At 71.1% G+C, this 115,343-nt stretch carries 96 protein-coding genes and 3 pseudogenes (2 of these 99 only partly in view); 50 read left to right on the forward strand and 49 right to left on the reverse strand.

What is annotated here, in order from left to right:
* The 3 genes in view from AB5J55_RS26945 to AB5J55_RS26955 are tightly spaced (each overlapping or abutting the next) and all read left to right on the forward strand, a layout consistent with a single transcriptional unit that may run on beyond the window.
* A protein-coding gene (locus tag AB5J55_RS26945; protein WP_369273101.1) for an ArnT family glycosyltransferase crosses the window boundary here: on the forward strand, window positions 1–941 show its 3' portion. The gene continues 709 nt to the left of window position 1, outside the view; 941 of the gene's 1,650 nt are visible here — the last part of the coding sequence; the start codon falls outside the window, past its left edge; the stop codon is at window positions 939–941.
* Window positions 938–2,143 carry a glycosyltransferase gene (locus tag AB5J55_RS26950; RefSeq protein ID WP_369273102.1) on the forward strand — a complete coding sequence of 402 codons (1,206 nt, stop codon included), beginning with the start codon at window positions 938–940 and terminating at the stop codon, window positions 2,141–2,143. The genes AB5J55_RS26945 and AB5J55_RS26950 overlap by 4 nt, the downstream gene beginning before the upstream one ends.
* Window positions 2,140–4,557, forward strand: a complete 2,418-nt coding sequence (locus tag AB5J55_RS26955; RefSeq protein ID WP_369273103.1) for a galactose oxidase-like domain-containing protein — start codon at window positions 2,140–2,142, stop codon at window positions 4,555–4,557. The genes AB5J55_RS26950 and AB5J55_RS26955 overlap by 4 nt, the downstream gene beginning before the upstream one ends.
* Here AB5J55_RS26955 and AB5J55_RS26960 read toward each other — a convergent pair.
* From AB5J55_RS26960 to AB5J55_RS26975, 4 genes and pseudogenes are all read right to left on the reverse strand, one after another.
* Window positions 4,554–5,282, reverse strand: a complete 729-nt coding sequence (locus AB5J55_RS26960; protein ID WP_369273104.1) for a Mut7-C RNAse domain-containing protein — start codon at window positions 5,280–5,282, stop codon at window positions 4,554–4,556. The two genes, AB5J55_RS26955 and AB5J55_RS26960, sit on opposite strands and share 4 nt — an antisense overlap.
* Before the next feature lie 33 nt (window positions 5,283–5,315).
* A complete protein-coding gene (locus tag AB5J55_RS26965; protein ID WP_369273105.1) occupies window positions 5,316–5,945 on the reverse strand; it encodes a TetR/AcrR family transcriptional regulator in 630 nt (209 codons plus the stop codon).
* A gap of 5 nt (window positions 5,946–5,950) precedes the next feature.
* Window positions 5,951–7,461, reverse strand: a pseudogene (locus AB5J55_RS26970) (DHA2 family efflux MFS transporter permease subunit).
* Window positions 7,462–7,623: 162 nt separating this feature from the next.
* On the reverse strand, window positions 7,624–8,370 hold the full coding sequence (locus AB5J55_RS26975; protein ID WP_369273106.1) for a hemolysin III family protein: 747 nt from the start codon (window positions 8,368–8,370) through the stop codon (window positions 7,624–7,626).
* 342 nt (window positions 8,371–8,712) lie between these two features.
* Between AB5J55_RS26975 and AB5J55_RS26980 the strand changes: the two genes are divergently transcribed.
* Together AB5J55_RS26980 and AB5J55_RS26985 are read left to right on the forward strand one after the other, a co-directional pair.
* Window positions 8,713–10,536, forward strand: a complete 1,824-nt coding sequence (locus AB5J55_RS26980) for a phosphoenolpyruvate carboxykinase (GTP) (RefSeq protein ID WP_369273107.1) — start codon at window positions 8,713–8,715, stop codon at window positions 10,534–10,536.
* 307 nt (window positions 10,537–10,843) lie between these two features.
* On the forward strand, window positions 10,844–12,577 hold the full coding sequence (locus AB5J55_RS26985; RefSeq protein WP_369273108.1) for an Ig-like domain repeat protein: 1,734 nt from the start codon (window positions 10,844–10,846) through the stop codon (window positions 12,575–12,577).
* 18 nt (window positions 12,578–12,595) lie between these two features.
* On the opposite strand, the gene AB5J55_RS26990 is transcribed toward AB5J55_RS26985, so the two are convergent.
* The 6 genes from AB5J55_RS26990 to AB5J55_RS27015 all read right to left on the reverse strand — a co-directional run bounded on the left by AB5J55_RS26990 (window position 12,596) and on the right by AB5J55_RS27015 (window position 19,018).
* Window positions 12,596–13,204: a hypothetical protein gene (locus tag AB5J55_RS26990; protein ID WP_369273109.1), complete on the reverse strand. Its 609-nt coding sequence runs from the start codon at window positions 13,202–13,204 to the stop codon at window positions 12,596–12,598.
* Complete coding sequence (locus AB5J55_RS26995) at window positions 13,191–14,747, reverse strand: substrate-binding domain-containing protein (RefSeq protein WP_369273110.1); 1,557 nt, start codon at window positions 14,745–14,747, stop codon at window positions 13,191–13,193. The genes AB5J55_RS26990 and AB5J55_RS26995 overlap by 14 nt, the downstream gene beginning before the upstream one ends.
* Window positions 14,744–15,919: a toxic anion resistance protein gene (locus AB5J55_RS27000; protein WP_369273111.1), complete on the reverse strand. Its 1,176-nt coding sequence runs from the start codon at window positions 15,917–15,919 to the stop codon at window positions 14,744–14,746. The genes AB5J55_RS26995 and AB5J55_RS27000 overlap by 4 nt, the downstream gene beginning before the upstream one ends.
* Window positions 15,920–15,934: 15 nt before the next feature.
* Window positions 15,935–16,999 carry a substrate-binding domain-containing protein gene (locus AB5J55_RS27005; protein WP_369273112.1) on the reverse strand — a complete coding sequence of 355 codons (1,065 nt, stop codon included), beginning with the start codon at window positions 16,997–16,999 and terminating at the stop codon, window positions 15,935–15,937.
* 269 nt (window positions 17,000–17,268) lie between these two features.
* The gene (locus AB5J55_RS27010; RefSeq protein ID WP_369273113.1) at window positions 17,269–17,691 is read right to left on the reverse strand and encodes a hypothetical protein; all 423 of its coding nucleotides are present in this window, start codon (window positions 17,689–17,691) and stop codon (window positions 17,269–17,271) included.
* 115 nt (window positions 17,692–17,806) lie between these two features.
* Window positions 17,807–19,018: a pyridoxal phosphate-dependent aminotransferase gene (locus AB5J55_RS27015; RefSeq protein WP_369273114.1), complete on the reverse strand. Its 1,212-nt coding sequence runs from the start codon at window positions 19,016–19,018 to the stop codon at window positions 17,807–17,809.
* A 126-nt stretch (window positions 19,019–19,144) separates the two neighbouring features.
* Between AB5J55_RS27015 and AB5J55_RS27020 the strand changes: the two genes are divergently transcribed.
* A complete protein-coding gene (locus tag AB5J55_RS27020) occupies window positions 19,145–19,789 on the forward strand; it encodes a hypothetical protein (protein WP_369273115.1) in 645 nt (214 codons plus the stop codon).
* Window positions 19,790–20,020: 231 nt separating this feature from the next.
* The gene (locus tag AB5J55_RS27025) at window positions 20,021–20,950 is read left to right on the forward strand and encodes a serine protease (protein ID WP_369273116.1); all 930 of its coding nucleotides are present in this window, start codon (window positions 20,021–20,023) and stop codon (window positions 20,948–20,950) included.
* Window positions 20,951–20,993: 43 nt separating this feature from the next.
* Here the strand turns inward: AB5J55_RS27025 and AB5J55_RS27030 are convergent, their stop codons facing one another.
* Together AB5J55_RS27030 and AB5J55_RS27035 are read right to left on the reverse strand one after the other, a co-directional pair.
* Window positions 20,994–22,616 carry an amidohydrolase family protein gene (locus tag AB5J55_RS27030; RefSeq protein ID WP_369273117.1) on the reverse strand — a complete coding sequence of 541 codons (1,623 nt, stop codon included), beginning with the start codon at window positions 22,614–22,616 and terminating at the stop codon, window positions 20,994–20,996.
* 21 nt (window positions 22,617–22,637) lie between these two features.
* Window positions 22,638–23,909 carry an amino acid deaminase gene (locus tag AB5J55_RS27035; RefSeq protein WP_369273118.1) on the reverse strand — a complete coding sequence of 424 codons (1,272 nt, stop codon included), beginning with the start codon at window positions 23,907–23,909 and terminating at the stop codon, window positions 22,638–22,640.
* Window positions 23,910–24,108: 199 nt separating this feature from the next.
* Between AB5J55_RS27035 and AB5J55_RS27040 the strand changes: the two genes are divergently transcribed.
* From AB5J55_RS27040 to AB5J55_RS27060, 5 genes are all read left to right on the forward strand, one after another.
* The gene (locus tag AB5J55_RS27040; protein ID WP_369276313.1) at window positions 24,109–25,326 is read left to right on the forward strand and encodes a sugar kinase; all 1,218 of its coding nucleotides are present in this window, start codon (window positions 24,109–24,111) and stop codon (window positions 25,324–25,326) included.
* Window positions 25,323–26,099, forward strand: a complete 777-nt coding sequence (locus AB5J55_RS27045; RefSeq protein ID WP_369273119.1) for an IclR family transcriptional regulator — start codon at window positions 25,323–25,325, stop codon at window positions 26,097–26,099. Before AB5J55_RS27040 ends, AB5J55_RS27045 begins: the two co-directional genes overlap by 4 nt.
* A gap of 9 nt (window positions 26,100–26,108) precedes the next feature.
* A complete protein-coding gene (locus AB5J55_RS27050; RefSeq protein ID WP_369273120.1) occupies window positions 26,109–26,519 on the forward strand; it encodes a RidA family protein in 411 nt (136 codons plus the stop codon).
* Between the two features lie 123 nt (window positions 26,520–26,642).
* On the forward strand, window positions 26,643–28,121 hold the full coding sequence (locus AB5J55_RS27055; RefSeq protein ID WP_369276314.1) for a GntP family permease: 1,479 nt from the start codon (window positions 26,643–26,645) through the stop codon (window positions 28,119–28,121).
* Between the two features lie 137 nt (window positions 28,122–28,258).
* The gene (locus AB5J55_RS27060; RefSeq protein WP_369273121.1) at window positions 28,259–28,891 is read left to right on the forward strand and encodes a hypothetical protein; all 633 of its coding nucleotides are present in this window, start codon (window positions 28,259–28,261) and stop codon (window positions 28,889–28,891) included.
* On the opposite strand, the gene AB5J55_RS27065 is transcribed toward AB5J55_RS27060, so the two are convergent.
* Window positions 28,892–30,241: a M14 family metallopeptidase gene (locus tag AB5J55_RS27065; protein ID WP_369273122.1), complete on the reverse strand. Its 1,350-nt coding sequence runs from the start codon at window positions 30,239–30,241 to the stop codon at window positions 28,892–28,894.
* A 386-nt stretch (window positions 30,242–30,627) separates the two neighbouring features.
* On the opposite strand from AB5J55_RS27065, the pseudogene AB5J55_RS27070 reads away from it, so the two are divergent.
* From AB5J55_RS27070 to AB5J55_RS27090, 5 genes and pseudogenes are all read left to right on the forward strand, one after another.
* Window positions 30,628–31,524 (forward strand): annotated as a pseudogene (locus tag AB5J55_RS27070) (AAA family ATPase); the annotation flags it as partial.
* Window positions 31,525–31,981: 457 nt separating this feature from the next.
* Entirely contained in the window at window positions 31,982–33,490 is a 1,509-nt protein-coding gene (locus tag AB5J55_RS27075) for a LuxR C-terminal-related transcriptional regulator (protein WP_369273123.1), read from the forward strand.
* Window positions 33,491–33,557: 67 nt separating this feature from the next.
* The gene (locus tag AB5J55_RS27080) at window positions 33,558–34,472 is read left to right on the forward strand and encodes an anti-sigma factor RsbA family regulatory protein (RefSeq protein ID WP_369273124.1); all 915 of its coding nucleotides are present in this window, start codon (window positions 33,558–33,560) and stop codon (window positions 34,470–34,472) included.
* A gap of 175 nt (window positions 34,473–34,647) precedes the next feature.
* On the forward strand, window positions 34,648–35,061 hold the full coding sequence (locus AB5J55_RS27085) for an ATP-binding protein (RefSeq protein ID WP_369276315.1): 414 nt from the start codon (window positions 34,648–34,650) through the stop codon (window positions 35,059–35,061).
* 66 nt (window positions 35,062–35,127) lie between these two features.
* Window positions 35,128–36,447, forward strand: coding sequence for an Nramp family divalent metal transporter (locus AB5J55_RS27090; RefSeq protein ID WP_369273125.1), 1,320 nt, complete (start codon window positions 35,128–35,130; stop codon window positions 36,445–36,447).
* Here AB5J55_RS27090 and AB5J55_RS27095 read toward each other — a convergent pair.
* The gene (locus AB5J55_RS27095; RefSeq protein ID WP_369273126.1) at window positions 36,444–37,688 is read right to left on the reverse strand and encodes a hypothetical protein; all 1,245 of its coding nucleotides are present in this window, start codon (window positions 37,686–37,688) and stop codon (window positions 36,444–36,446) included. The two genes, AB5J55_RS27090 and AB5J55_RS27095, sit on opposite strands and share 4 nt — an antisense overlap.
* Before the next feature lie 48 nt (window positions 37,689–37,736).
* Window positions 37,737–38,255, reverse strand: coding sequence for a SigE family RNA polymerase sigma factor (locus AB5J55_RS27100; protein ID WP_369273127.1), 519 nt, complete (start codon window positions 38,253–38,255; stop codon window positions 37,737–37,739).
* Window positions 38,256–38,387: 132 nt separating this feature from the next.
* Between AB5J55_RS27100 and AB5J55_RS27105 the strand changes: the two genes are divergently transcribed.
* The gene (locus AB5J55_RS27105; RefSeq protein ID WP_369273128.1) at window positions 38,388–38,819 is read left to right on the forward strand and encodes a hypothetical protein; all 432 of its coding nucleotides are present in this window, start codon (window positions 38,388–38,390) and stop codon (window positions 38,817–38,819) included.
* Window positions 38,820–38,834: 15 nt separating this feature from the next.
* Here the strand turns inward: AB5J55_RS27105 and AB5J55_RS27110 are convergent, their stop codons facing one another.
* A complete protein-coding gene (locus AB5J55_RS27110; protein ID WP_369273129.1) occupies window positions 38,835–40,562 on the reverse strand; it encodes a chitinase in 1,728 nt (575 codons plus the stop codon).
* Window positions 40,563–40,838: 276 nt separating this feature from the next.
* Between AB5J55_RS27110 and AB5J55_RS27115 the strand changes: the two genes are divergently transcribed.
* The 14 genes from AB5J55_RS27115 (at window position 40,839) to AB5J55_RS27180 (ending at window position 52,049) form a co-directional block, all read left to right on the forward strand.
* Entirely contained in the window at window positions 40,839–41,648 is an 810-nt protein-coding gene (locus tag AB5J55_RS27115; RefSeq protein ID WP_369276316.1) for a hypothetical protein, read from the forward strand.
* A gap of 90 nt (window positions 41,649–41,738) precedes the next feature.
* Window positions 41,739–42,446, forward strand: coding sequence for a Flp pilus assembly protein CpaB (cpaB, locus tag AB5J55_RS27120; RefSeq protein WP_369273130.1), 708 nt, complete (start codon window positions 41,739–41,741; stop codon window positions 42,444–42,446).
* 9 nt (window positions 42,447–42,455) lie between these two features.
* Window positions 42,456–43,718 carry a CpaE family protein gene (locus AB5J55_RS27125; protein ID WP_369273131.1) on the forward strand — a complete coding sequence of 421 codons (1,263 nt, stop codon included), beginning with the start codon at window positions 42,456–42,458 and terminating at the stop codon, window positions 43,716–43,718.
* Window positions 43,719–43,783: 65 nt separating this feature from the next.
* Window positions 43,784–44,104, forward strand: a complete 321-nt coding sequence (locus tag AB5J55_RS27130; protein ID WP_369276317.1) for a pilus assembly protein — start codon at window positions 43,784–43,786, stop codon at window positions 44,102–44,104.
* 1 nt (window position 44,105) lies between these two features.
* On the forward strand, window positions 44,106–44,477 hold the full coding sequence (locus tag AB5J55_RS27135) for a TadE/TadG family type IV pilus assembly protein (protein WP_369273132.1): 372 nt from the start codon (window positions 44,106–44,108) through the stop codon (window positions 44,475–44,477).
* A 12-nt stretch (window positions 44,478–44,489) separates the two neighbouring features.
* Window positions 44,490–45,827, forward strand: coding sequence for a CpaF family protein (locus tag AB5J55_RS27140; RefSeq protein ID WP_369273133.1), 1,338 nt, complete (start codon window positions 44,490–44,492; stop codon window positions 45,825–45,827).
* 10 nt (window positions 45,828–45,837) lie between these two features.
* The gene (locus AB5J55_RS27145) at window positions 45,838–46,782 is read left to right on the forward strand and encodes a type II secretion system F family protein (RefSeq protein WP_328423997.1); all 945 of its coding nucleotides are present in this window, start codon (window positions 45,838–45,840) and stop codon (window positions 46,780–46,782) included.
* Window positions 46,783–46,815: 33 nt separating this feature from the next.
* A complete protein-coding gene (locus AB5J55_RS27150; protein WP_369273134.1) occupies window positions 46,816–47,718 on the forward strand; it encodes a DUF5936 domain-containing protein in 903 nt (300 codons plus the stop codon).
* 196 nt (window positions 47,719–47,914) lie between these two features.
* On the forward strand, window positions 47,915–49,135 hold the full coding sequence (locus tag AB5J55_RS27155) for a sensor histidine kinase (protein WP_369276318.1): 1,221 nt from the start codon (window positions 47,915–47,917) through the stop codon (window positions 49,133–49,135).
* Entirely contained in the window at window positions 49,132–49,857 is a 726-nt protein-coding gene (locus tag AB5J55_RS27160; RefSeq protein ID WP_369273135.1) for a response regulator, read from the forward strand. The genes AB5J55_RS27155 and AB5J55_RS27160 overlap by 4 nt, the downstream gene beginning before the upstream one ends.
* Window positions 49,858–49,990: 133 nt before the next feature.
* Window positions 49,991–50,185, forward strand: coding sequence for a Flp family type IVb pilin (locus tag AB5J55_RS27165; RefSeq protein ID WP_369273136.1), 195 nt, complete (start codon window positions 49,991–49,993; stop codon window positions 50,183–50,185).
* Complete coding sequence (locus tag AB5J55_RS27170; RefSeq protein ID WP_369273137.1) at window positions 50,182–50,817, forward strand: pilus assembly protein TadG-related protein; 636 nt, start codon at window positions 50,182–50,184, stop codon at window positions 50,815–50,817. Before AB5J55_RS27165 ends, AB5J55_RS27170 begins: the two co-directional genes overlap by 4 nt.
* Before the next feature lie 16 nt (window positions 50,818–50,833).
* A complete protein-coding gene (locus tag AB5J55_RS27175) occupies window positions 50,834–51,412 on the forward strand; it encodes a hypothetical protein (RefSeq protein WP_369273138.1) in 579 nt (192 codons plus the stop codon).
* A 7-nt stretch (window positions 51,413–51,419) separates the two neighbouring features.
* Window positions 51,420–52,049, forward strand: coding sequence for an OmpA family protein (locus tag AB5J55_RS27180; protein WP_369273139.1), 630 nt, complete (start codon window positions 51,420–51,422; stop codon window positions 52,047–52,049).
* 30 nt (window positions 52,050–52,079) lie between these two features.
* Here AB5J55_RS27180 and AB5J55_RS27185 read toward each other — a convergent pair whose 3' ends face one another.
* Window positions 52,080–52,442 carry a DUF192 domain-containing protein gene (locus AB5J55_RS27185; protein WP_369273140.1) on the reverse strand — a complete coding sequence of 121 codons (363 nt, stop codon included), beginning with the start codon at window positions 52,440–52,442 and terminating at the stop codon, window positions 52,080–52,082.
* A gap of 61 nt (window positions 52,443–52,503) precedes the next feature.
* On the opposite strand from AB5J55_RS27185, the gene AB5J55_RS27190 reads away from it, so the two are divergent.
* On the forward strand, window positions 52,504–53,382 hold the full coding sequence (locus AB5J55_RS27190; RefSeq protein ID WP_369273141.1) for an LLM class flavin-dependent oxidoreductase: 879 nt from the start codon (window positions 52,504–52,506) through the stop codon (window positions 53,380–53,382).
* A gap of 31 nt (window positions 53,383–53,413) precedes the next feature.
* Here AB5J55_RS27190 and AB5J55_RS27195 read toward each other — a convergent pair whose 3' ends face one another.
* A complete protein-coding gene (locus AB5J55_RS27195) occupies window positions 53,414–53,911 on the reverse strand; it encodes a DinB family protein (protein WP_369273142.1) in 498 nt (165 codons plus the stop codon).
* Window positions 53,912–53,962: 51 nt separating this feature from the next.
* Between AB5J55_RS27195 and AB5J55_RS27200 the strand changes: the two genes are divergently transcribed.
* Window positions 53,963–54,748 (forward strand): class I SAM-dependent methyltransferase, encoded by a 786-nt coding sequence (locus AB5J55_RS27200; protein WP_369273143.1) that lies wholly within the window; start codon window positions 53,963–53,965, stop codon window positions 54,746–54,748.
* A 17-nt stretch (window positions 54,749–54,765) separates the two neighbouring features.
* Here the strand turns inward: AB5J55_RS27200 and AB5J55_RS27205 are convergent, their stop codons facing one another.
* Entirely contained in the window at window positions 54,766–55,953 is a 1,188-nt protein-coding gene (locus tag AB5J55_RS27205) for a winged helix DNA-binding domain-containing protein (RefSeq protein ID WP_369273144.1), read from the reverse strand.
* A 930-nt stretch (window positions 55,954–56,883) separates the two neighbouring features.
* On the opposite strand from AB5J55_RS27205, the gene AB5J55_RS27210 reads away from it, so the two are divergent.
* The 4 genes from AB5J55_RS27210 (at window position 56,884) to AB5J55_RS27225 (ending at window position 61,964) form a co-directional block, all read left to right on the forward strand.
* Window positions 56,884–57,657: an isoprenyl transferase gene (locus AB5J55_RS27210; RefSeq protein WP_369273145.1), complete on the forward strand. Its 774-nt coding sequence runs from the start codon at window positions 56,884–56,886 to the stop codon at window positions 57,655–57,657.
* A 305-nt stretch (window positions 57,658–57,962) separates the two neighbouring features.
* On the forward strand, window positions 57,963–59,288 hold the full coding sequence (locus tag AB5J55_RS27215; protein WP_369273146.1) for a PhoH family protein: 1,326 nt from the start codon (window positions 57,963–57,965) through the stop codon (window positions 59,286–59,288).
* 418 nt (window positions 59,289–59,706) lie between these two features.
* Window positions 59,707–60,399, forward strand: a complete 693-nt coding sequence (locus AB5J55_RS27220) for a transglycosylase SLT domain-containing protein (protein WP_369273147.1) — start codon at window positions 59,707–59,709, stop codon at window positions 60,397–60,399.
* A gap of 146 nt (window positions 60,400–60,545) precedes the next feature.
* Window positions 60,546–61,964, forward strand: a complete 1,419-nt coding sequence (locus tag AB5J55_RS27225) for an AI-2E family transporter (RefSeq protein WP_369273148.1) — start codon at window positions 60,546–60,548, stop codon at window positions 61,962–61,964.
* A gap of 24 nt (window positions 61,965–61,988) precedes the next feature.
* Here AB5J55_RS27225 and AB5J55_RS27230 read toward each other — a convergent pair whose 3' ends face one another.
* Complete coding sequence (locus AB5J55_RS27230) at window positions 61,989–62,522, reverse strand: alkyl hydroperoxide reductase (protein WP_369273149.1); 534 nt, start codon at window positions 62,520–62,522, stop codon at window positions 61,989–61,991.
* Between the two features lie 5 nt (window positions 62,523–62,527).
* Entirely contained in the window at window positions 62,528–63,082 is a 555-nt protein-coding gene (locus AB5J55_RS27235) for a peroxiredoxin (RefSeq protein WP_369273150.1), read from the reverse strand.
* Window positions 63,083–63,252: 170 nt separating this feature from the next.
* Here AB5J55_RS27235 and AB5J55_RS27240 point away from each other — a divergent pair, with 170 nt between their 5' ends.
* Window positions 63,253–64,200, forward strand: coding sequence for a LysR substrate-binding domain-containing protein (locus AB5J55_RS27240; protein ID WP_369273151.1), 948 nt, complete (start codon window positions 63,253–63,255; stop codon window positions 64,198–64,200).
* A gap of 33 nt (window positions 64,201–64,233) precedes the next feature.
* Here AB5J55_RS27240 and AB5J55_RS27245 read toward each other — a convergent pair whose 3' ends face one another.
* The 5 genes from AB5J55_RS27245 to AB5J55_RS27265 all read right to left on the reverse strand — a co-directional run bounded on the left by AB5J55_RS27245 (window position 64,234) and on the right by AB5J55_RS27265 (window position 69,219).
* Window positions 64,234–66,570 (reverse strand): ABC transporter permease, encoded by a 2,337-nt coding sequence (locus tag AB5J55_RS27245; RefSeq protein ID WP_369273152.1) that lies wholly within the window; start codon window positions 66,568–66,570, stop codon window positions 64,234–64,236.
* A complete protein-coding gene (locus AB5J55_RS27250) occupies window positions 66,567–67,256 on the reverse strand; it encodes an ABC transporter ATP-binding protein (protein WP_369273153.1) in 690 nt (229 codons plus the stop codon). Before AB5J55_RS27250 ends, AB5J55_RS27245 begins: the two co-directional genes overlap by 4 nt.
* Complete coding sequence (locus AB5J55_RS27255; protein ID WP_362380760.1) at window positions 67,253–67,777, reverse strand: PadR family transcriptional regulator; 525 nt, start codon at window positions 67,775–67,777, stop codon at window positions 67,253–67,255. Before AB5J55_RS27255 ends, AB5J55_RS27250 begins: the two co-directional genes overlap by 4 nt.
* A gap of 252 nt (window positions 67,778–68,029) precedes the next feature.
* On the reverse strand, window positions 68,030–68,287 hold the full coding sequence (locus AB5J55_RS27260) for a hypothetical protein (RefSeq protein ID WP_369273154.1): 258 nt from the start codon (window positions 68,285–68,287) through the stop codon (window positions 68,030–68,032).
* Window positions 68,284–69,219, reverse strand: coding sequence for an SPFH domain-containing protein (locus tag AB5J55_RS27265; RefSeq protein ID WP_369273155.1), 936 nt, complete (start codon window positions 69,217–69,219; stop codon window positions 68,284–68,286). Before AB5J55_RS27265 ends, AB5J55_RS27260 begins: the two co-directional genes overlap by 4 nt.
* Before the next feature lie 276 nt (window positions 69,220–69,495).
* Here AB5J55_RS27265 and AB5J55_RS27270 point away from each other — a divergent pair, with 276 nt between their 5' ends.
* Window positions 69,496–71,886 (forward strand): transglycosylase domain-containing protein, encoded by a 2,391-nt coding sequence (locus tag AB5J55_RS27270; RefSeq protein ID WP_369273156.1) that lies wholly within the window; start codon window positions 69,496–69,498, stop codon window positions 71,884–71,886.
* Between the two features lie 112 nt (window positions 71,887–71,998).
* On the opposite strand, the gene AB5J55_RS27275 is transcribed toward AB5J55_RS27270, so the two are convergent.
* The 4 genes from AB5J55_RS27275 to AB5J55_RS27290 all read right to left on the reverse strand — a co-directional run bounded on the left by AB5J55_RS27275 (window position 71,999) and on the right by AB5J55_RS27290 (window position 78,552).
* Window positions 71,999–74,134, reverse strand: coding sequence for a SpoIIE family protein phosphatase (locus AB5J55_RS27275; protein WP_369273157.1), 2,136 nt, complete (start codon window positions 74,132–74,134; stop codon window positions 71,999–72,001).
* A 310-nt stretch (window positions 74,135–74,444) separates the two neighbouring features.
* A complete protein-coding gene (locus AB5J55_RS27280) occupies window positions 74,445–75,143 on the reverse strand; it encodes a DUF402 domain-containing protein (RefSeq protein ID WP_369273158.1) in 699 nt (232 codons plus the stop codon).
* A 72-nt stretch (window positions 75,144–75,215) separates the two neighbouring features.
* The gene (locus AB5J55_RS27285; RefSeq protein WP_369273159.1) at window positions 75,216–76,601 is read right to left on the reverse strand and encodes a class II fumarate hydratase; all 1,386 of its coding nucleotides are present in this window, start codon (window positions 76,599–76,601) and stop codon (window positions 75,216–75,218) included.
* A gap of 283 nt (window positions 76,602–76,884) precedes the next feature.
* Complete coding sequence (locus tag AB5J55_RS27290) at window positions 76,885–78,552, reverse strand: fumarate hydratase (protein WP_369273160.1); 1,668 nt, start codon at window positions 78,550–78,552, stop codon at window positions 76,885–76,887.
* Between the two features lie 170 nt (window positions 78,553–78,722).
* On the opposite strand from AB5J55_RS27290, the gene AB5J55_RS27295 reads away from it, so the two are divergent.
* Both AB5J55_RS27295 and AB5J55_RS27300 read left to right on the forward strand, forming a co-directional pair.
* Window positions 78,723–79,406 carry a DUF1707 domain-containing protein gene (locus AB5J55_RS27295; RefSeq protein WP_369273161.1) on the forward strand — a complete coding sequence of 228 codons (684 nt, stop codon included), beginning with the start codon at window positions 78,723–78,725 and terminating at the stop codon, window positions 79,404–79,406.
* 175 nt (window positions 79,407–79,581) lie between these two features.
* A complete protein-coding gene (locus tag AB5J55_RS27300) occupies window positions 79,582–79,959 on the forward strand; it encodes a WhiB family transcriptional regulator (protein ID WP_369273162.1) in 378 nt (125 codons plus the stop codon).
* A gap of 112 nt (window positions 79,960–80,071) precedes the next feature.
* Here the strand turns inward: AB5J55_RS27300 and glpX are convergent, their stop codons facing one another.
* Complete coding sequence (glpX, locus tag AB5J55_RS27305) at window positions 80,072–81,109, reverse strand: class II fructose-bisphosphatase (protein WP_328423943.1); 1,038 nt, start codon at window positions 81,107–81,109, stop codon at window positions 80,072–80,074.
* A gap of 127 nt (window positions 81,110–81,236) precedes the next feature.
* Between glpX and AB5J55_RS27310 the strand changes: the two genes are divergently transcribed.
* Window positions 81,237–81,758: a DUF4245 domain-containing protein gene (locus tag AB5J55_RS27310; protein WP_369273163.1), complete on the forward strand. Its 522-nt coding sequence runs from the start codon at window positions 81,237–81,239 to the stop codon at window positions 81,756–81,758.
* A gap of 127 nt (window positions 81,759–81,885) precedes the next feature.
* On the opposite strand, the gene AB5J55_RS27315 is transcribed toward AB5J55_RS27310, so the two are convergent.
* From AB5J55_RS27315 to xseA, 3 genes are all read right to left on the reverse strand, one after another.
* Entirely contained in the window at window positions 81,886–82,476 is a 591-nt protein-coding gene (locus AB5J55_RS27315) for a malonic semialdehyde reductase (RefSeq protein ID WP_369273164.1), read from the reverse strand.
* A 155-nt stretch (window positions 82,477–82,631) separates the two neighbouring features.
* The gene (locus tag AB5J55_RS27320) at window positions 82,632–82,880 is read right to left on the reverse strand and encodes an exodeoxyribonuclease VII small subunit (protein ID WP_369273165.1); all 249 of its coding nucleotides are present in this window, start codon (window positions 82,878–82,880) and stop codon (window positions 82,632–82,634) included.
* Window positions 82,881–82,889: 9 nt separating this feature from the next.
* On the reverse strand, window positions 82,890–84,122 hold the full coding sequence (xseA, locus tag AB5J55_RS27325; protein ID WP_369273166.1) for an exodeoxyribonuclease VII large subunit: 1,233 nt from the start codon (window positions 84,120–84,122) through the stop codon (window positions 82,890–82,892).
* Window positions 84,123–84,193: 71 nt separating this feature from the next.
* On the opposite strand from xseA, the gene AB5J55_RS27330 reads away from it, so the two are divergent.
* Window positions 84,194–84,817, forward strand: coding sequence for a hypothetical protein (locus tag AB5J55_RS27330; RefSeq protein ID WP_369273167.1), 624 nt, complete (start codon window positions 84,194–84,196; stop codon window positions 84,815–84,817).
* A gap of 54 nt (window positions 84,818–84,871) precedes the next feature.
* Here the strand turns inward: AB5J55_RS27330 and AB5J55_RS27335 are convergent.
* Window positions 84,872–85,799: pseudogene (locus AB5J55_RS27335) on the reverse strand (APC family permease); the annotation flags it as partial.
* A gap of 117 nt (window positions 85,800–85,916) precedes the next feature.
* Here AB5J55_RS27335 and AB5J55_RS27340 point away from each other — a divergent pair.
* Both AB5J55_RS27340 and ppgK read left to right on the forward strand, forming a co-directional pair.
* Window positions 85,917–86,942, forward strand: coding sequence for a 4-hydroxy-3-methylbut-2-enyl diphosphate reductase (locus tag AB5J55_RS27340; protein ID WP_369273168.1), 1,026 nt, complete (start codon window positions 85,917–85,919; stop codon window positions 86,940–86,942).
* 29 nt (window positions 86,943–86,971) lie between these two features.
* Complete coding sequence (gene ppgK / locus AB5J55_RS27345; protein ID WP_369273169.1) at window positions 86,972–87,721, forward strand: polyphosphate--glucose phosphotransferase; 750 nt, start codon at window positions 86,972–86,974, stop codon at window positions 87,719–87,721.
* A gap of 26 nt (window positions 87,722–87,747) precedes the next feature.
* On the opposite strand, the gene AB5J55_RS27350 is transcribed toward ppgK, so the two are convergent.
* Together AB5J55_RS27350 and AB5J55_RS27355 are read right to left on the reverse strand one after the other, a co-directional pair.
* Window positions 87,748–88,362, reverse strand: a complete 615-nt coding sequence (locus AB5J55_RS27350) for a DUF6542 domain-containing protein (protein ID WP_369273170.1) — start codon at window positions 88,360–88,362, stop codon at window positions 87,748–87,750.
* A complete protein-coding gene (locus AB5J55_RS27355) occupies window positions 88,359–88,811 on the reverse strand; it encodes a hypothetical protein (protein WP_369273171.1) in 453 nt (150 codons plus the stop codon). The genes AB5J55_RS27350 and AB5J55_RS27355 overlap by 4 nt, the downstream gene beginning before the upstream one ends.
* 478 nt (window positions 88,812–89,289) lie before the next feature.
* Here AB5J55_RS27355 and ychF point away from each other — a divergent pair, with 478 nt between their 5' ends.
* Complete coding sequence (gene ychF / locus AB5J55_RS27360) at window positions 89,290–90,378, forward strand: redox-regulated ATPase YchF (protein WP_362380749.1); 1,089 nt, start codon at window positions 89,290–89,292, stop codon at window positions 90,376–90,378.
* Between the two features lie 124 nt (window positions 90,379–90,502).
* Here ychF and AB5J55_RS27365 read toward each other — a convergent pair whose 3' ends face one another.
* The 11 genes from AB5J55_RS27365 to AB5J55_RS27415 all read right to left on the reverse strand — a co-directional run bounded on the left by AB5J55_RS27365 (window position 90,503) and on the right by AB5J55_RS27415 (window position 109,013).
* Window positions 90,503–90,859: a CU044_2847 family protein gene (locus AB5J55_RS27365; RefSeq protein ID WP_369273172.1), complete on the reverse strand. Its 357-nt coding sequence runs from the start codon at window positions 90,857–90,859 to the stop codon at window positions 90,503–90,505.
* Window positions 90,860–90,893: 34 nt separating this feature from the next.
* Entirely contained in the window at window positions 90,894–92,117 is a 1,224-nt protein-coding gene (locus AB5J55_RS27370) for an ABC transporter substrate-binding protein (RefSeq protein ID WP_369273173.1), read from the reverse strand.
* Window positions 92,114–92,929 carry a hypothetical protein gene (locus tag AB5J55_RS27375; protein ID WP_369273174.1) on the reverse strand — a complete coding sequence of 272 codons (816 nt, stop codon included), beginning with the start codon at window positions 92,927–92,929 and terminating at the stop codon, window positions 92,114–92,116. Before AB5J55_RS27375 ends, AB5J55_RS27370 begins: the two co-directional genes overlap by 4 nt.
* Window positions 92,930–93,009: 80 nt before the next feature.
* Window positions 93,010–94,461 carry a VWA domain-containing protein gene (locus AB5J55_RS27380; RefSeq protein ID WP_369273175.1) on the reverse strand — a complete coding sequence of 484 codons (1,452 nt, stop codon included), beginning with the start codon at window positions 94,459–94,461 and terminating at the stop codon, window positions 93,010–93,012.
* Between the two features lie 84 nt (window positions 94,462–94,545).
* On the reverse strand, window positions 94,546–96,663 hold the full coding sequence (locus AB5J55_RS27385; protein WP_369273176.1) for a tetratricopeptide repeat protein: 2,118 nt from the start codon (window positions 96,661–96,663) through the stop codon (window positions 94,546–94,548).
* A 10-nt stretch (window positions 96,664–96,673) separates the two neighbouring features.
* Window positions 96,674–98,380: a serine protease gene (locus AB5J55_RS27390; RefSeq protein ID WP_369273177.1), complete on the reverse strand. Its 1,707-nt coding sequence runs from the start codon at window positions 98,378–98,380 to the stop codon at window positions 96,674–96,676.
* Window positions 98,381–98,445: 65 nt separating this feature from the next.
* Complete coding sequence (locus AB5J55_RS27395; RefSeq protein ID WP_369273178.1) at window positions 98,446–100,560, reverse strand: hypothetical protein; 2,115 nt, start codon at window positions 100,558–100,560, stop codon at window positions 98,446–98,448.
* Between the two features lie 14 nt (window positions 100,561–100,574).
* The gene (locus AB5J55_RS27400; protein WP_369273179.1) at window positions 100,575–101,837 is read right to left on the reverse strand and encodes a VWA domain-containing protein; all 1,263 of its coding nucleotides are present in this window, start codon (window positions 101,835–101,837) and stop codon (window positions 100,575–100,577) included.
* Window positions 101,834–104,275, reverse strand: coding sequence for a DUF5682 family protein (locus tag AB5J55_RS27405; protein WP_369273180.1), 2,442 nt, complete (start codon window positions 104,273–104,275; stop codon window positions 101,834–101,836). The genes AB5J55_RS27400 and AB5J55_RS27405 overlap by 4 nt, the downstream gene beginning before the upstream one ends.
* Window positions 104,275–105,375, reverse strand: coding sequence for an AAA family ATPase (locus AB5J55_RS27410; protein WP_369273181.1), 1,101 nt, complete (start codon window positions 105,373–105,375; stop codon window positions 104,275–104,277). Before AB5J55_RS27410 ends, AB5J55_RS27405 begins: the two co-directional genes overlap by 1 nt.
* A complete protein-coding gene (locus tag AB5J55_RS27415) occupies window positions 105,372–109,013 on the reverse strand; it encodes a DUF4132 domain-containing protein (RefSeq protein WP_369273182.1) in 3,642 nt (1,213 codons plus the stop codon). The genes AB5J55_RS27410 and AB5J55_RS27415 overlap by 4 nt, the downstream gene beginning before the upstream one ends.
* A 150-nt stretch (window positions 109,014–109,163) precedes the next feature.
* Here AB5J55_RS27415 and AB5J55_RS27420 point away from each other — a divergent pair, with 150 nt between their 5' ends.
* Together AB5J55_RS27420 and AB5J55_RS27425 are read left to right on the forward strand one after the other, a co-directional pair.
* Window positions 109,164–111,452 carry a DUF4132 domain-containing protein gene (locus AB5J55_RS27420; RefSeq protein ID WP_369273183.1) on the forward strand — a complete coding sequence of 763 codons (2,289 nt, stop codon included), beginning with the start codon at window positions 109,164–109,166 and terminating at the stop codon, window positions 111,450–111,452.
* Window positions 111,453–111,615: 163 nt separating this feature from the next.
* Window positions 111,616–113,853 carry a DEAD/DEAH box helicase gene (locus AB5J55_RS27425; RefSeq protein ID WP_369273184.1) on the forward strand — a complete coding sequence of 746 codons (2,238 nt, stop codon included), beginning with the start codon at window positions 111,616–111,618 and terminating at the stop codon, window positions 113,851–113,853.
* A gap of 32 nt (window positions 113,854–113,885) precedes the next feature.
* Here AB5J55_RS27425 and AB5J55_RS27430 read toward each other — a convergent pair whose 3' ends face one another.
* Complete coding sequence (locus AB5J55_RS27430; protein WP_369273185.1) at window positions 113,886–114,791, reverse strand: LysR family transcriptional regulator; 906 nt, start codon at window positions 114,789–114,791, stop codon at window positions 113,886–113,888.
* 86 nt (window positions 114,792–114,877) lie between these two features.
* Between AB5J55_RS27430 and AB5J55_RS27435 the strand changes: the two genes are divergently transcribed.
* A protein-coding gene (locus AB5J55_RS27435; RefSeq protein WP_369273186.1) for an oxidoreductase crosses the window boundary here: on the forward strand, window positions 114,878–115,343 show its 5' portion. It continues 365 nt past the right edge of the window; 466 of the gene's 831 nt are visible here — the first part of the coding sequence; it begins with the start codon at window positions 114,878–114,880; its stop codon lies off the right edge, out of view.

The raw sequence follows: 115,343 nt of genomic DNA on the forward strand, positions 1-115,343 counted from the left end.
AGTTCGCCCTGACCGGCGCGATCACCGCATGCACACTGATCGGCCTGTCGTACCCGCTGTTCGCCCTGCTGAAGGGCGAGTTGCTGCCGGGCAGCGGGCATGTCTCGCTGTGGGACGGCATCAAGTACCAGATGACCAGGCCCGGTTCGGGCTTCATCCTCGACCAGGGCTCCGGTTCCTGGGGCGTCCTGCAGTCGTGGCTCTACTACGACCGCGTTCTCATCGTCGGCGGCCTCGCGGGCGGCCTGCTGCTCCTGGTCACCTGGCGCTGGTCGGTCACGGCACGCGCGCTGGCCGGTCCCTCCTTCGCGGTGGTGATCCTCGCCCTGGTGGCCATGCGCCCCACCGGCTACCTGCCCGCGATGTATGTCATCCAGGCGCTGCCGTTCCTCGCCCTCGTCCTCGCAGGCGGCACGGCCTCGGTCGCCCACGCAGTACTGCGGCGACGGCGTTCCGAGGCCGAGCACCGGTACGTCACCGGCGGGCGGTACGCCCTCGCGGCCGTCCTCGCGATCGCGGCCGGCGCCTATGTCGTACCCCGCTGGTACGACGGCGCCCACACCGCCGTCACCGCCGACGCCAACGCGCCCTACCAGGCCGCCTCGAAGTGGCTGGCCACTGAGGTGGAGGACCCGAAGGACACCCGGGTGCTCGTCGACGACGCGCTGTGGCTGGACCTGGTGCACGCCGGGTACGAGCCCGGGCTCGGCGCCATCTGGTTCTACAAGGCCGACCTCGACCCGGCCGTGACGAAGACGATGCCGCGCGGCTGGAAGGACCTCGACTACGTCGTCGCCTCGCCGACGGTGCGGCGGGACGCGGTCGACCTGCCCAACGTCAAGGCGGCCATGGAGCACTCGAAGCCGGTCGCCGTGTTCGGCACCGGTGCGGACCGGATCGAGATCCGGCAGATCCAGACAGCATCCGGAGGGGTTCGATGACGCACGAGTACACCGCCCCCGGAGAGCTGGGCGAACCGTCGGTCGATGCCGCCGAGGTGCCCGAGCCGGGCGCCGTCACCATCGTCGTACCGACCTACAACGAGTCGGCGAACGTACGGCAGTTGCTGCACCAGATCACCGAGTCGGTGCCGTCCCGGCTGCCCTGCGAGGTCGTCTTCGTGGACGACTCCAGCGACGACACCCCGCAGGTCATCAAGGAGGCGGCGCAGGACTGCCCGTTCCCCGTCACCGTCATCCACCGGGACGAACCCGTCGGCGGGCTCGGCGGAGCGGTCGTCGAGGGGATGAAGGCGGCAGGGTCGGACTGGATCGTCGTCATGGACGGCGACTGCCAGCACCCGCCGTCCCTGGTCCCGGACCTGGTCGCCACCGGCGAGCGCGCGAACGCCGGGCTCGTCGTCGCCTCCCGGTACATCAAGGGCGGCAGCCGGGCCGGGCTCGCCGGCAGCTACCGCGTGGCCGTGTCGCGCGGCGCGACCTGGCTGACCAAGTCCCTCTTCCCGCGCCGGCTGCACGGCATCAGCGACCCGATGAGCGGCTTCTTCGCGATCCGGCGCAGCGACATCACCGCGGAGGCGCTCAAGCCGCTCGGTTACAAGATCCTGCTGGAGCTGGCGGTCCGCAGCCGCCCGCGCACGGTCACCGAGGTGCCGTTCGTGTTCCAGGACCGGTTCGCGGGGGAGTCCAAGTCAACGGCGGCGGAGGGCCGGCGCTTCCTGCGCCACCTGGCCGGGCTGCGTACGGCCGACCCGCTGTCCCGGATGGTGGTGTTCGGGCTGATCGGGCTGACGGGCTTCGTGCCGAACCTGGCCGCGCTGTGGGCGCTGACCCAGGCGGGGCTGCACTATCTCCCGGCGGAGATAGTCGCCAACCAGTTCGGCGTGGCCTGGAACTTCCTGCTCATCGAGAAGCTGCTGTTCCGCGACCGCCGCATCCACCGCCACTGGGCCGACCGCACCGTACGGTTCGCGCTGCTCGCCAACGCCGACCTGGTGCTGCGCATCCCGCTGATCGCGCTGCTCGTCGCGCAGTTCGGGCTGGCCGTGCTGCCGGCCACCGCGCTGGCCCTGGTCATCACCTTCGTCCTGCGTTTCGTCGGTACCGAAGCGCTGGTCTATCTGCCGCACCGGAGCGGGAAGGGCACCGGGCGCGGGAGCCGCACAGCAAGGAGTTCCGCATGAGAACCAGCCGCAAGAGATCCGGGAGGAGAACGGCCCTGCTGGCCGTCATGGGCCTCACCGGAGGCCTCCTTCTCACCTCGCCGGAGTCCGCCTCCGCCGCCAACCTCATCAAGAACCCCGGCTTCGAGACCGCCGGCACCGACGACATGCCCTACTGCTGGAAGAAGTCCGGCTGGGGCGACAACGACTTCACCTTCGAGACGACCACGGACGCCCACAGCGGCTCCAAGGCGATGAAGGTGTCGCTGACCCGCCGTGTCGAGGGCGACCGCAAGGCGCTGATCACCGAGTCCGCCGAGTGCGCGCCCGTCGTCACGCCGGGCAAGCAGTACGACCTGGGGCTCTGGTACAAGTCGACCACCCCCGACACCTCGGTCACTCTCTTCCGGCACGACGCGACGGCGGGCTGGCAGTACTGGACCGACCTCAAGACGCTGGAGATGGCGGCCGGCTGGACCGAGGCGACGGTCCGTACGCCCGAGGTGCCCGCCGGTACCGACCGGATCGCCTGGGGTGTCTCCGTCTACGGCACCGGCTCCGTCACCACTGACGACTACACGATGGACCAGGTCGCCGAACCGGTCCCGGACCCGGTGTGCACGGGGACGGCTGAGGAATGCGCGAACGGCCGCTGGGACGTGCTGCCCACCAAGAACCCCGTCCGCTCCATGCACTCCGTCGTCCTGAACAACGGCAAGGTGCTGCTGATCGCGGGCTCCGGCAACGACCCGACGATGTTCCAGGCGGGCACGTTCACCAGCGCGGTCTACGACCCGCAGAACGGCACGTACAAGCAGATCCCGACGCCGAAGGACATGTTCTGCGCCGGTCACGTCCAGCTCGACGACGGGCGTGTGCTCGTGATGAGCGGCAACAAGGGCTATCCGTCGGCGGACGGCACGATCGGCTACCAGGGCTACAAGGACTCGTACATCTTCGACCCGGTCAGCGAGACGTACAGCAAGACCAACGACATGAACGACGGCCACTGGTACCCGTCGGCCACCATCCTCGGCAACGGTGACGTGATCTCCTTCGGCGGGCTGAAGGAGGACTCGACCGGTTCGGTGACGGCCGAGCTGTGGTCGGACGCCGAGCAGAAGTGGCTGGAGCTCTGGAAGGTCAACCAGACCTGGTCGTACTGGGGTCTGTACCCGTCGATGATCCTGATGCAGGACGGCCGCCTCTTCTACTCCGGCAGCCATGTCTTCGGCAACAACATCCCGGGCACCGGATCGGCGATCTACGACTACGCCGCCAACACGGTCACCCAGGTCCCCGGCCTGCAGCGCAAGGACGAGCGCGACCAGTCCGCGAGCGTGCTGCTGCCCCCGGCACAGGACCAGAAGGTCCTCACCATCGGCGGCGGCAACATCGACTCCAACCCGGACGCCAACCGCCTCACCGACGTCATCGACCTCAAGCAGCCCAACCCGTCCTACGTCGCCGGCCCGCCGCTCCCGCAGGGCACCGTCGACCTCGGAGCCGGCAAGGTCCCGCAGACCGGCAATCAGGGCAAGATGTACGTCTCGGCCGTACTGCTGCCCGACGGCAAGGTCCTGGAGACCGGCGGCGCGCTGCACAACCGGGCCGACCCGGTGTACGAGTCCTCGCTCTACGACCCGGCGACCAACACCTTCGACCCGGTGGCGGCGGACCCGGAGGAGCGCGGCTACCACTCCTCGGCTTTCCTGCTGCCCGACGGCCGCGTGATGGCCACCGGCGACAACCCGGGCAACGGCAGCTGGAACCACGACGTGTCGATCTACACCCCGCCCTACCTCCTCAAGGGCGAACGTCCGACGATCACTTCGCTCATCGACACCGAGTGGACGTACGGCGACACCCAGCGGATCACCGTCGACCGGCCCATCGCCAAGGCCGAGCTGATCCGCCCGGCAGCCGTGACGCACTCCTCGGACCCGAACCAGCGCTTCGTGGATCTCCCCCTGTCGGTCGACGGCAACAACGTCGACCTGAACGTGACGAGCAACCCCAACCTGGCCCCGCCCGGCTGGTACATGCTCTTCGCGGTCGACGCCAACGGGGTGCCGTCGGTGGCCAAGTGGGTGCACCTCCAGGGCCCGCAGGCGCTGAGCGCCAAGGACGCCTCGGCGCACGTCCACGACTTCGCCGACAACCTCAAGGGCAAGGTCACGGGCCCCGTCAAGAAGCGCACCTCGCAGAAGGTCAGCCCGACCGTCTCCGGCTGCGACCGGCACTACGGCTCCGCCAACGTCTGCGTGCCGACCGACTTCCCGCCGACCGTGAAGGCGACGACGAAAGCCCGCTGCGACTGGCTGAAGAAGAACGACTACGGCCGCCTCAAGGTCAACGGCAAGGACGACCCGCTGCGGCTGGACACGAACAGGGACGGAATCGCCTGCGGAAAGGGTGATGTGACCCGGCGTTAGCCGGCGTAGTCGGCGAGGGCGCGCTCCACGATGGCCACCAGCTGCTCGTGGTGCGCGCCCTTCCAGTACGCGCGCCCGCACTCGGTGCACTGCGCGAACACGTCGTACGACCGCTGCGTGCCGCCCTCCAGCTGGTCCGCGACCTCCTCCTTGGTGGCCTCCTTGAGCAGGCCGTTGCAGGCGGTGCAGCGGGTCCAGGGCCGCAGCTCGGGGCGGAACCGGTCCAGGATGTCGCGGAGTTGGTCCTCGGGGCGGGTGCTGTAGACGTACGCGCCGGCCCACAGTTCGCGGCGCCGCAGCAGGCCCCGGTCGCGGCTCAGCATGACCCGCTGCTGGGCGGCCGAGCGGGCGGCGAGCGCCGGGTCGCCGATGTCCGTCGACTCGTAGGCGGTGTCCACGCCGAGCAGACGCATCCGCCGGGCGAGGGTGCCGAGGTGGACGTCGAGCAGGAAGCGCAGGGGGGCGCCGGGCACCCGCTGAGGGCGCTCGACGGGCAGTACCGAGACGGACTCGGCCGCCGCCGGGATGTGCGACACCCGTACCGCTTGGCCGTCCACGACCAGCGAGCCGACCTCTGTCAGCGGGACGCCGAGGGACTCGACGACATGGCCGAGGGTCGAGACACCGTCGGTGGTGACCTGGGCGGTACCGGCCTCGCGCCGGCCGTTGGGCAGGAACAGGCGGAGTTCGGGGGCGAACTCCACGTGGATCTCGGGACCGTTCACCTGGTCAGCATGTCACGGCCCAGGGCCCGCGCTTCAGGTGTTTTTCGCGGGGAGGCCGTGCTCGATGACGTCCAGGGCGCGATCGAGAAGGCCGTGGAGGTCGTCCTCGAAGTCGTTCTCGGCCCAGTACAGGGTGATCTCCACGAGGCCGCCGATGAGGGACATCGTGAAGACCCGCACCTCGAAGCTGTCCCGCGCCCGGCCGGTGCGCTCGGCGATGGCCTCGCCGAGCATCCGGCCGGTGGCCGACATGCTCTCCAGCATCCGCGACCGCACCGCGGGGACCTGGACCAACAGGTGCGAGCGCAGCCGCACGGCCTCGGGATCCTCTTCCGTCGCGGCGCCGATGGCCAGCTTCATGACGTACCGCAGGGACTCCATCCACGGCTCGTCCGCCGGCCGCTTGCGCAGCTCCTGAAGCAGGATCGGGTCGTACTCGTCCGTGAGGACGATGTCCTCCTTCGTCGGGAAGTAGCGGAAGACCGTGGACGGCGACACCTCGGCACGCTCGGCGATCTGCTCGATCGTGGTGGCGTCGTAGCCCTGCTCCTTGATCAGCGCGTACGTCGCGTCGCGGATCGCCGTCCGGGTCTTGATCTTCTTCCTCTCGCGAAGTCCCAGCTGGGGACGGTCGGTCAGGGGAGAGGAGCGCGCGGGGGTCATGGGTCTCATTGTCGGGCATCGGCCCCCGCGGCGGCCATGTCCGGGCTCTCGGGCTCACCCGCATCGGGCGTGCCCGGCAGGAACGCCGCCGCCAGCAGCGCGGAGACGAGGGCCGCGATCCCGCACACCAGGAGCACGACGCCCATGCCGTGGACGTACGCGCTGTTCGCGGAGGCCGCCAGTTCCACCGAGTCCGCCCGCTCGGCGACGAGGTGCGCCGCGACCACGGACTCCCCGGCGGTGTCGGCGGCCCGCGCGGGCAGCCCGGTGACGTCGAGCCGGTCCCGGAAGGTGGCGGCGAGCAGGCTGCCGAGCAGCGCGATGCCGATCGCACCGCCCACCTGACGCAGGGTCATCAGCAGCCCGGATCCGCTGCCGGCGCGGTCGCGGGGCAGGGCGCTCAGGCCGCCGTTCATGGCGGGGATGAGCGAGAGACCGAAGCCGAGGCCGGTGACGGTGAGCCACAGTGCGACATCCGTAGCCGGAGTCCACCGTCGTACGGCTGCCGAGGAGCCCTGCGAAGGCCAGTACCACCAGGCCCGCGCTCACCGCGGCGCGCGCGCCGAAGCGGGCGACGACCTTCGGCGCGAGGCGGGAGGCGACCAGCAGTCCGCCCATCATCGGCAGCAGGCGCACGCCGGTGCCCAGGGCGTCGTGGCCGAGGACGGCCCGGAGGTAGGGCGGCAGGACGAACAGCAGGCCGGTGAGGATGAAGGTCACCAGGGTGGCGGCGACGGTGTTGAACAGGAAGCCGCGGTGGGCGAGCAGGGTCATGTCGAGCACGGGGTGCTCGACCCGGCGTTCGCGCAGCACCAGCGCGGCGATCAGGAGCACGGCCGCCCCGACCACGCCCAGCACCAGCGGGTCGCCCCAGCCCCGGGTGGGCGCCTCGATGATGCCGTAGACGAGGGCGCCGAGGCCGGACGCGGCGAGCGCTGTCGAGACGGTGTCGACCTTGGGGGAGGCGGGATCCTTCGTCTCGGGGAGCAGGAAGAGGCAGGCGGCTATGCCGATCGCGGCCATCGGGACGTTGATCAGGAAGACCGGAGCCCCACCAGAAGTGGTTCAGCAGCCAGCCGCCGATGATCGGGCCGAGCGGCAGGCCGAGCGCGGAGGCGGCGGAGGTGATGCCGACGGCCTTGGTGCGCTCCTCGGGGCCGAAGAGCGTGCGCAGCACGGACAGCGAGAGCGGGGTGACCAGGGCCGCGCCGACGCCCATCACCGCTTGTGCGGCGATCACCGCGGTCACGTCGGCGGCGAGGGCGCCGACCAGTGATCCGGCGAGGAAGATGCCGAGTTTGGTGATCAGCATGCGTCGCCGCCCGAACCGGTCGCCGAGCAGGCCCGCGGGCAGCATCAGCGCGGCGAACACCACGACGTACGCGTCCGCCATCCTCCCCCAGTGCTAAGCGCCTGGGGGGACCCCCAGCTGCCGGCCGGTGGTGGCGCCGAGATCGGCGGCCATCGTCGGCAGCGCCACATTGAGGATCGTCATGTCGAAGCCGAGCGAGAGCATGCTCGCGACGAGAGCGCCGAGCGCCCACCAGCGGCGAGCATCTGTAGTGACAGTAGCAATGAAATGAAAGCAGCACTCAAAAGAGTGAGACTGTCAATATTTTTGGGCGCGAAAAGGGCCACGACCGGGAAGCCGTGGCCCTCGAAGAGGCTGTGCGGTGGGCTATGCGTGCTGGTACGCGACCAGCGAGATCCCCACGTAGTGCACGACGAACGCCGCCAGCGTGAAGGAGTGGAAGACCTCGTGGAAGCCGAACCAGCGCGGTGACGGGTTCGGGCGCTTGATGCCGTAGATCACGCCGCCCGCGCTGTAGAGGAGGCCGCCGACGATCACCAGGACCAGTACCGCGATGCCGCCGGTGCGCATGAAGTCCGGCAGGAAGAAGACGGCCGCCCAGCCCATCGCGATGTAGCAGGGGGTGTAGAGCCAGCGCGGGGCGCCGACCCAGAACACCCGGAAGACGATGCCCGCCGCGGCCGCGCCCCAGATGCCCCAGAGCAGCCACTGCCCCTTGGCCCCCGGCAGCAGCAGCATCGTCAATGGCGTGTATGTGCCCGCGATGATCAGGAAGATGTTGGCGTGATCGAGGCGGCGCAGGATGCCGTCCATGCGCGGGCTCCAGTTGCCCCGGTGGTACAGCGCGCTCACGCCGAACAGCAGACAGGCCGTGAGGGCGTAGATCCCGCAGGCGAGACGGCCTCTGGGCGAGTCCGCGAGGGCGGTGAGCGCCAGGCCCGCGACGAGCGCGGCCGGGAACATTCCGAGGTGCAGCCAGCCGCGGAGCCTGGGCTTGATCTCGTCCGAGAGCTGCTGGGCGTGGTGCGCGATCTGGTGCTGCAAGGAGGGCGCGCCGGAGTCGCGGCCGGCGGCCGGCGTGTCCGAGGGTGTGTCGGGGACGGGCGCAGTCATGCCCTGCATCGTACCTACGGAACCGTAAGTTACGTATCAGGGTGGCGAGATGGGCGCCCGGAAGTGGCCATCGTCTCATGGGGTGCCTGCCTGGGGCGCACCCGGGGTGAAGTCGCGGTGACGCATCGAAAACATCTGGATGAGTGGCGATGCTCACGCCGCTCACCTGTGACGCCCTCTGGACATATGCGCGGACGCGTCGGATGATCAAATGAGTGCGGTCGGCACCGGATGAGCGCGGAAGATCCACAGCAGATCCAGCCCGCGCAGCATCCGGGTCGCGGCCCCCACGGGGCATACAAGGGCATAATCAGGACAAAAACCCCTCATTTAGGAGCAACCGTGGCGCGCGACATCGCGGCTCCCCCCGTCGTCCCCACCAACCACCGGGAGCTGGTCTCGTGGGTGAACGAGATCGCTGAACTGACGCAGCCGGACAGCGTGGTCTGGTGTGACGGATCCGAGGCCGAGTACGAGCGTCTGTCCGAGGAGCTCGTCGCGAAGGGCACCTTCAAGAAGCTCGACCCGATCAAGCGCCCCAACTCCTACTACGCGGCCTCCGACCCGACCGACGTCGCCCGCGTCGAGGACCGGACCTTCATCTGCTCCGAGAAGGAGGAGGACGCAGGCCCGACCAACCACTGGAAGGACCCCGCCGAGATGCGGGAGATCTTCGCCGGTGAGAAGGGCGTCTTCCGCGGCTCGATGCGCGGCCGGACGATGTACGTCGTCCCGTTCTGCATGGGCCCCCTCGGCTCCGACCTCTCCGCGATCGGCGTCGAGATCACCGACTCCGCCTACGTCGCGGTCTCCATGCGCACCATGACCCGCATGGGTCAGCCCGTCCTCGACGAGCTCGGTGAGGACGGCTTCTTCGTGAAGGCCGTGCACACGCTCGGAGCGCCGCTGGAGGCGGGCGAGCAGGACGTGCCCTGGCCGTGCAACAGCACCAAGTACATCTCCCACTTCCCCGAGAGCCGCGAGATCTGGTCCTACGGCTCCGGCTACGGCGGCAACGCCCTGCTCGGCAAGAAGTGCTACGCCCTGCGCATCGCCTCCGTGATGGCCCGCGACGAGGGCTGGCTGGCCGAGCACATGCTGGTCCTCAAGCTCACCCCGCCGCAGGGTGAGGCCAAGTACGTCGCCGCCGCCTTCCCGAGCGCCTGCGGCAAGACAAACCTCGCCATGCTGGAGCCCACCATCTCCGGCTGGACCGTCGAGACGATCGGCGACGACATCGCCTGGATGCGCTTCGGCGAGGACGGCCGGCTGTACGCCATCAACCCCGAGGCCGGCTTCTTCGGCGTGGCGCCCGGCACCGGTGAGCACACCAACGCCAACGCGATGAAGACGCTGTGGGGCAACTCGGTCTTCACCAACGTCGCCCTCACCGACGACAACGACATCTGGTGGGAGGGCATGACGGAGGAGACTCCGGCCCACCTGACGGACTGGAAGGGCAACGACTGGACGCCGTCCTCCGGGACGCCGGCCGCCCACCCCAACGCCCGCTTCACCGTCCCCGCCGCCCAGTGCCCGATCATCGCGCCCGAGTGGGAGGACCCCAAGGGCGTGCCGATCTCGGCGATCCTGTTCGGTGGCCGCCGTGCGACGGCCGTCCCCCTGGTCACGGAGTCCTTCGACTGGAACCACGGCGTCTTCCTCGGCGCCAACGTGGCCAGCGAGAAGACCGCCGCCGCCGAGGGCAAGGTCGGCGAGCTGCGCCGCGATCCGTTCGCGATGCTGCCGTTCTGCGGCTACAACATGGGCGACTACATGGGTCACTGGGTCGACGTCGCCAAGGGCAAGGACCAGGCGAAGCTCCCGAAGATCTACTACGTCAACTGGTTCCGCAAGAACGACGAGGGCAAGTTCGTCTGGCCCGGCTTCGGCGAGAACAGCCGCGTCCTGAAGTGGATCGTCGAGCGGCTCGACGGCAAGGCCGAGGGCGTCGAGACCCCCATCGGCATCCTGCCTGCCAAGGGCGCGCTGGACACGAACGGCCTGGAACTGGCCGACTCCGACCTGGACTTCCTCCTCACCGTCGACAAGGAGGTCTGGCGCGAGGAGGCCGCGCTCGTCCCCGACCACCTGAACACCTTCGGCGACCACACGCCGAAGGAGCTGTGGGACGAGTACCGCGCTCTGGTGCAGCGCCTGGGCTGAACCAGCCCCCAAAGACGCCGCGGCCGGCTCCGATTGTGCCCTGACCAGCAATATCGTCACGGCCGGCCGCGGTGACAGCACCACAGACCGGCGAGGTTCCGTACAACGGCGTGCGGGGCTGTGGGCCTGTCGTCGCACACTCCGGTCCGCCCCGACGGGAGGGACGCGACGACAGGCCCTCGCCTGTTCCCGGGACCGTTTTGCGGTCGTGCCGCCTTGAACGCACGATCTTCACGGCTGTTTCATATGCCTCACAGGAGCGTCACTGATCCCAGTGGGCGCTCAACTCAGCCTGTGGGGGGCACAGTTGAATACTGCACACCGTCCCAGACGCCTCGCGGCCACGCTGCTCGCCGCCGCACTCGCCGGCGCCGGCCTGACCGTCGCCGCGGCACCGGCCGCGCACGCGGCTCCGTCGGACGCCGTGGTCAAGCTGCCGTTCTCGTCGTACTCCGCGCTGGCCGTCGACAACGTCCACCAGCGTGTCTTCGTCGCGGACAGCAATGTCGGCTACTACCTCAACTCCGGCACCATCGCCGTCTACAACTTCGACGGCGAGCGGCTCACGACGATCATCACCAACCAGGCCCATGTCTCCGGCCTGGCGGTCAGCGCCGACGGCAGCAAGCTGTACGCCGGTCTGCGCGACCGGATCGAGGCCTACGACACCACCACCTACCAGCGCACCACCGTGGCCTCCGCCGGCACCGACTACTGCGGCCGTGAACTGGCCCAGTCCAGCGGCCAGATCTACTTCACGACCCCGAACTCGTCGAGCCTCTCCCAGTGCGCCACCGCCGAGACCCGCCTGGAGGGCGTGGTGAACGGCGTGCCCACGACCACCGGCTGGCTCGACTACGGCGACCTGCTGCTGGAGGCCGGTGCCGGCGACCGGATGCTCATGGGCCAGCCGCTCAACGCGAAGGCCGCCAACCCGTTCGTCACCGTGTACGACACCGGCAACGGCGCCCTGGTCCGAGGCGCCGCCCGGCGCTTCGCCGACGCCGACGGCAAGGGCGCCCTGGACCTCAAGGACCTGGCGTTCTCCGCCGACGGCAGCAAGGTCGCCGTGGCCGACGCCACCGCCGGCACCCGGCTGCTCAACGCCGACGACCTGTCGGACGCGGCCACCGGCTACCCGGCGCTCCCGTCCGGCGCCACCGCCAGCTCGGTCGCGTTCAGCGGCGACGGCAAGTACATCGCGCGCGGTGCCTCGGCCACCGGGTCGACCCCCGACCTGCTGGTGCAGCCCGCCGACCCGGCGGACTCGACGGCCCCGCTGGAGTTCGCCTTCGAGGGCAGCCTCGACGGGGACAAGGTCGTCCCACGCGGGATGGAGTGGTCGGCGGACGGCTCCCGGCTGTTCGCGGTCACCACGAACACGGTCGGCAACCAGTACTGGCTGCACATCATCCAGCCCCCGGCCGTCCAGTACGACGCCCGCTTCACCGGCGGCCTCAACCACAGCCCTGCCCAGGCAGTCGCCGGTGAGGCGCTCGCCGTGCGCGGCAAGCTGGAGCAGGACGGCCCGGCACCCGCCGAGCCCCTGAAGGTCAAGGCGACCCGGACCGACGCGAACGGCACGCACGAACTCGGCACCTTCACCGTCAAGGCGGACGGCAGCTTCACCGTCCTCGACGAACCCGACCTCGTCGGCGACGCCACCTACCGGGTCTCCTACCTCGGCGACCTGACCCACCGCCCCGCCGAGGACATCACCACCACCGTGCCCGTCGGCAAGGCGCCCACCTCGATCGCGCTCACCGCGCCCGAGGAGGCGTCGATGAGCTCGGGCATCGAGATCACCGGCGCCTTCACCGCACAGGGCAAGGCGCTGCCGGACCGGGCCGTCCTCAAGGTCGTGCGGACCGACCGGCTCGGCACCGGCACGCTGTCGTCGGTGACCGTCGCCGCCGACGGCACCTTCACGATCAACGACATCCCGCGCGCCCGGCGCAACGTGACCTACACGGTCAGCTGGCCGGGCGACGATCTGCACAGCGCGTCCACCGCCTCGGCGACGGTGTTCGTCACGCGGTAGCCGGCCGACTCACCCGGTTCACAGCGTCCCGCCCCGGTCCTCCAGATACCGGGTGTGGGTCTCCTGGCGGCGGGCCTCCACCTCGCGCAGACTCGCCGCCAGGCGCTCGGCGTCCTTCTTCAGCAGGCCGAGCTGGCGCTCCAGGTGCAGTTCGGGGGACTCGGTTCCGGGTGTCATCCGCGTCCACCAGCGTGTCCGTACGAAGCTGTCGACGGCCTCGGGAAGGTCGCGCCGCACGATCCGGGAGAGCATGTGCACGCCCTCCGGGTCGTGTGTGAGCAGCTCGGCGACCCAGCCGCGGTCGAGCAACGCGGACAGCAGCTCGGTGAGTTCACGCAGCCGGGCGGCTGCGGTGACCGACAGGTCGATGTCCGTCAGATAGCCGCGCAGCTTGTCGAAGTCGCCCCGCACCTCGTCGAGCTGGGCCGACGGGTCCGGGAAGTCGGGCAGTGCGGGCCGCTCCGGCGGGGCGATCAGCGCGCCCGCGCCGTAGAGACCGGCGACGACGACGGGCCAGTACGGGCCCGCGATCCCCGTGAAGGTCAGCACGAGGCCGACCAGCCCGCACGCGCTTGCGGCGATGTTCTTGCGGGACTCCAGGTACGCGAACGCCTTACTGGTAGCCACGGATCTCCTCGAAGGCGCCGTCCAGCGAGCCCTCCTGGGCGTCGAAGAGGCGGCCGCCGGTCAGCTCGGCGATGTGCTCCAGCTCGGAGCGGTCGGAGTCGCCGAAGAGGATGGGGAAGACGGGCGTCTCCCGCCGGTCCCGGTCGAGCCCGGCGTAGAAGGCGTCGAAGTCGGCCGCCTCGGCGCCGGTGGTGTTCTCGCCGTCCGTCATCAGCACGATCGACGTGAAGGTGTCCTGGGAACGGCCGGCGCCCAGACGCTCGTACGCCTTCTCCAGCGAGGTGTAGATCGCCGTGTCGCCCTCGGCGGTCAGCGCGTCGGTCTCCTCGCGGATCCCGGCGAGCCCGGCCTTCGGGTCGGCCGGATCCACGACATGCGTCGCCACGCTCTTCACGTCCGACCCGAAGGGCATCAGCGTGACCTCCTCGCGCTCGCGGAAGTCGCCGGTGAGGTCGCCGAGCGCCTGCTTCAGCTGCTCCAGGCGGTCGCCCTCCATCGAGCCCGAGGTGTCGAGGACGTAGACCGTCCTGGACGGGCGGCGCAGCTCGTTCTCGTACGAGTCGAGCAGGCCGTCGGCCACGGAACGGCTGCCCGGGAAAGGCAGTTCACGCCGCCTGCTGGTCTCCAGGCCGGGCCCGGGCCGGACGGAGGCGACGACCGGGCGGCGGTGGGTGCGCTCGGTGATCAGCCGCTGGATGCCGTCGGTGCGCAGGGCCTCGGTGACGCGGCGGACGTCCTCGCGGGTCGCGGCGTCGGTGGACGCGAGCGAGGAGAGAGGGTAGTCGGCCGTGACGACGCCGTCCTTGGGGCGGATCACGGTCAGGCCCGGGATGCCCTTGAGGACGGACTCGTAGTTGAGCAGCGCGTCGACGTTCCCGCGCCGCTCGTACGCCGCCGCCAGCCAGCCCGACGACCCCGACGTCAGCTTCTGCCCCTTGAAGAACTCCTTCAGGCGGGGCGTGGCCTTGGTGACGTCGGCGTCCGTGAGCGCGGACTGGGCGCCGGAGAGGGCCGAGGCGACCGAGACGAGCGTGGCGAAGCCGGAGTTGGAGCGGGCCGGGTCGGTCATGCCGTACGTCAGCCCGCCGTCCTGGACGGCCTGCTCGATCTGCGACCAGGTGACGTCATCCGGCTTCCAGCCGAGCCGGCCGAGGGCCGTGCTCTTGACCCCGAGGGCGACCGGGCTCGACATCACCGGCGTCTCCGACACGACCTTCCTCGCCGCGTCGGGGCGCAGCCGCAGATAGTCGTTGGAGGACAGCCACAGCGCGTCGTACTGCCCGTCCGTCTTGCCCTTCGCCAGCATCTCGACGGCGTCGAGGGTGCCCATGTAGGTGGGCCGGATCTTGACGCCGGTGTCGTCGGCGATCCGGTCGAGGACCGGGGTCATGTCACTGAGCTCGCTGGAGGCGAGGACGCGCAGGGTGCCGGGCTGCGGGGCGTTCGGGTCGTCGGTGCCCTTCTGCGAGGTGCACGCCGTCAGCAGCGCCACCGCCGCGAGGGCGACGGCGAGCAGGCGGCGGGGGCGTCGGGTGTGTCTCATCCGAGGCCACCCTCCAGCGCGCCCTGCGCACGGCTGCGCTCCAAGTAGGCGCTCGCGTGCTGCAGTTCGGCGGTCAGGTTCTCCACCGTCGTCGCCATCGCCTCGGTCGCCTGGACCTTGTAGGTGTCGATGGCGTCGAGCGTGCGGTAGATCTGCTGGAAGGCCGAGCGCAGGGTCTCGGCGCCGACGGCCGGGTCGGCGGCGATGCGCTGGATCTCGCCGCTCTGCGTGGCGAGCATCTCGGCGTTGCCCCGGATGAGGTCCTCGGTCGTTCCGCGCAGCGCGTTGACCTGCTCGATGACCTTCTTCTGGTTGTCGAGGGCGGAGGCCAGCATCACGGAGATGCGCAGCGCCGAGACGGTCGTGGTCGCGGCCCGCTCGACGCCCTTGATCAGCTCCTCGTTGTTGCGCCGTACGACGTCCATGGCGAGGTATCCCTGCGCACACACCGCGAGCTGGGTGAGCAGGTCCTGGTGCTTCTGCCGGACGGGGAAGAGGATGTCGGCCCGGAGGTTGTCCGCCTGCGCGGGGTCCTGTGTCTCCACACCGGTGATGTGCTGCCCGACGGCCGTGTCCAGGGCTTCGGTCAGGACGACGTACTCCTGGAGCTTGCCCATGGTCTCCCACAGCCGCACCCGCTCGGTCTGCAGGGCGGCGTTGTCACGGCGGAGCTCGTCCTGCCCGCCCCGCAGCGACCCCACGATCTTGTTGAGGGTCCCCTGGGCGGAGGCGTACTTGGCGACGTGGTCGCGCAGCTTGCTGCCGCCGGGAAGCCTGGAGAGGAACTTGCGCCCCTTGGAGGCGGGCAGGTCCCGCGGGTCCAGGTCCTCCACGACCCGCCGCAGCTCCACGAGCGAGCCCGCGACCTGCGACTGGGCGTCCCCGCCCTTGTCCGGCAGGCTGCGGATGGTCCGCTCCAGCATGCGGTTGGACTGCGCGGCGGCGGTCCGCATCTCGCCGGCGCCGAGACCGGTGATCTCACCGACCTTGCCGGCGAACTCGGGGGAGCGGGCGTCGAGCGCCGCGAGCCCCTCCACATACGCGGAGGCCTTCTGGGCCATGTCCGTACGGACGCCCTCGTCGACCGGGACGAGTCCGCCGGCCTTCTCGCGCGGCACGGTGGCCACGGGCTCGGGCGGAGTGAGGACGAACGTGTCGTCGCTGTTGTTCATGAGGTGCTGCCCCCCTTATCCGCGCGCCCGTCGCGCCAGCTCGTGCAGCACCTTGGCGGTGGGCACGGGCGCCTGGCGGACGCCGGTCAGTTCCTGCTTGAGATACGTCGTGCCCGAGGCGAACTCGGTGACCTCGCCCTGCGGGCGGAACCCGTGCCTGACCTCCAGCGCCCGCAACTTCGGGTCCGTGGCGAGGAGTTCGGCGACCGCCTTGCCGTTCTCGGTGAGCGGTACGACGGTGTGGTCGCTGTTGACCGTGGTGTCGGGGTAGAGGACGACCAGGTCGTCGGGCTGCTGTCCGTCCGTCAGCATCGAGGCCACCTGGGATTCGTAGACCACGACGAGCGGATTGCCGGCGCCGCTGACGAAGTCCCGGAAAGCGGCGTCGCTGCTGGACTGCTGGGCGCCCTGCACACTGACCAGCTTGTGCAGCAGCGGCGAGGCGCGGTCCACCTCCGTGCCGGAGGCGACGACCTTGCCGCCGTTTGCGACGTAGGAGGCCGCGGCGAGGTAGAGGGCGCCGGAGTTGGAGGTCTCGGGGTCGGTGCTGGACAGGTAGAGCGTGCCCGTCAACTCCCCGTACTTCCCGGCTCCCTTGAGCTGCTGCCAGGTGCGGTCGGCGCGGGCGGCGTCCAGATAGGCGGCCATGTCGAAGGTGCCGCGGTGTTCGGTGTCCAGGGTGGCGAGCTTGTTCGCCGCGAGCACCTCGGCGGCGCTCTTGTGCGCCACGACGACGAGGGGCGAGTAGAAGGGGCGGGGGAGGGTCCCCGTCACCTTGTACTTCGCGGCGAGTTCGGCGGCCGGCGCCTGGCTCGACGGCAGCGCGAGGTCGTACCCCGCGAGGTCGAGTCCCTCCATGGCCCAGGACCCGGAGGTCTCGGCCTTCACGGTGTAGCCCTTGGCGGCGAGGGCCCGCACCACGTCGGGATCGGCGAAGAACTCCGCCTTCTCCGATCCGATCACCGCGCGCACGGTCTTCGTTGCCGTGCTCGTGTCCCCATCACTGCGGCCCGCGACGACGGCAGCCACCACGCCACCGATCAGCAACACCGCGAGGACGATTCCTGCAATTCGTCTCACGCCGGGGAGAATGCTCGCGGAATCCAACGTTCCCCGCCGCTCGGGGTGAACGGGGGGTGTCATGTCGGTCCCGTTCCGACACGGGCAACGGCAACGCCCTGCTTTCAGGGGCGCGGGGAAATGCGCGACGAGCCACCACGAGCCGGTGGCCGCGACCCGACATCAAGCACTACGGCGAAGGCGAACCCCGCCGAAGCCAACGCAGTGCTGTGGCACCCGGTCCGCGCGTCGCTGCGGGTGCACGCGGGCCGGGGCCGTTCGAGGGGCTGTCAGCCGACGCCGGTCAGTTCCTGCGACTCGGGCTGCGCAGCGGCGTGGGCGTCCATCCGCTCGGCGGCGAGGATCGCTGCTGAGGTGTCCGCGCGGGATGCCGCGACGACCAGCGCCCGCCCCGCCAGGGCATGCGCCCGGTGATGCAGTGCCGCGATCCTCGCGTCACCGCCGGAGACAGCCGCGCGGGCCGGCGCACGTCCGCTCCGCAGCCGGGCCACCTGCTCGGCGAGCCGTTCCGCGGCCTCGTCGAGGTCAGGGGACGGGGCCTGCGCACGCAGCTCGTCGGTGACGGCGAGCAGCGCCGCGAGATGGCCCGCGAGCTGGGTGTCCAGCTCCTCCTCGCGCGACCGGTGGGGGAAGTCGGAGGTGCTGCCGGCCATCGTGCTGTGGACCGACTTGGTGCGGATCGGTTCGTACATGGGATGGCCTCCTGTGCTCTGACAGGAAGCCATCCTAGCTTAGATTTCGTCTAAAGTTGAGCGCGTCACAAAATCGGATCGCACGCACACGGAGTGTGAGCGCCGTCCGCGGCCGTCAGGGCTGGCCGTACCCGTCGAGGAAGCGCCCGATCCGCCCCATCGCGTCCCGCAGGTCCGCGACCGTCGGCAGGGTGACCACACGGAAGTGATCAGACTCGGGCCAGTTGAAGCCCGTGCCCTGGACGACCATGATCTTCTCGCGCCGCAGCAGGTCCAGGACCATCTGCCGGTCGTCCTTGATCTTGAAGACCTTGGGGTCGAGGCGCGGGAAGAGATACAGCGCCCCCTTCGGCCGTACGCATGTCACGCCGGGGATCTGCGTCAGCAACTCGTACGCGACGTCCATCTGCTCCTTCAGCCGCCCCCCGGGCAGCACCAGGTCATTGATGGTCTGCCGCCCGCTGAGCGCGGCCACCACCCCGTGCTGACCGGGCATGTTCGCGCACAGCCGCATGTTCGCGAGGATGGTGAGGCCCTCGATGTAGGAGTCGGCGTGGGCGCGCGGGCCCGAGATCGACATCCAGCCCACCCGGTATCCGGCGACGCGGTACGCCTTCGACATGCCGTTGAAGGTGAGCGTGAGCAGGTCGGGGGCGACGGCGGCGGTCGGGGTGTGCGTGGCGTCGTCGTACAGGATCTTGTCGTAGATCTCGTCCGAGCAGACGAGCAGGTTGTGCCGCCGCGCGATGTCCGTCAGCCCCCGCAGCATGGCCTCGTCGTACACGGCCCCCGTCGGATTGTTGGGGTTGATGATGACGATGGCCTTGGTGCGGTCGGTGACCCTGCGCTCGACGTCCGCGAGGTCCGGCATCCAGTCGGACTGCTCGTCGCACCGGTAGTGCACGGCGGTACCGCCGGACAGCGATACGGCGGCGGTCCACAGGGGATAGTCGGGAGCCGGGACGAGCACCTCGTCCCCGTCGTCGAGGAGCCCCTGCATCGCCATGACGATCAGCTCGGAGACGCCGTTGCCGATGAAGACGTGCTCGACGTCGGTCTCGATGCCGAGGGTCTGGTTGTGCATGACGACGGCCCGGCGTGCCGCGAGCAGCCCCTTCGCGTCGCCGTATCCATGGGCCGACGACACGTTGCGGAGGATGTCCTCCAGGATCTCGGGCGGACACTCGAAGCCGAACGCCGCCGGGTTCCCGGTGTTCAGCTTGAGGATCCGATGCCCCGCCGACTCGAGCCGCATCGCCTCCTCGAGCACCGGGCCCCGGATCTCGTAACAGACGTTGGCGAGCTTGGTCGACTGGATCACCTGCATGGCAAGGAGCTTACGGCCCGGTAACGGCCCCCGGGTCGTGTTTTCCGACACGTGAGACGCGGGGGTTTGGGCTGTTATCGGCGGTAGCTGTCCCAGGGGCCCCTCACGTCCCTAGAATTCGCGGTCATGTCCAGGCCGCCGGAGAACGAGAACGGGACGCCGTCGACGCCGCCGAACGTGTACCACCCGCGGCCGACGACGCCTCCCCCCGCGTATGACGAGTTCGCGGACCCCGCGGCCGCGCACGGCTGGCAGAACGCGTACGACGCGACGGCCGAGCTGCCCTCGGTGACCGAGGAGCCCGTCACGGGCGGGGGAGAGCCACGCGGCCCCCGGGCTCCGGGCGCCGGCCGCGGCTCGCGGCGCAAGGCGCGCGTCCGGGGCTCGCGGCGGATCCTGGTCGCGGCCGGCGCGGTCTCGGTGGTGTCGGCGGCGGCGCTGATGGCCGGCCTCTCCCTGTCCGGCTCGTCGTCGGGCGACTCGCAGGGCAAGCAGGACCGTACGAGCCCGACCTCGGGGGAGCCGGCGGAGCCGGCCGACTCCGTCGCACCCGGCGCACCGAAGACCGCCGAGCCCTCGCGCACGGACACCCCCGACCTCGTGGCGAGCCCGTCCGCGTCCGACGGTGCCGACGACGCCGAGGAGACGCCCACGGCGGCGCCCTCCGCCACGACCGGCGCCACCCCGACCGCCACGGCGGGCAGCACCGCTCCGGGCAACTCGGGCGAGAACCGGGGCCGCGGACAGGGCAACACCAAGGACCCGAAGTAGGCGACGGGCGACCGGACGCCGTCGCATGTGGCGATCTCATCACCCTCCCGTGAACGTCCTGCGCCGCCCTCTCCGCCCGCCCATTCACCGTGATAGGGAATCCCCTACGGCTTGAACTCACGGGTAACCAACTCCTTGTCCGCACCCCCCTCGTGCGTGACAATGCGCATGACAAACACGTGGGTGACCGGAGATTTTCCGGTCACCTTCTCCGTATGAGGGGACCCCCACATGAGAAAACCTCTCGGCGCCGCCCTCCTCGCCCTGGCGATAGCCGGGGCCGGCGCCGTACCCGCGGCTGCGGCTCCCGTGAACTCGGCCGAGTCCTTCGGTAAGAGCGCGGACACCGACTCGGTCACCTCCCTGGTCCGGGACACCGTCACGTCCACCACGGAGAGCCTCAACCAGGTCCTGAACCCAAAGGTCCAGGCCGTCAACTTCGCGGGCACCGTCTCGCTCAGCAACTGCTCCGGCTCCGTCGTGCGCTTCTCCGACTCGGAGGACAACGACCCGGCGCTGGTGATGTCCAACGGCCACTGTCTGGAGACCGGCATGCCGGGACCCGGCGAGGTCGTCGTCGACCGGGCCTCCAGCCGGACGTTCGGTCTGCTCAACGCCTCCGGGAACCGGGTCGCCAACCTGCGCGCCAGCAAGATTGCGTACGGGGCGATGACCGACACGGACGTGGCGATCTATCAGCTCACCACCACCTACGGGCAGATCAAGAGCTCGTACGGCATCGACGCGCTCACCATGGCCGACACCCACCCCGTCGCCGGTACCGCCATCACCGTGGCCTCCGGTTACTGGAAGCGGCTTTACAACTGCAACATCGACGGGTTCGCGTACCGCCTCAAGGAAGGCGACTGGACCTTCAAGGACTCGGTTCGCTACACCTCCGCCTGCAACACCATCGGCGGCACGTCCGGCTCTCCCGTCATCGACCAGGCCACCAACAAGGTCGTCGCCGTCAACAACACCGGCAACGAGGACGGCCAGCGCTGCACGGTCAACAACCCGTGCGAGGTCGACGAGAGCGGCAACGTCACGGTCCGCCAGGGCATCAACTACGCCCAGCAGACCTACCAGATCCCCGCCTGCTTCGGCGTCGACAACAAGCTCGACCTGAACGCGAGCGGGTGCGTGCTGCCCAAGCCGTAGCCACGGCCCGCGCGGCGGGCGGTCCCCAGGCCACTGAGACGGTTCACGGTGTCCTGCGGACCGCCCGCCCCGCCAGGACGTCCGTCCTGCGCCCGTCCTCGATCACGAAGCGGCCGTCGACGAGGACGTACGGAATGCCCGTCGGGAGCTTTCTCGGCTCCTCGAACGTCGAACCCGCCGCCACCGTCCGCGGGTCGAACAGCACCAGGTCCGCCCGATGGCCCTCGCGGACCAGCCCCCGGTCCGGCAGCCGCAGCCGCGCCGCCGGGCGCGCGGTCAGATGGGCCACGCACTCCTCCAGGGACAGCACCCCCAACTCCCGTACGTAGCGGCCGAGATAGTGCGGGAACGTGCCGTACGCCCGCGGATGCGGCTTCGTGCCCTGCAGGATGCCGTCCGAGCCGCCGGTGTGGACCCGGTGGCGCATGATCGCCCGGACGTTCTCCTCATGGCCGACGTGCTGGAGGATCGTCGAGCCCAGCCGGTCCTGAAGGAGCAGTCCGCGCGCGGTCACCCAAGGGGCCTCGCCCCTTGCGTCGGCGGACTGCTGGATCGTACGGCCGACGAAGTCCCCGAGCGCCGGGTCGGTCACGCCCGAGATCTCGATCGTGTCCCACTCGATGGGCACGCCGTGGCAGCCGTCCGCGCCGATGACCTCCATGTGATGGCGGATGCGCCCGGCCGTCTCCTCGTCCGACAGGCGGGCCAGGATCGCCTCGGGGCCGCCCTCGCTCGCCCAGCTCGGCAGCATCGCGACGAGGGTCGTGCAGCCGGGGGTGTAGGGGTAGGTGTCGAGGGTGATGTCGGCACCGGTCGACAGCGCTTCGTCCAGGAGCTTCAGCAACTCCGGGGCCCGGCCCTTGTTCACGCCGAAGTTCATCGTGGCGTGGGCGAGATGGAGCGCGCAGCCCGCCTCCCGCGTCAGCGCCACCATCTCCTCGTACGCCTCCAGGGCCCCGGCCCCGTAGGAGCGGTGGTGCGGGCAGTAGTAGCCGCCGTACGACGCCACCACCCGGCACAGCTCCGTCAGTTCCGCGTCCTTGGCGTACATGCCGGGCGTGTACGTCAGCCCGGACGACATGCCGACCGCGCCCTGCTCCATGCCCTGCGCGACCAGCTGCCGCATCCGGTCCAGCTCGTCCTGCGTCGCCTCGCGGTCCTCCCAGCCGACGGCGAGCGCGCGGACCGTCCCCTGCGGGATCAGGTACGCCGCGTTCACGGCGATGCCTTGGCCTTCGAAACCGGCGTCGAGGCGGTCCAGGTACTCGCCGACCGTGCGCCAGTCGAAGTCGATGTCGTCGCCGGAGCCGTTCCAGCCGGTGATCGCGCGGCGTACCTCGGCGAGGGTGCGGTCGTCGACGGGGGCGTACGACAGCCCGTCCTGGCCGATGACCTCCAGGGTGACCCCCTGCGCCGCCTTCGCGCTGTGGTCGGGGTCCCGCAGCAGCGCCAGGTCGCTGTGGGCGTGCATGTCGATGAAGCCGGGGGAGAGGACCAGGCCCTCCGCGTCCAGCTCCCGGCGGGCCCTGGGCCGTTGGCAGCCGGCCGCTGCCGCCTCCTGGACGATCGACACGATCCTGCCGCCGTCCACGACCACATCGGCCCGGTAGGACGGGCCGCCGCTGCCGTCGACGACGTCCGCGTCCCGGATCACCAGCTCTTCCATGGCTGACGCCTCCCCTGTCTCCTAGAAGAACGTGCGGATGTAGTCGACGACCGTCCCGTCCGCCTCGGCGACCGGGATCAGCTGCCACTTGTCGAACGACGTGCACGGGTGGGACAGCCCCATGCCGAGCCAGTCCCCGACCTCCAGATCCGCCTCCTCGGTCGTCCGCAGCCACGCGTGCTGGTCGGACAGGGCGGTCACACAGATGCCGGTGGCCGGGCGCTCCGGTCCGTCGCGGCGGACCACCTGGGCGAAGGGCAGGTCGAGGTCGTACGCCGCGTCGCGCTTGCCCGCGTTGACGAAGGCCTGGTCGGGGGTGGGGCGGGAGACGACCTGGGCCCACAGGCGGAAGGCGGGTTCGAGGGCGCCCTCCTGCGGGACCCGGTTGAACGGGGTGAGCTTGCGGTAGTGGCCGTCGTCGTGCGAGACGTACGCGCCCGAGCGCAGCAACTTCAGTACGGGCAGCGACAGTTCGGGGATGTCGGCGAAGACGTCCGCCACCGCGTCGAACCAGGCGCTGCCGCCCGCGCTGACGACGATCTCGTCGAGGCCGGCGAACCGGCCGGCCTTGTCGAACTCGGCCGCGAGGGAGACGAGCCGCCGCAGCCACGCGTGCACCCGCTCGGGGCTCGCGTCCGGCACCTCGCCCTCGTACCCGGCGACGCCGACCAGCCGCAGCGTCGACACGGCGGCCACCGCGTCCGCGACGGCCGCGCACTCCGCCTCCGTACGGACACCGGTACGGGCGCCGTCACCGGCCGCCAGCTCCACGACGACGTCCAGCGGACGGGTGGCCCCGGCGCCGCTCAGCGCCGCGTCCATCTGCTCCACGCCGCGCACGGAGTCGACGTAACAGACGAGACGGAAGTCCGGGTCGGCGGTCAGCTCACCGGCGATCCAGCGCAGGGCGGCGGCGTCCACCAGCTCGTTCGCGAGGAAGATCCGCTCGGTGCCGTACGCCCGCGCCACCCGCACCTGGTGCGGTACGGCGAGGGTGATGCCCCACGCCCCGTGCTCGATCTGCCGCTGGAACAGCTGCGGGGCCATGGAGGTCTTGCCGTGCGGGGCGAAGGCGAGGCCGTGCCGGGTGGCGTACGTCTCCATGAGGTCGAGGTTGTGCTCCAGGCGCTCGGCGGAGAGAGCCAGCACGGGGGTGGCGAAACCGTCGGTGAAGAGGTTGCGGCGCTGGGCGGCCAGTTCGGCGACGGTGAGGCCGTCGGCGTCCGGCGGGAGGCCCTTGAAGCGGTGGTCGACGCGTTCCTCGGCCAGGCGGGCGAGTGCCTCGTTGCTCATGGAACCTCCCTGATCTGGGGAGTTGCATTCTCTGCAACATCCATTGCGTATATCGCTTACCGCTGTCTAACATCTCGGCGAACCGCGGGTCAACGAAGTCCGCGTCCCACGCAACCGCCGAGGAGCTACGACGATCGTGACTGTCACCGGACCCTGCAATGCCCTCGACGTCGTGGACGTTGTCGCGCTCGGCGAGTCCATGGTCACGTTCCTGCCGACGCGGCCGGGGCGCCTCGCCGACGTGCCGTCGTTCGAGCGGGCGATCGGGGGCGCGGAGTCGAACGTCGCATGCGGGCTCGCCGCCGCGGGGCATGCCGTGCGGTGGGTCAGCCGGGTCGGCGCCGACGGGTTCGGCGACCATCTCGTCGAGGCGATCCGGGAGTACGGCGTCGACGTCTCGGCCGTGCGCCGGGACCCGGTGCGTCCGACGGGCGTGTACTTCCGCACGGCGGGCGACCGGGCCACGGACGCGCACGAGGTGGCGTACTACCGGGCGGGCTCCGCGGCATCCGCGATGTCCACGGCGAACGTGGACCTCGCGGCGGTGCGGGCGGGACGGGTGCTGCACCTGTCGGGAATCACGGCGGCACTGTCAGACGCCTGCCTGGAGCTGATGGGTGACCTCGTCGCCCGCCGGCCGGACGACGGCCCGCTCGTCTCCTTCGACGTCAACCACCGCCCGGGCCTCTGGCGCAACGCGGACGGCCCCGGCGTACTCCTGGACCTGGCCCGCGCCTGCGACCTGGTGTTCGTGGGCACCGACGAGGCAGAGGCGGCCTGGGGCATCACCGGCGGCCCGGAGGCGATCCGCGCACTGCTGCCGGAGCCGAGCGTGCTGGTCGTGAAGGACGGGGCACGGGGGGCCACGGCGTTCGAGCGCACGGCGGTGACCGCCGGGCAGTCCGGCCGCCGGCCCGAGGCGGCCTCCGTCCGGCAGCCGGCCCGTCAGCCCGACTCGCCGGCCGGCGGCCAGTCCGGCCACGATCCCGCGGATGCGGCCACACGCGACGCCCAGCCCTTCGACAGCGCCACGGCCGCCCCCGGCCCGGAGCAGGACGGCGTCTCGTCTGCGCCGGCCGGCGCGACCCTCAACCGACCGGCCACCTCGGAGTCGACGACCACCTTCGTGCCCGCTCTCCACGTCGACGTCGTCGCGGCGGTCGGTGCCGGTGATGCCTTTGCCGCCGGGTTCCTCTCCGGGACGCTGCGAGGGCTCGGCGTTCGGGAGCGGTTGCGGCACGGGCATCTGATGGCCGCCGCCGCGCTCACCGTCTCCGGGGACCTCGCCGCGCCGCCCGCACGGGGCCACGCCGACCGGCTGGTCGCCCTGGACGACCTCGGGTGGGAGAAACTTCGACTCGGCCCCGGCTGGACGCAAGCCACCGAGCGGGCCGTCGAGGAGGTACGTACGTCATGAGCCAGACCGTCGACCGTGCGCTCAGCATTCTGCCGCTGCTCGCCGAGGGGCCCGCCGACCTCGGTCAGGTCGCCGACCGGCTGGGGGTGCACAAGTCCACCGCGCTGCGGCTGCTGCGCACCCTGCACGAGCACGGCCTCGTCTACCGCCAGTCCGACCAGCGCTACCGCCTCGGCGCCCGCCTCATCGCCCTCGCGCAGGAGGCGATGGAGAACCTCGACATCCGCGAGATCGCCCACCCCCACCTCGCCCGCCTCAACGAGCAGTGCGGGCACACCGTCCACCTCGCCGTGTACGAGGAGGACGAGGTGCTGTACATCGACAAGGTCGAGAGCCGGTACCCGGTGCGGATGTACTCGCGGATCGGCAAGCCCGTGGCCATCACCGTCGCCGCCGTGGCGAAGCTGCTGCTCGCCGACCGGCCCGAGCACGAGCGCCGCGCTCTCGCGGAGAAGCTCGACTACCCCATGTACACGGCCCGTTCCACCCCCAACGCGCCCGCGTTCCTGCGGGAGTTGGAGAAGGTGCGCGAACAGGGCTGGGCCACCGACCTCGGTGGCCACGAGGAGTCCATCAACTGCGTCGCCGCACCGATCCGGGGCGCCGACGGCCGCGTCGTCGCCGCGATGTCGGTCTCCGCGCCGAATGTCGTCGTCACCGCCGACGAACTCCTCACCCTCCTCCCGCTGGTGCGCCGCACGGCGGACGGCATCAGCGGTGAGTACTCCGGCAGAAACCCCGTGAACCCGGCATCCCCCCGACAAGGACCGTAAGGACTCCGCATGACCGAGAAGATCGCACTCACCCCGAAGACCCACACCACCCCGCCCGCGAAGTTCTCGCACGGCGTGAAGAAGGGGAACATCCTTCAGGTCGCCGGCCAGGTCGGATTCCTTCCCGCGGTCGAGGGCCAGGCCCCCACGCCCGCCGGCCCCACCCTGCGCGAGCAGACCCTCCAGACCCTCGCCAACGTCAAGGCGATCCTGGAGGAGGGCGGCGCCTCCTGGGACGACGTGATGATGATCCGCGTCTATCTGACGGACGTGGGCCACTTCGCCGAGATGAACGAGATCTACAACACCTACTTCGAGGAGCAGGGCCTGACCCAGCCGCCCGCCGCCCGCACGACGGTGTACGTCGGCCTGCCGGCGGGGCTTCTCATCGAGATCGACGCGCTGGCCGTACTCGGCTGACGCCTCCGCAACCCCCGCACGCCGCACACGGCATGGTGTCCGTCACCCCCTGGGACGCCATGCCGCGATCCCCCCTGCCCGAAAGCAGAATGTTCTTACCCAGAGGACCCCCAATTGTCCCCGATATCCTTCCCTCTCGCCGCATCGGCCCCCGCCGAGACCCCACCCCACACCGGCGGCCTGCTCCTTCTCATCGACGGTACGGCCGGACTGCTCACGGTCGCCGCCATCGGCATCGCGCTCCTGCTCTTCCTGATCATCAAGGTGCGCCTGCAGCCCTTCGTGGCGCTCCTCGCCGTCTCCATAGCCGTCGGCCTGATGGCGGGTCTGTCGGTCACCGAACTCTTCGGCACCGTCCAGCGGTCGGACGCCGTGTCCACCATCGAGTCCGGCATGGGCGGCATCCTCGGCCATGTCGCGATCATCATCGGCCTGGGCACCATGCTCGGCGCGATCCTCGAAGTCAGCGGCGGCGCTGAAGTGTTGGCGTCCCGTCTGCTCAACCTCTTCGGCGAGAAACGAGCCCCCCTCGCCATGGGCCTGACCGGCCTGATCTTCGGCATCCCGGTCTTCTTCGACGTCGGCATCTTCGTGCTCGCACCGATCGTGTACGCCGCCGCCAAGCGCTCGGGGAAGTCGATCCTCCTCTACTGCCTGCCGCTGCTGGCGGGCCTGTCGATGACCCACGCGTTCCTGCCCCCGCACCCCGGCCCGGTCGCGGCGGCCGGTCTGCTCCACGTCCAGTTGGGCTGGGTCATCCTCATGGGCATCGTCTGCGGCATCCCGGCGGTGCTGGCCGCGTGGGTGTTCTCGGCGTGGATCGGCAAGCGCATCTTCGTCGCCGTACCGCAGGACATGGTCGAGGCGGCGGCCGAGGCGAAGCAGGCGGTCATCGACGAGCAGCGTGCGTCCGGGGTCGAGCCCCGGGAGACGCCCGTCCCGCTCGGCACGGTCCTCGGCATCATCGGTACGCCGCTGGTGCTGATCCTGGCGGCCACGTTTTCCTCGATCGCCCTGGACCCCTCCACCACCCGCTCGGTGATCGAGTTCTTCGGCAACCCGTTCGTGGCCCTGACGATCGCCCTGCTCCTGGCCTACTACCTGCTGGGCATCCGCCGCGGCTGGTCGCGCAAGTCCCTGGAGACGGTGTCGACTTCCTCGCTCAAGCCGGTCGGCAACATCCTCCTGGTCGTCGGCGCGGGCGGTGTCTTCGGCGCCATCCTCAAGGCCAGCGGCGTGGCCCAGGCCCTCTCAGACACCTTCAACGACGTCGGCCTGCCCGTGCTCGTCCTGGCCTACCTGATCTCGCTGGTCCTGCGGGTGGCCCAGGGCTCGGCAACCGTCGCGATCGTCACGACGGCCGGCATCGTCGCCCCCCTGCTCACCGAGGGCGACCACTCCCAGCCCTTCGTCGCCCTCGTCATCATGGCCATCTCGGCCGGCTCGATCTTCGCCTCCCACGTCAACGACGGAGGCTTCTGGATCGTCGCCAAGTACTTCGGCATCAGCGAGCGGGACACGTTGAAGACGTGGACGGTGCTGGAGAGCGTGCTGTCGGTCGCCGGGTTCGTGGTGGCGGCGGTGCTGAGTCTGTTCGTTTAGCGGGGCGTTCGCCCGGCGGTGCGGAAAAGTCGGCGGCCCCTGCTGCGCCGGTGGGGGCCGCTCGCATGTGAATCTTCCGGTAACGATGCGGGGGCTGGTTGCGCGGGACACAGGGTTGTCGACCATACTGCTCCGCTGTGGAGCAGCGCATAGGTTCAGGCAGCCAGCCCCTGGAAGGCGCCGGGTTCGACCCGGCCTTCATCCCCGGGCTCACGTCACCCGCGTCCGCCAAGCCGGAAGGCGTGAAGGAGAAGGACGCCGCCGAGGAGGCCGCTTCCGGCGTGACGGACGCCGAGGAGACGGACGCCGAGGTGAGGGACTCCGAGGAGACGGATCCCGAAGCCACCGACGAGGACGAGGCGGACGTCGTCGACGAGGACGGGGACGCGGACCAGGCCGACGAGGACGCCCCTGTCGACGGACCCGTCTTCGAGGCCGCCGACCGCCGGGCTCGTATCGTCGTCGACCACAAGGGCGTACGGCTCGCCCTGGACGACCAGAAGTGCGAGTTCCGCTGGGACGAGATCGGCGCGATCGAGACGGAGTCCCCGCGCTTCGGGAAGCGTTACACCGTCACGGTGCACACTCCTGACCGCCGCTGGTACCCGATCGAGATCGAGGCGACGGCCAGGAGCCGCTTCAAGGAGTGGGACGAGCAACTCGACGCGGTCCTCGACGCCTACTTCGAAGACGGGGACGCCAAGGAGGCGGACGCCGTCGAGGATGCTGACGTCAAGGATGCGGACGTCGAGGCAGCCGACGCCAAGTAGCTAGCTGCAGTACTGGGCTTCCTTCCCGATCGACCGGTACATGCAGTCGGAGTTCTCCAGCAGCTGCAGCACCGCATCCCTGTTCCGGGACGTCTCCCGCTCGATCACCTCGTCGGGCGGGTAGAAGCCGCCGCCACCGGAGCGCGGGTACATCTCGAAGGTGTACGCGAAGATCTTCTGGTTGCCCCACAGCCAGTCGTCGATCGACCCGTCGGTGATGTACAGGTCACTGGCCTGCTCGGCCGTATAGCCGTTGCTGGCCGCCATCTTCTGGCCGACGGCCGCGAACGCGTTCCGGTCGTCGGCCGTCATTCCGGTCGTGGTGTCGGAGTACGTGTACCCGAACGGCCACAGCACCAGCTCGCTGTAGGTGTGGAAGTCGACCCCGGCCTTGATCTGCTGCACGCCGCCGACGACCCGGCTGCGCACGAAGTTGGCGACGACCTTGACCTCCGGCGCCGACTCGGCGGACGCGCCCCGGTAGGTGTCCGAGGACGCCGACCCCGAGGAGCCGCCGCAGCAGCCCCACCGATAGGCCCAGTTCCGGTTGAGGTCGGTCCCGACCGCCGACGAACCCGAGTTGGGCTGCCGGTTCTTGCGCCACGACCGGTACGAGCCGGTGGCGATGTCGTACTCGCCGCCGTCCGGGTTGAGGTCGGGCACGATCCAGATCTCGCGGTTGTTCACCATGCTGGTGACCCGGGAGTCGCTGCCGTAGTCGGAGGTCAGCTCGCGCAGCAGATAGAGCGCCATCTCGACGGTGAGGTGCTCACGGGCGTGCTGATGGTGCGTGAAGAGCACCTCGGGCTCGGCCTCGTCGTTCGCCACGTTGTCGCTGATCTTGATGGCGACGATGTTCCGGCCCTGGTACGACGTGCCGATGACACGCTGGCTCGCGATGGATGAGTTGGCCGAGACGATCGAGTTGATCTCGCTCGTCATCTCCGCGTAGTTGTGATAGCGCGAGTCGCCGGACGGGAAGTCGTACAGGCGGACGTCGTCCTCGCCGGCGGACCGGTCGGGGACCGCGCCGAGCGGGGTGACCTCGTAGCCGAGGGCCTTCAGCTTCCTGATCTGGTCCGCCCGGCCGGAGACGACGACGCCGTGGGAGTCGGCCTCGTCCACGGTCACGCCGGCCTGCTGAAGCGCCGTGCGGTCCTTGGCGGTCGAGTGGATGTGGACCTCGTACTGCCGGACGTCGTCGGCCGTAGGGGCCGGCTTGGCAGCGCTGTCGGCGTTGGCGGACACGTTCGCGGAAAGGGGCGCGGCGAGCGCGAGGGCGAGCAGTGCGGCGAGAGCGGCGGTACGTCTGCCGCTGCGGCCGCCTGAGCCGCGGATGCGAAGTCGCATGAATTCTCCTTGTGGGAGTGGGGGGTGGGGTTCAGTGCGACGTACGGACGTGTTGCGGGTGGGGCGTCGTTCATCGTCCGGCGGTGGCATGCACAGGTCAAGGGCGACACTCTGGTTTGTCGTCGTGAACCACCCGAAAATCAGCCGCGCAGTGTACGCGGGGCGGTTCCGTGGAGAGCGGTCCCACGCGAAGTCCACCCGGGGGTGTGATCCGGGTGTGCGTGCCGGCGCGGGGCCGGGGGAGGGTGAGGTTCCGCGCAAGGGGGGACCGGTGGGGGCGGCGGCATGGCGGGGACCGGCGCACCCTCCGGCTCCCCGACTCCCTTGCCGTCGGCTCCCGGACTCCCCGGCTCCGTTCGGCACCACCCCCACAGGAACGGCTGATCATGGGCGGATCAGCGCCACGACGGGATCACCATCTGCCGGTCGAGACGACCAGCTTCGTCGACCGGCGCGGCGAACTCGCGGCCGGTCGCGAGCTGCTGGCCAGGACCCGGCTGGTCACGCTGACCGGGCCCGGCGGCGTCGGCAAGACCCGCCTCGCCGCACGGATCGCGGCCGGGGTACGCCGCACCTTCCCGGACGGCGTGCGTTTCGTGCACCTCTCCGGCTTGGACGACCCGGCGCTCGTCCCGCTCGCCGCCGCCGACGCGCTCGGCCTGCACGACCACTCCGCGCAGCCGCCGCTGCGAGCGCTGGTGGAACAGCTGAGGGACCGTCGGCTGCTCCTGCTGGTCGACAACTGCGAGCACCTGCTCCCGGCCTGCGCCGAACTCGCCGCGGCACTGCTGCACGGCACGACCGGCGTACGGATCCTCGCCACCAGCCGTCACCGCCTGGGCCTCACCGAGGAACATCTCCTGGAGGTACGCCCCCTGCCGGTCCCCGATCCGGACGGCGACCTGTCCTCGTCCGAGGGCTGCCCGGCCCTGGCCCTCTTCGCCGACCGGGCTGCCGCGGTGGCCCCCGGCTTCCGCCTGACCGCCGCCAACCGCGCGGCCGTCGCCCGCCTGTGCCGCCGCCTCGACGGCCTCCCCCTCGCCATCGAACTCGCCGCCGTCCGCATGCGCGTCCTCGACATCGATCGCCTCCTGGACCGCCTCGACGACCGCTACCGCCTCCTCACCGGCGGCAGCCCCGCGGCCCTGCCCCGCCACCAGACCCTGCGGGCAGCGGTCGACTGGAGCCACGAACTGTGCACCGGGCAGGAGCAGTTGGTGTGGGCGCGACTGTCGGTCCTGGCGGGGAGTTTCGACCTGGAGACGGCGGAGGTGGTGTGCGCGGAGGGGAAAGCGGAGGAGCCGAGCGGGGGCAGCGGCGGCCCGACCCCGAGCCACGAGCCCGCACCCCGCCCGGAGTCGGCGCAGGGGGTTGCCTCGGGCGAGGAGGCAGGGGTGGTGCGTGGCGACGCGGTGGGCCCGGCGGCGGGCGGCGTTGGGAGTGCCGTTGGGGAGGGGCCGGCCGCGCTGGATGCCGAGGGGGTGGGCACGGCGGCGTGGGGCGACGGGGGAGGAGCGGTGGCCCCGGGCGTCGGCGCCGTGGACCGGGACGGGGGTGGTGCACGGTGGAGTGGGCCTGCGGGCGGCGTGGGGCGCGCTTCCTGGGCGGGCGGGGTGAGAGGCGACGTGAGCCTCCTGGGCGAGCCCGTCGGGCGGCGGGTGGGCGCGGCCGGGGGGGGGGGCGGAGCCCTCGGCGGGGTACGGGGGCGGAGCCCACGGCGGGGGTGAGGCGGCGGAGCCCTTGGAGGACGGGAGGGGTGGGGGCGGCGGGGGCGAGAAACCGCGGCGTGCCACCACCCCCCGCCTGTACCCTTACGACGTCCTCGACGCCATCACCGGCCTCGTCGACAAGTCCGTACTGTCCCGCGAGTCCGGCCCGACCGGCACCCGCTACCGCCTCCTCGACACCCTCCGCCACTACGGCCTGGACCGCCTGCGCCGACTCCCCGGCGAGGAGCCCGCGGCCCGCCGCCGCCAGCGGGACTGGATGCTGCGGCGCGCCACCGCCTACGAACGGGCCTGGTTCGGCCCGGGCCAGCGCGAGATCGTCGCCCGCCTCCGCGCCGACCAGGACAACCTCCGCGCCGCCCTCGACTTCAGCCTCACCACCCCCGGCGAACGCCTCACGGGCCTGCGCCTCGCCGGCACCCTGTGGTTCTACTGGCACGCCTGCGGCGCCCCGCGCGAAGGCCGCCACTGGCTCGACCGCGCCCTCGCCGCCAACCCGGAACCGACCCGGGAACGCGCACGCGGACTGTGGATCGCCGGCCTCCTCGCCGCCGCCACCCACAACCTCACCGCAGGCCTCGCCCTCGCCCGGGACGCCCACACCCTGGCCCGAGACCTCGACGACGAGGCGGAGGCGGCGCACGCCGAGTACGTCATCGGGGTCATCACCCTGTTCATGGACGACCTGCCGACCGCGCTGAAGCACTTCGAGGCGAGCGTCGTCCGCGGCCCCGTCCCCGGCCAGCACCGCAGCCTGTACGGCCTCGACCAGGTCGAACTCGCCTGCGTGCTGGGCTTCCTGGGAGAGGCGGACCGCGCCGTCGAGGTCTGCGAGCGGGCCCGGCAGATGTGCGAACTGCACGGCGAGGAGTGGGTGCACTCGTACGTCCTGCGGATGCTCGCCCTGGCCCACACCGTGCGGGGCGACTGGCACCGGGCCGAGCACCACGCCCGCCACGCCCTGCGCCTCAAACTCGCCGTCCACGACGTCATCGGCATCGCCCTCACCCTCGACCTGCTGGCCCGTGTCGCCGCCGAGACGGGCGCCCATGAGCGGGCCGCCGTCCTGCTGGGCGCCGCCGACCACACCTGGGCCGGCATCGACCGCGACCGCTGGGGCTCGGCGGCCCTGAAGTCCACCCGCCGCGACAGCGAGACCCGGGCCCGCGAAACCCTGGGCCAACCCGGCTTCCGACGGGCGTACGAACGCGGCCTCGGCCTCGACCTCGCGGAGACCGTCGACTACGCCGTGCACGACCGCAGACAGCCGCACCGGCCCACCCACCCGCGCAAACCGAACGCCGGCCGCCCCGGATCCCCCCACGCCACGACCGGCATCCGCCTCACCCGCCGCGAGACCGAGGTCGCCGAACTCGTCGCCCAGGGACTCGCCAACCAGCAGATCGCCGACCGTCTGGTCATCGCCCGCCGTACCGCCGAGGGCCATGTGGAACGCATCCTCGGCAAGCTCGGCTTCAGCAACCGCAGCCAGATCGCGGCCTGGGTGGCGGCCCAACGCTGAGACGCCCGGCCATCGGGCCCTCGGCACCTTCGCCCCGACAACCACCCCCGAGGAGAGCGCACCCCTCATGACCTCCCAACCGGCCCTACCCCACGGCAACTTCGACCACCGCATGGCCGTCTTCGCGGCCGACGACGAGTTCCTCGCCGCGGCCCTGCCCTTCCTCACCGAAGCCCTCGCCGCCCCCGGCGAACCTCCGCCCGTCGCCATCGCCGCCCCCGGCAACCTGGACCTCCTGCGCGACGCCCTCGGCAGCGACGCCAAGAGCGTCGGCCTCGTCCCGCACACCGAGTGGTACACCGGCTCCGCCGCCAACGCGCTCGCCCAGGGCGCCGGTTACCTCGCGGTGAACGCCGGCCCCGGCGGCCGTATCCATCTGCTCATGGAGCCCGTCTGGGGCGGCCGCGCGGGCCGTTCCCCGCGGGAGACCGCCGAGTGGATCCGCTACGAGGCCCTCGCCAACCTGCTCTTCGCCCCGCTCGCGACGACGGCCCTGTGCGCCTACGACGCCCGCGTCGCGGGCCCCGCCATCGTCGCCGCCGCCCGCCGCGCCCACCCCGACACCGACGTGTACGAGGACCCGGTCCGGCTCGCCGCCGAACTCGACGCCGTACCGCTGCCACCGCTTCCCGCCGACGCCGAGCGGCCTCCCGGCCCGGTGCCCACGGCCGGCGCGGTCCGCGGCTGGGCGTCGGCACACGGGCTGACCGCCGCGGACGCGGAGCTGTTCGCGCTGGCCGTCACCGAGGCGGCCGCCGCGCTCGGCCCGCTCGACGGCGCCCTGCTGTGGGGCGAGGCCCCGGCATGCGTGTGCGAACTGCGCATGGCCCGCCGCCTGGACGACCCGCTGGCCGGCTTCGTACCGCCGCCGAGCACGGAACTGGAACCCGGGCAGGGACTGTGGTTCGCCCGGCAGGTGTGCGCGTACGTGGATGTGCGCGACGAGGGGGAGGGGACGAGCGTGCGGCTGCAGTACGGGTAGCGGAGCCTGCGTGGCCCCCGGGCGGCGAACGGGTGCAGGTATGGAATCGGGTATTCCTCCCCGTGCGCGCCACCCGCTCGCGAGCCACTGTGGACCCATGCTGCACCTCCACGGGGCGCGCTTCCCTGATCCCGGTCACCCGTACGGCTCGTTCGGTTCCTATCCCCAACCGCCCCTGGGGGCAGGACACCTGAGCGTCGAGTACGACCCCCGCCCCTGCGCTGTCCGTGCGGCCCGTGCGGAGGTCCGCCGGCAGCTGGAGGGGTGGGGGCTCGCGGACCGCGACGAGCTGGTGGACGTGGCCGAACTGCTGGTGAGCGAGCTGGCCACGAACGCCGTACGGCACTCGGCGAGCCGCTTCCGGCTCTCCCTGTTCGCCGCGCACGGGATCCTGCGCTGCGAGGTCAGCGACGGCGGCTGCCGCGTTCCGGTCGTGCTGGACGCGGGGGCCTCGGAGAGCGGCCGGGGCATGTTCCTGGTGGACGCGCTCTCCCGGCGCTGGGGCTGTCATCGGGACGGGCCGGGCAAGACGGTGTGGTTCGAGCTCGGCACATGCGGGTCGGACGACTGCGGCTTCAAACCCTGGTGAGCACATTGGGTGGAGATCGCGCACGCCCTCTTGTCCCCCCGGCGCCTTTGAGATTTCTTGACCCTCATGGCGGACACCACGGGAAACACAGCGGCATCACAGGTCGGCGAGGCGGAATCCCGGCCACGTAAGTCCAGTTGGCGGTACATCGGCCCCGGCATCGTCGTCGCGGCGACCGGCGTCGGGGCCGGCGACCTGGTCGCCACCCTCATCGCGGGCAGCAACTTCGGCTACACCCTGCTCTGGGCCGCGATCATCGGCTGCCTGGTCAAGATCTCCCTCGCCGAGGCGGCGGGCCGCTGGCACCTGTCCACCGGCCGCACCCTCTTCGACGGCTGGGCGAGCCTGGGCCGCTGGACCACCTGGTTCTTCGCGGTCTACGCCGTGATCTGGGGCTTCGTCTACGGCGCGGCGGCGATGTCGTCGAGTGCGCTGCCGCTGCAGGCGCTGTTCCCGAACGTGATGGACCTCGAATGGTGGGGCGTGGCCTGCGGGCTGGTCGGCCTGGTCTTCGTCTGGTTCAACAAGTACGCCGTCTTCGAGAAGGTCATGACGGTCCTGGTCGGCGTCATGTTCGTGGTGACGGTGTACCTGGCGATCCGCGTGACGCCCAACCTCGGCGACGCCTTCGCGGGCCTGTTGCCCGTCCTGCCCGACGAGAAGGACTCGATCCTCAACACCCTCGGCCTCATCGGCGGCGTCGGCGGCACCATCACCCTCGCCGCGTACGGCTACTGGGTCAACGCCAAGGGCTGGACGAACACCGGCTGGATGAAGGTCATGCGGCTGGACAACCGCGTCGCCTACGCCACCACCGGCATCTTCGTCATCGCGATGCTGTTCGTCGGCGCCGAGCTGCTGCACTCCGCGAACGTCGCCATCGCCAGCGGCGACAAGGGCCTGATCCAGCTCGGCGACATCCTGGAGGACGAATACGGTTCGGCGACGGCCAAGTTCTTCCTGATCGGCTTCTTCGCCACCTCCTTCACGTCCCTCATCGGCGTCTGGCACGGCGTGAGCCTGATGTTCGCGGACTTCGTGGCCCGCTACCGCACCCGCGAGGCGCTGAAGGGCGAGGAGGTCGCCTCGGGCGAGCGGGAGCGCTCCTGGCCCTTCCGCGCCTACCTGCTCTGGCTGACCTTCCCGCCCATCGTCCTGCTGTTCCAGGGCGAGCCCTTCCGCCTGATCATCATCTACGGCGTGCTGGGCGCGGCCTTCCTGCCCTTCCTCGCCGGCACGCTGATCTGGCTCCTCAACTCCTCCCGCACACCTGCCCAGTGGCGCAACGGGCCGATCAGCAACGTCATGCTGGCCGTCGCGGGCCTGCTGTTCCTGGTGCTGTGCGTGAAGCAGATCTGGGACCAGCCGTGGGCGGACTTCTTCTAGCGGAACGCGTCCCACGCCGGGCTGAGGGCGATCTCCCGTAGTTGCCTCTCGGTCAGGGCGGGGTTCTCGCGGCTGGGGGCGTCGTGCTGGGTCCCGGCGTTGAAGGCGCTGACGGCGACGCGGAAGCCGTCCGTGCGCAGCGTGTCGACGGTCCACATCACGGCGCCTTCGACGCCCTTGTCGCCGCCGCTCGGCCGGAAGGAGACCAAGGTGCCGTCGGGCAGCTCCTCGGCGTCGTCGCCGAAGAGTTCCCCGGCCACGTCTCCCATGCCGTGCTGGACGTCGATCTGGACGTAGCTCCTGCCCTTGCCGTCGTCGACCACGACGTACGAGTAGTCGCTGCCCTTCTCGACGACCTTGGCGTCCTTGGGCAGCAGCGGCACGAGCGTGCCCAGGACCGCCTCGACCGTCGGCTCGGCGGGGGCGCTCGGCGTGGCCGTCGGCTTCCTGGAATCCTCGGGAATCGAGTCGACGTATCCGCGCCAGACCTCGGCCGTCACCAGGGCCTTCAACCGGTCCGTGGACAGGGGCGGTTCGCTCCTGCTGATCGGCGCGTCCTTCTCGGCGGCCGCATTCCACTCGCTGACCGAGATGTGCTGTCCGGTCGGGGTGAGCAGGTCGGCCGACCACAGCTTGGTGTCGACGCGCCGGTCGGGATATTCGTAGCCCTGGAACAGCTTGAGCAGGGAGCCGTCGGGCAGCCGGGTGGAGACGCAACTGTCGTGCGGGACCAGCGCCTTGTCCGGGCAGTCGGTGGTCTGCCGGGCCTGGCCGCTGCCGGGCTCGATCCGGTTGAGGCTGACACCGATGGCCGCGGGGCCCTTGCCGTCGTCGTGGACGAGACGGATGTACGGCGGCAGCAACCCGTCCGCGGCGCCCCGCGCCTCCTGCGCGCTGACCTTGCCCTCGGGGAGCAGCTCTTCGAGGGTCGCGATGAGGTCGCGGGCCGTCACGGGAGCGGGGGCCGGTGTGCCGGACGGCTGCTCGGCCACGCCGGCGCTCGACGGCTGGGGGGCGGGAGCGCCGCCCCACGGCACCAGCAGCGCCCCGCCCACCCCCACGAGGGCGATCCCGGCCACGCCGCCCGCCACCGCGGCCCGCCGCCTCAGCCGCAGCCGGCGGCCCCGCGTCAGACCGGCGGCGACGAGCGCGGTCCGGTCGGCGTCGAAGCGGCCACCCGCGTCGTGCAGGGCGTGACCGAGCCGCCCCTCGAACTGCTCCTCGTCGTGTTCCACAGGCATGGCGAAACCACCGTTCTCAGGGTTGGGGTCGGGAAAGGGGGCCGTGGGTCAGGGAGCCGCGTACTCGCCGAGGTCCTCGCCCAACAGCTCCCGCAGCCGGCCGAGCGCCCTGGTGCACCGCGTCCGCACCGCCGCGGAACTGGCGTTCAGCGCGTCGGCGGTCTCCTGCACGGACCGGTCCTCCCAGTACCGCAGGACGACCACGGCCCGGTCCTTGGCGGGCAGCCGGGCGAGCGCCTGCAGCAGGGTCAGCCGCAGCGACAGGTCACCGTGGCCGCCGCCTTCGTCCGCCGGCCGGTCGGGGAACGTGTCCGTGGCGCGCTCGGTGCTGCTGCGCCGGCGCTGGTGGGCGAGGAAGGTGCGGGTGAGGACCGTCTGCGCGTACCCGGCCGGGTTGTCGACCCGGGAGACCCGCCCCCAGCGGACGTAGATCCGGCCGAGGGTCTCCTGGACGAGGTCCTCGGCGAGATGGGTGTCCCCGGCGGTCAGCAGACAGGCGGATCGGTACAGATGCCCGGCCCTGGCCACCGCGAACTCCGCGTAGTCGTCGGCGCGGGCCTGTCTCATGCCGTCCCCCTGCTGCTGTGCCGGCCGTCGGTGAGGCCCTCACTTCACTGATGCGGTGGGGCAGGGAGAATGTTTCACCGCAACGCCGAGAAGTTCACAGCCAGGGCAAGGACAGGACCGAGGACGCCACGGATGACAGAGCAGCCACCCCCACCGCCCGTGCCGGGCTTCGGTCCGCCCCCACCGCAGTACGCGCCGCAGTACCCGCCGGCGCAGCCCCCGTACGCCCCGGTCCCGGGCCAGCCGGTGCCGCCTCAGCCGGTGCCGCCCCAGCCGGCCCAGGCCGGCCCGGAGTTCCTGGCCGTGGACAAGCGCAACGCGGTCGTCGTCGACGCCTCCGGGGTCGTCTTCGAGATGTCCGGCCTCACGATCGAGTTCCGCTGGCCCGAGATCCGCGGCGTCCACTACAAGGCGAGCCCCGACGGCAAGGCCCTGATGGTCGCCGTGGTCCACATGGACGGCCGGTTCTACGAGTGCGTGGTGGAGGCCAAGCCCAGGACGCGGCTGCAGGAGTGGTTCCCGCAGCTGGCCTGGGTACTTGGCCATTACCGACTGATGGGGTGACGGCGTCCGGCGCTGCTACGGCAGCCCGTGGACGTGCGGCCCGACCGCGTTGGACCAGGCGTTGCCCGCCGTGGCGTCCCAGTTCGTCGACCAGGTCATCGCGCCGCGCAGGTCGGGATAGGTCCTGGACGGCTTGAAGGAGCCGCAGGCCGTGCCCTTGGTCAGGCAGTCCAGGGCGTTGTTCACTACGGACGGCGCCACGTACCCGCTGCCCGCGCCCCGCGTCGACGCCGGCAGGCCCAGACCCACCTGGGACGGGGCGAGGCCGCCCTCCAACTGGATGCAGGCCAGGGCGGTCAGGAAGTCCACCGAGCCCTGGCTGTAGACCTTGCCGTCGCAGCCCAGCATCGAACCGCTGTTGTAGTACTGCATGTTGACGACCGTGAGGATGTCCTTGATGTTCAGGGCCGTCTGGAAGTACGAGTTCGACGTCGACTGCATGTCGATGGTCTGCGGGGCCATCGTGATGATCAGCGATGAGCCCGCCTTGGACGACAGCGACCGCAGGGCCTGGGTCATGTAGGTGGCGTTGAGGCCGTTCTCCAGGTCGATGTCGACGCCGTCGAAGCCGTACGTCTGCATCAGGGAGTACACGGAGTTCGCGAAGTTCGTCGCCGACGCGGAGTCGTTCACCGCGACCGTGCCGCGCTCGCCGCCCACCGAGACGATGACCTTCTTCCCGGCCGCCTGCTTCGCCCGGATGTCCGCCTTGAACTGGTCGACGGTGTAACCGCCCAGTCCGGCCGAGTCCAGGTTGAACGTCACCGCGCCCGGCGTCGAGGTCGCGTCCGCGAAGGCGACGGCGATGATGTCGTACTGGGACTGCACGTCGGCGAGCTTCTGGACGGTGGCGCCGTTGTTGAAGTTCTGCCAGTAGCCGGTCACCGCGTGCTTGGGCAGGGCGGGGCCCGGTCCGGTCGGGTTGTTCGTCGTGCCCGTCACCGCCGCCGACTTCGGCGACTCACCGGCCGCGTTGGTCGCCGTGACCTGGAAGGAGTACGACGTCGAGGCCGCGAGCCCGGTCACGGTCGCGGAGGTGCCGGTGACCGCGGTGACCTTGGTGCCGCTGCGGTAGACGTTGTAGCCGGTCGCGCCCGAGACGGTGTTCCAGGCGAGCGAGACGGACGAGGAGGTCGTGCCCGACACCGTCAGCCCGCTCGGCGCGCCGGGGATCGTGGGGGAGGGGTCGGTGCCCCCGCCGCCGTCGGGGCCGTACACCGACACGTCGTCCGCGTAGTACGCGGCCTGCCCGTACCAGCCGTGCGTGTACAGGGTCACGGAGGTCGTCGAGGCGCCGGTGCCGAAGGTGGTCGACAGTTGCTTCCACGAGGCCGAGTCCGGCGTCCAGGTCGAGACGTCCGTCGTGCCCGTGCCGGTGACGCCGAGGTAGGTGTAGCCCCCCTGGACCCAGGCGCTCAGCGTGTAGGTCGAGTTGGGCTTCACGGCCACCGTCTGGCTGCACCGGGCGTTGTCCTGCCCGGCCGGTGTCGCCTTCAGCGCGGTCGAACCGCCGTGCACCGGTGAGGAGACGGTCGTCCCGCTGTTCGCGGAACACGTCCAGTTGCTCAGGCCGGACTCGAAGCCGGCGTTCTTGGCGTTGTTGACGTCCGCGGCGGACGCGTGGCCCGCGCCGAAGAGGGTGAGGGAGAGGGCGGAGGCGACGGCTGCCGCCCACAGGCGGGCCGGTCCGCCGGTGCGGGATGCCGCTCGTCCGCGACGCCCGTGTGCTCTGTGTATGAACATGTCAACCAAGTTGGTCCAGACCAATCCAGCTGTCAAGGGATTCCGGTCATGGAGGATTGGTGTGCGCAACCTGCCCCGTTTTGGCGTGAGTTGTGCGAGGTGAGTTCCCTCCCGGCTACAGAAACGCTGTTCTCCGGTCCTCAAGCCGTGGATACAGTGCTGAGATAGTCACGCAATGAAGTCATCTCGGTGCACCGGAGTAACACCCGTGCACCGGACCGGGCGGGAAGCGGGGAGCTGCGTGTGCCAACTGCCATTGCCGTGACCAGCGCCGACATGGCGCTACCGGCGCAGGACGAGCGAACCGTGCCCGCCGTCGTGCTCCAGGACCTCGACCGGGAGCCCCTGGAGCGGTCGTTGGCGGGCATGCAGACGCTGATCGAGCAGCACGGACATGTCGTGGTCGTCTGCTCGCAGGCCGTTCCCCGTGGTGTCCAGCAGCGACTGCACACCGTACGGTCCCTGCTGGAGAGCGACCGTATCGCCGTTTTCCGCCCCGAACTGCCCCCGCTCGGACTGGCCGTCCTGGCCCGCCAGTTGCGGCAGCTGGCCTCCTGCGATCTCAGCCCAGGCGTCCTCGCCTCGGCCGGCCGGCTGCTCACCCACTACATCCACGCCGGAGCGCTCCTCGGCTCCGTCGCCAAGCTGGACCGCGTCCCCGTGGACCTCAAGTCGCACGCCAAGTCCTGGATGCCCGGCAGCCAGTTCGGCGTCCTCGCCCACCCGGCCCCGCAACTCGTCCGCATCGCCCCCGGAGTCACCCTCCCCGGCCCGGAGTTCGGCACCTCGATGCTGGTCGCCCAGGGCCAGCTCCAGTCCGACTGGGTCACCGCCACCCTGGCCAAGTCGTGGAACGCGCAGGGCCTGCGCGAGGTGGTCCTGCCCGCCGAGTCGGCGACCTGGTGGGGGACGCCCCGGCTGATCGAGTTCTGCGCCTACCTGCCCGACCTCTCGGTGCTTTACCAACTCGTCACCTCGGTACGGCAGAACTCCTGTCACTGGTGCGGCATCGACGTCATCGGCGATCGCTGCGTCTTCTGCTCCGCCACCCCGCCCACCCACGAGCAGCCGGCCCGTGCGGGCTGACCGGGACCCGGCCGTTCACGGCAGCCCCGACCCCGACCGACCCCACTCCGACCGCACCCGACCGATTCCCCCAATGAGGTTGCACGGTTCATGAACTCCCGTCAGCGCCGCGGCGTGATACTCCTGCTCCTGTCGGTCGTCTGCGCCCTCGGCGCCTTCGCCGGTGTCCTGTCCGTCATCAACGACGTGAAGTCCAAGGTCGGGCCAGAGGTCACCGCGTACCGGCTCAAGCGGAACGTGGATCCCTACACCCCGCTCAGCGCGGCCCAGTTCGAGAAGATCGAGATGCCCGAGCGGTGGCTGTCCGAGAACGCGGTCACCAACCTCCGTGAGATCCAGGGCAAGATCGCCGTCACGCGACTGCTCGAGGGTTCCCTGCTGCAGAGCGACATGATCGTCGACCAGCCCGCCCTCCAGCAGGGCGAGCAGGAACTCGCCATCATGATCGACGCGGCGACCGGCGTGGCCGGCAAGATCACCCCGGGTTCCACGGTCAACGTCTACGCGACCTTCGAGGGGCAGCGCGACGGCGACCCCGACCAGTCCAAGCTCATCGTCGAGAACGCCCGCGTCATCGACGTGGGCAAGCTGACCTCCCTGCGACCCGACGCGGACGACCGGGACCGGCAGCCCACCGAGGCCGTCCCGATCACCTTCGCCCTGGCCACCGTCGACGCCCAGCGCATCACGTACGCCGAGTCCTTCGCCGACGAGGTCCGGCTCGCCCTGGTGGCACCCGGCGCCGACTCCGACATCTCCGCGACGGACCGCACCTACGAACTCGCCAAGGACAAGTGAGAGGCCCCCATGCCCACGAGGATCCTCCCGGCCGTCGGCGACGCGGACGCGGTCCGGTCCCTCACGACGCTGCTCAGCCAGCTTCCCGACGCCGAGCCGGTGGCCCCGGTCACCGACTCCACCCAACTCGTCGACACCCTGGCGCGCCTGGCCGCCGAGTCCATCGACGAACTGCCCGAGGTCGTCGTCGTCCACGAGCGCATCGGCCCCGTCCCGGCCCTGGAGCTCATCCGCGAGGTCGCCCTGCGCTTCCCGGCGGTGGGCGTCATCCTCGTGACGTCCGACGCCAGCCCCGGCCTCTTCCAGGCCGCCATGGACTACGGCGCCCGAGGCCTGGTCGCCCTGCCGCTGCACTACGAGGAACTGGCCAGCCGCGTCAACGCGGTCGCCCAGTGGTCCGTGGGCGTACGGCGTCATCTGGGCGCCGGCGGCGATGTGTTCAGCGGCGTCGGCGGCACCGTCGTGACGGTGAGCGGCGCGAAGGGCGGCGTGGGCGCCACCCTCACGGCCATCCAACTCGCCCTCGCGGCGCAGGCGTCGGGCCGCAGCACAGCCCTGCTCGACATGGACCTCCAGACCGGCGACATCGCCTCCTACCTGGACATCCAGTTCCGCCGCTCGGTCGTCGACCTCGCCGCCATCAGCGACATCACGCCGCGCGTGCTGGCGGACGCGGTGTTCCGGCACGACACGGGGGTGGCGCTGCTCCTCGCCCCCGGCGACGGCGAGCGCGGCGAGGAGGTCACCGACCGCGCCGCCCGCCACGTCGTCACCGCCCTGCGCTCCCGCTACGAGGTCGTCGTCGTCGACTGCGGCGCCCAACTGAGCGGCGCGAGCGCGGCCGCCGTGGAGATGGCCGACACGGCCCTCCTCGTCACCACCCCGGACGTGGTCGCGGTGCGCGGCGCCAAGCGCACGGTCCGGATGTGGGACCGCCTGCAGATCCGCAAGGCGGAGGAGACCATGATCGTCGTCAACCGCCACTCGCGCGGTACGGAGATCCAGCCCGCCCTGATCCAGCGGATCACCGGCACGTCGGTCGCGGCCACCGCGATCCCCGCCAACTTCAAGGAACTCCAGGGCGCGGTCGACGCCGGCCGGGTGCACGAGCTGGACAACAGGGGGACGGTCAAGCAGGCCCTGTGGGCGCTCGCGGGGGAACTGGGCCTGGTCAAGGGCACCGAGGGAGCCGTGCAGCGCCGCAACGGGCGGGCGCGGGGCGGGGACCGGGCCGCGCTGACCTTCCGGCGCCGGAAGGAGATCGGGAGGTGAGGCGGCGGGGGGACAAGGGCCGGCTCAGGAACGACCGGGGCCAGGTGACCATCGAGTTCCTCGGCATGACGCCGCTGATCATCCTGACGCTGGTGCTGCTGTGGCAGTGCGTGCTGCTGGGGTACACGTTCACGCTCGCGGGGAATGCTGCGGACGAGGCGGTGCGGGCGGCGACGGCGTCGGAGGGGCAGTCGGCCTGTGCGGAAGCAGGGCTGCAACACCTTCCGGATTCCTGGCAGGGGGGCGCCACCGTGGAGTGCAGCGCGAGCGGCGGCTATGTCACAGCCGACGTCACCCTCCAGGTGCCCGTCCTCTTCCCCGGCTCCATCGGCTTCCCGTTCCCGGTGGAGGGCCATGCGGGGGCCGTGCAGGAGGAGAAGGACTGAGATGTCGTACCGGCTTTTCCCCCGCCGCGCGGGCCGCGACCGCGGTCAGGTCGCCATCGAGTACCTCGGGTTCATCCCGATCCTGATCCTCGTCGCCATGGCCGGCATCCAAATCGGGCTCATCGCCTACACCGCCCAGCAGGCCGGTACGGCGGCCAGGGCGGGGGCGCGGGCCGCCTCGCTCGAACCCGGTGCCGCTCAGGAAGGGTGCCAGAACGCGGTCAGCGGCTGGCTCGCCGACGGGACCGCCTGCTCGGAGGCGGCCGGCGGCGACGAGGTCACCGTCACGGCCACCGTCGAGATCCCGTCGATCGTCCCCGGCTGGAACTTCGACCCCGCCCAGAAGACCGCGACCATGCCGCTCGACCACTGAACGAGGATCCACATGAGCCTGAGGTCACGCATCAACGCCCCGGAGGAGAACGCCGGCCGGGGCGAGGACGGCCACCTGGTCGCCTCGTACCGGGCCAAGCTCCTGGAGGAGATCGACCTCGCGGAGATGAGCTCGCTGGCCGCGGCCGAGCGCAGGGCCCGCCTGGAGCGGGTCCTCGGGCACATCATCAGCCGTGAGGGCCCGGTGCTGTCGACGGTCGAGCGCTCGCAGCTGATCCGCAGGGTCGTCGACGAGGCACTCGGCCTGGGCATCCTGGAGCCGCTGCTCGAAGACGCGTCGATCACCGAGATCATGGTGAACGGCCCGGACGCGATCTTCGTCGAACGAGGTGGCCGCGTCGAGCAGTTGCCGCTCCGCTTCCCCTCCCACGACCAGCTGATGCAGACCATCGAGCGGATCGTCTCGACGGTGAACCGGCGCGTCGACGAGTCGAACCCGATGGTGGACGCGCGCCTGCCGTCCGGCGAGCGCGTGAACGTCATCATCCCGCCCCTGTCGCTCACCGGGGCGACCCTGACGATCCGCCGCTTCCCGCGCTCCTTCACCCTGCACGAGATGATCGGCCTGGGCTCGCTCGACGAGCCGATGGTGTATCTGCTGGCCGGACTGGTGCAGGCAAAGTTCAACATCATCGTCTCGGGAGCGACGGGCACCGGCAAGACGACGCTGCTCAACGCGCTGTCGGGCCTGATCCCCGAGGCCGAACGCATCATCACCATCGAGGACTCGGCCGAACTCCAGCTGCAACAGGCCCACGTCATCCGGCTGGAGTCCCGCCCGCCGAACGTCGAGGGCAAGGGTCAGGTCAGCATCCGGGACCTGGTCCGCAACTCCCTGCGGATGCGCCCCGACCGCATCGTCGTCGGTGAGGTCCGCGGCGGTGAGTCCCTCGACATGCTCCAGGCGATGTCCACCGGCCACGACGGCTCCCTCGCCACCGTGCACGCCAACAGCGCGGAGGACGCCCTGATGCGGCTGAAGACCCTCGCGTCCATGTCCGACGCGTCGGTCCCCTTCGAGGCGCTGCACGACCAGATCAACAGCGCCGTGGACGCGATCATCCAGCTGACGCGGTTCCCCGACGGCGCCCGCAGGATCACCGAGATCGCGATCCTGGACAGTCACGGGGCGGAGCCGTACCGGCTGGCGACGGTGGCCCGCTTCCACGCCCAGCCCATGACGCCGGACGGCCGCGTCCACGGCGCCTTCGCGTACTTCCCCCTCCCGCGCCGCACCGCCGACCGCCTCTACATGGCGAGCCAGCCGATACCCCAGGCATTCGGCGTCGCCCAGTCCCCACTCGAGCTCGCCACCCGAGAAGCCAGGTAGGACCCCACTGATGGACCTCCAGACCCGCATCACGCTCACGACCGGCGTCGCCCTGCTGACCTGCGCCCTGGCCGTGGCGGGCGTACACGTCCACGCCGCCGGCCGGGCCCAGCGCCAGGCCCTGGTCGAGCGTCTGACCTCCGCCGGCCAGATCACCGGAGCCGGCCGCCGGCGCCGCTTCGCCGACCTGGACCGCCGCCTGCGCCGTACGAAACTGGGCAAGCGGCTGGAGTTGCGGCTGGTGGCGACGGGCCTGGACGTCACGCCGGGCGAGTTCTTCGTCTACATGCTGGCGACGGTGGCGGGCCTGTGGCTGGTCGGCCAGGCGGCCCTGGCCCCCTTCTTCGGCCCGATCGCCGGCCTGCTGGGCGTCTGGGCGGCGATGCAGTTCCTGAACTGGCAACGCCAGAAGCGCATCGAGCGGTTCATCAACCAACTCCCCGAACTGGCCCGCATCCTGGCGAACGCCGCCCACGCGGGCCTCGCCCTGCGCACCGCCATCGGCCTGGCGGCGGAGGAGCTGGAGGCCCCGGCGGGCGAGGAACTGGCCAAGGTCTCCAACCAGTTGGCGCTGGGCGCCTCGATGGACGACGCCCTCGGCGAGCTCGCGGAACGCCTGCCGTCGCGCGAACTGGTCGTCCTGGTGACCACGCTGGTGCTGTCCAACCGGGCCGGCGGCCAGGTGGTGAGCGCCCTGCGGAACCTGACGGAGACCCTGGAGGAGCGCAAGGAGACACGACGCGAGGTCCGTACACAGCTGTCCCAGGTCAGCATGACGTCGTACGCCGTCCCGGCGCTGGGAGTGGGGTCGCTGTTCCTGATGAACGGGGTGAAGGACGGCGCCCTGGACCGCATGACGGCCTCCCCGGTCGGCCAGGTGGCGGTGCTGATCGCGTTCGGACTGTACGCCGTGGGCTTCGTCCTGATCCGCCGCCTCTCGCGGATCGACGTCTGAGGCGCCGAGGCGCAGGAAGGGAGGACGACGACCATGGGACTCGGACAACTGGGCCTTGTGCTGGCGCTGGTGATGGCCCTCAGCGTGTGGGGGATCTTCGCCGGGATCCGCATGTACCGCGCGGATGCCAAACTGCCCAGCGACCTAGCGCTGGCTCTGGAGATCGGCGCGACCCGCACCGGCGCCGTGGACTCGCTCATCGACCGCATGGGCATGCGCTACGCCCCCGCAGTTCTGCGCCTGATGGGCCCGAAGCTGGTCGCCAGGTACCGCCGCAAGATCGACCTCGCGGGCAACCCCGGCGGCCTCACCATCGACCGCTACGCGGCCAGGCGCGCGGTGTACGGCTTCCTGGGCGCGCTGGGCTTCCTGGTGTTCCTGCTCCGGGGCCAGGTGCTGGTGGCCTTGCTGCTGCTGGCCTTCGGCGCCTTCTGGACGGAGGTCGGCATCTGGTCGGCGATCCGGATCAGGAAGGACGAGATCGAACGCACCCTGCCCGACTTCCTGGACGTCCTGGCGGTGGTGGTCAGCGCGGGCCTGGGCTTCCGCCAGGCACTCGACCGGGTCGCGTCCAGGTACGAGGGCCCCTGGGCGGACGAACTGCGCATCACCCTGCGCCAGATGGACCTCGGCATGAGCCGCCGCCAGGCCTTCGCGGAACTCCGCCGCCGCAACGACTCCGAACAGGTGGCGATGTTCGTGACGGCGCTCCAGCAGGGCGAGGAACTGGGCGCGCCGATCGTCGACACGCTGGTCGCCCTCGCCAAGGACATGCGCCGCACCGACGCCCAGAACGCCCGCCGGAAGGCGGCCAGGGCGGTGCCGCGCGCCACGCTGATGATCACGACGTTCATGGTGCCGGCCACGATGATCCTGCTGGGAGCGGGACTGCTGCTGGGCTCCGGGACGGACTTCGGGTCGTTGACGGGGGAGTAGGGGGGAGGACCGCATGGCAGGCATGCCGGTGAGGATGCGCGCGGGTACGGGCGCCGGCACGGGCACAAGGGGGACCTCGGCGTCGGGTGCGATGGCAGGCATCGCGCTCCTGCTGGGGCGCCTTCGGCTGTCCCGGGCAGCCGGGGGAACCGAACAAACCGACGCGATACCGCTCCAGATAAACGCCCTCCAGGCGATGTGCCGGCAGGTCTTCGGCTTCCGCCTCGCCATGATCGCCCTGGCCGCGCCCGCGGCCCTGCTCAACGCGACGCCCGGCCTGGGAACCCGCCTGATGGGCGCGGCGGTCGTGGTCACGTTCATGGGCTCCTACGCCCTGTTCCGCGACTGGGAACGCTTCGGCCCGCTCCTCCTGCGCCACCCCACCCTCCTGGCGCTGGACACCCTCCTCACCGCCCTCCTCCTCATCTCAGCGGGCCCCGACACCACGCTGGCCTACGTCAGCGTCTGCACGCCCCTGCTCGCCGGCATCGTCTACGGCTACCGGGGCGCGGCGGTGTTCGCGAGTGTGCAGTCCCTGATCCTGCTGCTGGCCTACGCCATCAACAAGGAGGCGCAGGCGGGCAGTGGCCTGGCGGAGAAACTGCTGCTCCCGGGCCTGTGCGTCATCACGGGCGCGCTCGGCTCGTCCCTGCGCAACCTGATGCTCCGCTTCGGTACGGCCACGCAGGCACTGACGACGATCCAGGCACGGCTGGCGGTGACCGAGGCGGTGAGCGCGGAACGGGCCCGCCTGGCCCGCGAGATGCACGACTCGGTGGCGAAGACGCTGCACGGCGTGGCGCTGGCGGCGGACGGCCTGGCGCTCTCCGCGGCGTCGGCGTCGATGGACCCGGCCCGCGTCAGCCAGCAGGCCGAACTGGTGGCCCGTGCGGCCCGCCGAGCCGCCGCCGAGTCCCGGGAACTCCTGGCGGACCTGCGCCGCGAGTCAGACCCGGACCACGCGACGGACATCACGCCGGAACTGGCCGCCCGTACCGAGGCCTTCACCAAGCGCACGGGCATGGCAGCCACGTACGGCACTCTGGGCGAGGCCGCCCACGCCCTCCCGCTCCCACCGGCGGTCGCCCGCCAACTCCTCACCATCACCGAGGAGGCCATGGAGAACGCCCACCGCCACGCGGCCGCGACCCGGGTCGACGTACGAGCGGGTGTGCGGGCGGGTGCGCGGGGCGAGGTGCTGTGCCTGACGGTCCAGGACGACGGCCGGGGCATGCCCCCCGACACGACCCTCGAACACCTGCGCCGGTCTGGCCACTTCGGCGTGATCGGCATGGCCGAACGAGCCGCCTCGATAGGCGCAGGCATCCACATCGGCAAGGGCACCCACGCTCGCGGCACGGAGGTCCGTCTCGAACTCCCGCTGGCGGCCCTGACGACGACGAAGGCGACCCCATGAACACCCCCCTCCGGCTAGTGGTGGCAGACGACAACCCGGTGGTCCGAGCCGGCCTGACGGCCCTCCTCTCCACCCACGTGGACATAACGGTGGTGGCCGAAGCGGCGAACGGCCAGGAGGCCCAGGAAGCGGCCCGCCGCCACCGCCCCGACGTGATCCTCCTGGACGTCCGCATGCCGGGCACGGACGGCCTCACGGCCCTCCCGCACCTGGTCGGCATCGCCCCGGTGATGATGCTCACCTACAGCGGGGAGTCGGAGACGGTCCGCGAAGCCTTGCGTCTCGGCGCCGCCGGCTATCTGGTGCACGGTGAGTTCACGACGGACGAACTGGTGGCGGCGGTGCGGGACATCGAGCGAGGCAGAGGGTCGACTGAGCCCCGACTCACCCCCACGGCAGCAGCATCACTCGCTCAAGCAAACATCGAACTCCCAACTGCGACAGGGAATTCTGCAGAACTGCTTTCGCAAGTGCAACCAACTGTGGGACAGTCGTCGTCGTATCGGTCACGGTTCCGGCTGAGCAGGAGGGAGGCGGAGATCATGGACCTCATCGCATCCGGCATGAACAACCAGCAGATCGCCGCCGCCTGCTTCATCAGCGAGAAGACGGTCAAGAACCACATCAACCGCATCTTCGCCAAACTCCACAGCACCAGCCGCGGGGAGGCCGCGGCCAAGTGGCTGGGGACGGCGCCGGGTTCCCACCCAGGACGGGGATGAGCGGCGATGGTGCGACGGCGGTTTTCGGCCGAGGCCTGGAATTGGGTCCTGGGACCCTCTGGTGTTTGGGGTGTTCGCGCTTACTTTTCTCCTGAGACTTCTCACAGGACTTGCGTGCCCAGAGGGGAACACCATGAGCAACTGGATCAACACCACCGTCGAGTACTTGCGCTCCCGTGCCGCGCGCGACGACAAGGGGCAGACGGCGGTGGAGTATCTGGGGATCATCGCGGTGGTGGTGGCGATTGTGTTGGCCATTACGGGGACCGATATCGGGCAGACGATCTACGACGCGATTGTGGAGCAGATCGACGAACTCACCGGATGATCAGGCGCCGTACTTTCGGCGACGCTGGGCAGGCCTTCCCCATCTACATCACGGTGGTGGGGGGCCTGCTCTTTCTCGCGTTCGCCTACCTTGCGGTCGGCCAGGCCGCGGCGAATCGGAACGGTGCCCAAACTGCCGCCGATGCGGCGGCGCTGGCGGCAGCGCAGGAGTCCCGGGACCAACTCGCGGGGGACTGGTTGGAGGTCGTGGGCGACCCGACAAAGTGGCAGGACATCCTTGACGGCAACACTGAACTGGTCGACGGATGCTGGCGGGCCTACGAACTGGCGGCCCAGAACGACGCCGACGTCCAAGGCTGTGGGCCGGCAGAACCCTTGGGCTACACGGTGGATGTCGAAACCAACAAGTCCGTGGGCGACTCCATCGTCCCCGGCACGGGGAACTTCAAGTCGACGGCATCAGCCACCGCCGTGATCGAGCCTCGCTGCACGTTCGATCTCCCCGGAGAGGGCGGCGACGACGGTGACGGGAACGACACACTGCCTCTGCCGCAACTCAAGTGCGACGACGACACGGACTGGGACCTGGACCCGGAGGACCCGACCACTCTTCCGGCCCCCGAGAACCTCTTCGACGTCCATCTGGCCGACTCACAAGCGAACGACGAGTGACGAAGGAAGCAGAGGCATGAGCATTCGGTTCACGACGAAGGCCCGCAGGGGGATGGTCGCGTTGACCGCCGTGGCCGGACTGGCCCTCGGAGTGGCCGGCTGCGGAGGAGGAGGCGACGACGACAAGAAGCCGGAGAGCTCCGCGTCAGCCTCCAAGGGCGGCGGGTCCAAACCGAGTGCTCAAGAGGGAACCGATGACCTCCTCGCCGAGCTCAAGGGCGAGGACGGTCTGATCCTCAGGATCACCTCTGCTCAGCGCGACTCCGGTGGGTTTGTCACCGTGAGCGGCGAAATGAAGAACGACGGTGACGAGGCGGCCCGCGTATCGGCGCGTACTTCGGGTGACGAGACCGAGATCGTCAGGCACGGAACATCGCTGGGCGGAGCGACCCTCGTCGATTCGGCGAGCAAGAAGCGGTACTACGTGCTGCGCGACACGGACGGTCGTCCCCTGACGACGACCAGCATGCCGCGTATCAAGCCCGGCGACTCCATTCCTGTGTTCATGCAGTTCCCCGCCCCGCCGACAAGCACTAACGAGGTCAGCTTCCAGCTGCCGACGTTCGCCTCCGCCACCCTCCAGATCTCCGGGTGAGGCCAAAATGACCCGCACCCCCCGCCTCCCCCTCACCCTCACCGCAGCCACCCTCATGGTCGCCACCAACCTCCTGGGCGCCACAACAGCCGACGCCGCCGACGACCCCAGCGTCCCCCCGGGCACCGAAGCCACCGCCACCGCCCCCGTGGAGGTGGACGCCAACGACCCCGACCTCAAGCTCCCCGAAGGGGCGACGCTCGCCGAGGCCAAGGTTCTGGACATCAAGCAGGTGGTCGAGGACCAGGCCGGCGAGGAACGCCGGGAGGACACGAATTCGGACGTGAAGTTCGCGCTGCAGGCCGAGGTCCTCTTCCCCAAGGACAGCGCGAAGCTGACCGGCGAGGCGAAGGCCCGTATCTCGGAAATCGCCGAGGAGATCAAGACCCAGAACGCCACGCGCATCCGCGTCTTCGGCTTCACCGACAACCTGGGCTCCTCCGCCCACGGCGACGTCCTGTCCAGGAAGCGCGCGAACGCCGTACAGGGCGTCCTGGAGTCGGAGCTGACCGACTCCTCGGTCACCTACGAGGTACGCGGCTACGGCGAGCAGTACCCGATCTCCTCGAACGCGACGGAGTCGGGCCGCAAGAAGAACCGACGAGTGGAGGTCTCCTTCCCGCGCACGGACAACTGACCCGGCGCTGGGGAGTCACCCCACCCACGCCTACACCTCGACAGTCACCCGCACCCCGGCCCGCACCCCCCACCCGGCCATTGCCCCGGCCTCCGCCTCCAGCACATGGCGTGAACGAAGTCGGGGCAGGCCCAGCCGCCCCGGTGGCATGGTGCGTACGGCGATGACGTTCAGCCGTCGGTCGAGGTAGGCCACGTCGATGGGCATCCGCATGCGGAAGGTGTGCACGCTGCCGGCCGGCGTGAGCAGCATCGCTCCGGCGACGGAGTCCCGCCCCAGCAGCCCCTTCGTACGGGCCCGGTAGGACGCGGCGATCTCCAGGGGCACCGAGACGTCCCCCCGCTCCCCGTGAACGACCAGCGTCCCCCGACCGTCCCGCCACCGCCGCCCCATCCTCAGCCACCTCCTGGATTTCCTGTTGTCCGGCGAGTGCTACCCGGGTAGGAAAGGCCCCATGACCGGACTCGGCGCAATCTTCCGCCCCCAACTCGCCCCCGAGCGACTCCGTTCCGTCGCCCGTATCGCGGACGAGGCAGGCCTCGAGGAGCTCTGGCTCTGGGAGGACTGCTTCCGGGAGGGAGGGATCTCCACCGCAGCGGCGGCCCTCGCCTGGACCGAGCGTGTCAAGGTCGGCGTCGGGCTGCTGCCCGTGCCGTTGCGGAACGTCGCCATCACCGCCATGGAAGCCGCGACGCTGCACCGGATGTTCCCCGGACGGCCGATCCTCGCCCTCGGGCACGGTGTGCAGGACTGGATGGGTCAGGTCGGGGCTCGGGTCGAGTCGCCGGTGACGCTGCTGCGCGAGCATCTCGTCGCCCTGCGCGCCCTGCTCGGCGGGGAGACGGTCACCACCGAGGGGCGGTACGTCAAGCTCGACGACGTCGCCCTCGACTGGCCGCCCGCCGGGCCGGTGCCCGTCATCGCCGGCGTCACCGGCCCCCGCTCGCTGCGGCTCGCCGGTGAGGCGGCCGACGGGACCCTGCTCACCGCCTCGACCTCGCCCGATGGGGTGAGGAAGGCGAGGCAACTCATCGAGGAGGGGAGGGACGCGGCGGGACGTGCCGGAGGCGAACCGCACGAAGTCGTCGTCTACCTCCTGACCGCCACCGGCCCCGACGGGCCCGCCCGGCTCAAGGCAGAGCTCGAAGCCGAGGGGCCCGGTGACGTCAGCGGTCTCGGCGTCGCCGGAGACGCCGGCGCCGTCGCGAAGGCCGTTCAGCGGCTCGCGGAGGCCGGTGCGGACACCGTGGTCCTGCAGCCGACGGGTGACGAGCCCGACCCGGAGGGCTTCGTGCGGTTCGCGGCGGAGGAAGTGCGGCCGTTGGTGCCGTGAGGGACGAGGTGAGGGACGGCGCGACGGGGGATCATCCCGGCTGGTGAGCCCCCGTCGTGCCGTCGATCAGCTCCCGCACGATGTCCATGTGGCCCGCGTGCCGTGCCGTCTCCTCGATCATGTGGACCAGCACCCACCGCAGCGACACCGCCTCGCCCCGCCACGCCGGCTGCCCCAGGTCCGTCAGCGGCCGCTCGGCGATCACGCGGTCGGCGGCGGCGCGGGCACGGCCGTAGAACTCGACGATCTGCTGTGTCGTCTCGCCCTGGTCGGCCGCCATGTCCTCGGCGCTGTAGGGGTCGAACCACAGGGGTTCCACTTCGCCGCCGAAGGTCGAGACGAACCAGCCGTACTCCACCGAGCCGAGGTGTTTGACCAGGCCCAGCAGGCTCGTGCCGGTCGGGGTCATCGGGCGGCGCAACTGCTCGTCGTCCAGGCCCTCCAGCTTCCACAGCACCGCGTCCCGGTGCTGGTCGAGGCTCGCCCGGAGTGTTTCCTTCTCGCCTGCCGTGTACGTCGAGTTCGTCATGGCGCCGAAAACTAGCAGCGGACACTGACAGCGCCCTGCGATCATCACGGCATGGGAAAGGACAGCAGGTCGTTCGAGGAGCTCGTCGCCGAAGGCGCGGCCGTGCCCACCGAGGGCTGGGACTTCTCCTGGTTCGAGGGGCGGGCCACCGAGGCGCGGCCCAGCTGGGGGTATGCCGTCTCCCTGGCCGACCGCCTGGCCGGCGCGACCGCCGCGCTCGACCTCCAGACCGGGGGAGGGGAGGTGCTGGACTTCGCCCTCGGCCGGGCACCGAAGGCCCCGCCGCTCACCGTCGCCACCGAGGGCTGGCCGCCGAACGTCGCCAAGGCCACCGCCCTGCTCGCCGCCCGCGGCGTCGCGGTCGTCGCCTCGCCCGAGGACGCCCCGCTCCCGTTCGCCGACGGGGCCTTCGACCTGGTCACGAGCCGGCACCCGGTGCGGGCCCACTGGCCGGAGATCTCCCGCGTGCTCAGGCCCGGCGGCACGTACTTCGCCCAGCACGTCGGACCCCGCAGCGTCTTCGAGCTCGTCGAGTACTTCCTGGGGCCCCAGCCGGACGAGGTCCGCAACGGCCGCCACCCCGACGGGGAACGCGCCGACGCCGAGGCAGCCGGCCTGGAGATCGTCGACCTGCGGGCCGAGGAACTGCGCATGGAGTTCCACGACATCGCAGCCGTCGTGCACTTTCTGCGCAAGGTCGTCTGGATGGTCCCCGGCTTCACCGTCGAGGCGTACCGGCCGCAACTGCGTGCCCTGCACGAACAGATCGCGTCCGAGGGTCCCTTCGTCGCGCACAGCACCCGCCACCTCTTCGAGGCCCGCAAGCCCAGCGCCTGACCCGCCCGGCGGGACACTCACGCATGCGGTCCGACGGTCACCTTCCCGACCACCAACTCCGCCTTCGCCTCCAGCACTTCCCCCACCCGCTCCACCTGCTCGCCCAGCTCCCGTTCCTGCCGCGCCGTCAGGCGCCGCCCGACCAGCTCCACCGTCACCGTCGTACGACGGCCCTGGCGCCGCTGATGCCAGACCCCCGCCACCACCCCGTCCACCAGCAGCACCGGAAAGTTCCCCGCCTGCCCACCCGCCAGCGCCCGCTGGTACGCCTCCCCGGGGAAGAGCGTCTGCCGCGGCTGCGCGGCGATGGCGTACGCGTCGAAGTAAGGCAGCAACCGCACGCCCCGTACCTTCCCCGCCGGGAACTCCGTGTCGCCCGCCGCCACCCAGGCCGCGGCCCCCTCGAACGACACCTCCTCGACCTCCCCGGCCCCCGCCAGCTCCCCGAACAGCGCCACCGCCCAACCGGCGGGCGCCGCCAGCCACTTGGCGAAGTGCTGGGGAGCCGCCGGGCCGTACGCGCGCAGATACCGCCGTACGAGCTCCCGCAGCGCCCCCTCGCCCGCAGGCCCCGACCCTGGCCCCGGTACGGAATCGACCCCCCGCGGTCGGGTGTACGTCACTTTCCGCCCCCGGTTCGGGCCGAAGCACAGGGCGCCCGACTGGCCGGCCCGGTGCATCACCTGCCGCCAGCGCGGCCACAGATCCTGGAAGGCGGGCATCACCCGGTCGCCCGCCCACGGGCCGGTGCGCGCCACGACCTCCTCGCCCAGTTCCTCCACGGTCAGGCAGACCCCGTCGAGGGCGTCCCCGATCGCCGCCACGATCTGCTCCGCCTGCTCCTCGGTGACGGCGACGTCCGGCGGAAACGGGCTCGGGCCCTTCGGAATCGCCGTCAGCGCGCCGCACCACAGCGGCAACTCGGCGGCGGGAAGCAGATGCACGGTCCCGCGCGGGCCGAACGTCTTCACCAGTGAGCGGTCCTCCCAGAGCGCGGCCCGTACGTCCGCCCGAGTCACCCCGGCGGCCCGTACCCCGACCGACACCTCGGCCGCGGACAGCACCTGCGCATGCGCGCCCAGCATCGCCCCCACCACATCGGCGACCGGCGTGCCGTGCGCGGCGGGACGGGACAGGAACTGCCGCTCCGTACGCCGTGCGCTCGCCTCGTCCCACGTGATCGCCCTGCTCGCGTTCGCAGTCATAGCGCGACGTTAGGCCGGATGTAGGCCGGGGACTGTCCGCTGGAACACCCGATGTCATCCGAGGGCCCTTGAGGCCCGTGTGGTGCAAACCACGCATCCGTGCGCGAAGGGGCGCCGCCCCCTGCGCATCCAAGGAACCCACACCTTTTCCACATTGTTATGGCGGCCGACTCGATTTCCTCACACCTCTCACGTAAGTTCAGACCAAGGTAATTCGCGTAAGCAAAGCTGCGCGGCGGCACCGCGCAGCGGAGGGGGCTGCGCGGTGCCGTGCCCTCGCAAGCGCCCCTGCTGGACGCGTGTCGCGTCGAAGCCGGGCTCCTTTTCTGCAGCCATGGGCGCCGTCAAGCCGACGTTCGCGGCCGGGTCACCCGGGCGGGGGAAGCGGGGACAAGTCGCGCGCCGAGGCTCAAGATGTGGCAAACCCTATGGATCCGGCCACATCCCACCCGTTTCCCCTGGGAATCCACTCCCACCAGGCCATGAACCGGCCACGAAGAGGCCCTCTCGCGGCCACCGGGCCGTCGCCGAGCGATTTCGGAGAGTAGTTGTGGCACGCCGATGCACGCAGCATCACTTACGAAGGGTTATGGTGGAAACCCCCCCTCGGGCCGGTCCGTCTCCCCCCCACGGACCGGCCCGTTTTTTGTTCGCGCAGGGGGTCCCTCCACACGCCGGCGACTGCATCCACCCACAGCGGCGCGGGGAACTGCGCGACCAGCCCCCACCGTCCCGCAGCCGCCCACGCGCACAGGACACCCCCCCACCCAAGGCACCCCCCGCGCACCCGCACCCGTAAGCACGGCCCAAGCCCCCGCAGGGGTACGCTTCGCCGGTAGGGGACCGCCATACGGACAGGAACCGCCCTCGCCTGCGCCGCGCGCAGCGCCCGCGCGCCTGTCCGATCCGTACGGAGGGGCTGACAATCACGTGAACCTGCGCGACAAGCTGCGCGGCCTGCTGGTCAGGCTGTACGCACGCCGGGTGGAGGGCCACCTGGACCACGCTCAGGTGCCCAAGCACATCGGCGTGATCATGGACGGCAATCGTCGCTGGGCGAAGGCGGCGGGCTCCTCCACCGTGCACGGGCACCGGGCCGGTGCCGAGAAGATCGAGGAGTTCCTCGGCTGGTGCAGTGAGACGGACGTCGAGGTCGTCACCCTCTGGCTGCTGTCGACGGACAACTTCGACCGGCCCCAGGACGAGCTCGGCCCGCTCCTCGGGATCATCGAGGACGTCGTCCGCACCCTCGCCGCCGACGGGCGCTGGCGCGTGCACCACGTGGGCACGCCCGACCTGCTGCCGTCCGGGATGCAGACCAGCCTCAAGGAGGCCGAGGAGGCCACCGCGGACATCGACGGGATACTGGTCAACGTCGCCATCGGCTACGGCGGTCGCCAGGAGATCGCCGACGCCGTGCGCTCGATGATCGTCGACGCCCACGACAAGGGCACCTCGATGGAGAGCCTCGCCGAGTCCGTCAGCGTCGATCTGATCGGCAGCCACCTCTACACCGGCGACCAGCCGGACCCCGACCTCGTGATCCGCACCAGCGGCGAGCAGCGGTTGTCCGGTTTCATGCTGTGGCAGACGGCCCATTCCGAGTACTACTTCTGTGAAGTCTTCTGGCCGGCCTTCCGCAAGGTGGACTTCCTGCGCGCTCTGCGCGACTACGCGGCCCGGCACCGGCGCTACGGCGGCTGAGCGAACTCATCCCCCGCGGGACAGAAGTAACAAGGAGTTCACCAGCGCGCCGTCATACGCGTCGGCATGGCATCGCACGTTCGAGGGCATAAGGCAAGCAGGTCGACACCCGAACCACGGGTGTCGTATCTCAGCGGACGGCACGGGGCCGTCCGCCCGGGAGGCCCTTTGCACCAGCCCCACCGTGCGGTCACGGCACGGAAGAAGACGCGGGGGGCCGGTTTTCGGCCCGTGCAGAGCGGCCGACGACCGGTCCAGCTCCACTCCGTCGCTCCCCGACCTCATCCGAGGGGGTACGTCCTTCCGTGGTGACCAGCACAAAGCGCCACAAGCCCGACCGGCGCACCTACGTTCTCGACACCAGCGTCCTGCTGGCCGACCCGAACGCCCTGAACCGCTTCGACGAGCACGAGGTCGTGCTCCCCATCGTCGTGGTGACGGAACTGGAGGCCAAGAGGCACCATCCCGAACTCGGCTACTTCGCCCGGCAGGCCCTGCGCCTGCTCGACGAGTTCCGGGTGAAGCATGGCCGTCTCGACGCCCCCATCCCGATCGGGGACCTCGGCGGGACCGTCCGTGTCGAGCTCAATCACTCGGACCCCAGCGTTCTGCCGACCGGCTACCGCCTGGGGGACAACGACTCCCGCATCCTCGCGGTCGCCCGCAATCTGCAGGCCGAGGGGTTCGACGTCACCGTCGTGTCGAAGGACCTGCCGCTCAGGATCAAGGCCTCGTCCGTCGGTCTCCTCGCCGAGGAGTACCGCGCCGAACTCGCCATCACGGACTCCTCCGGCTGGACCGGAATGTCCGAACTGACCCTGCCGGGCGAACAGGTGGACATCCTCTTCGAGGAGGGGCACGTCTTCGTCCCCGAGGCCGCCGACATGCCCGTGCACACCGGTCTGACGATCCACTCCGAGCGCGGCAACGCGCTGGGCCGGATCACGCCCGAGGGCAACGTCAGGCTGGTGCGCGGCGACCGGGAGGCCTTCGGTATCAAGGGCCGCAGCGCCGAGCAGCGGATCGCGCTGGACCTGCTGCTCGACCCGGACGTCGGGATCGTGTCCATGGGCGGCCGGGCCGGCACCGGAAAGTCGGCGCTGGCGCTGTGCGCGGGTCTGGAGGCGGTGCTGGAGCGCCGTCAGCACCAGAAGGTGATGGTCTTCCGGCCGCTGTACGCGGTGGGCGGGCAGGAGCTCGGCTATCTGCCCGGCAGCGAGGCCGAGAAGATGAGCCCCTGGGCACAGGCGGTCTTCGACACGCTGTCGGCGGTCACCAGCCGCGAGGTCATCGAAGAGGTCACGGCGCGGGGCATGCTGGAGGTGCTGCCCCTCACGCACATCCGCGGGCGTTCGCTGCATGACGCCTTCGTGATCGTGGACGAGGCGCAGTCGCTGGAAAGGAACGTCCTGCTGACGGTTCTGTCCCGAATTGGGGCTAATTCGAGGGTGGTTCTGACCCACGACGTGGCCCAGCGGGACAATCTCAGGGTCGGGCGCTACGACGGTGTGGTCGCCGTCGTGGAGAAGCTGAAGGGGCATCCGCTCTTCGCCCACGTCACGCTGACGCGGTCCGAGAGGTCCCAGATCGCCGCCCTTGTGACCGAAATGCTGGAGGACGGGCAGATCTGACCCAAGTGCTCAACTTGCGGTAGCTACTCGTTGGTTGGCGCCGTTCGGAAAGGCAGTGAGCCTATCCGGGCGGCGCCTCGGCGTGTGCGGCTTTCCGTAAAACCCCTGGGACAAACGAGGTGTGAGCTTTCACACGCAACACAGAATTGCCTTGCGGCGTCGGGGTACGGCAGAGTCTCACTCCTGTCAGGCCCCGCATACGACACACCTGTACCCCCAGCGGTACGGCACCACAGCAACACCACAGCCAACTCCATAGCGTCGTCGTATGCCGCCCGAGTCTTCACGCGGCGCTCCTCGCAAGGGAGTTGCCCACCGGGTCCGAGCCTCCCGTGACCCCGCAGTTGGGAGGCCAGAGCCAGGGGCACGATTGCGTCCGCCAGGGTCACCGAAGCGGGCGATGCTGGAAGGAAACCGTGTGAGTCCGATTTCGGTCAGGGGATTCGCAGTGGCGTCGGCCACCGCGGTCACCGCTGTCGGAAGCGTCGTCGGCGTTGCCTCGGGCAGCACCGCGCAGAACAACGACGCCGAAGCGACGGCTGCCGATTCGACGCTCCTCGCGGACATACCCGCGGGCCAGCAGGCCCAGGTGCAGATCGAGTCCATGTCGGCGCAGGCCGACGTCCAGGCCATCGCCGCGGACGCGAGCGCCAAGAAGGGTGCTGAGGAAGCCGCCCGCAAGGCTGCCGCCCAGACCGCGATCGAGAAGAAGGAAGCCGCCGAGAAGGCAGAGAAGGCGGCGCAGGAAGCCAAGGAGCGCGAAGAGGCCGAGGCGAAGGCCTCCCGATCCTCCTCCGACTTCCCCGTCCAGGGCTCGTACAGCATCGCGCAGATCCAGTCGATGGCGCGACAGATGGTGCCGAGCGGCCAGTTCCAGTGCTTCAGCAACATCGTGGACCACGAGTCCGACTGGAACTACAAGGCCGTCAACCCCTCCTCGGGTGCCTACGGCCTCTTCCAGGCCCTGCCCGGTTCGAAGATGTCGTCCGTCGGCTCGGACTGGCAGACGAACCCGGCCACCCAGATCAAGTGGGGCCTCAACTACATGAACGACCGCTACGGCAGCCCCTGTGACGCCTGGTCCTTCTGGCAGGCCAACAACTGGTACTGAGCCGGCACCGCCGCCGCTCAACCTTCGCGCAGCCCCTCACCGTCTCTTGGTGAGGGGCTTTCGCGCTCCCCCGTGACTAGCCATGTACGGTCGGACGCAACGACTCCAGGGGGAGTGGTGAGGAGAGACGGGGGAAGAGGACGGTCATGTCGCGAGTGCCAGGGTGGCTCGGTCGGCTCGGCACCGGGCTGACCGAAATGAGTGAGCGGTTGAACGAGCGCCGTGCCGCGGTGGAACGGGAGGACACCGAGCCCAGGCCCGAGCGGCGGTCCGCCACGGCCGTGGCGTCCGATCCGGCCGTCGAGGACGCGCCGCCGCGCTCCGACCACGTCCCGCGGCCCCCCGACTACGCGCCCGCCGCACCGCCGCCCCGGCCCGACCCGGCGCAGGTCGTGCCGTGGGGCGTACGGGTCGCCGCGGAGGCCGGCTGGCGGCTGCTGGTGCTCGCCGGCACGGTCTGGGTGCTGATGCGGGTCATCAGCGCCGTACAACTCGTCGTGCTGGCCTTCGTCATCGCCCTGCTCCTCACCGCGCTGATGCAGCCCTCGGTGGTGTGGCTGACCCGGCGTGGCGTGCCGCGCGGGCTCGCCACCGCCCTGACCGCGGTCCTCGGGTTCGTCGTCATCGGGCTGATGGGCTGGTTCGTGACCTGGCAGGTCATGGAGAACATCGACAACCTCTCCGACCAGATCCAGGACGGCATCGACGAGCTGCGCAACTGGCTGCTCAACAGCCCCTTCCACGTCACCGACAAGCAGATCAACGAGATCGCCGAGAACCTCCGGGACGCGGTCGGCGCCAACACCGAAGAGATCACCTCGGCCGGGCTCGAAGGCGTCACGGTCGTCGTCGAGGCCCTCACCGGCATTCTGCTGGCCGCCTTCTCGACGCTCTTCCTGCTCTACGACGGCAAGCGCATCTGGCAGTGGACGCTGAAGCTGGTGCCCGCCGCGGCCCGTCCGGCTGTCGCCGGCGCCGGCCCGCGCGCGTGGGCGACGCTCACCGCGTATGTGCGCGGCACCGTCCTCGTCGCCTTGATCGACGCCGTCTTCATCGGCATCGGCATCTACTTCCTCGACGTCCCGATGGCCGTGCCGCTGGCCGTCTTCATCTTCCTGTTCTCCTTCATCCCGCTCGTCGGCGCGGTGGCCTCCGGCGCCCTGGCCGTGGTCGTGGCGCTGGTGACGCAGGGCGTCTTCACGGCGGTGATGACCCTCGCCGTCGTCCTGGCCGTCCAGCAGATCGAGGGCCACATCCTGCAGCCGTTCATCCTCGGACGCGCCGTCCGCGTCCACCCGCTGGCGGTCGTGCTGTCGGTGGCGGCAGGCGGCATGGTCGCGGGGATCGGCGGCGCGGTGGTGGCCGTACCGCTGGTGGCCGTGTCGAACACGATCGTGGGGTATCTGCGGCGGTATTCGCAGGAGGCGATGCTGACGAGCACCGGTCGCCAGGAACCAGCCCCTCCGGCGCCTGCGGACGAGGCCGTTCAGGCCGAAGGCGGGTCTGAGGGCGCAGCCCCCGGGGACAGCGACGAAAACGCCGAGGGCCCCGCCCACCAGCGGTGAGCGAGGCCCTCAACACAGCTCGGCCTACTCGGAGAGGACGGCCTCGGCTTCCAGCGTGACGCCGATCGCCTGGATGACGGAAGCGATCTTGAACGCTTCCTGAACCGTCTCGCGGTCCACGCCCGCCTTGCGCAGCACCTGCTCGTGCGAGTCGAGGCACATGCCGCAGCCGTTGATGGCGGACACCGCGAACGACCACAGCTCGAAGTCGACCTTGTCGACGCCGGGGTTGCCGATGACGTTCATCCGCAGGCCCGCGCGCAGGTTGCCGTACTCGTGGTCGGACAGCAGATGCCGGGTGCGGTAGAAGACGTTGTTCATCGCCATCACCGCGGCGGCGGACTTGGCCGCGTTGTAGGCCTCCGGCGAGAGGTTCGCCTTGGCCTCCGGCTCCAGCTCGCGCAGCACGATCGGAGAGCGCGAGGCGATCGCGGTGGCGAGCACCGTGCCCCACAGCTGCTGCGCCGGGAGGTCCGAATTGCCGATGACCGAGCCCAGGTTGAGCTTCAGGTCCTTGGCGTAGTCCGGTATGCGGGACTTGAGGGAGTCGAGGGCCATGTGGGTCACTCTCCCGCGAGCAGCTTGACCGGGTCCAGGGTGTCCTCGCCCTTGCTCCAGTTGCACGGGCACAGCTCGTCGGTCTGGAGGGCGTCCAGGACCCGCAGGACCTCCTTGGGGTTACGGCCGACGGAGCCGGCGGTCACCATGGAGAACTGGATCTCGTTGTTCTGGTCGACGATGAAGACGGCGCGCTTGGCGAAGCCGTCCTCGCCCTCGATGCCGAGGTCGCGCATCAGCTCGTGCTTGGAGTCGGCCATCATCGGGAACGGCAGGTCGCGCAGGTCGTCGTGGTCCTTGCGCCAGGCGTGGTGGACGAACTCCGAGTCACCGGAGAAGCCCAGGACCTGGGCGTCGCGGTCGGCGAACTCCTCGTTCAGCTTGCCGAAAGCCGCGATCTCGGTCGGGCAGACGAAGGTGAAGTCCTTCGGCCACGCGAAGACGATCTTCCACTTGCCCTCGTAGGTCTTGTGGTTGATCGTCTCGAACTCAGCGCCCTTCTCCAGCGAGACGCAGGCGGTCAGTTCGAACTCGGGGAACTTGTCACCGACAGTGAGCACACGCTCTCCTTGCAGCGAGGAGACACCCGTTCGGTACAGGGGTCTCCCATGGGGTTGGACCTTACCGATCCTGGCACAACGTGCATTGATACGGGAAATAGCTACACTCGGTCGGGTTGATCGGAGGTGCCTATTGATGGCCGTGGGTAAGGCATGACGGGGGGCAGGACATGACCGTGGGCAAGAGGCGGCAGCCCAGCCTCGCCCAGCTGCGGGCGTTCGCCGCCGTTGCCGAGCACCTCCACTTCCGGGACGCCGCGGCCGCGATCGGTATGAGCCAGCCCGCGCTCTCGGGTGCCGTGTCCGCGCTGGAGGAGACCCTCGGGGTCACGCTCCTGGAGCGTACGACCCGCAAGGTGCTGCTCTCGCCGGCCGGCGAGCGGCTCGCCGTACGGGCGAAGGCGGTGCTGGTGGAGGTCGGGGCGCTGATGGAGGAGGCGGAGGCGGTCCGGGCGCCGTTCACCGGTGCACTCCGTCTCGGCGTGATCCCCACCGTGGCGCCGTACCTGCTGCCGACGGTGCTGCGGCTCGTCCACGACCGGTATCCGCACCTCGACCTCCAGGTGCACGAGGAGCAGACCGCGAGCCTGGTCGACGGCCTCACCACGGGCCGCCTGGACCTGCTCCTGCTCGCCGTACCGCTCGGGGTGCCCGGTGTCGCCGAACTCCCGCTCTTCGACGAGGACTTCGTGCTGGTCACCCCGCTCGACCACTGGCTCGGCGGCCGGGAGGGGATTCCGCGGGAGGTGCTGCGCGAGCTGAACCTGCTGCTGCTCGACGAGGGCCACTGCCTGCGCGACCAGGCTCTCGACATCTGCCGGGAGGCGGGCCGCGAGGACGCGCCGGTGACCACGACCGCTGCCGGGCTGTCCACGCTCGTGCAACTCGTCGCGGGCGGAATGGGGGTGACCCTGCTGCCGCGCACCGCCCTCAAGCTGGAGACGACCCGCAGCAGCCAACTCCTCACCGGCTCCTTCGCCGACCCGGCCCCCACCCGCCGCGTCGCCCTCGCCATGCGAACGGGGGCGGCACGCGCGGCGGAGTACGAGGAACTGGCGTCGGCTCTGCGCGATGCGTTGCGGCCGTTGCCGGTACGGGTGTTGGGGGCCGGGATCTGAGCCCCGGCCCCCTTGATCACCCAACCCCGTTGATCACTCCGTGCGCAGGCCGTCCGGGCGCATCAGGCGCAGTAGCGGAGGCAGGCTGAGGAGGGTCACCGCGAGGACGACCCCGGCTCCGATGCCCGTCATCGCCAGTACGCTCGCCCAGTCCACGGTCACCGAGGCGCCGGCCATCTTCAGCAGGACGGCGCCCAGTGTGAGCCCGACGGTCGACGCCAGCACCAGGCCCAGCGCGATGGGGATCGCCGTCTGCCAGAGCACCGACAGGCTGAGCGTGCGGCGCCGGGTGCCGAAGGCGACCAGGGACGACAGCAGCTTCTTGCGCTCGCGCAGCTGCTCCAGCTGGGAGACCAGCAGGCTCGCGCCGATCAGCAGCAGGACGCAGGTGGCGCCGACGAACAGGCCGTTGCGGATGGAGCGGAACTCCAGGGACTCCCGGTTGGCGGCCAGCGTGAACACGTCCGCCAGCGGGTCCATCCGCGCGGCGGTGTTGCGCGCGAAGTCCGCGGCGTCCGGCACCGACGAGTCCAGGGAGAGGAACACCCGCTGGACGAGGCCGGCCTCGGCCCCCTCGGGCAGCGCGCCCGGGGTCAACAGCAGGCCGCCGCGCTCGTAGCCGGTCGGGTCCTCGCGCGTCGCCGCCGTCTTGATGCCGCCCGGCACCTTCCACGCCACCGTGTGGCTCGTCATCCCGCTGTAGCCGGGGTCGAAGTACAGGGTGCCGCCCGCCTTGGTGAGCTCCTTCGACCCGTCGTCGTACTCGCCGCCTACGATCCGGAAGGTGTCCCCGTCCCGGCAGGACTTCAGACGCGCCACCTCGCGCAGCTCGGCGCAGCTGCCGACGGCCACCTCCAGCGAGTTGTCGGGTTCCTTCGCCTTCTCGCCGAGTGCGCCCAGCGAGAGGGCCGACGCCCGGCGCACCCCCTCGGTCTCTCCCAACTGCCGGGCGACGTCGTTCAGCGGGACGTCGCCGTGCACGGAGATCGTCATCTGGGCGCGGTTCAGGTCGTTGCCGGTCTGCTTGGTGTAGTCGCCCTCGACCCCGGCGAACAGCATCTGCAACGCGATCGCCCCGGCCACCGCGACCGCGATGCCGTTGACCATGCGGGCAGCCGAACCACTGCTCAACTGCAGCCTGCGGATCGCCAGTTGCCAGGAGACCGACCCGGAGTTCAGCCGGGCCACCACGGCCTCGACCAGCCAGGGCAGCAGTGTGGTGACGCCGACCAGCAGCAGCACGGTGCCGCCGATGACCATCCACTCGTTGAAGTTCCCGTTGTCGTTGCCCTGCCCCACCATCGGGTACAGCAGCGCGAGACCGCCCACCGGCAGCAGCAGCCGCCACCACAGCCGACGGCGCGGGGGCTTCGTCGTACGGACCACACCGAGCGGCTCGATGACGACCCCGCGCAGCGCGAACAGCGTCACCAGGACCGCCGCGGCCGGTACGGCGACGGCGACCAGCAGCGCGAGCGCGATCGACGGGTTGAGGTCGCTCGGGAACACGCTGATGTCCCGCACCTGCAGCAGAGTCGCCAGGTGACGCCCCGCCAGGAAGAAGCCGGTGCCGAGAACGAGCCCGAGCAGCGCCCCGGCGAGCGCCTCGCCGCCCGCGACCCGGCGCGCCATCCGTCCGTCCGCGCCGACCAGCCTGAGCGCCGCGAGCCGACGGTCGCGGCGCTCGCCGCCGAAGCGCACGGCCGCCGCGATGAACACGCCGACCGGCAGCAGCAGTACCACGAAGATGATCATGATCAGCAGGATCAGGATCGGATCCAGCGGGTCGTCCGCCATCCCGGCGGAGGGGCCGAAGTAGTCGATCCGCTCGACGGTGCCTCCGGCGATCTGGTCCTCGAGCCCCGACCCGCCCGCGTAGTAGGCGAGTTCGGTGGGCCCGATCAGCCCGGGCTGCTCGATGGTGCCGGTGACCCGGTAGGGGATGCGTTCGCGCAGCAGCTTGCCGGAGTCGGACTTCAGCAGCTTCTGCAGCGCGGGCGAGGCGATCATCTCGCCCTTCGCGGGGAACTCGTCCACGCCCGGCGGCAGCGGCGCCAGCGGCCCCTCGGGCTCCAGGAGCCGGCCCCGTACGTCGTCACCGCGGTACTCGGTGTCGACACTGGCGACGATCAGCGTGTCGTCCGCCTTGGGCATCACCGTGCCGCTGTACGTGAAGTCGTCCCGGGCGCTACCGCGTCGGTCACGCTCGGACAGCGCGCTCGGGATCGCGGTCGTCAGCAGCAGCAGCGCCACCCCGAGCCCCACCCCGACGGCCGTCAGCAGGGCCCGGACCCACCCCTCGCGTCCGCCGGCGAAGGCGAACCGCACGCCCATGCCCAGATCCTTGGCCCACTGGGACGCGGCACTCATACGACGCGCTCCATGTCCCGGGACTTGCCGTCCCGTACGACGATCTCGCGGTCGGAGTAGGCGGCGACGCGCGCCTCGTGCGTGACGAGGACGACGGCGGCGTTGGTCGAGCGGGCGGCGTCCGTCAGCAGCTCCATCACGCGCTCGCCGTTGAGGGAGTCGAGCGCGCCGGTCGGCTCGTCGGCGAACAGCACGCGGGGGTTGGTGACCAGGGCCCGGGCGACGGCGACGCGCTGCCCCTGACCGCCGGAGACCTCACCGGGCCGCTTCTTGCGCAGGTCGTCGACCTCCAGCCGCTCCATCCAGGTGAGGGCCGCCTTCTCGGCCTCCTTGCGGGAGGTTCCGTTCAGCCGCAGCGGAAGGGCGACGTTCTCGACGCAGGTCAGCTCCGGCACCAACTGCCCGAACTGGAAGACGAACCCGAACTCCGAGCGTCGCAGGGCACTGCGCTGGGCGTCGCCCATGGTGGCCAGTTCGCGGCCGTTGTAGGTGATGGACCCCGAGTCCGGCGGCACGATCCCGGCGAGACAGTGCAGCAACGTCGACTTGCCGGAGCCGGACGGCCCCATGACGGCGACGACCTCGCCGGGGTGGATGGAGAACTCGGCCCCGTCGAGCGCGAGGGTCGGGCCGTAGGCCTTGCGCAGCTCCTGGGCCGCGAGCAGGGAACCGGGAGGAGGAGTCACTTGGTCACCACCTCGGCCAGCTTGTCGAGACGCGCGGCGGTGAGTTCCAGCCAGCGCAGGTCGGCCTCGAGGTGGAACAGGGCGTGGTCGCAGATCAGCTGATCGGCGAGGTCCCCCTTGCGCTTCCGGTCGGTGAGGATGCGCATCATCCGCAGGTGCTCGGAGCGCTGGGTGTCGAGGATGTCGGCCGCGTTGCGCCGGGTGAGCAGAGCGAGGACGACCTTCGTGTAGAGGGTCGACTGGAGGTACGGCTCCGGCTTCTCGGGCGTCGCGAGCCACTGCTGGACGTCGGTGATCCCGGCGTCGGTGATGGCGTAGCGCTTGCGCTCGGGCCCGCCGCCGGGCTCGATCCCGTCGACCTCGACGAGCCCGTTCTTCAGCAGCCGGGACATCGTCGAGTAGACCTGGCCGTAGTGCAGCGGCCGGTCGTGACCGAACTTCTCGTCGAAGGCCCGCTTCAGGTCGTAGCCGTGACGCGGGCCGGACTCCAGGAGCCCCAGGAGGGTGTGACCGATGGACATGACCAGGACACTACACGGGGTGTATACGCGTCGTGTATACGCGGAGTGTGTAGATCATGGCGGGCGGTGTGAAGGCGCAGGTGGGGTGCGATTGTCACGGTTCTGCCACATGGCGATGGTGAGGGTGGGCGACCCAGTGGATCCGCGCCCTTCCGGCGTGCACGGACGAGGCCGGCCGAGCCGCATCCGGCCGGCACGGACGAGGTCGCCTCAGCCGCATCCAGCCCGTCCGGCGCTTGAGGGCGAGGCCGTTCAGGCCGGCGGGGGTCCGGGGGCGGAGCCCCCAGGTGGCCGGCCCCGACGGGGAAGAGGCCCCGTGTCCCGCGGAAGCCGACCGGCGTCGGCCAAAGCCTTCCGCAGCAGAAACTCGATCTGCGCGTTGGCCGAGCGCAGCTCGTCCCCCGCCCACCGCGCCAGCGCCTCGTACACGGACGGGTCCAACCGCAGCAGCACCTGCTTGCGCTGCTGCGGCCGGCGCTGAGGGGTTGAACCCTCGGAGGGAACCGTCACTGGTAGAGCGTCCCGGTGTTGAGGACCGGCTGCGGGGACCTGTCACCGCACAGCACCACCATCAGGTTGGACACCATCGCCGCCTTCCGCTCGTCGTCCAGCTCCACGATGTCCCGCTCGGAGATCCGCGCGAGCGCCGCCTCGACCATGCCGACCGCCCCGTCGACGATCTGCCGCCGGGCCGCGACGACCGCCCCGGCCTGCTGCCGCTGGAGCATCGCGGAGGCGATCTCGGGAGCGTACGCGAGGTGCGTGAAGCGCGACTCGATGATCTGCACTCCGGCCGCCTCCACGCGCGCGTGCAGTTCGACGGCGAGCTTCTCGGTGATCTCCTCGGCGTTGCCGCGCAGCGAGAGGCCGCCCTCGTCATGGGCGTCGTACGGGTACTCGATGGCGATGTGCCGCACCGCCGCTTCGGTCTGGGTGGAGACGAACTCCAGGAAGTCGTCGACCTCGAAGGTGGCCTGTGCGGTGTCCGCGACCTTCCACACCACGACCGCGGCGAGCTCGATCGGGTTGCCGTAGGCGTCGTTGACCTTGAGGACGGCCGTCTCGTGGTTGCGCACCCGGGTCGAGATCTTCGTACGGGAGGTGAAGGGGTTCACCCAGCGCAGCCCGTCCTCCCGGATCGTCCCGCGGTACCGCCCGAAGAGCTGGACGACCCGCGCCTCGCCCGGCGCGACCATGTTGAGCCCGCACATCGCGAGGACCGCGGCGATCGCGACCAGGATTCCGGCGATGATCAGCACCGCCTTGCCGCCGGCCCCGGCGACCGCCGTGGTGCTGACGATCAGGCCCGCGCCGGCCAGCAGCCCGACGAGGCCCAGCAGCAGGGCGAGCCCGCCGCCGATGCTGTGCGCCGTGAACTCGCGTACGCGTGGGGCGGGCATCTCCGGTACGTCGGCGGTGACGGATGTGGTGTCGGTAGGCATGGGTGATTCCCCCGTTTCGTTCGCATTCATCCACGAAGCCGTGGCGGCTTCGTCTAGCTTCGAACTATCTAAGTGATATCACTTTACCCCGCGCGGGCAACCCTATGCATCCCTGAGCCGTCGGTTCCGGTGGGACAGGTGCTGATTGTCACGTCCGCAAAAGACCGGATCGACAGCTCTTTGTCACAACTTCCGGTGTTAGCTTTCTGAGCTGACTGAGCGGCGAACCTGTGTGGCAGGAGTGCACACAAGAGCGAAGCGGAGCGGAACACACCCATGGGACGAGCGGAAGACAGACGAGCGCGTCAGCAAAGCGGGCGCCGCGGCGCGCCCCGGCGCCCGTCCGGGACGCCGTCGGCCCCTGCGGGTGGCGAGTCGGCCACCGTGGTGGGCCCGCCGGCCGCTCAGGGTGGCCGGGCCGCGGCCCGCCGGGCGGCCAAGAGCGCCGGCAAGGGGGGTGGCAAGGGCCGAATACGCCGGCTCTTCACCTGGAAGAAGATCCTCGGCACCTTCCTCGGCGTGTGCCTGCTCGGCATCGGCGCCTTCATCGCGCTCTATCTGGCCGTCGACATCCCGAAGGACAACGCGGCCGCCCAGGCCGCCCAGCGCCAGAGCAACGTCTACAAGTACAGCGACGGCAGCACCCTGGCCCGCGACGGCGAGGTCAACCGCGAGATCGTGGACCTGGCCAAGGTGCCGAAGAAGGTCCAGCGCGCCTTCGTCGCGGCGGAGAACAAGTCCTTCTACAAGGACAACGGCATCGACCTCAAGGGCACGGCCCGCGGTCTGCTGAACACCGCGATGGGCAAGGGCGCGCAGGGTGGTTCGACGATCACCCAGCAGTACGTGAAGAACTACTACCTCAGCCAGGAACAGACGGTCAGCCGCAAGCTCAAGGAGATGGTCATCTCCCTGAAGGTCGACCGCCAGCTGACCAAGGACGAGATCCTCGCCGGCTACATCAACACCAGCTACTACGGCCGCGGCGCCTACGGCATCCAGGCCGCCGCCCAGGCCTATTACCGCGTCGACGCCGACAAGCTCAAGGTCGAACAGGGCGCGTACCTGGCCGCGTTGCTCCAGGCGCCGAGTCAGTACGACTGGTCGGCCGCGTCCGAGACCGGCAGGAAGCTGGTCACGGCCCGCTGGAACTACGTCCTGGACAACATGGTCGAGGAGGGCTGGCTGGACCAGTCCGAGCGGCAGGGCATGACGAAACTCCCGGTGCCGAAGGAGCCGAAGCCCGCCGCGGGCCTGGAGGGACAGAAGGGTTACCTGGTCGAGCTCGCCAACCAGCAGCTGACCAACCAGCTGATGAAGCAGGAGGGCATCACCCGCTCCCAGGCCGAGGCTGAGGTCGTGAACCAGGGCTGGACCATCACCCTGAACATCGACAGGAAGAAGCAGGCCGAGCTGGAGAAGGCCGCCAAGGCGCAGCTGACGAGCAAGCTGGACCCGAAGAAGCGCAAGGTCGACGGGAACGTCCAGGCCGGCGCGGTCTCCGTCGACCCCAAGACGGGGAAGGTCGTCGCCCTGTACGGCGGCGTCGACTACTTCAAGCACTACACCAGCAACGCGACCCGCACCGACTACCAGCCCGCCTCGACGTTCAAGCCGGTGATCCTCGCGGCCGCCCTGGAGGAGGGCGCCGAGACCCAGGACGGCAACCCGATCACCGCGAACACGATCTACGACGGCACCAGCAAGCGGCCGGTCGTGGAGGGCGGCAGCAAGGCCGGCTTCGCGCCCGAGAACGAGGACGACCGGGACTACGGCGACATCACCGTCCAGACGGCGATGAACAAGTCCGTCAACTCCGTCTTCGCGCAGATGGGCGTCGACGTCGGCATGAAGAACGTCATGGACGTGGCCGGCAAGCTCGGCATGGACACCACCAACGAGCAGGCCGTGCCCGCCCAGACCCTGGGCACCATGGGCGCGAGCCCGCTGCAGATGGCCGGGGTCTACGCCACCCTCGACAACCACGGCAAGAAGGTCACGCCGAGCATCCTCAAGTCGGCCGAGCACAACAGCCGCGCGGTCGAGCTCCCGGACCCGATCGGCGAGCAGGTCATCAGCCCGCAGGCCGCCGACACGGTGACGTCGGTGCTGACGGGCGTGGTCGACGACGGTACGGCCCGCAGGTCCGTGGCGGACAACCCCAAGCGCGACGGCCAGAAGGTCGCCGGCAAGACGGGTACGTCCGACGACAACAAGTCGGCCTGGTTCACGGGTTACACGCCCGACCTGGTCACCTCGGTGGGCCTGTTCGGCGAGGATGCCAAGACCCACGCCCAGACGAAGATGTACGGCGCGGGCGGCGAGGACCGCGTCAACGGCGGTGGGTTCCCCGCGCAGGTCTGGGCGGCGTACATGTTCGGCGTGACGGACCCGGACGCCAGGTTCGACCTCGACACCGACCAGGGCGCGGCCGTCCAGCCGACCTGGACCCCGACTCCGACCGAGGAGCCGACGACCGAGGAGCCGACGGACGAGCCGACGACTCAGGAGCCGACGGACGAGCCGACGACTCAGGAGCCGACGGACGAGCCGACGACTGAGGAGCCGACGGAGACGCCTACGACGGACGAGCCCACGGACGAGCCGACCGACGAGCCGACGGACGACATCACGCTGGACCCGGTCAGACCCAACAACGACGACTAGGAAAGCGCCCCGGAAGGGGCGCGGGGCTGTGTGTGACATGCGGCTCCGCCGCGCGGGCGCGATCAGCCACGATGCACCCGCACTCGGCGGTCCGCAGTTCCCCCTACGGCGGTCAGCCGCGATTCAACTCGAACCACACAACCTTGCCGGTGCTCAACCGCGTGGCCCCCCACCGCCGGGCCAGCCGGTTGACCAGGTACAGGCCCCGGCCGCCTTCGTCCGTGGCCCGGGCCTGCCGCAGCCGCGGCAGTTGCGGCACGTCGTCCCCGACCTCGCAGCGCAGCACATCGGTCCGCAGCAGGCGCAACGTCACCGGCCGCGAGGCATAGCGCACCGCGTTGGTCACGACCTCGCTCACCAACAGCTCGACCGAGTCGGTGAGTTCCTCCATGCCCCAGCGGGCGAGGGCGCGGCGGGCCAGACGCCGGGCGCGTCCCGGGGCGGCGTCCTCCGGCTCCAGGAACCAGTACGCCACGTCGCTGGGAGCGATCCCGTCGAAGCGGGCGGCGAGCAGCGCGATGTCGTCGTCGCGGTCGCCGGGACCGAGCATGTCGAGGACCTCGTCGCACAGGGCCTCGAGGGGCGGCGGATGGTCGGGCCCGGTGAGCTGCGCGGTCGCGGCGAGCTTCTCGCGCAGCTGCTCTATGCCCGTCCAGACGTCACGCAGGCGGGACTCGACCAGACCGTCGGTGTAGAGAAGCAGGGTCGCTCCGGCCGGTGCGTCCAGTTCCACGGCCTCGAAGTCGACACCGCCGACGCCGATCGGGGCGCCCGCCGGCACCCGCAGTACCTCCGCGCGGCCGCCCAGGTGCAGCAGAACGGGCGGCGGATGGCCCGCGTTGGCGATGGTGATGCGGTGCGATACCGGGTCGTAGACGGCATACAGGCAGGTCGCCATGCGGTCGGTGCCCAGCCGCTGGGCCTGTTCGTCGAGGTGGTGCAGGACCTCCTGCGGGGGCAGGTCGAGACCGGCGAGGGTCTGGGCCGTGGTCCGCAGCTGGCCCATGATCGCGGCCGAGGTCATGGAGTGGCCCATGACGTCACCGACCACGAGGGCGACGCGGCTGCCGGGCAGCGGGATCGCGTCGTACCAGTCGCCGCCCACCCGGGCCGTCTCGGCCGCCGGGAGGTAGCGGGACGCCAGCCGCACGCCGGTGGGGCGGGGCAGCGTCTCGGGCAGCATGGTGCGCTGGAGCTCGTCGGCGATGTACGCCTCACGGCCGTACAGCACCGCCTTGTCGATGCCGAGCGCGCTGTGCGTGGCGAGCTGGGCGGCGACGAGGAGGTCGTCGGGCTCGAAGGCGAGGCGCTCCGGGCGGCGCAGGAACACCGCGGCGCCGATGACACGGCGTCGGCCGCGCAGCGGGGCGAGGATCGCGCGCTGACCGTCGGGGATGATCAACTCACCGTCGTCGCCGAGCAGTTCCGGCAGGGCGGCGCGGGCGGCGGGCGCGTCGGCGAAGACGGGACGTACGCCGCGCAGCACCTCGGCGAGCGCCCCGCCGGGCCGCACCTCGCACAGTTCGGCGGTGAGGGCGGACAGTTCCGACAGCTCGGTCGGCTCCGGCTGCTGTGCCCCCGAGGACAGGAAGCTGCCTTCGGTGTCCCGCTCCTCCGGGATCCGGTCGGTGCGGCGCAACCGCAGAACGACGGGTCCCGTGGGCCGCTCGTCGCCGACCGGCAGCGGGTCGCGCAGATACACCAGGATCGCGTCGGAGAAGGTCGGCACGGTCGCCCGGCACAGCCCCATCACGATCTCGTCCAGGTCGATGCCGCGGGCGATCCGCCGGGTGGCGGCGCCCACGAAGCGCAGCCGGTCACCGTCCCGCCGCATGGGCGTCGGGCGGCCGGGCACGACGCCCTGTCCGGTGCGCCGCTCGGCGGACGACTGCGGCGGTTCGGCGCCGGGCTGCGGCGGAATGGCCTCCGGAACGGGCCGCGGCCGGTGCGTGTCGGGCTCGGCGGCGGCGGAGGGCTGCGAGTGCTCGGGGCCGTTGCCGGCGATGTCTGAGGGCTCCTTGCTCGGGCCGGACGGTGCGGTGGTGCCCGGCGTGGAGGGGGTCTCTCCGGTGCGCGCCTGCGCGGGTAAGGGGGTGCCTGCGCCGCCGCAAGGGGCGTGCGACGGCGTGGAGTGCGGCGTCGACTGTGTCGAGGTACGCACGAGCGCCCCGCGGGGCTCCGCGGGGTCGACGCCCGTCTCGGGGCGTTCGAAGGAGGTCGGCTGCTCCGTCACGCCTTTCGAATCCATCCGTCCGGGGCTGCGCGCCGCGCGTGCAGTTCGTCCCGCCGAAACTCCGATACCCGCAATACGTGCCCCAGGAACGGAATTCCCGCGTGGCCAGGGGCGGTTCCTGTGCCGCCGGTGGGGCGTCTGCGCCCAGGACCGGCGTCGAAAGCCCCGCCGGCCCTGGCGGCGTTGCCCTGGTAACCCTCGCTCACGTCCTGCCGCCCCTCGGTGACGATCGGTCAAGCCCGGCGCGCACTCCGGTAGTTGCCGCCCAAGTGCGCCCTTGCGGAGGACGATCCTACGTTTGTTGCCCGGGGGCGCATCAAGGGTCTCATGAGGACATGTGCGCGGGCGTGCGATCCCAGTCCTCAGGCAAAGAAGGTACAGCCCAGGCGGGATCCGGGCGCCAGTGTTGCCAGTCGTCCGAGAACGGCGGCCCCCAGGCGCGGATCACCTCGACCGCGCCGCGCCCCGCTTCGCGCACCCGCGCGGCGAGCCGGTCGTCCACCAGCCCGTCCCGCTGGGCCTGCGCGAACTCGTCCTCGTCCCGCCAGTGCCAACTGCGGTCCGGGTGCACGGAGATGTCGAGGAAGTGGTCCTCGGAGTCCACCCCGCCCGCCCAACGGGCCAGCGGCTCCTCAAGATTCACGTACCAGTTCTTGAACAGCCATCCCGGCTCCCAGAACAGCCACACCGACCACGGCTCACCGGGCCGCGCGAGCTTCAGCACCCCGGTCCCGAACCACCGGTCGCGCTGGACGGCGCGCGGCTTGGTGTACCGCGTCTCCAGGGGTTCCAGGTGCACGGCCGTCCCGTCGGCGAGCACGGGCTTCACACACTCCGTGCCCGGAGCCAGCCATACGGCGAGGATCTCGGCGTCGTCCCGTACGACGGTGACGGGACGCGCGATGTGGAAGCGTCGGCCCGCGTTCTCCCGGTACCGCCACAGGATCCGTGTCCCGGGCGCCCAGAAGCGGGTCGACCCACCTGCTTCCACTTCCGTCGTCGTCACCGCTCCACCGTCTTCCATGGACAGATATTAGGTGCCATAGGCATACGACGCTGCGGTGTCCGTCACGGTTCACGCCGTCGTGCTCAACGGTTACGGCCGTGTCATCCGCAGGACATCGAGGGCCTCGTCCAGTTGCTCGACGGTGAGGTCACCGCGCTCCACGTACCCGCTCTCCAGGACGACTTGGCGGATGGTCTTCCGCTCCGCGAGGGCCTTCTTGGCGACCTTCGCCGCCTCCTCGTACCCGATGTACTTGTTGAGCGGCGTGACGACGGAGGGCGACGACTCGGCGTATTCCAGGGCCCGTTCCCGGTGGGCGACGATGCCGTCGACGGTGCGGTCGGCCAGCAGCCGGGACGCGTTTGCCAGCAAACGGATGGATTCCAGGACGTTCTTCGCGATGACCGGAAGCATTACATTCAGCTCGAAATTGCCCGCGGCGCCGGCCGTGGCCACGGTGGCGTCGTTGCCGACGACCTGCGCGGCGACCATCAGGACGGCCTCCGGAATGACCGGGTTGACCTTGCCGGGCATGATCGAGGACCCCGGCTGGAGGTCGGGGAGGCTGATCTCCGCGAGGCCGGTACGCGGTCCGGAGGACATCCACCGCAGATCATTGGCGATCTTGGTCAGCCCGACGGCGATGGTCCGCAGCTGCCCGCTGGTCTCGACGATCCCGTCGCGGGCCCCCTGTGCCTCGAAGTGGTCGCGCGCCTCTGTGAGCGGCAGCCCGGTGGCGCGGGCCACCTCCTCGATGACAGCGGCGGAGAACCCGGGGGGCGTGTTGATGCCGGTGCCCACGGCCGTGCCGCCGAGGGGGAGTTCGGCGAGCCGGGGGAGGGAGGCCTGCAGCCGCTCGACGCCGTACCGCACCTGGGCGGCGTAACCGCCGAACTCCTGCCCCATCGTCACGGGCGTGGCGTCCATGAGATGGGTCCGGCCCGACTTCACGACATCGGCGAACTCCTCGGCCTTGCGCTCCAGCGACCCGGCGAGGTGCTCCAGCGCCGGGATCAGGTCGCGGGTGACGGCGGCGGTGGCGGCGATGTGGATGGACGAGGGGAAGACGTCGTTGGAGGACTGCGAGGCGTTGACGTGGTCGTTGGGGTGCACGTCACGCCCGAGCCGCTCGGTGGCGAGGGTGGCGACGACCTCGTTGGTGTTCATGTTGGACGAGGTCCCGGATCCGGTCTGGAACACGTCGACCGGGAAGTGCTCGTCCCACCGCCCCTCGGCGACCTCCGCGGCGGCGTCCTGGATGGCCTCGGCGATGTCCTTGTCGAGCACTCCCAGGTCGGCGTTCACCTTCGCGGCGGCGCCCTTGATCCTGGCCAGGGCCTCGATATGGGCCCGCTCGATGCGCTGCCCGGAGACGGGAAAGTTCTCGACGGCACGCTGGGTCTGGGCACGCCACTTGGCGTCGGCGGGCACCCGGACCTCACCCATGGAGTCGTGCTCGATGCGGTAGTCGCTCATACCTGAGTAAGCGTGGTGGGCGGCGGGGTTGTTCCTGTGCTTGGCCCATCCGTGTGCCATCGATGGGTTTCGCCCCCGCCGCCCCTACCTTTCCCGTCCTTGAAGGGGCTCCGCCCCTTCGACCCCGCTCCTCAAACGCCGGAGGGGCCGGCTTTTTCAGCCCGTCCGGCGTTTGAGGACGAGGCCGTTCAGGCCGAAGCGGGGGTCCGGGGGCGGCAGCCCCCAGGTACGGGAAGGGTAGGGGCGGCGGGGGCGAACACGATTGCGTGCCGCCCCGCAGGAGTTACGCCAGCCCCGGCCCCCGCACCGGAATCGACGTGAACGTCGGCGCGGGCGCCGGGTCCTGGAAGAAGTCGTTGCCCTTGTCGTCGACGACGATGAACGCCGGGAAGTCCTCGACCTCGATCTTCCAGACGGCCTCCATGCCGAGCTCCTCGTACTCGACGACCTCGACCTTCTTGATGCAGTCCTGGGCGAGGCGGGCGGCGGGACCGCCGATGGAGCCGAGGTAGAAGCCGCCGTGCGTGCCGCACGCGTCCGTGACCTGCTTGCTCCGGTTGCCCTTCGCGAGCATCACCTTGGAGCCGCCGGCCGCCTGGAACTGCTCGACGTAGGAGTCCATGCGCCCGGCGGTCGTGGGACCGAAGGAACCCGACGCGTAGCCCTCCGGCGTCTTGGCCGGGCCGGCGTAGTACACCGGGTGGTCCTTGAGGTACTGCGGCATCTCCTCGCCCGCGTCCAGCCGCTCCTTGATCTTGGCGTGCGCGATGTCGCGGGCCACGACCAGCGGACCGGTGAGCGAGAGCCGGGTCTTGACCGGGTACTTGGTCAGCTCGGCGAGAATCTCGTCCATCGGCTGGTTCAGGTCGATCTTCACCACGTCCGAGGACTCGTCGAGGTGCTCGTCCGTGGTCTCCGGCAGGAACCGCGCCGGGTCGGTCTCCAGCTGCTCCAGGAAGACACCCTCGGCGGTGATCTTCGCGACGGCCTGCCGGTCGGCCGAGCAGGACACGGCGATGGCGACGGGGCACGAGGCGCCGTGCCGCGGCAGCCGGACCACCCGCACGTCATGGCAGAAGTACTTGCCGCCGAACTGCGCGCCGATCCCGATCTTCTGCGTCAGCTCGAAGACCTTCTCCTCCAGCTCCTTGTCCCGGAACCCGTGCCCGAGCGGCGAGCCCTCGGCCGGGATCTCGTCCAGGTAGTGCGCGGAGGCGTACTTGGCGGTCTTCAGCGCGTACTCGGCGGACGTGCCGCCGACGACGATCGCCAGGTGGTACGGCGGGCAGGCGGCCGTACCGAGCGAGCGGATCTTCTCCTCCAGGAACTTCATCATGGAGGCCTCGTTCAGGACGGCCTTCGTCTCCTGGTACAGGAAGGACTTGTTGGCGGAGCCGCCGCCCTTCGCCATGAAGAGGAACTTGTAGGCGCCGCCGTCGGTGGCGTACAGCTCGATCTGCGCGGGCAGGTTCGACCCGGTGTTCTTCTCCTCCCACATGGTGAGGGGAGCCATCTGCGAGTAACGCAGGTTGAGGTTCAGGTACGCGTCGTAGATGCCCCGGCTGAGGGCCTCCTCGTCGCCGCCCTCGGTGAGCACGTTCTGCCCGCGTTTGCCCATCACGATCGCGGTGCCGGTGTCCTGGCACATGGGCAGCACGCCGGCGGCCGCGATGTTGGCGTTCTTCAGCAGGTCCAGCGCCACGAACTTGTCGTTGCTCGACGCCTCGGGGTCGTCGATGATCCGCCGCAGCTGCGCGAGGTGCGCGGGCCGCAGGTAGTGCTGGATGTCGTGGATGGCCTCCTCGGCCAGCTTGCGCAGCGCCTCGGGCTCCACCTTGAGGAACGTCCGCCCGTCGGCCTCGAAGGTGCTGACACCCTCGGCGGTCACCAGCCGGTAGGGGGTGGTGTCCTCTCCCATGGGGAGCAGATCGGTGTACGCGAACTCAGGCATGTCGCCCATTCCTCACTCGACAGACAGCGCGGCTGACCTCCATTGGCAGCGTCCACCAGCGTAGAACCTGCCTCCGACAGCGAGCTTGTGAGGTAAGGCTCAGTTCGATGTCCGGTGATCGACCTGAACGGGGTCTATCGCGATCTATCGTGTTTGGGTACGCTGCTGCCGTGGACCTTCAGAAGCAGACCGCACCCGCTGCCGCCACCGAGCTCCGTGCCTCCGACGCGGACCGCGACCGGATCGCCGACATCCTGCGCGACGCCCTGGCCGAGGGCCGCCTCACCGCCGACGAGCACGCCGAGCGCGTCGAGGGCGTACTGGCCGCCAAGACGGTCGGCGAACTGGACGTCTTCATCCGGGACCTGCCCGCCGCCCACCAGCGCCGCGCACCCCATGTGCCCGCCCCCGGCCGCCCCGCCCCGGGCGCGATCCCGGCCGAGCCCGACGACAACGTGGTCGCGGTGTTCAGCAGCGCCGTCCGCAAGGGCCGCTGGCGCGCGGGCCGCCGTATCCACGCGTACGCGATCTTCGGCAGCGTGGAGATAGACCTCAGCGAGGCCCTCTTCGAGTACCAGCAGGTGATGATCCGGGCGTTCTCGATCTTCGGCAACGTCGAGGTCCGCGTCCCGGAGAACGTCTCGCTGCGCGGCACCGGCGGCGGCGTCCTCGGCAACTTCGAGGTGGATCACCTCGACTCGGAGGACCCGCATGCGCCGGTCGTCCATGTCGACGGCTGGGCCGTGCTCGGCAACATCGAGGGCCGGGCGAAGCGGGGGAAGCTCGTCGCGGACATACTCGACCGCGTTCAGCGCAAGGTCGACAAGGGTTTGCGCAAGCATCTGGATCGTTGACGGTTGTGAAGCGGAGCGGCTCCTTCCTGGCTCTGGGGTCCTTCCGGGGGCCGCACAGCGGCGCGCAGGACCCCCCGAAATCCAGCGGTTCGGAACTGACTGCATAGGCGCGCGTACAGCGGGTAGACCTTGCTGCATCGTCTCTCGCTCGCGAAGCCGTCGTCAGGAGTAGACCGTGCTGCAACCGCCGCATTCGTCCCTGCAGGTAGCTGCCGTTCCGGCCCAGCGGGTGCCAGCGCGAGACAGGGATCAAGACGCCCCATGGCATACGGAGGCCGTGTGCCGGCGTGACGAGGCCGGCCTCTTCTTCGCCCCCTCCAAGGAGCCCACCGCGGCTCGCCTCTCCCGTGAAGAGGCCGCCAAGCGGGTCTGCGCCCGCTGTCCGGTCATGGTCGAGTGCCGCGAGCACGCCCTGCTCCAGCCCGAGCCGTACGGCGTCTGGGGCGGCCTCACCGCAGCCGAACGCCGAGTGGTCCTGGCCAGGCGCCGGCGCCGCGAAATGGAACTGAAGAAGACGGCGAGGACGACCAACCGCATAGCGCAGGCAGGCTGAGAGCAAGAAACAGGGCGCCCCCTCCGCACCGGGGGCGCCCTGTTCGGCTGTGAGCTGTGGTCAGGGGGCGTGGCGCAGCCGCCTTCGTTCTGCGGTCCCGAGCCCCTGGGCGCTACTTCGCGCGGTCGAAATCGATCGCGCTGTACGCCCGCAGCTTGCTGAGCCGGTGCTCGGAATCGATCCGCCGCACCGTCCCCGACTTCGACCGCATCACGATCGAGTCGGTCGTCGCGTTCTCCGACCGGTACCGCACACCCCGCAGCAGCTCACCGTCGGTGATCCCGGTGGCGACGAAGAACACGTTGTCCCCGGCGACCAGGTCATCGGTCATCAGCACCCGGTCCAGGTCGTGCCCGGCGTCGATCGCCCGCTGCCGCTCCTCGTCGTCCTTCGGCCACAGCTTGCCCTGGATGGTCCCGCCGAGACACTTCACGGCACAGGCCGAGATGATCCCCTCCGGCGTACCGCCGACGCCGAGCAGCATGTCGACGCCGGTGCCCTCGCGCAGCGCGTAGATCGACCCGGCGACATCGCCGTCGGAGATCAGCTTGATCCGCGCACCGGCGTCCCGGATCTCCTTGATGATGCCCTCGTGCCGGGGCCGGTCCAGGATGACGACGGTGACGTCCTCGGGCGTGGACCGCTTCGCCTTCGCGACCCGCCGGATGTTCACGGCCACGGGCGCGTCGATGTCGACGAAGTCGGCGGCCTCGGGGCCGGTGACCAGCTTGTCCATGTAGAAGACGGCGGACGGGTCGAACATGGACCCTCGGTCCGCCGCTGCCAGCACGGAGATCGCGTTGGGCATGCCCTTCGCGGTCAGCGTGGTCCCGTCGATCGGGTCGACGGCGATGTCGACCTCGGCTCCGGTTCCGTCGCCGACCCGCTCGCCGTTGAAGAGCATCGGCGCTTCGTCCTTCTCGCCCTCACCGATGACGACGACGCCGTTCATCGACACGGTGTGGACGAGGGTCCGCATGGCGCGCACCGCGGCGCCGTCGGCGCCGTTCTTGTCGCCCCGGCCGACCCAACGGCCCGCGGCCATCGCCGCTGCCTCGGTCACACGGACCAGTTCCAGGGCGAGGTTGCGGTCGGGGGCTTCACTGGGTACTTCGAGCTCGGACGGCAGATGATGATGATTCTCGGTCATCGAGGCGCACCTTTCTGATACGACGACGGCCGGATGAGGGTGACCTCCCTGACTCTATCCTCGGGCGCGCAGAATGAGCAGGGGGCCCCACGGATGAGCAGCCGGGGCACCTGCGACGATAGGGGGCGTGGCAGGTTCGAACGGCAAGCAGAAGTCGGTCCGCAACATGGTCCTCTCGCTCGGGGTGACCGTGCTCGCGGCGGGAGTCATCTATCTCTTCGTCCCGCATGACGACGGTGATCCCGACCTCCCTCGGGTCGACTACCGCGTCGAGCTGCTCACCGCCCGCCGCGCGGCGTCGTACCCGGTGGTCGCGCCCCAGGGTCTGCCCGACACCTGGAAGGCGACGTCCGTCCGCTTCAAGGGCGACGACTTCGACGCCTGGCATCTCGGCTTCCACCTCTCCGGCGGCCAGTACGTACAGGTCGAGCAGTCGACCGAGAAGCCGGCGACGTTCCTGGAGGAGGCCACCCAGGGCGGGCAGGCGACGAAGGACACCGAGGAGATCGGCGACCGGACGTGGACGCGGTACACGGGCGGTCGGTACGAGGCACTGGTGCACCAGGACAAGGGCGCGACGACCGTGGTGGCGGGCACGGGCTCGTTCGAGCAGCTGACGCAGATGGCGAAGGCCCTGAAGGCGGAGTGACCGCGCAGGCGGAGTGACCACCTGAGCATGACGAAGGCCCCCGGCGTTGCAGCCGGGGGCCTTCGTCATGTGCGCGTGCTTTCAGGCAGCGGCATGTGCGCTTGGTTCAAGCAGCGCCAGGTCCGAGTCAGACCGTCGTGATGACCTGGTCGTACTCCAGACGCGGGGAGCGCGGGTACCAGGCGTCGGCGCCCGGCTTGCCGATGTTCACGACCATCAGCGGGGTGTGGTCGTCGTCCAGGAACTCCTTGCGGACGCCCTCGAAGTCGAAGCCGGTCATCGGTCCGGCGGCCAGCCCGGCGGCGCGGACGCCGACGATGAAGTACGCGGCCTGCAGGGCGGCGTTCAGCCCGGCGGCGTTCTCGCGGGCCGGGCGCTCGCTGAAGAAGACGTCCTTGGCCTGCGGGAAGGCCGGGAAGAGGGCCGGCAGCTCCTCGTGGAACTCGTTGTCCGCGGACAGGATCGCGACCAGCGGGGCGGCGGCGGTCTTGGCCTGGTTGCCCTCGGCCATGTGCTGCACCAGGCGCTCACGGGCCTCGGCGGAGCGGACCAGGGTGATGCGCAGCGGGGTCTGGTTGAAGGCGGTGGGGCCGTACTTGACCAGGTCGTAGATGGCCTGGACCTGCTCCTCGGTCACCGGCTCGTCGGTGAAGGTGTTCGCGGTGCGGGCCTCGCGGAACAGCAGGTCCTGGGCGGCGGGGTCAAGAACGAGAGACATGCGTGAACCTTCTCGGGTAGTGCGTGCGTCGAGCGTCATGCGTCGTGCGGGTAAACGGACCGGGGACCGTTTGATGCTTCGACGGTACGCGAGATAAGTTCAAGCTTCAACAAAAAGCGGGGCGTGGTGATCCGCTTCACAACCCCGCTCATGCGTTACCGGTCGTCCGAGCCGTCCGCGCCGCTCTTCTCCTCGGCCTCGGCCTCCTCGGCGAGGGCCGCGTCCAGCCGCGCCCGCGCCCCGTCCAGCCAGCGCCGGCACACCTTGGCCAGCTCCTCGCCCCGCTCCCAGAGCGCGAGGGACTCCTCCAGCGTCGTACCGCCCGCCTCCAGCCGCCGTACGACCTCGATCAGCTCGTCCCGGGCCTGCTCGTACCCGAGTGCCTCTTCCACCTTGCTGGTCATTCGCCCACCCTATGCATCGGTTCGTGCGTCGCTTCCTGCGTCGACTCGTACGGAGAACTCGCCCTCGGCGACCCGCGCCCGCAGCGGCTCGTCCGCCGTCACCTCGTCCGGGTCCCGGACCACATGCCCGTCGGCCTTCTGCAGCACCGCGTACCCGCGCTTCAGGGTCGCCGCGGGGGAGAGGGCCACCACGCGCGCGTGGGTGTGTGTCAGCTCGGAGGCGGCGCGGTCGAGGAGGTGGCCGAGGCAGCGGCGGCTCCGGTCGAGGAGCGAGGCCACGTGGTCGGCGCGCTCGTCGATCATTCGGTGCGGATCCTCTATCGAGGGCCGCGCGAGCGCATGGGCGAGCCCCCGCTCCTCGCGCTCCACGAGCGCCTCGACGCAACGCCGGGCCCGGTCGCGCAGCATCCGCACCCGCTCGTACTCCTCACCCACGTCCGGTACGACCTTCTTGGCCGCGTCGGTGGGGGTGGAGGCGCGCAGGTCGGCGACGTAGTCGAGGAGGGGGTTGTCGGGCTCGTGCCCGATGGCGGACACGACCGGCGTCCGGCACGAGGCGACCGCCCGCACCAACTGCTCGTCGGAGAAGGGCAGCAGATCCTCGACGCTGCCACCGCCCCGGGCGACGACGATCACATCCACGTCGTCGATCGCGTCGAGCTCCTTGACCGCCTGCACGACCTGCGGCACGGCGTGCACGCCCTGCACGGGGACGTTGCGCACCTCGAAGCGGACCGCGGGCCAGCGGTGCCGCGCGTTCTCCAACACGTCCCGCTCGGCCGCGGAGGCCCGGCCGCAGACCAGGCCGATCAGCTGAGGGAGGAAGGGCAGCGGCTTCTTGCGCTCCGGCGCGAAGAGTCCCTCGGCGGCGAGGGACTTCTTCAGCATCTCCAGCCGGGCGAGGAGCTCGCCGACGCCGACGGGCCTTATCTCCGAGGCACGCAGGGAGAGCTGGCCGCGGGGCGCGTACCACTCCGGCTTGGCGAGTACGACGACGCGGGCGCCCTCGCTCACCACGTCGGCGACATTGTCGAACACCTGCCGATACGCCGTCACGCTCACGGAGATGTCGTACGACGGGTCCCGCAACGTCAGGAACACGACGCCGGCGCCGGGGCGCCGCGACAGCTGGGTGATCTGGCCCTCGACCCAGATCGCCCCGAGCCGGTCGATCCAGCCCCCGATGAGCCGGGACACCTCGCCGACGGGCAGGGGGGACTCGGCGGTTGTGTTCGCAGCCATGCGGCGAGCGTATCGGCCGGTACCGACAAAACGGTTTCCCCGGCCGACAACAGCCGTGCCAGAGTGCGCGCATGTCCGACGACGTTGGCTTTCCCGTCCTGCGCACCACCGACCCGGCATGTGCGCTGCGCATGGCCCGACGTCTGGTGGCCGTGGGTGACACGCGGCACGCGCAGGTGCTGGCCGACATCGATCTGCCCGACGTCGAGGACGTGCTGCGCGCCCGGTCCCTGTGGCCCCAGGCGTGGTTCAGCTGGGACGGGCCCATCGTGTGGGAGCGGGGCGATCTCGTCGACCCGACCGGACTGATCGGCGGTGTGCGAGGCGCCGACCTGCCCTCCGACCGCGGGAGCCTGTCGGAGCATCTTCCGTTGCGGATGGAACTGTGGGAGCAACCCCTCGGCAGTGTCGAGGACGACTTCGTCGCCCTGGCCGCACCGCACGTGGCCCAGCTCCACTGGTGGAACCTGGGCTGGCCCGAGGCGCCCGAACTCGGACTGCACCCGGAACGCAAGCACGCCGAGGTCACCGTGCTGTTCAACACCCCGACGCCCGCACTGGAGGAGCGCGTCGACGGCCACACCGTGCTCGTCCATGTGCGGGACACGAGCAACGAGGAGTCCATGCTCCGCCGGGCTTCCTGGGTGGCCGAGCAGGCGGGGGTGACGGTGATCGGCGGTCCGGTGCGGGGGTGACGGTCATCGGCGGTCCGGTGCGGGGCCGGTGAACCGCGACCGCGCCACGAGTACGGCCACCCCGGCCAGGAACCACACCGTCCCCACCACCTGCGCGACCCCCGAGGCCTCCACGATCACCGCGATCGTGAACGCAGCCCCCTGCCGCTCCGGCTCGGCCGCCGGCTGGGCGGACGACACCGGCTCCAGCAGCGCCACCAGGTAGGTCTGCGCGATGAACAGCACCCCGGCCAGCGCAAGGCAGAAGAGCACCGCCCGAGCCACCTTCTCCGACCCCCCCGGTCACCTCCTCGGCGAAGGAGACGATCGCCTCGAAGCCCAGATACGACAGCACGGGCGATCGACACCGCGCCGATCACCGCCGCCACCTCGAACGAACCCCGCGTACCGTCCCCCTACAGCGGCGACAGCCACCCCCCGCTCGGCCCCGTCCCGCGTGACCACGACCACCGCCGTCACCACGAAGACCAGCAGGACCACGATCTCCATCGCGAGCACCAGGAAACCCAGCCGAGCCGCCACCCGCACGACCCACAGGTTCAGCAGCGTCGTGATCACCACCGCCGGCGCTGTCCACACCCACCGCGACACGTCCGGCACCAGCGTGTTCATCGCGATGCCGGAGAAGAGACAGGCGACGGCGGGGATCAGGAGGTAGTCCAGCATCGCCATCCAGCCGGCGATGAATCCGGCCCGCTCACCGAGCCCCACGCGCGCGTACGCGAACACCGACCCCGCCCGGGGGACCACCCAGCACCTTCTGCGCATAGCTGAATGCGGTGAACGCCATAGCGACCGTCGCGACGAGGTACACCAGCGCGACCGCCCCGTGCGAGCGCGCGTCCAGCGTGCCGAACACGCCGACGGGCGCCATGGGCGCGATGAACAGCAGCCCGTAGACGACCAGGTCACGGAAGCCGAGGCTCCGGCGTAGCTCGTGTCCTTCGTCGGGCGTACATTCCGCCGCGCCGGTCCCGGGCACCACGCCTCCGCCAGTGCCTCGCCCGTCGCTCGGTCTCCCACCCCTCACAGCCCACGGTCAGTCTCCCCACCGACCTGTCACCCACGCGATCTTCGACCCGCCGAACGCACCCTTACGATGGGACGCATGACTGCTTCGCCTGGCCGCCGTGTCCTGCTCGCCGCCCCCCGTGGCTACTGCGCGGGTGTGGACCGCGCCGTGATCGCCGTCGAGAAAGCCCTGGAGCAGTACGGCGCTCCGGTGTATGTCCGGCACGAGATCGTCCACAACAAGTACGTCGTGCAGACCCTGGAGAAGAAGGGCGCCATCTTCGTCGAGCGCACGGAGGAGGTGCCGCCGGGGAACATCGTGATGTTCTCCGCGCACGGCGTCGCCCCCGTCGTCCACGAAGAGGCCAAGCGCGGCCAACTCGCCACCATCGACGCCACCTGCCCCCTGGTAACCAAGGTCCACAAGGAAGCCGTCCGCTTCGCGAACGATGACTACGACATCCTCCTGATCGGACACGAGGGCCACGAAGAGGTCATCGGTACGTCCGGTGAGGCCCCCGACCACATCCAGCTCGTCGACGGCCCGGACGATGTCGCCAAGGTCGAGGTCCGCGATCCGTCGAAGATCGTGTGGCTGTCCCAGACCACCCTCTCCGTCGACGAGACCATGGAGACCGTCGACGCGCTGAAGGAGAAGTTCCCGCAGCTCATCTCCCCGCCCAGCGACGACATCTGCTACGCCACGCAGAACCGTCAGCTCGCCGTGAAGCAGATGGGCGCCGAGGCCGAGCTGGTCATCGTGGTCGGCTCCCGCAATTCCTCCAACTCCAAGCGGCTGGTCGAGGTCGCCAAGCTGGCCGGCTCCCGCGAGGCCTACCTCGTGGACTTCGCCAGCGAGATCGACGAGGCCTGGCTGGAGGGTGTCACCACGGTGGGCGTCACCTCCGGCGCGTCCGTCCCGGAGGTGCTGGTCGAGGAGGTCCTGGAGTGGCTGGCACAGCGTGGCTACGGCGACGTCGAGCTGGTCAGGGCGGCCGAGGAGTCGATCACCTTCTCGCTGCCGAAGGAACTGCGCCGCGACCTGCGCGAGGAGGCGGCGGCGCTGATCGCCGAGCGCACGGGGGCCGGCGGTTCCGGCGACTCCGGGGAGTGACTGTCAGTCCTTCGTCGTAACGTAGGGCCATGCAGATCTTCGGCTTGGACATCGGCGGGTCCGGGATCAAGGGTGCCCCGGTGGACCTGGACAGGGGCGACCTGGCGGAGGAGCGCTTCAAGGTGCTCACTCCGCACCCGGCCACGCCGGACGGGGTGGCGGACGGTGTGAAGCAGGTCGTCGAGCACTACGGCTGGACAGGGCCGGTCGGGCTCACCTTTCCCGGCGTGGTCACCGGCGGCTCCACGATCCGTACGGCGGCGAACGTCGACAAGAGCTGGGTCGACACGGACGCGCGCGCGTTGTTCAGCGAGCGCCTCGGCGGCCACCCGGTGACGGTGGTCAACGACGCGGACGCGGCCGGCGTCGCCGAGATGCGTTTCGGGGCGGGCCGCGACCGCCGGGGCACCGTGATCCTCCTCACCTTCGGCACGGGCATCGGCAGCGCGCTGTTCACCGACGGCGCCCTGGTCCCCAACACCGAGCTGGGCCACCTCGAACTCCACGGCCACGACGCCGAGAAGCGCGCCTCCAGCAAGGCCAAGGAGGACGAGGACCTGTCCTGGGAGCACTGGGCCCACCGCGTCCAGAAGTACCTCGCCCATGTCGAGATGCTGTTCTCCCCGGAACTGTTCATCATCGGCGGCGGGGTGAGCAGGAAGGCCCACAAGTTCCTGCCGCACATCGAGGGCATCAAGGCGGAGATCGTCCCGGCGCAGCTGCAGAACAACGCGGGGATCGTGGGTGCGGCGATGCACGCGGCGGAGCAGCACCGCTAGCCGACGGTCCGACCGTTGGTCGGCGGTCACGCCTGCCGGCGTCGGGCCGCCTCCCTGCGCGCCACCAGGCGCACTCTGCGTACGAGCACGATGAGACCGGCGATCAGCGTCCCCCCGTACAGCCACCCGGCCTGTGTGGCGAGGCCGGTGAAGAGGCCCATCAGGTGCCCGCTGATCCCTCCACCGTGGTCGGACACCGGAAGCAGCCCCACGGCGAACGCGATCGGCAGGACCACCGGCGCGGTCATCAGGTCGCCCCTGCGCACCCAGACGGCCGTTAGCACACACACCGGCACGAACAGCACGCCGTACAGCGTGAGCGACGACCCGAACAGCAGCGAGTCGAGGTACCCGAGCACGACCATCACGGCACCGCAGAACAGACCGCTGCCCAGCCCGGTGAGCCGGGGGTTGGGGAACCGGCGCAGAGCCTGCGGCGCCGGGGGCGGCACGGGTTGCCGTACCGCCGCTGCCGCCTGGACCGAACTCGGGCGGCGCTGGGAGGCGGGCCGGGTGGCGCGCGGGGGTGAGGCGGGTTGAGCGGACCGGGCAGACCGAGCAGGCCAGGTGGACCGTGTGGGCCAGGCCGACCGAGCCGCACCGCTCCCACCTCGCGAGAATCCGCCCTCGCCCCGCCTCATACGACCCTCACCCCGCACCACTCGGTCTTCACCCCGCGCCAGTCCACTCGCGCCGTCCTCACTTCGCTGCCGCCCCGCACTGTTTCGCCCGCGCCCCGCACTGCGCCGTTCGCGCCGCGCTCCAAGCTGTCCTCTCCCCGCACTGATCCGCTCACACCTCGCGCCAACCCCTGCACACCGCGCTTCACGGTGTTCGCACCCCGCGCCACACCGCCCGCGCCCCGCATTGATCGGCCCCCGGCCGCCCGCGCCGTTCCGGTCGCGCCGCGCTCCACTCGGGCCACGTCCCGCACGACGGCGCCTGAGCGCCTTGTCGGCGCGACGGCGCCCGTCCTGCCCGCGTCGCCGCCCTGCGCTTCCTCACCCGCGCCCCGGCCCGCGCCCCGAGCCGGTCCGCCCGCGCCGCGCTCCACTCGGTCCAGGTCCTCGTCCCCCAGCGCTTCGCTCACGGCCCGCGTCGGCCCGTCCCTTCCCCGTACTGCGCCGCCTTCACCCCGCGTCGGTCCGCCACAGCCCCTCGCCGACCCGCCCCCGCTTCCCACTGACCTGCCCCCTCCCCGCACCGTCTCGTCCTTCCCTGGTGGGACGCGTCCCCCGCCCCGTCCCGCCGCCGCCCCTTCACCCCGTGTCGCCCGCTGCGGCAACGGTGGTGGCGTGCCGCGTGGCGGTCCGTGCCCGGCAGGTCGCGCCCTGTATTGCTCCACTGGTCCAACCTAGGTCGGTTTATGTGGGGAATCGGGGATCGGACACGCCCGGGGGCGGACCTTGGCCAGGTGTTCGACAGGGCGCAGGGGCCCGGGCCGGTACGCCGTAGACTGGTGGATCGGCCCGTGCATCTGCATCGAAGATCGATCTGCATCGAAGATCGAAGAAGGACCGGGCCCCAGCCAAGCCCCTGAAGTCCTCTCACGTACGGGAAGTCGCAACGTGTCGCTCACGATCGGAATCGTCGGTCTGCCGAATGTCGGCAAGTCGACCCTGTTCAACGCCCTGACCAAGAACGACGTGCTGGCGGCCAACTACCCGTTCGCCACGATCGAGCCGAACGTCGGCGTGGTCGGCGTCCCGGACCCGCGCCTCACCAAGCTGGCCGAGATCTTCTCCTCCCAGCGCGTCCTGCCGGCCACCGTCGACTTCGTCGACATCGCGGGCATCGTGCGCGGCGCCTCCGAGGGTGAGGGCCTGGGAAACAAGTTCCTCGCCAACATTCGTGAGTCCGACGCGATCTGCCAGGTCATCCGTGCCTTCAAGGACGAGAACGTCGTCCACGTCGACGGCAAGGTCTCGCCCAAGGACGACATCGAGACGATCAACACCGAGCTGATCCTCGCCGACCTCCAGACCATCGAGAAGGTCCTGCCCCGGCTCCAGAAGGAGTCGCGGATCAAGAAGGACATCGCGCCGAAGGTGAAGGCCGTCGAGGAGGCCCAGGAGATCCTGGAGAAGGGCGACACGCTCTTCGCGCACGGCATCGTCCAGGGCACCGAGCGCAACGAGCTCCTGCACGACCTGCACCTGCTGACCACGAAGCCCTTCCTGTACGTCTTCAACGTCGACGAGGACGAACTGACCGACGAGGACTTCAAGAACGAGCAGCGCGCCCTCGTCGCCCCCGCCGAGGCGATCTTCCTCAACGCCAAGCTGGAGGCGGACCTCGCCGAGCTCGACGAGGACGAGGCCCTCGAACTCCTGCAGTCCGTCGGCCAGGAGGAGCCCGGCCTCGCCACCCTCGCCCACGTCGGTTTCAACACCCTCGGCCTGCAGACCTACCTGACGGCCGGCCCCAAGGAATCCCGCGCCTGGACCATCAAGAAGGGCGCCACCGCCCCCGAGGCCGCCGGCGTCATCCACACCGACTTCCAGAAGGGCTTCATCAAGGCCGAGGTCATCTCCTTCGCCGACCTGGTGGAAACCGGCTCGGTCGCCGAGGCCCGCGCCAAGGGCAAGGCGCGCATGGAGGGCAAGGACTATGTGATGCAGGACGGGGATGTCGTGGAGTTCCGCTTCAACGTCTGAGCGGGCGGGCGAAGCACACCAAGTCGCCGCCCTGACAAATCTCTGGTTCGGATGGGGCCCGGCTCTTCGGAGTCGGGCCCCTGGCCTTTGTCCTGTCGGGCCGCACGGCTGAAGTGGCTCAGTCTCAGGGGGTACCGGAGTCCGGCGTCCCGCCCGCGCCGCTGCCGCTGCCGTTGCCGTTCCAGCGGAGCGTCACGTCCAGGTGGGCGCCGGCCGTGGCGCTCGACAGGACTGCGCCCAGCTTGGCGTCCAGGACGACGCCGAAGGTGATCTCCACCTCGTCGGGCCGCTCGGCGAGGGACCGGAAGCCGCCGATCACGTCGGACGCGGCGGCGGTGACCGGTGCCAGGGCCTCCCGCAGGGAGGTCGCCGCGCTCTCCAGACGTGTCCCGAGTCCCACCGCGCCGGTGCCCGCGCGGGCGGGCGGGGCGACGAGGACGACGGTGCCGTCGGAGAGGGTGAACTGGACTGCGTCCGGCATGGGGGCTCCTGGGGGAGGGGGGAGTCGGGGCGCGTCAGGCGTGGTTCGGGGTGCCGCAGAGGGGAGTGGGCGGCGGGGAGTCCCGCATCGCCCGCTGGACCCTGTTGAGCGCCTCCAGCAGTGCGGGCAGTTCCTTGCCGTTCGCGTACTCCAGGACCGCTCGGTAGAAGGCGGCGGACACATCGGGGTCCATCGCGTCGGCGGCGCTGAAGCAGAGCGTGTAACCGGAACGGAGCATCCCGGCGATCCGCTCCTGGGTGCCGTTGCCGTACGCCGTCACCTTCCTGTTGGCCGAGAGCGCGAACCCGGGTGCGTCCACCCAGGCCTGCTGGGCCTGTTCGCTCGCCAGGTAGGAGATGAGCTTGTCGGCGCTGTCGTTGTTCCCGGTGAACTTGCCGACGAAGTCCGCCGAGACCTCCAGCACGCGATCCGGGGACGGCGTCACGTACGTGTACGTGCCGGGCGCCACCCGGTCCGGCTCGAAGCCCATCGCGGACAGTGCGCCGCGGCCCAGGGAGCAGGAGTTGTCGGTCATGCCGTCGGTGGCCTCGCTGAACCCGCGCGTGGCCGCGCCGGCGGGGGCGGTCTCGATCAGCTCCCCCCACGCCCGCCACGCCTCCTCGACCGGCGTCGAGTCCCACTTCAGATCGCCCGACACCCAGGCCTCGTAGGTGTCCACGCCCGCCTCGGCGAGCAGCAGGTCCGCGATCCAGTCGGCACCGGGCCAGCCGGACGTCGGGCCCGACTCCAGCCCCAGGCACCAGCTCTCGGGCCGGGCCCGCAGTGCGGCCCAGGTGCGGGGAGGGGGCGGGGCGACCTTCGTCGCGTCGTACCAGACGAGGCTCTTGACGTCGGCCTTGACGGGGACCGCGTAGACGTCGCCGTCCTCCATGGCCAGCTCGCGGAGCGGCTGGACGTACGCAGCCGTGTCGACGGCGAGTGGCTTGAGCGCCCTGTCCTTGCGGTACTTGGAGATCGCGCCCACGCTCGGCAGCACCGCCAGGTCGGGCGCCGCCTCCGCGGCCACCGCGGCGTCGAGTTGCTGGGTGAGGGCTCGGGTCACCTGCGGTTCGACGTCGATGCCGGGGTTGCGGTCCTCGAACGCCTCGATGACCGAGTAGAACGCCTTGAACTCGGTGCCGGACCAGGGAACCATGATCGTCACCCGCTCCTTCTCCGGCCCGCCGCAGCCGACCGCCGCCAGGAGCAGACCGAGGGCCAGGGCGCAGCGCACGAGTGGTGCCGTCGGCCCTGTCATGGGTGCGGGAACCGGTACTCGTCGATACGGGGGCGGTAGGCGACGTATCCGAGCCCGCCTGCGGCGACGAGCAGGGGCAGCGCGATCGCCATGACCCATCCCTTGCCGGGGAGCAGCGGATCGCTGCACGCGGTGACGGCGACGGACGCGGTCGCCAGCAGTGCCAGGCCGAGCGCCGGGCTGGGGTACTGCCGGAAGTGGCGGGCGACGACACAGCCGGTCGCGCAGGCCAGCAGCAGCATGACGGCCACCGGCGTGATGAACAGGGGCCACAGCAGGTAGGGATTCAGCCAGCGCGACCGCAGCTGCTCGTCCAGGGCCAAGGTCTCGATCTCCCGGAGATCCTCGAGCGATTCGATGAGCCCGCCCGTGAACCGGACGTCACGGCCCTCCTCGTCCTGTTCCGGCCCGTCCTCCACGGCCGGGATGGCCGCCGTCGCACCCTGCGGGCCGGTGGCCAGCTGGAGACAGGTCGTCAACTGGCCCTGGACGAACTGGATGTGGTGCAGTCCCTGCTCCCCGGCCGCGTTGCCCTGCGCCGCCGAGGTGAGGAGGGCGGTCACACTGCTGGTGGCGTTGGCGAAGCCGGTGCCGGTGCCGATCAGGTCGACCTCGCCGGTGGCCGCCGCCGCTTTCTTGAGCTCGTCCTTCGCCCGTACGGCCTCCTCGCGCGCCTCCGTGAGGTTGTCGATGGCCTGCCGTGTGCGGTCCGCGGCGGCCATCTGCTCCCCGGCCCGGTTGGCCACCAGCAGATACAGCAGCGCGGTCAGCGCCACCATGCTCAGCACGCCCACCCGGAGCCGACGCAGCACGACGACGGGATGGGCCCGCCGCCCCGAACGATTCCGTCCCCAAGGCAGGCGCGCCAAGAGGCCCCGCCCACGCACCGCCCTCACGACGCGTCCACCGGCTCCCCGCCCACCGCGCCGTCCCCGAACCGATGCCCGCACTCCTCGCAGAACTTGGCCGAGGCCGATGTCGACGCCGTACCGCACCGCGGGCACTCACGCGGCGGCAACGGGACGTCGAGCACCGGGAGTTCGACCGGGTCCACCCGGGGCGCCACGGTCTTCGTCGAGTCGACCCCGATCCTCTGGATCTCCGCCCGGGAGACATCGCGCCGCACCCGCAGCCGCCCGTCGGGACCGGTGGTCGCCAGCGACCGCAGCAGCCGTAGCCGCACGGTGTCCCGGAGGTCCTGCGCGAGGCCGGTCGCCAGGCGCAGCTCGTGGTCGGCGCGTTCGAGGTCTCCGCGCAGGTGGGCGTCGGCGCAGGCACGCATCGCCATGCCGAGTTCGCGTTCGTTCTCGACCCGGGTGAGATTGGCCGACCTGGGGATCCCGAAGCCGGGTGTCGAGCGGCGGCGTACCACCAGGGCCGCCGTGTCGGAACAGGGCCGCCGCGTGCCGTCGGGGCGCTCGGCATGCAGGGTGATGCGGGCGGCACGCAGGTCCTCATCCACGGTGAGGGCGCGCGGGTCGAAGCGCAGGGAGACGTGGTACTGGCGGGATTCCGGGGGCCAGGAGCCCAGCGGGACATGCGTCTCGCCGTCCTGGTACTGGCGTGCCGTCAGTTCGGCCTCGACGGGACGGGTCTGGCGTACGAAGGCGAGCTGGAACCGGTCGTTGAGGCGCAGGCCCAGGTAGACGCGGGGCACGACGATGCGTTGCGCCTGGCGCATGAGCCGGGTGAAGTCCGCTGTGAGGTCGGAGACGGCCACGACGGCCGCGGCGGTGCCGTGCAGGGCCTCGGTGATGCGCAGCAGCTCGGCGTAGTGCCAGTCGCCGCCCACGCCCCGGGCGTCGCACACGAACTGGTCGGTGCACGCGGTGAGTACGTTGCCGAGCTGCTCGGCCGTCTCGTGCTCGTCCTTGCCGTCCGTGTAGAGCACGGCGTGGCGCACGGTGCCGGGGGCGGCCACCGACGCGAACAGGCGCTGGGCGCAGGCCAGCCACTGCCCGATCGCCGTACCGCCCTCGGCGAACTGGGCGACGACCCGCAGCTTGGCGTCCTCCCGTGTCAAGGCGTCGACCCGGGCCAGGCCGCCGGTCGCCGGGAAGATCACCTCGGCCTTGTGGTGGCCCGCGACGATCCCCAGGTAGGTGCCGTCCCGCAGGGTGTCGATGGCCGCGCACATCGCACGTTTCGCCTCGTCCAGCTTCCGGCCGGACATGGACAACGACCGGTCCATGATGAGGATTTCGGCGCCCGGACGCTCCGGGACCGCGTTCGCTTCCCCGTCCGCGCCGGAGCGTGCCGTGACGGTGACGAGGGCGTCGGCGCGCTGCTCGTCGTGGGCCAGATCCGAGGGCGCGTCCACTTCCAGGGCAAAGCTGAGCCCCAAGGGCGACCTGTCCCCCACCGGCACCACCCGATCGCGTCGCTGCGTGTCCCTTACGGAGCGTGTAACCGTCCCTTACCCGGCGTATCAGGAGCTTAGCGTTCTGGGTGCTCCTCCGAAACGGGAATGACCGGTTCTGCCACGCCGTTCGGCCCTTCGCCACCGCAGCGGGGGACGCAGCCGGTTCGCCAGGTCCACGAGTGCGACGTACTCGCGCTCGGTGGGCGCGTGCGGGCCGAGTTCGCGGATCGCGTCGGACAGTTGCTCGCGGTCGCGATGGTGCAGGAAGTGCGCGTACCGGATCTCCGCGCGCAGTCCCGCGGCCGCCGCCGCGTCCACATCGAGGCCGTCCAGGCCCGCCCCGGCCCGTTCCAGGTCGTCCCCGGTGGGCTCCCGGTGGGCGGACTCGTCGAGGACCATGACGCTGAGGCGTACGGCCGCCACGCGCGCCTCGCGTTCGTAGCGGAACTCCTGCGCCAGCCGTACGGCCGTGCCCACCGCCTCGGTCCGCTCGCCGGACAGCAGATGGACGCGGGCCAGGCCGAAGCCGGCCGCGCCGAGTGCGGGGGTGGTGTCGAAGACCGCGCCGTAGTGCGACCGGGCGGCGGCGAGGTCGTCCCGGAGTTCGGCGCACAGGCCGAGGGCGAGCTGCGGTATCAACTCGCCGGGGACCGCCTCCCGTACGGTGCCGAACGCCCGGGCGGCCGACTGCGCGTCCTCGCGGGACAGCGCGATCAGGCCGGAGTACCAGGCGTGCAGCCAGTGCCAGTCGGGCAGGCCCGCCGCCGCGAGTGTCCGCTCCGCCAGCTCCGGGTCCCTTCGGCGCAGGGCGAGCCGGCTCTCCGCCAGGGCGCGTCCGGCCGAACCCGCCATGTCCGGGGCGTCGGGATCGGACAGCGGGGCCGGGAGCGCGGCCGCGATGTCGCCGGGCTCGGGGGAGGCGAACGGCGCGCGCATCGTCAGCGTCGCGTCCTCGCCGGGCCGCGCCTCGACCCAGTGGGCGAGCGGCCGGGCCGCCCCGAGGCCACCGTGCAGGGGCTCGGGCATCGAGCCGAACAGGGCCGACGGGCGGGCCACTTGACGATGGGCCGGCGCCGCCGCGACGACCTGCCGGATGACACCGCTGAGCTGTTCCGCGAACTGCCGCGCCGACACGAACCGTCGCCAGGGCTGCTCGGTGTCCGTGGCGCGGTCCAGCAGCAGCCGGAGCGAGTCGACGCCCGGCACCGAGCGGTCGGTCCAGCGGGAGTGGCACATCTCGCGCAGAGTCATGCCGAGGGAGTACAGATCGAAGCCCGGCGTGGGACGCCGGTGCTCCGGATCGCCCTTTGGGGGTGCGTACGGCGGGGTGTACGCCACGACCGGTCCCGCGTCCTTCTGGCTGCGCACCGCGCCGAAGTCGATGAGCCGCACCCGGTCCAGCGCGCCCGCCGGGCTCTGCTCCCGGAACCGGATGATGTTCAGGGGTTTGACGTCGCAGTGCAGCAGGCCCCGGGCGTGCAGATAGTCGAGCGCCTGGAGGATGCGGATGCCGTGCGCGAGGAGGGTCTCGAGACGGTCGCCGTCACCCGCCGAGAGCGGTACGCCCGGGACGTACTCCAGGACGAGATGCGGGCCCTCGTGCTCGTAGCCCAGGATGCGGACGATGCTGTCGTGCCGGAGCCCGACCAGGACGTCCCGTTCGTGCAGTGCGGTCCGTGCGACCGACTTGTTCAGGGCCTTGAGGACGACGTGCGTGGCGAGGTTGCGGTCACGGACGAGGTAGGCCGCGCCGTACGCGCCCGAGCCGAGGACACGTTCGACGTCGTAGCGGCCGGCGATGGTGAGGCCGCTGGGCTGGGCGAAGTCGAAGCGGGTGCCGCAGCGGGGGCAGAAGCCCTTCGTCCGGCCCGGTTCGCCGACAGCGCCCCTGCCGACCGGCTCCCGGCAGGAAGGGTTCGCGCAGAAACGATGCTCCTCGGCAACGGGGTCCGCCGACCGGAGGGGTAGATCCGGGACCTCGGGACCCCGGTCGGAGTCGACCAGCCCGAGCCCGTACCAGGGGTCCGGCCGCACCTGTGCCACGCCGACGCCCGCTCCCCGCACCGGCTCGGGAACACGGACCGGCGGCGCGGCGTGGTCCCGCGGCAGCGGGCGCCGGTCGCATGCTTCGCAGAAGCCCTGCTCGTCGACCTCGCCACGCTCGCAGTCGGGGCGATTGCACATCGGCACGGCGTCACCCTTCCTCGATACGGCGGTTGACCTCGTCCACGTACCGGCCGACCGACCGGCGGGCGGCCGCGAGGTCGATCGGCACGGTCTGCAGTGCGCGGGCGGCGGGGGCGTGCAGTTCGGCGAGACGGCGGTCCTCGTCGCCGAAGTACCGGGCCGCTCGCAGGCGGTGCAGTTCCAGGGTCGAGGAGAGGTCCTGGTGGGCCCCGGCCAGCCGGCGCACCTCGCGGTCGTAGCGGCCCACGGCGGCGCGCGCGGCGACGGCCCGGTCGTGGACCGCGGTGAGTTCGGGGCTGGGCTCCGTCACCCGGGCGACGGCCAGCCGGACCCGCAGCTGCGGCGCCGCGCGGGGCGGCAGCCGGGGCGGGGCGAAGAACCGCACGCCCCACTCCTGTTCCAGCGCGGCCGCGGCGTCCTCCTCGGCGGCGAGCAGTCCGACGACCCCCTGGGCGTTCGCTGCGGTCACGGCCCCGACGGCGGGTCCGCGGATCGGGTCCGGGTCCAGGGACACGTCATGGGCGAGGCCGTCCGGCGGAGTGCCCTCGAAGCCGAGGACGAGACGGAGGCCCCGCGACCGGGCCCGTCCGGCCAACTGCCCCAGCAGATCCCGTACGAGCGCCTCCGGGTCCTGCGCCCGGTCCACGCCGCCCACCACCAGACAGGCGGGCGGCCGGCGCCGCAGCAGCTGCCGCGTCACCGCGCGGGCGTCCCCGCCGGGGAGCCCGAACCGGCGCGCGAGATAGCCGCACACGTCGGCGACCGACCTGCCGCGGGCGTCGTAGGCCGCGTCGATGACGCCCAGCCCGAGAACCGTGTCGCCGGGCGCGCCCGTGAGTTCGTCGTCGGAGACGGTGGCCCGGGTCGCCGGGTCGGCCGTGCGCACGAGGCGTACCAGCCAGGAGTCGCCGACCGCGGTCGTGCCGCCGGTGCCGACGACGACGGTGCCGGACCAGGCGCTGTCGAGCAGCCGGGTGAGCTCCTGCGTCAGGGCGAGCCGCAGCGGGTCGACCAGCACGTCGTCGGCCAACTCGCCGCGTGTGCGGCCGAGTTCGTCGGTGGGGTCCCCGTCGAAGAACCCCAGCTCACCGATGCGGGGCAGATACGACAGCACCGTCTCGGTGGGCAGCATCCAGGCCGCCTTCGCATCGCCGTCGACGTAGTCGGCCACCACGATGCCGATGACGCGCCCGTCGAACTCGCCGCCCAGCGCCATCACTCCCGCGCCCGAATACCCGGGCTCGATCCACGGATCGCCCTCGCGCACCCGCTTCAGCAGCCCCCACTCGCCCTGCCGGCCGCCGGACCCCGCGAGCCGCGCGTCCGTTCCCATGCCGATCGGGTCGGCATGGGGAAAGCCGTACACGCGCACCGAGCCGCCGGAAATGGGTGCCTTCCACAGGGTGGTGCGGGTGCCGCACCCGGCCGGTTCGTCGAGTTCGAGCAGGGCCACGTCGCCGCGCTGCGTGTCGTCCCTGTGCACCCAGGTGCCCGGCGCGACATGCGCGATGCGGCTCCACTCCGGGCGGCACGCGACGCTGCTGATCCGCACGTGAGCCGTGGTGCCCCCGGGGCCCGCTCCGGCGTCCCGGACCACATGCGCGCAGGTCAGCACATGCCGGTCGTCGAGCAGTACTCCGGCGCCGCACGGCGTGCCGTCCTCGTCGTCCACCCTCACGCGCCATGGACCGTCACTGTGGTGATGCAGCGCCATATGCCCACGGTATGGCAACGGACGCCGCATCGACCCGAGTTGTCAGGCCAGGTGAGCCCTGTCCCTCAGCCATCCGGGTTCCCCGCGGTGTCGGCTCCCTCCGCGTGCAGTTCCAGGCTCACCGCCAGTTGGATCTGGGCGTCGACCCAGGCCGGGACGGCCGCCGTCGCGCCGTCGCGGTGGAGGGTCGTGTCCAGGTCGCGTACCAGGCGGGCGGCCGTGTGCAGACCGGCGCGCTGGAGTGCCGCCGCGCTGTCGGTCAGGCGGGTGCGGGCGGGCGTCGTCAGTCGGCGCAGACCGTGGTGGGCCGCCTGGGCCAGGGCGGTGAGGGCCGATTCGAGTGCCGTGGTGATCGGGTCCGTGGGACGGGCCCGGGCCATGGCGAGGGTGGTGTCGCCTTCCCCAGGGGCGAGGTCGGGGATGATCACGCCCTTGGAGGTCAGTACGGCCAACGGGTCCAGCACGATCCTGCCGTGTGCGCGGTTCAGCATGCCGCTGACGCCGTGGACCTCCTCGTCGCCGAGCGCGGCGGCGAGCGCGTCCAGGCCGCCCGGGCAGAGGGGGTTGTATGCGGCGCGGACCAGGATCTCGTTGCCCGCCGGGTCGCGTACGACCGCTTCCAGCCGCTGCGCGGCGGGGTCGTAGCCGACGGACTCCACGGCGGCCACTTCCACCACCCGTACCGACTCCGCCTCGACCCGCGGGCGGATCAGACGGGGCGGCCGTTCGCCGGCGGCCCGCAGGTGCCCGGCGGTGTCCCGGAGCAACAGGCTGCCGGGCAGTTCCCGCCAGGCCGAGCCGAGCGGGGTGACGCTCGTGGCGGCGATGCGGCCCCGGGAGATGGAGACGGTCCGGTCGGCGGCGCGTGAAGTGTGCTCGCTGACCACGTTCGCGGCGGCGAGAGTGCGCAGGGGCGAGCCGAGCAGGCGGCGGCCGGCCAACTCGTGCCCCGTCAGGGACTGGTCCTCCGTCAGCTCCCAGCGCTTGCGCAGCACCAGCGCGATTCCGGCTTCGGCGTGGGCGAAGTACGTCTCGGCGGTACGGTCGCGCGCCGTGCCGCCGATCCGGCAGCCGAGCGCCATCAGCCGCACCCGGCGCAGCGGTGTCTCCGGTGCCTCCGTGGTGCCCAGCACTCCTACCGGGTCATGGCCGGCGGCGCGGTGCCTGGCGTGCAGCTCGGCCAGCAGCAGGGCGAAGCGCTCCGCCTCGTAGTGCGTGCCGCGTGTGGCGTACGCGTCGATCTGCTCCCGCAGTTCGGCCACGGCGCCCGCGGGCCAGTGCAGGGAGGCGGCGGTCAGCGACTCCCGGGCACGGGCGAGGGAGCCCGCGAAGACCGGGCCCGCCTGCTGGACGCCGTCCAGGAGGAGGTCGTCGGCGAGGGCCAGGGCGGTGCGGAGGGGTCCTTCGGTGAGTTGTGCGGTGGCGGTGGGGGTGTGGGCGCCGACGCTCACCTCGGTGGGTTGGGGGTTGGTGGGGGTGGCTGTGGTGGCTGCGGCTTTGGTAGCCGGCGTGAGGGGACCCGCTGCGGACTTTGCGGTGGCCGTGGCCTCTGCCGGCTTCGCGCCGTCCGTGCCGTCCGCGGCCCGGAACGCCCAGACCGCCAGGGTCACCACCTCGCCGCGCAGTGCGGCGGACGCGTCGGTGAGGGCGTAGCCCAGCTCGTGGGGGACCGGGAAACGGACGGTGCAGGTGGGCAGTTCGACGCGGGGTTCCGGGTCGGCGGCGGTAGGACGGTGCAGTCTGGCGACGTAGCCGCGGTCCTTGACGCGCTGAGCGGCGGAGAGCGCCGCCCGGCCCAGCGCGGCGGTCAGGGCGGCGTCGTCGAACTCGGCCGGCGTCCAGTCGACGAACTCGGCCTTGGCTGCGGGCGAGTCGGCCTCCGGGGCGGACGCGGCCGTGCGCTGATACGCGAGCACCAGTCCGATGCGGTGGCGGCACACCCCCGTCGCCGCGCAGCCGCAGTCCGCCGCGTCCAGGCCGAGGCCCGGCGGGAGAGCCGTGTCCGTCCCGTCCGGGAAGCGTCCGCGTACGGTGCCGTCGTCGGTGACGGTCACCTCCGGGCCGGAGCCCGCCGCCAGGTCCTTCTCGGCACGCTTGACGAGGCCGCGGTTGGCGAGGGAGGCGAGCGTCTGGGGCGTCAGGGCCAGCAGATCGGTGCGGATGGTCGTTGGCTGTGTCATCCCAGTCGTCCCGGTCATCCGAGACCTCCCGGTCCGCCCTGTCCGCCGGGCCCGCCCTGGCCTCCCCGGCCGACCTTCTCCGCCACGAACTCGGCCAGCCGGCCCGGCGTCATCGCGCCCACCGGGGCGCCGACCTGCGCCAGCCGCCCGGCCAGGTCGCGGTCGTAGACGGGGTCGGCGGCCTCGTCGAGGGCGGCCAGGCACAGCACGGTCGTGCCCTGCTCGACCAGTCGGCGCACGGTGCGGACCAGGCGATACGGGTCGCCACCCTCGTAGAAGTCGGAGACCAGGGCGACGATCGTGCGCCGGGGGTTCTCGACCAGTGAGGCGCCGTAGTCGACGGCCCGGGCGATGTCCGTGCCGCCGCCCAGCTGCACCCCCATCAGCAGTTCTACGGGGTCGGTCACCTCCGAGGTCAGGTCGACCACCTCGGTGTCGAAGGCGACCAGGTGGGTCTTCAGGCCCGGCAGGCTCCACAGACAGGCGGCGGTGACGGCGGAGTGGATCACCGAGCCGGCCATGGACCCCGACTGGTCCACCAGCAGCACGAGTTGCCACTGTTCCAGGTGGCGGCGGGTGCGCGAGTGGAAGTGCGGGCGCTGGATGAGGATGCGGCGTTCCTCGGGCTGGTAGTGGGCGAGGTTGGCGCGGATGGTGGTCCGGAAGTCGAAGTCGCGGGCCAGGGGCAGCCGGCTGGGGCGGCGCGAGCGGGAGCCGGTGAACGCGCGGCGGACCTCCGGGCGCAGGCGCTCCATCAGCTGCCGTACGACGGTCTCGACGATCCGGCGTGCCGCGGCCAGCACTTGGGGGTTCATCAGGTGCTTGGTGCGCAGGACGGCGCGCAGCAGGGTCTGGCTGGGCTCGACTCGGGCGAGGACGTCCGGATCGGTGACGATCTCGTGGATTCCGTACTGCTCCACGGCGTCCCGTTCGAGTCGCTCCACCGTCTCCTTCGGGAACAGCCGGTGGATGTCGTCGAGCCAGTCGACGGCGGTGAGTTGGGACGGCCCGTTGCCGCCCTCGCGGGAGTCGGACCCCGACCCGCCTCGGCGCACCCCTCGGCGGCGCAGGTCCTCGTCACGGCCGTAGAGCCAGTCGAGCGCGGCGTCACGGGCGACGGCGGAACCGCGCAGCGGACCGGTGCAGCGCTCGGCGGGGGAGCCGAGGATCAGTCGCCAGCGTTCGAGGGTGGGGTCCGGGGAGGTGAGGTCCGGGGCTGTGGGGTCCGGAGTGCCGCCGGACCCGCTCGGCGTCTCACCGGGAACCGGGGAGTTCATCGCACCGCCCCCAACCCGTGCCGGTCCAGCAGTCGGGCCGCGTTCTCCTCCAGGGCTCGGGCGCGGGCGAGTTGCAGCGGGTCGGCGGTCGTCCGCAGCAGGGAGCGGGCCGAGCCGTGCGCACCGCGCCGCTGAAGCAGGCGTTCCGCGATGCGCTCGCGTTCACGGGGCGGGAAGAAGGCGAAGGCCTGGCGGAGGGCGGGCAGGCCGGTGAGGAAGTCGTCCTCGGCCATTGCGGCGACGATGCCGTCCAGGACGTCGATCAGGGGCACGCCGTCGGCATCCGCGCCGTCGGCATCCGCGCCGTCGGCATCTGCACCGCCGGTATCCGCGTCCCGGGGGACATCGGCCGTCCCGCCCACGGCGACCTCCTCGCGTGCCAACGCGAACAGACCGGCCAGCCAGTCGCCGAGAGTGTCGGCGGCGTCGGCCGAGAGAGCCTGCACGGCCGTCGCGGGGTCGTCGGGGACGCCCAACGCCCAGCGCATTCCGAACGCGGCGCCCCGCAGGTCGGCCGGGGCACGCCGGTCGCGGCCGATGCGGGAGGCGGCCTCGGCGGCGGCCTCGCGGGTGACCGACAGCAACTCCGGGGCGTGCAGCAGCGCGTCCCGGGCGGCGGCCATCGCGCGCAGCCGCGCGAAGTCCACACCGGGGCCGCCGTGCAGCCCCTCCGCCAGCCAGAAAACGCGGTCGGCGGCGCCCGCGACGACGCTGCCCAGCAGTCGACCGCGGGCCACGCCGAACACCCGGTCGTGCCGCCACAGCCCCAGCGCGGCGGTCAACACCTCGCCGAGCGGGCCGAGTTCCGGGACCCGGCCGACCTGCTTCGCGAGCGCGTCCAGCAGTTCGTCGCAGAGCGGGCCGACGCCGCACAGCACCGCGTCGAACAGCAGCCCGGCCAGCGGCCCTGCCGCCGTGCCCGCGGCGCGCGCCCGCTCACCGAGCGTCACGGAGGCCGCCTCGTCCAGCCGCGCTCCGTACGCACCCGCCTCGATGAGCGCAGCCTCCCGTCCGCTCGCCGGGCCGGGCTCCCAGCGCTCGGTGAAGACCGGATCGGCGCCGTCGGATGGGCCCGAGACCCGGGTGAAGCCGGGAACGCCCAGTACGCGCAGACGATGCAGGACCCGGCTGCGCGCCAGGCCGTCCGGGCCGGTGAGGTCGAAGGTGACCGGTGCGTCCGCGTCGGCCAGGCCCAGGCGGGCGAGCTGCTCGGCGACGTCGTGCACGAGCGGGGGCAGGGGTGTGTCGGGGTGCAGCCGGCCCTCGGTCTCACCGGCGCAGGCGGCGACCATCTCCACCACGACCGGATGGGTGCCGGCGCCGAGCGAGCCCCTGCCGGTCCACGGCAGCGGCTGCTCCAGATCGTCGCTGATCAGCGCACCGGCGAGACCGTCGAGCACATCCACCCGGGTCTCATACGGATGCCCCCGCATCAGGGCCAGCCCCTGGGCCAGACCGCGCGCGGCGATCAGGCCGGCCGTGGACACCGGGATCCTGCGGGCACGCAGCCGCTCGGCGACGGAGCGCAACAGGCCCTGTGCCGCGGCGCCCGGACCGCTGTCCCACAGCTGCTGGTAGTAGCCGGGCGAGGGCATGCCGGACTGGTAGCCGGAGAAGGCGTCCAACTGCCGGAAGGAGTACGGCACCAGGAAGCTGCCGCCGAGCGCACCGTCGGGCGGGGCGGGGACCTCCGGCCAGTCGTCGGCCCCGTCGGCCCCGCCGTCGCCGTGGCCGCCACCCGGGTACGACAGCGCGCGCAGCGCCGGCTGGTGGAAGCCGCCGGTCACCACGAGCACGGGCCGCTCCCCGGCGCGGGCCACGGCGGCCCGTACCCAGGACGCCATGTACTCCTCGCGCGCCCGGTCGCCGGGGTCGGCCTCGGCGTCGCCGCGGACCAGCTCGAAGTAGGCGTCGAGGCGGGCCCCCAGGCCGTCCGGGTCGTGCGGCTCGGCCCCGTCGCCCGGTCCGGCGACCTCGAACAGCCCGTCCCACAGAGCGTCCACCGAGTCCACGGCGAAGTGCGCGCACAGCCGTCGCGTCGCCTCCGTGTACCTCGCCTCGGCGTCGGCGTAGCGGTTGGTCTGCCGGTCGGCGCGTTCCGCGAACGCCGGATGCCAGGACGGCAGGTCGATGAACCGCACGTCCGCACCGGCGGCGCGACCGTCCCGCAGCGCGACCCACTCCGGGGAGTAGTCGCACAGCGGGGCCCACGAGGTCGCGACGCGTGTCTCGTCGCGGTAGTGGCTGAAGACGGCGACGGGCAGCCGGTGGCCGAGCAGCAACTCCTCCAGCCGGTCGTTCATGTCCGCCGGGCCCTCCACCAGGACATACGCCGGCCGCAGTGCCTCGATCGCGCGGCCGACCAGGCGGGCACACGCCGGCGAGTGGTGCCGTACGCCGAGGAAGACGGGGGAGCCGGAGTCGACGGTGTTCGTCATCAGTCCGCCAGGAGATGCCGTGCGTCGTGCAGCGCCTGCCATTGCGCCCCCTTGCGCCGGGGCACGTCCTGCTCCAGGAACCGCCGGAGCCGGGCGAGGTCCTCGGGGCTGTCCTTCGCCGCCGTGCCCGCCAGGCTCGTCACCACATCGGCCGCGCTGCCGGGCTCGCCCCGCAGGAACCAGGCCCGCACCCCCACCGCGTGCGCGACCGACACGGCCTCAGCGGTGCTCATCACCGTGGACATCCGCTCGCCGCGCTCCGCCGGGCCGCGCAGTTCCCGGAACGTGCCCACCAGGACCTCCAGCACGTCCCGGCGCGGCGCCGCCGCAACGCCCGACTGCCGCAGCAACGCCGTGGCCTCGGCCTCGACCAGCGCCAGCTCGGTTTCGAAGTCGGGAATGGGGAAGACCGTCTCGAAGTTGAAGCGGCGCTTGAGCGCGGCACTCATCTCGTTGACGCCCCGGTCGCGGGTGTTGGCGGTGGCGATGACGTTGAAGCCCTGCCGGGCGAAGATCATGCCCTGCGGCCCGTCCAGCTCGGGGATCGCGATGACCCGGTCGGACAGCAGCGACAGCAGGCAGTCCTGCACCTCCAGCGGGCAGCGGGTGATCTCCTCGAACCGCACGATCCGGCCCTCGGCCATGCCGCTCAGCATGGGCGCGGGGACGAGGGAGCGGGGCGAGGGGCCCTCGGAGACCAACAGGGCGTAGTTCCAGGAGTACTTGATCTGGTCCTCGGTGGTGGCCGCGCCGCCCTGCACGGTGAGCGCGGAACTGCCGCTGACGGCCGCCGCGATCAGCTCGGACAGCAGCGACTTCGCCGTGCCCGGCTCTCCCACCAGCATCAGGCCGCGGTTGGTCGCCAGGGTGACCAGAGCCCGCTCCACCAGGGAGACGTTGCCGACGAACTTGCGGCTGATGCCGGCCCGTTCGTCGCCCACGATGAAGCGGCGGGCGGCCCGCAGGCTGAGCTGCCAGCCCGGCGGCCGCGGGTCGCCGTCGCCGGCGCGCAGGGCGGCGAGTTCCTCGGCATGGCGGACCTCGGCAGGTGGGCGCTGGAGCTGCTCGTCGGCGTCCTCGACAGCCACGGTCGCGGTCACTTCGCGGTCACCTCCGTGAGGTCGGCCAGGATTTCGGAGGCGATGACGGGGCTGAGGTCGCCGAAGCGCAGCGGGTACGGGCGGCTGCTCCAGTAGTCGCCGGGGCTGTTGTCGAGCCAGACCTTCTCGAAGGTCTGGTCGGGGAACGTGTCGACCATGCCGACGGCGATCCCCTCGTCCAGACCGATGACCACGTAGTGGTCGTCGTCGATACGGCGGTGGAACCAGCGCTCCACGCCGTTGTCCTCCGGACTGCCCCGCTCCCAGCCCCGCTTGGCGAGGCCGAGCAGCTTGCCCACCGGTACCGTCGCGCCCTCGAACCGGGTCAGCCGGTGGCCGGCGGACTCCTCCTCGGTCAGGGCGTGCACGGCCCGGCCGAGCTGCGCGAAGGGCTGCAGGATCTCGTAGTCGGCGAACAGCTCCGACCAGGCGCCGAGATCCTCACCCAGGTGCAGCGGATGCGCCAGCCGGACGCTCGCCTCCTCGGGCAACGTCAGCTCGTCGTCCTCGACGTCGGCGAACGTACGGTCCTCCGCCACCCGGAACGCCGTCACCTCGCCGTCGGCCTCGCTGAGCCAGACCAGGCGCCGCACCAGATGCCACAGCAGGGGATGCGCCACGAACAGGTCCCGGAACTCCGCGGCCTGCCAGGAACGCTGGGTGACCATGGCCGCCTCCAGCCGCCGCACCTGGTCACCGGCGACCGTGCGGACGTCCTTCCTCAGTGCGGCGAACCGCTTGCGCTCGGCCGGCGCGAGCTCCGGGTCGTCCTTGGCGGCGGGCGCGGGCAGGGCCTTGCGCGGCTTGCCGTCGGCGTCGCGGACGTACGGCCGCAGCTGCTCGTCGAAGCCGACGGTGAACTGCCGGGTGCCGTAGTCGATGACCGTGCTGCCGTCGGCGTCGAGACCGAAGTCGGGAACGAGCCGGTCGCCCAGCTGCTCGGCGGTCAGGCCCAGCCCCTCCGCGACCTCGGCGATCTTCTCCTGGGCGCGGACCTTCAGGGCCTTGAACGGCACCCGCTGGGCGATGCCGTGCAGGTGCAGCAGCGCGACGTCGGTGCCGATCGTCGCGAGGACGGCCAGCCCCTCCACCGCGCGGTGGTGCGCTCCCTCGCCGGGCCACGCGCGCAGCACGGGAGTCAGGCGCCGGACGGTCTCGTCGTCCCCGAGCCAGCCCAGGGCGTGCAGCGCCCAGCTCTCCTTCGGCGGCATCCCGGCGAGCCGCCACTGCTCGAACAGGCCCCAGGCGAAGACGGCGAGGGAGTCGGCGGCGCAGTGCTCGGTCAGCACGTCGAGGCCGGGGTAGACCTCGCCGGGCTTGGACACCGCCAGCACGGTCAGGGCGTGCCGTACCGAGTCGGCGGGCAGCGCGCCACCCTCCTTCAGCAGGATCTGCGGCAACAGCGCGGGGTCGGCCCAGGCGCCCACGGCCGGCATACGTGCCGGAAGCGAGCTCTCCAGCGGATCGGCGGCCAGCAGCTCCTCGACGATGTCCGCGGCCTCCTGCCCGCACTCGGCGACGGCCTTCAGCACCGCTTCCCCGCCCTGGGCGTCCGCCACCAGCCGCAGTGCCTGCTCCGCGCCCCGGCGCACCATGCCGGGCTTGCCCACCGCGTGGGGGACCAGGAACGGGACGGCGGCCAGACCGTGCCGCACCAGCCACGCGCGGGCCGTCGCGTCGGCCGACTTCAGCCGGGCCAGCCAGTCGCACACCAGCGCGGCGACCTCGACACTCAGATACGGCAGGACCGGCGTTCCCAGGGTGGAGGGATGCCGGGCGGCGGCATGCAGCAGCAACGGCAGGGCGTGCACCTCGTGCTTGGCCGCGACCGGCTTGAGGGAGGACTCGCCGTCCCAGTAGTCCTTGGGGGCACAGACGGCCAGCAGCGGTCGTACGACGTCCTCGGGCCCGTCGACGAACAGCCGGACGTCGCGGACGTCCTGCAACTGCTCGCCCCGCTGGAGGGTTTCGATCTGCCTGCTCCAGGCGTACTTACCGCGCCACTCGCCGTACCAGGACTTGGTGCCGGCCCACTTCTCCCGCTCACCCGGCAGCCAGGCCACCCGTGTCTCCGGGACGACCGGCGTCTCGTCCGCCACGCGCGCCTTGCGGGCCGTACGCTTCTTGGCCCACGGCGGGCTGACCAGCAGTGCGGGCAGCGCCTGCGGCGGGGCGTCGGCCACTCGGTCGCTGCTGGTGAGCATCGGTTCGACGAGGTCGGCGACGGCGGCGGGCAGGTCGGGCAGCACGGCGGCCGTCAGCTTCCGGTGCGTATGGACGTGCGCGGCCAGCAACTGCCGAGCCATCGACGCGTACTTGGCGGAGCCGAGAGCCGCATTGCCCAGCAGGCGCAGCGCGCGGACCGGGTAGCGCCGCATCGCCTCCAGCACATGCGGGCGGACGTGCTTGTCCTCGACGCGGGCGAGAAGGATGCCGAAGGCGTCGTCCGAGGGCAGCTCGACCAGGGCGCCGGCGAGGATCTTGGTCCGGTCGGAGCCGTACGCGACGTCCAGCCCCTCCTCCAGCATGGGCGCGAACGCGGTGCCGGTGCCCTCGGCGAGCGTGGCGACGAACGCCATCGACCAGCCGCCCCAGTGCAGATGCAGCCTGCTGCCGAAATGGCCGAGCTGCTCAGGGGAGCCGATCGAGCACAGCAGCATCTCCCGGAGCAGCGGGTCGTCCACGACCTCGCCCGTGCAGCACTCGGCGACCCACTCCCGCTCGCCGGGCACCAGATAGGACACGACGATGCGACCACGCTCCGCGTCCCGGCACGGCGCGAGCGCGGCGACAGCCTCCCTGTAGGAGTCCTCGTCGGCCGCGGCGAGCAGGGCCCGCATCCGGTCCGCGAAGTGGGGGCGCGCCCACTGGGCCTCGACATAGCCGCCGACGGGCCGGAAGCGCAGCCGGGGATCCTGCCGGTTCATGCCGTACTGCTGCCAGTAGGCCTCGATGTCGAAGTACTCCACGACCGCGCGCGCGGCGAAGGCCAGGCCGTGGTCGTGGACCCAGGTGTCCACGAAGACCCCGCTGGGGAGCCGGTACTGCATGGTCAGCGCGGCCAGCGCGGCCGCGCCGAGCGGACTGGGACTCCCGCTGAGATGCGCGCGGGTCGCCTCGACGATCCGGGCGTCGCTCAGCGGGGAGGAGAGCATCTGCTCGATCCAGGACGCCGCCTCCTTCAGCCGGTCGGCCACCCGCTCCTCGGCGTCCTCGTGCGGAGCGACGGCGCCTTGCCTGATCCCGCCCCGCCTCGGGTGAACCAACCGCCGCCAGGCGGCCGGTACTTCGAAGGTCTCCTCGTCGGGCAGGACGATCTCGTCGAGCTCATCGGACAGGGCGGCCTCGTCGGCGCGGACGACCTGGTCCGGCGAACTCGGTGCCGGCTCCACAGCCTGCGCCGCATCCGCCGCATCGCCGACAGCGACCTCGGCCGAGACCTCCCGATACCCCTTGCGCTCCTTCTCCGCGATCGCCTTCGCCAGATGAAGCTGAGCCGCCTCGGCCGAGTCCAGCTCCTTCACCTGCGTACGGCCCTCCGCGCCAACTCGCCCGTAGCGCACGGTGACAGCGGCGCCCTCGGCCTCCGCCTCCCAGAACTTCGCCGAACCGTCCCCGACAAACTCCCAGCGCCGCACGGCCCCTCCCCTTCGCCGACCCCCCGGTCGGTGATCGTTCGATCAAGTGGCCGTCACAGTAACGGGGGCCACTGACAACGGGATGACCGTGTGAGCGCGGGGCAGCATCGGCCCGGAGGCGATGTCAGTGCCGGCTGCCATGATCCCCACATGGACTACGAGAGGGACGCGCCGCACCCCGACCTGTCGCAGATCTCCGCCGAGGAACTCGGCGGCATGCTCGTGGAGACGTACCAGGTGGACGTCTCGGAACGGCATGCGACGACGAGATTTCGCGGAGCGATCGAGGAGGCGGCCAGGGAACGGCAGCCGCGCTACACGCCGGACGTGTGCCGCCGGCTGTTCGAGATGCTCGTCGAGACGGCCGAGCAGCGCGGCTGGGCGGACCTCACCTTCGGCCTGACCACGCTGGAGTGCTGCACCGGTCCGCTGCCCGACGTGTCCGAACCGGCCCGCCGACTGGTCGAGTTGCTGCTGGCGAAGGACGCCGTGCGACAGCCGTACGCGCTGCTCGCGGTCGCGGGGCTCGCGGACGAGGCGACACTGCGGGCGGCAAAGGAGCGGCTCTCCCAGGACGTCGGCCCTGTCGTCGCCGACGAGATCGCCGTCATCACCGCCCTCGGCCCGGCCGAGCGGGCGCGGCTGTCCGAGATCGACCGGAGCGACAGGTTCAGCTCGCCGCCGCCGTCGCTCACCGGCGCCTGGCGCAGCGCGGCCGACACCCCCGCGTACGTCGCGTTCGCCCGTCGTGCCCTGGAAACGGCGGCCGACCGCACCGACGCGATCCGGGCGGGCGAGATCCCCTACCGGGCGGACAAGGCGTTCACGGACCGTGAGGTCGTCTCGCTCGGGCAGGCGGCCAGGGTGGCGCTGCTGCGCGACGAGCCATGGCTGCCCGAGCTGTTCGACCGGCTGCTGCCCGGCGTCGCCATCGCCCCGGCGCCGGCCAGGACGGTGCCGTCACAGGCTCTCCTGTACGAACTGGTCCGTGCCGCACAGGACTTCCCCACACCCGAGCTGGTGACAGCGATACGCACCGTGCGCGGGAACGTCCGGCACGCCGGAGTCCCCAAGCAGCTCGACAAGATGCTCAAGAAGGTCGAGGCGGCCCTCGCCGAGCGCACCGAGGTGGCGCTGCGGCTGCCGAGGCTGGGGTTCGGTGACGACGGTGCGCTGCGCAGGAAGGCCGGCGACTACGAGGCCGTCGTCACCGTCGCCGAGAACGCCACGCTGAGCTGGGAGAAGGACGGCCGTCCGCTGCGCAGCCTCCCCGCGCCGGTCCGCCGTGACCACGCCGCCCTCGTCAAGGAGCTGCGCGAGCTGGTGAAGCGGGTGAACGCCCAGCTCGTGACCCTCGCCCGCGCGCTGGAGGGCGGCTTCACGGTCGACGCCGCGCACCCGTACGGCTGGTGGCGCACCGAGCTGGCCGGACATCCGCAGGCCCGGACCCTCGTACGCCGCCTGATCTGGGAGATCGAGGTCGCGCCGGGGGAGTGGCAGGCGGTGCTGCCCGAGGCGGGCGAGCTGCCCGACGCACCCGACGACGCCTCCGTACGCCTCTGGCACCCCCTGCGCTCGGCCCCGGACACCGTGCGGGCCTGGCGGGACCTGCTCACCGAGCGGCGGATCCGGCAGCCGTTCAAGCAGGCCTTTCGGGAGATCTACCTCCTCACCCCGGCCGAGGAGGAGACCCGCGTCCACTCCAACCGCTTCGCCGCGCACCTGGTCCACTACCGCAGGATGTTCGCGCTGTTCCGCGCCCGGGGCTGGACGAGCGGCCGGCTCGGCCCCTGGGACGACGGGGACGGCGACGCGGCCGAGCGCACCCTGGCGGCGGGGGAGTGGCAGGTGCGCTTCTTCCACACCTGGTACGACTGGGCCGACGGCGACGAACTGGCCTCGACCGACCAGGTCCGCTTCGCCCGCCGGGCCGAGGGTGCCTGGCGTGAGGCGCCGCTCGCCGACGTGCCCCCGCTGGTGTTCAGCGAGGCGATGCGGGACGTCGACCTGTTCGTCGGCGTGACCTCGATCGCCGCCGATCCCGACTGGACCGACGCCTGCCCCGGGCGCACCTACTGGGAACGGGCCGGCTTCGCCGAACTGACCGAGAGCGCCGCATCCCGGCGCGACGCCCTGGAGCGGATCCTGCCCCGGCTGAGGATCGCCGACCGGTGCTCGCTCGACGGCCGCTTCCTGGTTGTCCGCGGCGACCTGCGCACGTACCGGATCCATCTCGGTTCGGCCAACATCCTCATGGAACCGGACGACAGCTACCTGTGCGTCGTCCCGGCGCGGGACAAGCGGGACAAGGACGGCGGCGGAGTGTTCCTGCCGTTCGAGGACGACCGGCTCTCGCTGATCCTCAGCAAGGCGTTCCTGCTGGCCGCCGACACACAGATCACGGACGGATCGATCCTCGAGCAGATCACCCGAAGCTAAGTCGTGGCCACCGCCGCACAGGGCGAAGCCCCGAGAGCACGCACCGGACGCCGCGGGGCGCGCCCTCCGGGCGGACGACGGGACTTCGCGGACACGACCTGGCGCGCCGCGGATGGCAGGATGCCAACGACGCGACGAGAGGGGCGGGAAGGGGCCGGGCGGGATGGGGCGGAGTGAGCGGGAGGCGGTGGCCCGGGGCGGGCGGCTGAACGAGGCGGCGCAGGCGGTGGCCGATGACCACGCGCGGGCCGTCGCGGCCGTACGGCAGGCCCTGGAGCCGATCCATGACGACCTGGCGCGGCGCGAGCTGGACGTCATCCCGGTCGCCCGGCTCAAGGACGTCACCGAGGGCAGGCTGCGGCTGGGCGAGGTGGAGAAGGGCGGGTTCCGGACGGTCGGGCAGGTCCTCGACGCCGGGCCGTACCGGTTGCGCCAACTCCCCGGGGTCGGACAGCAGACCGCCGACCAGACCGTGGCCGCCGCCCGGCGGATCGCCGACGCCGTACGGGACACCATCGCCGTACACATCGACGTCGACCGGCCCGAACCCCGCACCACCGCACTGGTGATGGCGCTCGGTGTGCTGGTGGAGGCGGGCGACGAGGCGCGCCGGGCGGTCGACGCGGCCAAGGCGCTGACCGAGCGGCTCGGCCCGCTGCTGGCCGAGGCCGGTCCGGCGGCCGGGCGGCTGCGCATGCTGTTCGCCGGGCAGGCCAAACGGGACCGGGCGCTGACGGCCGTCGCCGAGATCCGCGCCCTGACCGAGCAGGCAGAGCAGGACGGTGTGCCCGAACTGCTCGCCCAGGCCTCGGTCGACCTGCTGCGCCGCCCGGAGTCCGAGGTGGCCGCCCTGGTCGACTTCGAGCTGCGCTCCGCCGACTACTACGGCCTGCTCGCCGAGCTCTCCGGCCGCGCCCCCGACCCCGCGGCGGCCGAGGGGTTCCTGCCGGACGAGGTGGCCGAGCGGGTCAGGAACCAGACGCTCGACGACACGCACCGCCGGGTCTCGCTGCGCGGCTACCAGGCCTTCGGTACCCGCTTCGCCCTCGCCCAGCGCCGGACGATCCTCGGCGACGAGATGGGGCTCGGCAAGACGATCCAGGCCATCGCCGCGCTGGCCCATCTCGCCGCCGCGGGGCAGAGTCACTTCATGGTGGTCTGCCCGGCCAGCGTGCTCATCAACTGGACCCGGGAGATCGAGAAGCGCAGCGCGCTGCGCGTGACACCGCTGCACGGCCCCGAACGGCAGGAGGCGTTCGCGGACTGGAAGGGCCGGGGCGGCGTCGCGGTCACCACCTTCGACGCCCTGCGCGGCTTTCCGGTGCCGGGCGGTGGCGAGCTGGGCATGCTCGTCGTCGACGAGGCGCACTACGTCAAGAACCCCGCGACCCGCCGCTCCAGAACCGTCTCCGAGTGGGCCGAGCACTGCGACCGCGTGCTGTTCATGACCGGTACGCCCATGGAGAACCGTGTCGAGGAGTTCCGCAGCCTCGTCCGGATCCTGCAGCCGGGCCTGGCCGAGACCGTCGACGAGCATGACGGAGTTGCAGGTTCCAAGGCGTTCCGGAAGGCGGTCGCACCGGTCTACCTGCGCCGTAACCAGCAGGACGTCCTCACCGAACTCCCCGCGCTCCAGCACACGGACGAGTGGGAGGAGCCCAGCGCGGCGGACGGGGAGGCCTACCGCGAGGCCGTGCGGGCTGGCAACTTCATGGCGATGCGCAGGGCGGCGTACGCGCGCCCGAAGCACTCGGCGAAGCTGGACCGGCTGCGCGAGATCGCCGCGGAGGCCGCCGAGAACGGGCTGAAGCTCGTCGTGTTCTCCGCGTTCCGGGACGTGCTGGCGGTCGTGCAGGAGGCGTTGGTGCTCGCGGACGCCACGGGAGCGACGGGGCCGTCGGATCCGGCGGAAGGCCGGCCGGGCAGCGGACGCCTCGACGGGCGGGTCTTCGGACCGATTTCGGGCAGCGTGCCGCCCGCCCGCAGGCAGCAGCTCGTCGACGACTTCGCCGCCGCGCCCGGCCATGCCGTCCTGCTGTCGCAGATCGAGGCGGGCGGAGTGGGCCTCAACATGCAGGCCGCGTCCGTCGTCATCCTCTGCGAGCCGCAGCTCAAGCCGACGGTCGAGCACCAGGCGGTCGCCCGCGCCCACCGCATGGGCCAGGTCCGTTCGGTGCGCGTGCACCGCCTGCTGTGCACGGGCGGGGTGGACGAGCGGCTGGTGCGGATGCTGGAGAACAAGACCCGCCTGTTCGACGCGTACGCCCGCCGCAGCGCGGTCGCCGAGTCGACACCGGACGCCGTCGACATCTCGGACATCGCCATGGCCCGCCGCATCGTCGAGGAGGAGCAGGCCCGGCTGGGCACGACCCCGGCGGAGCCCGCCACGGAAGGGGCGTGAGCGCCGGGCGGCGAGGGGTCATGACTGCCCCGTCATGACCGCCCCGTCGCCCGGCGACAAGCCTCCGCGTACGCCCGTACGAGTGGCCGCCCGGCATCCTCGCGCCGCCAGGCCAGCGCATAGCGGCTCGCCGCCAGCCCCCGCACCGGACGCGTCACCACTGAGCCCAGAGAGACCAGCGGGGTGTTGCCCGCGGCCACCAGGCACACCCCGAGCCCCGCGACCAGCGCCTCGTAGGTCTCCTCGGTGCTCGCGACCTCCGCTCCGATGCGCGGCGGGCGCCCGCCTCGCTCCTCCAGCGCCAGCCAGTGGTCACGCAACGGCCCCGCGCTCGCCGGCAGGGCGAGGAACGGCTCCTCGACCAGGTCCGTGAAGTCGACCTCCGCGCGAGCGGCCAGCGGATGGGCCTCGGGCAGGGCGACCAGTCGGGGCTCCTCGGCGACCACGGTCCAGCCGTAACGTCCGGCGTCCGGCAGCGGCAGCCACACGAACGCCACGTCGGCCTCCCCGTCCGCGAGGCCCGCCGTCGGGTCCGCCCAGCTCACCTGCCGCAGCCGCAGCACGGTCTCCGGATGCGCGGCGGTGAAACGGGAGCGGATCGCGGGCAGCAGCCCCCCGCGCCCCGGACTGGTGCTCATGCCCACCACCAGCGTGCCGCGTGCCGCCGCCCGCGCGGCCTCCAGCGCCGCCGCCCCCTCCGACCAGGCGTCCAGCACCCGCCGGGCGTGCGGCAGCAGTGCCGTGCCGGCATCGGTGAGCGTCACGCCCTGCGGCTCGCGGCGGAACAGCGCCGTGCCCAGCTGCCGCTCCAGCGCCCGGACCTGCTTGCTGAGCGCGGGCTGGGAGACGTACAGCCGCTCGGCCGCGCGCGTGAAGTGCAGTTCCTCGGCCACCGCCACGAAGTAGCGCAGGTCCCGCACATGAACGTCCATAGCCATAACCATCGGTTATCAGCGTGGGTCTTGGACGGGCAACCCCATGGCGCAGCACGCTGGTCCACATCACGGCGATACGAGGAGCTGTCATGAACAAGGTGTGGCTGATCACCGGTGCGACCAGCGGCTTCGGGCGGGCCATCGCGGACGCGGCGCTCGCCGAGGGCGATGTGGTGGTGGGTGCGGTACGGCGCCCCGAGGGCCTGGACGACCTCGTGGCCGCGCACCCCGACCAGGTGGAGGCGCTGCGACTGGACGTGGCCGAGACGGGTGCCGCGGAGGCAGCCGTACGGGATGTGATCGACCGGCACGGCCGGATCGACGTCCTGGTCAACAACGCGGGCCGCACCCACGTCGGCGCCTTCGAGGAGACGACCGAGCAGGAGCTGCGCGAGCTCTTCGACGTGCATGTCTTCGGGCCGGTCGCCCTCACCCGGGCCGTGCTCCCGCAGATGCGCGAGCGGCGCTCCGGGGCGATCGTGCAGATGAGCAGCATGGGCGGGCAGATGTCCTTCGCGGGCTTCTCGGCGTACAGCGGAACGAAGTTCGCGCTGG

The sequence above is a fragment of the Streptomyces sp. R11 genome (assembly GCF_041051905.1).
Lineage (GTDB): Bacteria > Actinomycetota > Actinomycetes > Streptomycetales > Streptomycetaceae > Streptomyces.

Coding starts and splice junctions, on each gene's coding strand:
- AB5J55_RS26950 (WP_369273102.1), top strand. CDS start 938: ATGACGCACGAGTACACCGCCCCCGGAGAGCTGGGCGAACCGTCGGTC.
- AB5J55_RS26955 (WP_369273103.1), top strand. CDS start 2,140: ATGAGAACCAGCCGCAAGAGATCCGGGAGGAGAACGGCCCTGCTGGCC.
- AB5J55_RS26965 (WP_369273105.1), bottom strand. CDS start 5,945: ATGACCCCCGCGCGCTCCTCTCCCCTGACCGACCGTCCCCAGCTGGGA.
- AB5J55_RS26975 (WP_369273106.1), bottom strand. CDS start 8,370: ATGACTGCGCCCGTCCCCGACACACCCTCGGACACGCCGGCCGCCGGC.
- AB5J55_RS26995 (WP_369273110.1), bottom strand. CDS start 14,747: ATGAGACACACCCGACGCCCCCGCCGCCTGCTCGCCGTCGCCCTCGCG.
- AB5J55_RS27000 (WP_369273111.1), bottom strand. CDS start 15,919: ATGAACAACAGCGACGACACGTTCGTCCTCACTCCGCCCGAGCCCGTG.
- AB5J55_RS27010 (WP_369273113.1), bottom strand. CDS start 17,691: ATGTACGAACCGATCCGCACCAAGTCGGTCCACAGCACGATGGCCGGC.
- AB5J55_RS27015 (WP_369273114.1), bottom strand. CDS start 19,018: ATGCAGGTGATCCAGTCGACCAAGCTCGCCAACGTCTGTTACGAGATC.
- AB5J55_RS27020 (WP_369273115.1), top strand. CDS start 19,145: ATGTCCAGGCCGCCGGAGAACGAGAACGGGACGCCGTCGACGCCGCCG.
- AB5J55_RS27025 (WP_369273116.1), top strand. CDS start 20,021: ATGAGAAAACCTCTCGGCGCCGCCCTCCTCGCCCTGGCGATAGCCGGG.
- AB5J55_RS27030 (WP_369273117.1), bottom strand. CDS start 22,616: ATGGAAGAGCTGGTGATCCGGGACGCGGACGTCGTCGACGGCAGCGGC.
- AB5J55_RS27035 (WP_369273118.1), bottom strand. CDS start 23,909: ATGAGCAACGAGGCACTCGCCCGCCTGGCCGAGGAACGCGTCGACCAC.
- AB5J55_RS27040 (WP_369276313.1), top strand. CDS start 24,109: ATGGTCACGTTCCTGCCGACGCGGCCGGGGCGCCTCGCCGACGTGCCG.
- AB5J55_RS27045 (WP_369273119.1), top strand. CDS start 25,323: ATGAGCCAGACCGTCGACCGTGCGCTCAGCATTCTGCCGCTGCTCGCC.
- AB5J55_RS27050 (WP_369273120.1), top strand. CDS start 26,109: ATGACCGAGAAGATCGCACTCACCCCGAAGACCCACACCACCCCGCCC.
- AB5J55_RS27065 (WP_369273122.1), bottom strand. CDS start 30,241: ATGCGACTTCGCATCCGCGGCTCAGGCGGCCGCAGCGGCAGACGTACC.
- AB5J55_RS27080 (WP_369273124.1), top strand. CDS start 33,558: ATGACCTCCCAACCGGCCCTACCCCACGGCAACTTCGACCACCGCATG.
- AB5J55_RS27090 (WP_369273125.1), top strand. CDS start 35,128: ATGGCGGACACCACGGGAAACACAGCGGCATCACAGGTCGGCGAGGCG.
- AB5J55_RS27095 (WP_369273126.1), bottom strand. CDS start 37,688: ATGCCTGTGGAACACGACGAGGAGCAGTTCGAGGGGCGGCTCGGTCAC.
- AB5J55_RS27100 (WP_369273127.1), bottom strand. CDS start 38,255: ATGAGACAGGCCCGCGCCGACGACTACGCGGAGTTCGCGGTGGCCAGG.
- AB5J55_RS27105 (WP_369273128.1), top strand. CDS start 38,388: ATGACAGAGCAGCCACCCCCACCGCCCGTGCCGGGCTTCGGTCCGCCC.
- AB5J55_RS27110 (WP_369273129.1), bottom strand. CDS start 40,562: ATGTTCATACACAGAGCACACGGGCGTCGCGGACGAGCGGCATCCCGC.
- AB5J55_RS27115 (WP_369276316.1), top strand. CDS start 40,839: ATGGCGCTACCGGCGCAGGACGAGCGAACCGTGCCCGCCGTCGTGCTC.
- cpaB (WP_369273130.1), top strand. CDS start 41,739: ATGAACTCCCGTCAGCGCCGCGGCGTGATACTCCTGCTCCTGTCGGTC.
- AB5J55_RS27125 (WP_369273131.1), top strand. CDS start 42,456: ATGCCCACGAGGATCCTCCCGGCCGTCGGCGACGCGGACGCGGTCCGG.
- AB5J55_RS27130 (WP_369276317.1), top strand. CDS start 43,784: ATGACGCCGCTGATCATCCTGACGCTGGTGCTGCTGTGGCAGTGCGTG.
- AB5J55_RS27135 (WP_369273132.1), top strand. CDS start 44,106: ATGTCGTACCGGCTTTTCCCCCGCCGCGCGGGCCGCGACCGCGGTCAG.
- AB5J55_RS27140 (WP_369273133.1), top strand. CDS start 44,490: ATGAGCCTGAGGTCACGCATCAACGCCCCGGAGGAGAACGCCGGCCGG.
- AB5J55_RS27145 (WP_328423997.1), top strand. CDS start 45,838: ATGGACCTCCAGACCCGCATCACGCTCACGACCGGCGTCGCCCTGCTG.
- AB5J55_RS27150 (WP_369273134.1), top strand. CDS start 46,816: ATGGGACTCGGACAACTGGGCCTTGTGCTGGCGCTGGTGATGGCCCTC.
- AB5J55_RS27155 (WP_369276318.1), top strand. CDS start 47,915: ATGTGCCGGCAGGTCTTCGGCTTCCGCCTCGCCATGATCGCCCTGGCC.
- AB5J55_RS27160 (WP_369273135.1), top strand. CDS start 49,132: ATGAACACCCCCCTCCGGCTAGTGGTGGCAGACGACAACCCGGTGGTC.
- AB5J55_RS27165 (WP_369273136.1), top strand. CDS start 49,991: ATGAGCAACTGGATCAACACCACCGTCGAGTACTTGCGCTCCCGTGCC.
- AB5J55_RS27170 (WP_369273137.1), top strand. CDS start 50,182: ATGATCAGGCGCCGTACTTTCGGCGACGCTGGGCAGGCCTTCCCCATC.
- AB5J55_RS27175 (WP_369273138.1), top strand. CDS start 50,834: ATGAGCATTCGGTTCACGACGAAGGCCCGCAGGGGGATGGTCGCGTTG.
- AB5J55_RS27180 (WP_369273139.1), top strand. CDS start 51,420: ATGACCCGCACCCCCCGCCTCCCCCTCACCCTCACCGCAGCCACCCTC.
- AB5J55_RS27185 (WP_369273140.1), bottom strand. CDS start 52,442: ATGGGGCGGCGGTGGCGGGACGGTCGGGGGACGCTGGTCGTTCACGGG.
- AB5J55_RS27190 (WP_369273141.1), top strand. CDS start 52,504: ATGACCGGACTCGGCGCAATCTTCCGCCCCCAACTCGCCCCCGAGCGA.
- AB5J55_RS27195 (WP_369273142.1), bottom strand. CDS start 53,911: ATGACGAACTCGACGTACACGGCAGGCGAGAAGGAAACACTCCGGGCG.
- AB5J55_RS27200 (WP_369273143.1), top strand. CDS start 53,963: ATGGGAAAGGACAGCAGGTCGTTCGAGGAGCTCGTCGCCGAAGGCGCG.
- AB5J55_RS27205 (WP_369273144.1), bottom strand. CDS start 55,953: ATGACTGCGAACGCGAGCAGGGCGATCACGTGGGACGAGGCGAGCGCA.
- AB5J55_RS27225 (WP_369273148.1), top strand. CDS start 60,546: ATGTCGCGAGTGCCAGGGTGGCTCGGTCGGCTCGGCACCGGGCTGACC.
- AB5J55_RS27230 (WP_369273149.1), bottom strand. CDS start 62,522: ATGGCCCTCGACTCCCTCAAGTCCCGCATACCGGACTACGCCAAGGAC.
- AB5J55_RS27240 (WP_369273151.1), top strand. CDS start 63,253: ATGACCGTGGGCAAGAGGCGGCAGCCCAGCCTCGCCCAGCTGCGGGCG.
- AB5J55_RS27245 (WP_369273152.1), bottom strand. CDS start 66,570: ATGAGTGCCGCGTCCCAGTGGGCCAAGGATCTGGGCATGGGCGTGCGG.
- AB5J55_RS27255 (WP_362380760.1), bottom strand. CDS start 67,777: ATGTCCATCGGTCACACCCTCCTGGGGCTCCTGGAGTCCGGCCCGCGT.
- AB5J55_RS27265 (WP_369273155.1), bottom strand. CDS start 69,219: ATGCCTACCGACACCACATCCGTCACCGCCGACGTACCGGAGATGCCC.
- AB5J55_RS27270 (WP_369273156.1), top strand. CDS start 69,496: ATGGGACGAGCGGAAGACAGACGAGCGCGTCAGCAAAGCGGGCGCCGC.
- AB5J55_RS27275 (WP_369273157.1), bottom strand. CDS start 74,134: ATGGATTCGAAAGGCGTGACGGAGCAGCCGACCTCCTTCGAACGCCCC.
- AB5J55_RS27280 (WP_369273158.1), bottom strand. CDS start 75,143: ATGGAAGACGGTGGAGCGGTGACGACGACGGAAGTGGAAGCAGGTGGG.
- AB5J55_RS27285 (WP_369273159.1), bottom strand. CDS start 76,601: ATGAGCGACTACCGCATCGAGCACGACTCCATGGGTGAGGTCCGGGTG.
- AB5J55_RS27290 (WP_369273160.1), bottom strand. CDS start 78,552: ATGCCTGAGTTCGCGTACACCGATCTGCTCCCCATGGGAGAGGACACC.
- glpX (WP_328423943.1), bottom strand. CDS start 81,109: ATGACCGAGAATCATCATCATCTGCCGTCCGAGCTCGAAGTACCCAGT.
- AB5J55_RS27315 (WP_369273164.1), bottom strand. CDS start 82,476: ATGTCTCTCGTTCTTGACCCCGCCGCCCAGGACCTGCTGTTCCGCGAG.
- AB5J55_RS27320 (WP_369273165.1), bottom strand. CDS start 82,880: ATGACCAGCAAGGTGGAAGAGGCACTCGGGTACGAGCAGGCCCGGGAC.
- xseA (WP_369273166.1), bottom strand. CDS start 84,122: ATGGCTGCGAACACAACCGCCGAGTCCCCCCTGCCCGTCGGCGAGGTG.
- AB5J55_RS27330 (WP_369273167.1), top strand. CDS start 84,194: ATGTCCGACGACGTTGGCTTTCCCGTCCTGCGCACCACCGACCCGGCA.
- AB5J55_RS27340 (WP_369273168.1), top strand. CDS start 85,917: ATGGGACGCATGACTGCTTCGCCTGGCCGCCGTGTCCTGCTCGCCGCC.
- ppgK (WP_369273169.1), top strand. CDS start 86,972: ATGCAGATCTTCGGCTTGGACATCGGCGGGTCCGGGATCAAGGGTGCC.
- AB5J55_RS27350 (WP_369273170.1), bottom strand. CDS start 88,362: ATGAGGCGGGGCGAGGGCGGATTCTCGCGAGGTGGGAGCGGTGCGGCT.
- AB5J55_RS27365 (WP_369273172.1), bottom strand. CDS start 90,859: ATGCCGGACGCAGTCCAGTTCACCCTCTCCGACGGCACCGTCGTCCTC.
- AB5J55_RS27370 (WP_369273173.1), bottom strand. CDS start 92,117: ATGACAGGGCCGACGGCACCACTCGTGCGCTGCGCCCTGGCCCTCGGT.
- AB5J55_RS27385 (WP_369273176.1), bottom strand. CDS start 96,663: ATGTGCAATCGCCCCGACTGCGAGCGTGGCGAGGTCGACGAGCAGGGC.
- AB5J55_RS27390 (WP_369273177.1), bottom strand. CDS start 98,380: ATGGCGCTGCATCACCACAGTGACGGTCCATGGCGCGTGAGGGTGGAC.
- AB5J55_RS27395 (WP_369273178.1), bottom strand. CDS start 100,560: ATGACACAGCCAACGACCATCCGCACCGATCTGCTGGCCCTGACGCCC.
- AB5J55_RS27400 (WP_369273179.1), bottom strand. CDS start 101,837: ATGAACTCCCCGGTTCCCGGTGAGACGCCGAGCGGGTCCGGCGGCACT.
- AB5J55_RS27405 (WP_369273180.1), bottom strand. CDS start 104,275: ATGACGAACACCGTCGACTCCGGCTCCCCCGTCTTCCTCGGCGTACGG.
- AB5J55_RS27420 (WP_369273183.1), top strand. CDS start 109,164: ATGGACTACGAGAGGGACGCGCCGCACCCCGACCTGTCGCAGATCTCC.
- AB5J55_RS27425 (WP_369273184.1), top strand. CDS start 111,616: ATGGGGCGGAGTGAGCGGGAGGCGGTGGCCCGGGGCGGGCGGCTGAAC.
- AB5J55_RS27430 (WP_369273185.1), bottom strand. CDS start 114,791: ATGGCTATGGACGTTCATGTGCGGGACCTGCGCTACTTCGTGGCGGTG.